This window comes from uncultured Marinobacter sp. (assembly GCF_947259545.1).
In the GTDB taxonomy this organism is placed as follows: domain Bacteria; phylum Pseudomonadota; class Gammaproteobacteria; order Pseudomonadales; family Oleiphilaceae; genus Marinobacter.
Map to the genome: position 1 here is coordinate 400,239 of NZ_CAMYMK010000002.1, position 115,343 is coordinate 515,581.

Annotated in this window: 97 protein-coding genes (1 of these 97 only partly in view); 53 read left to right on the top strand and 44 right to left on the bottom strand. The window is 57.4% G+C overall.

Features of this window, described 5'->3' with window-relative positions; genetic code table 11:
* From Q0Y21_RS02015 to Q0Y21_RS02080, 14 genes are all read left to right on the top strand, one after another.
* On the top strand, window positions 1-983 hold the 3' portion of the coding sequence (locus tag Q0Y21_RS02015) for an MFS transporter (protein WP_297791045.1). The gene continues 286 nt to the left of window position 1, outside the view; the window shows 983 of its 1,269 coding nt (coding positions 287-1,269); its start codon lies beyond the left edge, outside the window; it ends in the stop codon at window positions 981-983.
* 141 nt (window positions 984-1,124) lie between these two features.
* The gene (locus tag Q0Y21_RS02020) at window positions 1,125-4,868 is read left to right on the top strand and encodes a nitrate reductase subunit alpha (RefSeq protein ID WP_297791047.1); all 3,744 of its coding nucleotides are present in this window, start codon (window positions 1,125-1,127) and stop codon (window positions 4,866-4,868) included.
* The gene (narH, locus tag Q0Y21_RS02025; protein WP_297791049.1) at window positions 4,865-6,439 is read left to right on the top strand and encodes a nitrate reductase subunit beta; all 1,575 of its coding nucleotides are present in this window, start codon (window positions 4,865-4,867) and stop codon (window positions 6,437-6,439) included. The genes Q0Y21_RS02020 and narH overlap by 4 nt, the downstream gene beginning before the upstream one ends.
* Window positions 6,440-6,449: 10 nt before the next feature.
* Window positions 6,450-7,190, top strand: coding sequence for a nitrate reductase molybdenum cofactor assembly chaperone (narJ, locus tag Q0Y21_RS02030; RefSeq protein WP_297791051.1), 741 nt, complete (start codon window positions 6,450-6,452; stop codon window positions 7,188-7,190).
* Window positions 7,191-7,213: 23 nt separating this feature from the next.
* The gene (gene narI, locus Q0Y21_RS02035; protein ID WP_297792475.1) at window positions 7,214-7,891 is read left to right on the top strand and encodes a respiratory nitrate reductase subunit gamma; all 678 of its coding nucleotides are present in this window, start codon (window positions 7,214-7,216) and stop codon (window positions 7,889-7,891) included.
* A gap of 11 nt (window positions 7,892-7,902) precedes the next feature.
* Window positions 7,903-8,709 (top strand): peptidylprolyl isomerase, encoded by an 807-nt coding sequence (locus tag Q0Y21_RS02040; protein WP_297791053.1) that lies wholly within the window; start codon window positions 7,903-7,905, stop codon window positions 8,707-8,709.
* 379 nt (window positions 8,710-9,088) lie between these two features.
* Window positions 9,089-9,838 (top strand): Crp/Fnr family transcriptional regulator, encoded by a 750-nt coding sequence (locus tag Q0Y21_RS02045; protein WP_297791054.1) that lies wholly within the window; start codon window positions 9,089-9,091, stop codon window positions 9,836-9,838.
* A 78-nt stretch (window positions 9,839-9,916) separates the two neighbouring features.
* A complete protein-coding gene (locus tag Q0Y21_RS02050) occupies window positions 9,917-10,318 on the top strand; it encodes a ribonucleotide reductase subunit alpha (RefSeq protein ID WP_297791056.1) in 402 nt (133 codons plus the stop codon).
* 209 nt (window positions 10,319-10,527) lie between these two features.
* Window positions 10,528-12,633: a transcriptional regulator NosR gene (nosR, locus tag Q0Y21_RS02055; protein WP_297792476.1), complete on the top strand. Its 2,106-nt coding sequence runs from the start codon at window positions 10,528-10,530 to the stop codon at window positions 12,631-12,633.
* A gap of 56 nt (window positions 12,634-12,689) precedes the next feature.
* Window positions 12,690-14,579 carry a TAT-dependent nitrous-oxide reductase gene (gene nosZ / locus Q0Y21_RS02060; protein WP_297791058.1) on the top strand — a complete coding sequence of 630 codons (1,890 nt, stop codon included), beginning with the start codon at window positions 12,690-12,692 and terminating at the stop codon, window positions 14,577-14,579.
* Window positions 14,580-14,805: 226 nt separating this feature from the next.
* Window positions 14,806-16,071 carry a nitrous oxide reductase family maturation protein NosD gene (locus Q0Y21_RS02065; protein WP_297791060.1) on the top strand — a complete coding sequence of 422 codons (1,266 nt, stop codon included), beginning with the start codon at window positions 14,806-14,808 and terminating at the stop codon, window positions 16,069-16,071.
* The gene (locus Q0Y21_RS02070; RefSeq protein WP_297791061.1) at window positions 16,071-17,003 is read left to right on the top strand and encodes an ABC transporter ATP-binding protein; all 933 of its coding nucleotides are present in this window, start codon (window positions 16,071-16,073) and stop codon (window positions 17,001-17,003) included. Before Q0Y21_RS02065 ends, Q0Y21_RS02070 begins: the two co-directional genes overlap by 1 nt.
* The gene (locus tag Q0Y21_RS02075) at window positions 17,000-17,830 is read left to right on the top strand and encodes an ABC transporter permease subunit (RefSeq protein ID WP_297791062.1); all 831 of its coding nucleotides are present in this window, start codon (window positions 17,000-17,002) and stop codon (window positions 17,828-17,830) included. The genes Q0Y21_RS02070 and Q0Y21_RS02075 overlap by 4 nt, the downstream gene beginning before the upstream one ends.
* Before the next feature lie 13 nt (window positions 17,831-17,843).
* Window positions 17,844-18,407 (top strand): nitrous oxide reductase accessory protein NosL, encoded by a 564-nt coding sequence (locus Q0Y21_RS02080; protein WP_297791063.1) that lies wholly within the window; start codon window positions 17,844-17,846, stop codon window positions 18,405-18,407.
* 158 nt (window positions 18,408-18,565) lie between these two features.
* Here Q0Y21_RS02080 and moaA read toward each other — a convergent pair whose 3' ends face one another.
* Window positions 18,566-19,558: a GTP 3',8-cyclase MoaA gene (moaA, locus tag Q0Y21_RS02085; RefSeq protein WP_297791065.1), complete on the bottom strand. Its 993-nt coding sequence runs from the start codon at window positions 19,556-19,558 to the stop codon at window positions 18,566-18,568.
* A gap of 175 nt (window positions 19,559-19,733) precedes the next feature.
* A complete protein-coding gene (locus Q0Y21_RS02090; protein ID WP_297791067.1) occupies window positions 19,734-22,013 on the bottom strand; it encodes a nitric-oxide reductase large subunit in 2,280 nt (759 codons plus the stop codon).
* A 351-nt stretch (window positions 22,014-22,364) separates the two neighbouring features.
* On the opposite strand from Q0Y21_RS02090, the gene Q0Y21_RS02095 reads away from it, so the two are divergent.
* Together Q0Y21_RS02095 and Q0Y21_RS02100 are read left to right on the top strand one after the other, a co-directional pair.
* The gene (locus Q0Y21_RS02095) at window positions 22,365-22,751 is read left to right on the top strand and encodes a YbaN family protein (RefSeq protein ID WP_366517646.1); all 387 of its coding nucleotides are present in this window, start codon (window positions 22,365-22,367) and stop codon (window positions 22,749-22,751) included.
* Window positions 22,752-22,781: 30 nt separating this feature from the next.
* Entirely contained in the window at window positions 22,782-23,219 is a 438-nt protein-coding gene (locus Q0Y21_RS02100; RefSeq protein WP_297791069.1) for an Rrf2 family transcriptional regulator, read from the top strand.
* Between the two features lies 1 nt (window position 23,220).
* Here the strand turns inward: Q0Y21_RS02100 and Q0Y21_RS02105 are convergent, their stop codons facing one another.
* On the bottom strand, window positions 23,221-24,306 hold the full coding sequence (locus Q0Y21_RS02105; protein ID WP_297791071.1) for an acyl-CoA desaturase: 1,086 nt from the start codon (window positions 24,304-24,306) through the stop codon (window positions 23,221-23,223).
* A gap of 25 nt (window positions 24,307-24,331) precedes the next feature.
* Entirely contained in the window at window positions 24,332-25,435 is a 1,104-nt protein-coding gene (locus Q0Y21_RS02110) for a ferredoxin reductase (RefSeq protein WP_297791072.1), read from the bottom strand.
* A 190-nt stretch (window positions 25,436-25,625) separates the two neighbouring features.
* Here Q0Y21_RS02110 and Q0Y21_RS02115 point away from each other — a divergent pair, with 190 nt between their 5' ends.
* Window positions 25,626-26,255, top strand: coding sequence for a TetR family transcriptional regulator (locus Q0Y21_RS02115; protein ID WP_297791074.1), 630 nt, complete (start codon window positions 25,626-25,628; stop codon window positions 26,253-26,255).
* Between the two features lie 6 nt (window positions 26,256-26,261).
* Here Q0Y21_RS02115 and Q0Y21_RS02120 read toward each other — a convergent pair whose 3' ends face one another.
* Entirely contained in the window at window positions 26,262-27,698 is a 1,437-nt protein-coding gene (locus tag Q0Y21_RS02120) for a wax ester/triacylglycerol synthase family O-acyltransferase (protein WP_297791076.1), read from the bottom strand.
* A gap of 259 nt (window positions 27,699-27,957) precedes the next feature.
* Between Q0Y21_RS02120 and Q0Y21_RS02125 the strand changes: the two genes are divergently transcribed.
* From Q0Y21_RS02125 to Q0Y21_RS02150, 6 genes are all read left to right on the top strand, one after another.
* Window positions 27,958-28,845: a bile acid:sodium symporter family protein gene (locus tag Q0Y21_RS02125; protein ID WP_297791078.1), complete on the top strand. Its 888-nt coding sequence runs from the start codon at window positions 27,958-27,960 to the stop codon at window positions 28,843-28,845.
* A 297-nt stretch (window positions 28,846-29,142) separates the two neighbouring features.
* Window positions 29,143-29,721 (top strand): hypothetical protein, encoded by a 579-nt coding sequence (locus tag Q0Y21_RS02130; protein WP_297791080.1) that lies wholly within the window; start codon window positions 29,143-29,145, stop codon window positions 29,719-29,721.
* 151 nt (window positions 29,722-29,872) lie between these two features.
* Window positions 29,873-30,997: a putative solute-binding protein gene (locus Q0Y21_RS02135; protein WP_297791082.1), complete on the top strand. Its 1,125-nt coding sequence runs from the start codon at window positions 29,873-29,875 to the stop codon at window positions 30,995-30,997.
* 3 nt (window positions 30,998-31,000) lie between these two features.
* The gene (locus tag Q0Y21_RS02140) at window positions 31,001-33,142 is read left to right on the top strand and encodes a TRAP transporter large permease subunit (RefSeq protein ID WP_297791084.1); all 2,142 of its coding nucleotides are present in this window, start codon (window positions 31,001-31,003) and stop codon (window positions 33,140-33,142) included.
* A 48-nt stretch (window positions 33,143-33,190) separates the two neighbouring features.
* Window positions 33,191-33,571 carry a CidA/LrgA family protein gene (locus Q0Y21_RS02145; protein WP_297791086.1) on the top strand — a complete coding sequence of 127 codons (381 nt, stop codon included), beginning with the start codon at window positions 33,191-33,193 and terminating at the stop codon, window positions 33,569-33,571.
* On the top strand, window positions 33,564-34,313 hold the full coding sequence (locus Q0Y21_RS02150; RefSeq protein WP_297791088.1) for an LrgB family protein: 750 nt from the start codon (window positions 33,564-33,566) through the stop codon (window positions 34,311-34,313). The genes Q0Y21_RS02145 and Q0Y21_RS02150 overlap by 8 nt, the downstream gene beginning before the upstream one ends.
* On the opposite strand, the gene Q0Y21_RS02155 is transcribed toward Q0Y21_RS02150, so the two are convergent.
* The 4 genes from Q0Y21_RS02155 to tmpT form a co-directional block, all read right to left on the bottom strand.
* Window positions 34,295-35,866, bottom strand: a complete 1,572-nt coding sequence (locus tag Q0Y21_RS02155) for a SpoVR family protein (RefSeq protein ID WP_297791090.1) — start codon at window positions 35,864-35,866, stop codon at window positions 34,295-34,297. The two genes, Q0Y21_RS02150 and Q0Y21_RS02155, sit on opposite strands and share 19 nt — an antisense overlap.
* Window positions 35,863-37,158, bottom strand: coding sequence for a YeaH/YhbH family protein (locus tag Q0Y21_RS02160; protein ID WP_297791092.1), 1,296 nt, complete (start codon window positions 37,156-37,158; stop codon window positions 35,863-35,865). Before Q0Y21_RS02160 ends, Q0Y21_RS02155 begins: the two co-directional genes overlap by 4 nt.
* A 33-nt stretch (window positions 37,159-37,191) precedes the next feature.
* Complete coding sequence (locus tag Q0Y21_RS02165) at window positions 37,192-39,114, bottom strand: PrkA family serine protein kinase (RefSeq protein ID WP_297791094.1); 1,923 nt, start codon at window positions 39,112-39,114, stop codon at window positions 37,192-37,194.
* Window positions 39,115-39,664: 550 nt separating this feature from the next.
* A complete protein-coding gene (gene tmpT / locus Q0Y21_RS02170) occupies window positions 39,665-40,318 on the bottom strand; it encodes a thiopurine S-methyltransferase (protein WP_297791096.1) in 654 nt (217 codons plus the stop codon).
* 76 nt (window positions 40,319-40,394) lie between these two features.
* On the opposite strand from tmpT, the gene Q0Y21_RS02175 reads away from it, so the two are divergent.
* Complete coding sequence (locus Q0Y21_RS02175; RefSeq protein ID WP_297791098.1) at window positions 40,395-41,327, top strand: D-2-hydroxyacid dehydrogenase; 933 nt, start codon at window positions 40,395-40,397, stop codon at window positions 41,325-41,327.
* A 151-nt stretch (window positions 41,328-41,478) separates the two neighbouring features.
* Window positions 41,479-42,696 carry a maltose/maltodextrin ABC transporter substrate-binding protein MalE gene (malE, locus tag Q0Y21_RS02180; protein WP_297791100.1) on the top strand — a complete coding sequence of 406 codons (1,218 nt, stop codon included), beginning with the start codon at window positions 41,479-41,481 and terminating at the stop codon, window positions 42,694-42,696.
* A 22-nt stretch (window positions 42,697-42,718) separates the two neighbouring features.
* On the opposite strand, the gene Q0Y21_RS02185 is transcribed toward malE, so the two are convergent.
* Window positions 42,719-43,978 (bottom strand): outer membrane protein transport protein, encoded by a 1,260-nt coding sequence (locus tag Q0Y21_RS02185; protein WP_297791102.1) that lies wholly within the window; start codon window positions 43,976-43,978, stop codon window positions 42,719-42,721.
* A gap of 202 nt (window positions 43,979-44,180) precedes the next feature.
* On the opposite strand from Q0Y21_RS02185, the gene Q0Y21_RS02190 reads away from it, so the two are divergent.
* A complete protein-coding gene (locus tag Q0Y21_RS02190) occupies window positions 44,181-45,500 on the top strand; it encodes a YihY/virulence factor BrkB family protein (RefSeq protein WP_297791104.1) in 1,320 nt (439 codons plus the stop codon).
* Between the two features lie 17 nt (window positions 45,501-45,517).
* On the opposite strand, the gene Q0Y21_RS02195 is transcribed toward Q0Y21_RS02190, so the two are convergent.
* The 4 genes from Q0Y21_RS02195 to Q0Y21_RS02210 form a co-directional block, all read right to left on the bottom strand.
* Window positions 45,518-46,552: an HDOD domain-containing protein gene (locus Q0Y21_RS02195; protein WP_297791106.1), complete on the bottom strand. Its 1,035-nt coding sequence runs from the start codon at window positions 46,550-46,552 to the stop codon at window positions 45,518-45,520.
* Between the two features lie 96 nt (window positions 46,553-46,648).
* The gene (locus Q0Y21_RS02200; protein WP_297792480.1) at window positions 46,649-47,878 is read right to left on the bottom strand and encodes a DUF445 family protein; all 1,230 of its coding nucleotides are present in this window, start codon (window positions 47,876-47,878) and stop codon (window positions 46,649-46,651) included.
* Window positions 47,879-48,145: 267 nt separating this feature from the next.
* A complete protein-coding gene (locus Q0Y21_RS02205) occupies window positions 48,146-48,880 on the bottom strand; it encodes a 16S rRNA (uracil(1498)-N(3))-methyltransferase (protein ID WP_297791108.1) in 735 nt (244 codons plus the stop codon).
* 2 nt (window positions 48,881-48,882) lie between these two features.
* Window positions 48,883-50,232 carry an adenosylmethionine--8-amino-7-oxononanoate transaminase gene (locus Q0Y21_RS02210; RefSeq protein WP_297791110.1) on the bottom strand — a complete coding sequence of 450 codons (1,350 nt, stop codon included), beginning with the start codon at window positions 50,230-50,232 and terminating at the stop codon, window positions 48,883-48,885.
* Window positions 50,233-50,480: 248 nt separating this feature from the next.
* Between Q0Y21_RS02210 and Q0Y21_RS02215 the strand changes: the two genes are divergently transcribed.
* Window positions 50,481-50,969: a DUF2505 domain-containing protein gene (locus Q0Y21_RS02215; RefSeq protein WP_297791112.1), complete on the top strand. Its 489-nt coding sequence runs from the start codon at window positions 50,481-50,483 to the stop codon at window positions 50,967-50,969.
* Window positions 50,970-50,977: 8 nt separating this feature from the next.
* On the opposite strand, the gene Q0Y21_RS02220 is transcribed toward Q0Y21_RS02215, so the two are convergent.
* From Q0Y21_RS02220 to Q0Y21_RS02250, 7 genes are all read right to left on the bottom strand, one after another.
* Window positions 50,978-51,724: an amino acid ABC transporter ATP-binding protein gene (locus Q0Y21_RS02220; RefSeq protein WP_297791114.1), complete on the bottom strand. Its 747-nt coding sequence runs from the start codon at window positions 51,722-51,724 to the stop codon at window positions 50,978-50,980.
* A 13-nt stretch (window positions 51,725-51,737) separates the two neighbouring features.
* The gene (locus Q0Y21_RS02225) at window positions 51,738-52,409 is read right to left on the bottom strand and encodes an amino acid ABC transporter permease (RefSeq protein ID WP_297791116.1); all 672 of its coding nucleotides are present in this window, start codon (window positions 52,407-52,409) and stop codon (window positions 51,738-51,740) included.
* Between the two features lie 70 nt (window positions 52,410-52,479).
* On the bottom strand, window positions 52,480-53,238 hold the full coding sequence (locus tag Q0Y21_RS02230; protein ID WP_297791118.1) for a transporter substrate-binding domain-containing protein: 759 nt from the start codon (window positions 53,236-53,238) through the stop codon (window positions 52,480-52,482).
* 305 nt (window positions 53,239-53,543) lie between these two features.
* A complete protein-coding gene (gene metF, locus Q0Y21_RS02235; protein WP_297791120.1) occupies window positions 53,544-54,413 on the bottom strand; it encodes a methylenetetrahydrofolate reductase [NAD(P)H] in 870 nt (289 codons plus the stop codon).
* A gap of 12 nt (window positions 54,414-54,425) precedes the next feature.
* Window positions 54,426-55,820 carry an adenosylhomocysteinase gene (gene ahcY, locus Q0Y21_RS02240; RefSeq protein WP_297791121.1) on the bottom strand — a complete coding sequence of 465 codons (1,395 nt, stop codon included), beginning with the start codon at window positions 55,818-55,820 and terminating at the stop codon, window positions 54,426-54,428.
* A 467-nt stretch (window positions 55,821-56,287) separates the two neighbouring features.
* A complete protein-coding gene (metK, locus tag Q0Y21_RS02245; RefSeq protein WP_297791122.1) occupies window positions 56,288-57,478 on the bottom strand; it encodes a methionine adenosyltransferase in 1,191 nt (396 codons plus the stop codon).
* Window positions 57,479-57,626: 148 nt separating this feature from the next.
* Window positions 57,627-58,625, bottom strand: a complete 999-nt coding sequence (locus Q0Y21_RS02250) for a metalloregulator ArsR/SmtB family transcription factor (RefSeq protein ID WP_297791124.1) — start codon at window positions 58,623-58,625, stop codon at window positions 57,627-57,629.
* A gap of 191 nt (window positions 58,626-58,816) precedes the next feature.
* Between Q0Y21_RS02250 and tkt the strand changes: the two genes are divergently transcribed.
* From tkt to fba, 4 genes are all read left to right on the top strand, one after another.
* Window positions 58,817-60,817: a transketolase gene (gene tkt / locus Q0Y21_RS02255; protein ID WP_297791126.1), complete on the top strand. Its 2,001-nt coding sequence runs from the start codon at window positions 58,817-58,819 to the stop codon at window positions 60,815-60,817.
* Window positions 60,817-61,851: a type I glyceraldehyde-3-phosphate dehydrogenase gene (gene gap, locus Q0Y21_RS02260; protein WP_297791128.1), complete on the top strand. Its 1,035-nt coding sequence runs from the start codon at window positions 60,817-60,819 to the stop codon at window positions 61,849-61,851. The genes tkt and gap overlap by 1 nt, the downstream gene beginning before the upstream one ends.
* 28 nt (window positions 61,852-61,879) lie before the next feature.
* A complete protein-coding gene (locus Q0Y21_RS02265) occupies window positions 61,880-63,040 on the top strand; it encodes a phosphoglycerate kinase (protein WP_297791129.1) in 1,161 nt (386 codons plus the stop codon).
* Between the two features lie 224 nt (window positions 63,041-63,264).
* Entirely contained in the window at window positions 63,265-64,329 is a 1,065-nt protein-coding gene (gene fba / locus Q0Y21_RS02270) for a class II fructose-bisphosphate aldolase (RefSeq protein WP_297791130.1), read from the top strand.
* A 49-nt stretch (window positions 64,330-64,378) separates the two neighbouring features.
* On the opposite strand, the gene Q0Y21_RS02275 is transcribed toward fba, so the two are convergent.
* Genes Q0Y21_RS02275 through Q0Y21_RS02290 form a run of 4 tightly spaced genes read right to left on the bottom strand, consistent with a single transcriptional unit; the run spans window position 64,379 to window position 68,254 of the window.
* A complete protein-coding gene (locus Q0Y21_RS02275; protein ID WP_297791132.1) occupies window positions 64,379-64,999 on the bottom strand; it encodes a DUF2894 domain-containing protein in 621 nt (206 codons plus the stop codon).
* Window positions 64,999-65,652, bottom strand: a complete 654-nt coding sequence (locus Q0Y21_RS02280; protein WP_297791134.1) for an OmpA family protein — start codon at window positions 65,650-65,652, stop codon at window positions 64,999-65,001. Before Q0Y21_RS02280 ends, Q0Y21_RS02275 begins: the two co-directional genes overlap by 1 nt.
* Window positions 65,652-67,565, bottom strand: coding sequence for a DUF802 domain-containing protein (locus tag Q0Y21_RS02285; protein ID WP_297791136.1), 1,914 nt, complete (start codon window positions 67,563-67,565; stop codon window positions 65,652-65,654). Before Q0Y21_RS02285 ends, Q0Y21_RS02280 begins: the two co-directional genes overlap by 1 nt.
* Window positions 67,562-68,254 carry a DUF3348 family protein gene (locus tag Q0Y21_RS02290; protein WP_297791138.1) on the bottom strand — a complete coding sequence of 231 codons (693 nt, stop codon included), beginning with the start codon at window positions 68,252-68,254 and terminating at the stop codon, window positions 67,562-67,564. Before Q0Y21_RS02290 ends, Q0Y21_RS02285 begins: the two co-directional genes overlap by 4 nt.
* Window positions 68,255-68,481: 227 nt before the next feature.
* Here Q0Y21_RS02290 and Q0Y21_RS02295 point away from each other — a divergent pair, with 227 nt between their 5' ends.
* Together Q0Y21_RS02295 and Q0Y21_RS02300 are read left to right on the top strand one after the other, a co-directional pair.
* The gene (locus Q0Y21_RS02295) at window positions 68,482-69,453 is read left to right on the top strand and encodes a DnaJ C-terminal domain-containing protein (RefSeq protein WP_297791140.1); all 972 of its coding nucleotides are present in this window, start codon (window positions 68,482-68,484) and stop codon (window positions 69,451-69,453) included.
* A gap of 15 nt (window positions 69,454-69,468) precedes the next feature.
* Complete coding sequence (locus tag Q0Y21_RS02300) at window positions 69,469-69,813, top strand: chaperone modulator CbpM (RefSeq protein WP_297791141.1); 345 nt, start codon at window positions 69,469-69,471, stop codon at window positions 69,811-69,813.
* 9 nt (window positions 69,814-69,822) lie between these two features.
* Here Q0Y21_RS02300 and Q0Y21_RS02305 read toward each other — a convergent pair whose 3' ends face one another.
* The gene (locus Q0Y21_RS02305; RefSeq protein WP_297791143.1) at window positions 69,823-69,999 is read right to left on the bottom strand and encodes a DUF6435 family protein; all 177 of its coding nucleotides are present in this window, start codon (window positions 69,997-69,999) and stop codon (window positions 69,823-69,825) included.
* 76 nt (window positions 70,000-70,075) lie between these two features.
* On the bottom strand, window positions 70,076-71,041 hold the full coding sequence (locus Q0Y21_RS02310) for a nitronate monooxygenase family protein (RefSeq protein ID WP_297791145.1): 966 nt from the start codon (window positions 71,039-71,041) through the stop codon (window positions 70,076-70,078).
* A 120-nt stretch (window positions 71,042-71,161) separates the two neighbouring features.
* On the opposite strand from Q0Y21_RS02310, the gene Q0Y21_RS02315 reads away from it, so the two are divergent.
* The 3 genes from Q0Y21_RS02315 to Q0Y21_RS02325 all read left to right on the top strand — a co-directional run bounded on the left by Q0Y21_RS02315 (window position 71,162) and on the right by Q0Y21_RS02325 (window position 73,771).
* On the top strand, window positions 71,162-71,896 hold the full coding sequence (locus Q0Y21_RS02315) for a thioredoxin domain-containing protein (protein WP_297791147.1): 735 nt from the start codon (window positions 71,162-71,164) through the stop codon (window positions 71,894-71,896).
* A 114-nt stretch (window positions 71,897-72,010) separates the two neighbouring features.
* The gene (locus Q0Y21_RS02320; protein WP_297791149.1) at window positions 72,011-73,024 is read left to right on the top strand and encodes a rhodanese-related sulfurtransferase; all 1,014 of its coding nucleotides are present in this window, start codon (window positions 72,011-72,013) and stop codon (window positions 73,022-73,024) included.
* A gap of 18 nt (window positions 73,025-73,042) precedes the next feature.
* Window positions 73,043-73,771, top strand: a complete 729-nt coding sequence (locus tag Q0Y21_RS02325) for a DUF481 domain-containing protein (protein WP_297791151.1) — start codon at window positions 73,043-73,045, stop codon at window positions 73,769-73,771.
* Between the two features lie 51 nt (window positions 73,772-73,822).
* Here Q0Y21_RS02325 and Q0Y21_RS02330 read toward each other — a convergent pair whose 3' ends face one another.
* The 5 genes from Q0Y21_RS02330 to Q0Y21_RS02350 form a co-directional block, all read right to left on the bottom strand.
* A complete protein-coding gene (locus Q0Y21_RS02330; RefSeq protein ID WP_297791153.1) occupies window positions 73,823-74,770 on the bottom strand; it encodes a DUF523 and DUF1722 domain-containing protein in 948 nt (315 codons plus the stop codon).
* A gap of 82 nt (window positions 74,771-74,852) precedes the next feature.
* Window positions 74,853-77,102, bottom strand: a complete 2,250-nt coding sequence (locus tag Q0Y21_RS02335) for a glycosyltransferase (RefSeq protein ID WP_297791155.1) — start codon at window positions 77,100-77,102, stop codon at window positions 74,853-74,855.
* 2 nt (window positions 77,103-77,104) lie between these two features.
* On the bottom strand, window positions 77,105-78,157 hold the full coding sequence (locus tag Q0Y21_RS02340) for a lysylphosphatidylglycerol synthase transmembrane domain-containing protein (protein WP_297791157.1): 1,053 nt from the start codon (window positions 78,155-78,157) through the stop codon (window positions 77,105-77,107).
* Window positions 78,158-78,180: 23 nt separating this feature from the next.
* Window positions 78,181-78,840, bottom strand: coding sequence for a GntR family transcriptional regulator (locus tag Q0Y21_RS02345; protein WP_297791158.1), 660 nt, complete (start codon window positions 78,838-78,840; stop codon window positions 78,181-78,183).
* A 61-nt stretch (window positions 78,841-78,901) separates the two neighbouring features.
* Window positions 78,902-80,257, bottom strand: a complete 1,356-nt coding sequence (locus tag Q0Y21_RS02350; RefSeq protein WP_297791159.1) for a S41 family peptidase — start codon at window positions 80,255-80,257, stop codon at window positions 78,902-78,904.
* A 212-nt stretch (window positions 80,258-80,469) separates the two neighbouring features.
* Here Q0Y21_RS02350 and gloA point away from each other — a divergent pair, with 212 nt between their 5' ends.
* Window positions 80,470-81,018, top strand: coding sequence for a lactoylglutathione lyase (gene gloA, locus Q0Y21_RS02355; RefSeq protein WP_297791161.1), 549 nt, complete (start codon window positions 80,470-80,472; stop codon window positions 81,016-81,018).
* On the opposite strand, the gene Q0Y21_RS02360 is transcribed toward gloA, so the two are convergent.
* Both Q0Y21_RS02360 and Q0Y21_RS02365 read right to left on the bottom strand, forming a co-directional pair.
* Entirely contained in the window at window positions 81,019-81,954 is a 936-nt protein-coding gene (locus Q0Y21_RS02360; protein WP_297791162.1) for an EamA family transporter, read from the bottom strand. It abuts the gene before it with no gap.
* 82 nt (window positions 81,955-82,036) lie between these two features.
* On the bottom strand, window positions 82,037-82,399 hold the full coding sequence (locus Q0Y21_RS02365; RefSeq protein WP_297791164.1) for a helix-turn-helix domain-containing protein: 363 nt from the start codon (window positions 82,397-82,399) through the stop codon (window positions 82,037-82,039).
* 172 nt (window positions 82,400-82,571) lie between these two features.
* On the opposite strand from Q0Y21_RS02365, the gene Q0Y21_RS02370 reads away from it, so the two are divergent.
* From Q0Y21_RS02370 to Q0Y21_RS02380, 3 genes are all read left to right on the top strand, one after another.
* On the top strand, window positions 82,572-83,183 hold the full coding sequence (locus Q0Y21_RS02370; protein WP_297791166.1) for a glutathione S-transferase family protein: 612 nt from the start codon (window positions 82,572-82,574) through the stop codon (window positions 83,181-83,183).
* Between the two features lie 38 nt (window positions 83,184-83,221).
* Window positions 83,222-83,422 (top strand): 4-oxalocrotonate tautomerase family protein, encoded by a 201-nt coding sequence (locus Q0Y21_RS02375; protein WP_297791168.1) that lies wholly within the window; start codon window positions 83,222-83,224, stop codon window positions 83,420-83,422.
* A gap of 74 nt (window positions 83,423-83,496) precedes the next feature.
* A complete protein-coding gene (locus tag Q0Y21_RS02380; RefSeq protein WP_297791170.1) occupies window positions 83,497-84,687 on the top strand; it encodes a benzoate/H(+) symporter BenE family transporter in 1,191 nt (396 codons plus the stop codon).
* 58 nt (window positions 84,688-84,745) lie between these two features.
* Here the strand turns inward: Q0Y21_RS02380 and Q0Y21_RS02385 are convergent, their stop codons facing one another.
* The 4 genes from Q0Y21_RS02385 to atzF all read right to left on the bottom strand — a co-directional run bounded on the left by Q0Y21_RS02385 (window position 84,746) and on the right by atzF (window position 91,823).
* Window positions 84,746-85,015, bottom strand: coding sequence for a ComEA family DNA-binding protein (locus Q0Y21_RS02385; RefSeq protein ID WP_297791172.1), 270 nt, complete (start codon window positions 85,013-85,015; stop codon window positions 84,746-84,748).
* A 433-nt stretch (window positions 85,016-85,448) separates the two neighbouring features.
* A complete protein-coding gene (locus Q0Y21_RS02390) occupies window positions 85,449-86,171 on the bottom strand; it encodes a GntR family transcriptional regulator (RefSeq protein WP_297791174.1) in 723 nt (240 codons plus the stop codon).
* A 161-nt stretch (window positions 86,172-86,332) separates the two neighbouring features.
* Window positions 86,333-89,965, bottom strand: a complete 3,633-nt coding sequence (gene uca / locus Q0Y21_RS02395; RefSeq protein ID WP_297791176.1) for an urea carboxylase — start codon at window positions 89,963-89,965, stop codon at window positions 86,333-86,335.
* Window positions 89,966-89,978: 13 nt separating this feature from the next.
* Window positions 89,979-91,823 (bottom strand): allophanate hydrolase, encoded by a 1,845-nt coding sequence (gene atzF / locus Q0Y21_RS02400; protein ID WP_297791178.1) that lies wholly within the window; start codon window positions 91,821-91,823, stop codon window positions 89,979-89,981.
* Between the two features lie 347 nt (window positions 91,824-92,170).
* Between atzF and urtA the strand changes: the two genes are divergently transcribed.
* From urtA to urtE, 5 genes are all read left to right on the top strand, one after another.
* Entirely contained in the window at window positions 92,171-93,481 is a 1,311-nt protein-coding gene (urtA, locus tag Q0Y21_RS02405) for an urea ABC transporter substrate-binding protein (protein ID WP_297791180.1), read from the top strand.
* A gap of 177 nt (window positions 93,482-93,658) precedes the next feature.
* Window positions 93,659-95,227, top strand: a complete 1,569-nt coding sequence (urtB, locus tag Q0Y21_RS02410; protein WP_297792482.1) for an urea ABC transporter permease subunit UrtB — start codon at window positions 93,659-93,661, stop codon at window positions 95,225-95,227.
* 3 nt (window positions 95,228-95,230) lie between these two features.
* Complete coding sequence (urtC, locus tag Q0Y21_RS02415) at window positions 95,231-96,382, top strand: urea ABC transporter permease subunit UrtC (protein ID WP_297791182.1); 1,152 nt, start codon at window positions 95,231-95,233, stop codon at window positions 96,380-96,382.
* A complete protein-coding gene (gene urtD / locus Q0Y21_RS02420) occupies window positions 96,379-97,203 on the top strand; it encodes an urea ABC transporter ATP-binding protein UrtD (protein ID WP_297791184.1) in 825 nt (274 codons plus the stop codon). Before urtC ends, urtD begins: the two co-directional genes overlap by 4 nt.
* Window positions 97,203-97,901: an urea ABC transporter ATP-binding subunit UrtE gene (urtE, locus tag Q0Y21_RS02425; RefSeq protein ID WP_297791186.1), complete on the top strand. Its 699-nt coding sequence runs from the start codon at window positions 97,203-97,205 to the stop codon at window positions 97,899-97,901. Before urtD ends, urtE begins: the two co-directional genes overlap by 1 nt.
* Before the next feature lie 263 nt (window positions 97,902-98,164).
* Here the strand turns inward: urtE and Q0Y21_RS02430 are convergent, their stop codons facing one another.
* A complete protein-coding gene (locus tag Q0Y21_RS02430) occupies window positions 98,165-98,839 on the bottom strand; it encodes an arylesterase (RefSeq protein WP_297791188.1) in 675 nt (224 codons plus the stop codon).
* 441 nt (window positions 98,840-99,280) lie between these two features.
* Here Q0Y21_RS02430 and Q0Y21_RS02435 point away from each other — a divergent pair, with 441 nt between their 5' ends.
* From Q0Y21_RS02435 to Q0Y21_RS02445, 3 genes are all read left to right on the top strand, one after another.
* On the top strand, window positions 99,281-99,898 hold the full coding sequence (locus Q0Y21_RS02435) for a DUF6088 family protein (protein WP_297791190.1): 618 nt from the start codon (window positions 99,281-99,283) through the stop codon (window positions 99,896-99,898).
* Between the two features lie 4 nt (window positions 99,899-99,902).
* Complete coding sequence (locus Q0Y21_RS02440) at window positions 99,903-100,949, top strand: nucleotidyl transferase AbiEii/AbiGii toxin family protein (RefSeq protein ID WP_297791192.1); 1,047 nt, start codon at window positions 99,903-99,905, stop codon at window positions 100,947-100,949.
* Between the two features lie 362 nt (window positions 100,950-101,311).
* Window positions 101,312-105,343 carry a hypothetical protein gene (locus Q0Y21_RS02445; protein WP_297791194.1) on the top strand — a complete coding sequence of 1,344 codons (4,032 nt, stop codon included), beginning with the start codon at window positions 101,312-101,314 and terminating at the stop codon, window positions 105,341-105,343.
* A 577-nt stretch (window positions 105,344-105,920) separates the two neighbouring features.
* On the opposite strand, the gene Q0Y21_RS02450 is transcribed toward Q0Y21_RS02445, so the two are convergent.
* Both Q0Y21_RS02450 and Q0Y21_RS02455 read right to left on the bottom strand, forming a co-directional pair.
* Complete coding sequence (locus tag Q0Y21_RS02450; RefSeq protein ID WP_297791196.1) at window positions 105,921-106,382, bottom strand: RDD family protein; 462 nt, start codon at window positions 106,380-106,382, stop codon at window positions 105,921-105,923.
* A 251-nt stretch (window positions 106,383-106,633) separates the two neighbouring features.
* Window positions 106,634-107,110 (bottom strand): DUF1499 domain-containing protein, encoded by a 477-nt coding sequence (locus Q0Y21_RS02455; protein ID WP_297791198.1) that lies wholly within the window; start codon window positions 107,108-107,110, stop codon window positions 106,634-106,636.
* A 180-nt stretch (window positions 107,111-107,290) separates the two neighbouring features.
* Here Q0Y21_RS02455 and Q0Y21_RS02460 point away from each other — a divergent pair, with 180 nt between their 5' ends.
* The 3 genes from Q0Y21_RS02460 (at window position 107,291) to Q0Y21_RS02470 (ending at window position 109,262) form a co-directional block, all read left to right on the top strand.
* The gene (locus tag Q0Y21_RS02460; RefSeq protein WP_297791200.1) at window positions 107,291-107,587 is read left to right on the top strand and encodes a hypothetical protein; all 297 of its coding nucleotides are present in this window, start codon (window positions 107,291-107,293) and stop codon (window positions 107,585-107,587) included.
* Window positions 107,584-108,522, top strand: a complete 939-nt coding sequence (locus Q0Y21_RS02465) for a M14 family metallocarboxypeptidase (protein WP_297791202.1) — start codon at window positions 107,584-107,586, stop codon at window positions 108,520-108,522. The genes Q0Y21_RS02460 and Q0Y21_RS02465 overlap by 4 nt, the downstream gene beginning before the upstream one ends.
* A gap of 125 nt (window positions 108,523-108,647) precedes the next feature.
* Window positions 108,648-109,262: a DUF2238 domain-containing protein gene (locus Q0Y21_RS02470; protein WP_012136640.1), complete on the top strand. Its 615-nt coding sequence runs from the start codon at window positions 108,648-108,650 to the stop codon at window positions 109,260-109,262.
* A 78-nt stretch (window positions 109,263-109,340) separates the two neighbouring features.
* Here the strand turns inward: Q0Y21_RS02470 and Q0Y21_RS02475 are convergent, their stop codons facing one another.
* Both Q0Y21_RS02475 and Q0Y21_RS02480 read right to left on the bottom strand, forming a co-directional pair.
* A complete protein-coding gene (locus tag Q0Y21_RS02475) occupies window positions 109,341-110,381 on the bottom strand; it encodes a succinylglutamate desuccinylase (RefSeq protein ID WP_297791206.1) in 1,041 nt (346 codons plus the stop codon).
* The gene (locus Q0Y21_RS02480; RefSeq protein WP_297791208.1) at window positions 110,378-111,862 is read right to left on the bottom strand and encodes a hypothetical protein; all 1,485 of its coding nucleotides are present in this window, start codon (window positions 111,860-111,862) and stop codon (window positions 110,378-110,380) included. Before Q0Y21_RS02480 ends, Q0Y21_RS02475 begins: the two co-directional genes overlap by 4 nt.
* A gap of 379 nt (window positions 111,863-112,241) precedes the next feature.
* On the opposite strand from Q0Y21_RS02480, the gene Q0Y21_RS02485 reads away from it, so the two are divergent.
* Together Q0Y21_RS02485 and Q0Y21_RS02490 are read left to right on the top strand one after the other, a co-directional pair.
* On the top strand, window positions 112,242-113,147 hold the full coding sequence (locus tag Q0Y21_RS02485) for a GGDEF domain-containing protein (RefSeq protein WP_297791210.1): 906 nt from the start codon (window positions 112,242-112,244) through the stop codon (window positions 113,145-113,147).
* A 600-nt stretch (window positions 113,148-113,747) separates the two neighbouring features.
* A complete protein-coding gene (locus Q0Y21_RS02490; protein ID WP_297791212.1) occupies window positions 113,748-114,293 on the top strand; it encodes a hypothetical protein in 546 nt (181 codons plus the stop codon).
* A gap of 25 nt (window positions 114,294-114,318) precedes the next feature.
* On the opposite strand, the gene Q0Y21_RS02495 is transcribed toward Q0Y21_RS02490, so the two are convergent.
* Window positions 114,319-115,143 carry a MipA/OmpV family protein gene (locus tag Q0Y21_RS02495; RefSeq protein ID WP_297791214.1) on the bottom strand — a complete coding sequence of 275 codons (825 nt, stop codon included), beginning with the start codon at window positions 115,141-115,143 and terminating at the stop codon, window positions 114,319-114,321.
* Between the last annotated feature and the right edge of the window lie 200 nt (window positions 115,144-115,343).

Sequence of the window (115,343 nt, forward strand, 5' to 3'; positions counted from 1 at the left end):
TGGTGCTGATTGTCATCGCCCGTTCGTTCACAGGGTACCTTCTCGCCTCCGCCGGCCTGGGCCTGGCGGCAGGATTCTACAGTGCCGGCCTGCAGTTTGTGACCAGGCATTCGCCACGGGAACATATCGGTCTTGTACTGGGGATTTTCGGCGCCGGGGTCACCGGGGCCGGCTTTAACTACTATCTGGTGCCGCTGATTCATCAGGCATTCACTTGGCAAGGCGTGCCACTGGCCTACCTTACCGTGCTTTTGCTGGTTCTCGTCTTGCTGCTGTTACTGACCGACGACGTGGACTCTGCCGGAGAGCCTGCAGAGGACGCCACCGTCGGTCAGCTACTGTTGCGCCTGCGGACTTTGCGAATGTGGCAACTTTGTCTGTATTTCGGAGTTGTGGCCGGAAGCTTTTTCACCCTGGCGCTGTGGCTTCCCGATTACCTCTCCTCCAGATTTTTGCTCACGGTGGAAAGTGGAGCAAAACTGGCTCTGTGGTTTGTCATCCCCGGAGCGCTGGCCCAGATCGTGGGAGGCGGTCTGTCTGACCGCTTCGGAACAGCGCGGGTGATTGTTCGGGCCCTGGCGGTGTGCCTGACGGTGCTGTTCGTGCTTTCCTACCCACCCATGACGCTCTTCATTCAGGGCGTGGAGCAAACCCTGGAGCTTGAGCTGGCGATGCCGCTGTATCTGGAACGGGTTTTCGTACTGTTGCTGGGCATGGCTCTGGGGTGTGCCATGGGAGGCCTGCAGCGGATGATGGTGGCGGAGAATCACGACGGTGCGGCGTTTGCAGCTGGCATGTTGCTGGTGAGTGCCTGCACTGTGGCCTTCCTTCTGCCCCTGTTGTTTGGCGCTGTTAACCAATGGCTCGGGGTTCGCAGTGCCGTGTTCATGATCCTGTTTGTGGTGTTCGCGGGCTGCCTGTTCCTGTTTGCCCGGGGCCAGCGTCGCAGTGAGCGTCAGGCCCTACTCCATACCGGCATATAGACGTTATACCCACTGGGTGGTAGAGACGGGTTATGTGGTAGTAACCACGCAGATTTCGGGGTCTTTCTCCCACACAATGGTCTCAAATCGGAGCTGCATCAGAACAGTGATGCGGCAGACGGGCAGATGGAGAGAGAGACCATGAGTCATTTGATCGACAAACTGAATTACTTCAGGAAGAAGCGCGAGCCGTTCGCCAACGGCCACGGCGAAACCCACGATGTCAGTCGCGAGTGGGAGGACAGCTATCGCCAGCGCTGGCAGCACGATAAGATCGTGCGCTCCACCCACGGTGTAAACTGCACCGGCTCCTGCAGCTGGAAGATCTACGTCAAGAACGGCCTGGTCACCTGGGAAACCCAGCAAACCGATTACCCCCGTACCCGTCCGGATCTGCCCAACCACGAACCCCGTGGCTGCCCCCGCGGTGCCAGCTATTCCTGGTACATGTACAGCGCCAATCGTCTCAAGTATCCGCTGATGCGCAAGCACCTGATGCAACTGTGGCGGGCTGCAAAGATCCAGTACAACGATCCGGTGGACGCCTGGGCCTCCATCGTCGAGGACCCCAGGAAAACCGCCGAGTACAAACCGCGCCGTGGCATGGGCGGTTTTGTGCGTTCCAGCTGGGACGAGGTCAATGAGCTGATCGGCGCCTCCAACGTCTACACCGCCAAAACACACGGTCCGGATCGTATCCTCGGCTTCTCGCCGATTCCGGCCATGTCCATGGTGTCTTATGCCGCAGGCAGTCGTTACCTGTCCATGATCGGTGGCGTGTGCATGAGTTTCTACGACTGGTACTGCGACCTGCCCCCGGCCTCTCCGCAGACCTGGGGTGAGCAGACCGACGTGCCGGAGTCCGCGGACTGGTACAACTCCGGTTACATCATTGCCTGGGGCTCCAACGTCCCCCAGACCCGGACCCCGGACGCCCACTTCTTCACCGAGGTCCGCTACAAGGGCACCAAGACCGTTGCCATCACCCCGGACTACGCAGAAGTCTCTAAGCTTTCCGATGAGTGGATGAACCCCAAGCAGGGCACCGATGCAGCTCTGGGCATGGCCATGGGTCACGTGATTCTGAAGGAATTTCACGTTGAGAAGCCCAGCGAATACTTCACCGATTACGTGCGCCGCTACACCGACATGCCTTATCTGGTCATGCTGGAGCAGCGTGAGGACGGTCGCTTTGTACCGGGCCGCTTCCTGCGTGCCAGCGATCTGGTGGACGGTCTCGGAGAAGAAAACAATCCCGAGTGGAAAACCATCGCCATCGACGAGAAAACCAACCAACTGACAGCGCCCAATGGGTCTATCGGTTACCGTTGGGGTGAGAAGGGCAAGTGGAACCTCAAGCAGACTGCCAGCACCCAGGATGTAGAGCTGCAGCTATCCATGGTCGAGAAGCACGACGAAGTCGTGGATGTTGCCTTCCCGTACTTTGGCGGTATCGAGCATGATCATTTCCAGCACGTTGAAATCAGCGACACCCTGACCCACAAGCTCGGCAGCCGCAAGGTACAACTGGCCGATGGCTCCGAGGCGCGTGTGGTTACCGTCTACGACCTGATGGTGGCCAACTACGGCATCAGCCGCGGGCTGGGTGATGATGACGGCGCCACTTCCTATGACGAAGTGAAGCCATACACCCCGGCCTGGCAGGAAAAGATCACCGGCGTACCTGCCGACAAAGTGATCCGCATTGCCCGTGAATTCGCCGACAATGCGGACAAGACCAAGGGTCGCTCCATGGTCATCGTCGGTGCCGGCATGAACCACTGGTACCACATGGACATGAACTACCGCGGCCTGATCAACATGCTCATCATGTGTGGCTGTATCGGCCAGAGCGGTGGCGGCTGGGCCCATTACGTCGGCCAGGAAAAACTGCGCCCCCAGACCGGCTGGCAGCCCCTGGCCTTTGGTCTGGACTGGCAGCGGCCGCCTCGCCACATGAACTCCACATCGTTCTTCTACGCCCACTCCGGGCAGTGGCGTTACGAGAAACTGGGTGTGGACGAAATCCTGTCGCCGCTGGCGGACAAGTCCAAATTCGGTGGCAGCCTGATCGACTACAACGTGCGCGCCGAGCGTATGGGCTGGTTGCCGTCGGCCCCGCAGCTCAACCGCAACCCCCTGGGTATCGCGGCGGAAGCTGAAAAGGCCGGTATGGAAGTATCGGACTACGTGGCCCAGTCCATGAAAGACGGCTCCCTGGCGTTCGCCAGTGAAGATCCGGAAGCGCCCCAGAACCATCCGCGCAATATGTTCATTTGGCGCTCCAACCTGCTGGGTTCCTCCGGTAAGGGCCACGAATACATGCTCAAGTACCTGCTGGGAACCACCAGTGGCCTGCAGGGCAAGGACCTCGGCCATGAAGGCGGCGCCAAGCCGAAAGAAGTGAAATGGCATGACGAGGCGCCGGAAGGCAAGCTCGACCTGCTGGTGACCCTGGATTTTCGCATGTCCACTACCTGTCTGTATTCAGACATCGTTCTGCCGACGGCCACCTGGTACGAAAAGAACGACCTGAACACATCGGATATGCACCCGTTCATTCACCCGCTCACCGCGGCCACCGACCCGGCCTGGGAAGCGCGCAGTGACTGGGAAATCTACAAGGGCATTGCCAAGGCATTTTCCAAGGCGACCGAAGGCCACCTGGGTGTTGAGAAAGACGTGGTGACCCTGCCGCTGCTGCACGACGCACCAGCCGAACTGGGCCAGCCGTTTGACGTCAAGGACTGGAAGCGGGGCGAGTGCGAGCTGATTCCGGGCAAGACCGCGCCCAACTTCATCACCGTTGAGCGGGACTACCCGAATACCTACGCACGGTTTACCTCCCTTGGGCCGCTGATGGACAAGCTGGGTAACGGTGGCAAGGGTATTAACTGGAACACCGAGAAAGAAGTGAAGTTCCTCGGTGAGCTGAACTACAAGCATATAGACGGCGCCAATGCCGGCCGGCCGAAGATTGAAAGTGCCATCGATGCGGCAGAAGTGATTCTGACCCTGGCACCGGAAACCAACGGCCAGGTAGCAGTGAAGGCGTGGGCTGCCCTGTCGGAAATGACCGGCCTGGACCACACCCACCTGGCGAAGAACAAGGAAGAGGAGAAGATCCGCTTCCGGGATGTCGTGGCGCAGCCGCGCAAGATCATCTCCAGCCCGACCTGGTCTGGCCTGGAAGACGAGCACGTGTCCTACAACGCGGGCTATACCAACGTCCACGAGCTGATTCCCTGGCGCACCCTGACCGGTCGTCAGCAGTTCTACCAGGACCACGAATGGATGCGCGCTTTCGGCGAGAGCCTGCTGGTCTACCGTCCGCCCATCAACACCAAAGCGGCGGCTCCAATGCTGGGTAAGAACACTAACGGCAATCCGGAGAAGGCGCTGAACTGGATCACCCCGCACCAGAAGTGGGGGATTCACAGCACCTACAGTGACAACCTGCTGATGCTGACCCTGTCCCGCGGCGGCCCGATTGTGTGGCTGAGCGAAGACGACGCCAAAGAGATCGGCGTGGAAGACAACGACTGGATCGAACTGTTCAACGCCAACGGTGCCATTGCGGCCCGTGCAGTGGTGAGTCAGAGGGTGATGCCGGGCATGGTGATGATGTACCACGCCCAGGAGCGGATCGTGAACATTCCGGGGTCTGAAATCACCGGTACCCGGGGGGGGATCCACAACTCGGTCACCCGGGTGTGCCCGAAACCGACCCACATGATTGGTGGTTACGCCCAGTATTCCTACGGTTTCAACTACTACGGCACCGTAGGCTCCAACCGGGACGAGTTCGTGGTAGTGCGCAAGATGCACAACATCGACTGGCTCGATGGCGAAGGTAATGACACTGTTCAGGAGGCTGTAAAATGAAAATCCGCTCCCAAGTCGGCATGGTACTGAACCTGGACAAGTGCATCGGATGCCACACCTGTTCCGTGACCTGCAAAAATGTGTGGACCAGCCGTGAAGGCATGGAATACGCCTGGTTCAACAACGTCGAGACCAAGCCCGGTATCGGCTACCCGAAAGAGTGGGAAAACCAGGACAAGTGGAAGGGCGGCTGGATGCGCGACAGCTCCGGCAAGATCCGTCCGAAGATCGGGGGCCGTTTCCGGGTGCTGGCGAACATTTTCGCCAACCCGGACCTGCCGGAAATCGACGACTACTACGAGCCGTTCGACTTTGACTATCAACACCTGCACACCGCAGGCGACAGCAAGCATCAACCAGTCGCCCGGCCGCGCTCGCTGATCTCCGGCCAGCGCATGCAGAAAATCGAGTGGGGCCCGAACTGGGAAGAAATCCTGGGTACGGAATTTGCCAAGCGCCGCAAAGACAAGAACTTTGACCAGGTGCAGGCGGATATCTACGGCCAGTTCGAGAACACCTTCATGATGTACCTGCCGCGCCTGTGCGAGCACTGCCTCAATCCGGCGTGTGTTGCCAGCTGCCCGAGCGGTGCCATCTACAAGCGGGAGGAAGACGGCATCGTCCTGATCGACCAGGACAAGTGTCGTGGCTGGCGGATGTGTGTGTCCGGCTGCCCGTACAAGAAGATCTACTTCAACTGGAAAACCGGCAAGTCCGAGAAGTGCATCTTCTGCTACCCGCGTATTGAAGCCGGGATGCCGACCGTGTGCTCCGAGACCTGTGTTGGCCGGATTCGCTACCTGGGTGTGCTGCTTTACGACGCAGACCGCATCGAGGAAGTGGCCAGCACCCCGGGTGAGCATGAGCTTTATGAAAAGCAGCTGGAAATTTTCCTGGACCCGAACGACCCGAAGGTAATCGAACAGGCCAGAAAAGACGGCATCCCGATGAACGTGATCGAGGCGGCCCAGCGCAGCCCGGTCTACAAAATGGCGGTGGACTGGAAACTGGCCCTGCCGCTGCACCCGGAATATCGCACCCTGCCGATGGTCTGGTACGTGCCGCCCCTGAGCCCCATCCAGTCTGCGGCGGAAGCCGGCAAGGTCGAGTTCGACGGCATATTGCCGAAGATCGAAAGCCTGCGGATTCCGGTCAAGTACCTTGCCAATCTGCTGACGGCTGGCGACGAGAAGCCGATAGTTCGAGCCCTGAAGCGGATCATGGCCATGCGCCTGTACAAGCGTGCGGAAACCGTGGAAGGCAAAGAGGACTTGCGGGCACTGCAGGAGGCCGGCCTGACCAAGGCTCAGGCCGACGAAATGTACCGTTACCTGGCCATTGCCAACTACGAGGACCGCTTCGTGATTCCCACCAGCCATCGCGAGCTGGCGAAAGAAGCGTTCCCGGACGCCACTGCTTACGGCGAGCGCAACGGCTGTGGCTTCAGCTTCGGCGACGGTTGTAACGGCGACAGCGAGTTCAACATGTTTGGAGGCCGCAAGCAGACCACCAGCATGGTCCAGAAACTGTCTACCGTGAAGCAGGTAGATCCGAAGCAGCTGCAGGAATAAGGAGGCCATCATGCAACTATTAAAAGTTATGGCAAGGCTGCTGGAATACCCCACCGCCGAGCTGCAGGAATCGAGGGATGCTCTGGTGGCGGTTGTGCTCGAAGACAATCGCCTGCCACGCCAAAACAAAGAGCAACTGCTGCGCTCTGTGGAGCTGATCTGTGATCAGAATCTGCTGGACCTGCAGGAAAACTACGTGGGCACTTTCGACAAAGGCAGGGCAACGTCCCTGCTGTTATTCGAGCACGTGCATGGCGAGTCCCGCGACCGGGGGCAGGCCATGGTGGACCTGATGGAGCAGTATCGCGCAAACGGCCTGGAAATCGATGTGAAGGAACTGCCGGACTATCTCCCGCTGTTCCTGGAATACCTGTCGACCCGGCCGTGGGAAGAAATCAAAAACTGGCTGGAGGATATCCACCACATACTGGGACTGCTGGGAGAGCGGCTCTATCAGCGCGAAAGCCTCTACCACGTGGTGATGGACTCATTGCTGGAGCTGTCCGGACGCCAGACCAATCGTCAGGAACTGGCCCAGATCGTAGCCGCCGAGGAGCGCGACGACACCCCGGAAGCCCTGGACAAAGTCTGGGAAGAGGAAATGGTGAAGTTCGTGGACGACCAGGGCAGCTCCTGCAGCACCGGCGGCGTGGTCGGACAGCGCCGCCGCGAGCTGGAACAGACCCAGACGATCCATCTCAGTGACCAACTGATGACAGATGCAACCCCCCAGCAGGCAGGGAACGCCTGACGGCGCAGGAGGAAATAACGATGATGTCCTATCTCAATACACTGATTTTCGGAATCTACCCCTACGTGGCTATCGCCATCATGGTGCTTGGCACCTGGGCACGTTACGACCAGGGGCAATTCACCTGGAAGGCTCACTCCAGCCAGATGCTTCGCAAGAAGAACATGGTCATGGCCAGTGTGCTGTTCCATGTGGGCGTACTGGTGATCTTCTTCGGCCACCTGGTGGGGTTGCTGACGCCGCACTGGGCCTATGAGTGGCTGATGACCCCGGGCCAGAAACAGGTTATGGCCATTGTGGTTGGCGGCATTGCTGGCGTGATGGCCCTGATTGGAGGCGCCATGCTCGCCTGGCGTCGCCTGACCGATCCTCGTGTGCAGGCGAGCAGCTCCTTTGCGGACAACATGATCATCGTCATTCTGGTAATCCAGCTGGTCCTCGGACTGGCAACCATATTGCCAACCATGGGACACCTGGACGGCGGCACCATGCTCAAGTTTGCAGCCTGGGCGCAGGGGATTCTGACCCTTCAGGGCGGAGTGGCCGACTACATCGCCGATGTGCACTGGATCTACAAGACCCATATCTTCCTGGGCCTGACCATCTTCGTGCTGTTCCCGTTTACCCGATTGGTGCACATGTTGAGCGTACCGGTGGAGTATTTCGGGCGTAAGTACCAGGTTGTGCGCAAGCGCGCGTGAGGAGAAACATCATGCAACTGATACCTGTTGGCGAAGCCGAAAAGCCCAGAAACCAGTTCCCGCCGGTCTACGTGGGTGACACCCTCATCCACGAAGACGACATCGCCCGGGAGCTGCAACACCACCCGGCTGAAGAAGTCGCCGAAGCCTGGCACGAAGCCGCCAAAAGCCTGGTCATCCGCGAGCTCCTGCTGCGGCAGGCCAGCCGCCTGGATCTGGACGATATCGACGACGAAGAAGACCGCATCGCCCGCGTCCTCGAACGGGAACTCAGCGTCCCTGACCCCAGCGAACAGGACTGTGAACGCTTCTACGCCGCCAACCCCGGCCGCTTTTGCAGCCCGACCTTGATGGCCGTCAGCCACATCCTCCTCGCTGCCGCCCCGGACGACGTCCAGGAACGCATCCGCCAGGAAGAAGCGGGCCGACAACTGCTGTCCTCCCTGCTCGATGGCCGCGCCCAATTCGCCGAGTTCGCCAGGCAATACTCCGCCTGCGAATCCCGCCACCAGGGCGGCAGCCTCGGCCAGATCAGCAAAGGCCAGACCGTGGAAGAGTTCGAGCGCCCCGTTCTCTCCCTCCAGGAAGGCCTCAACCCGGAACTGATCGAAAGCCGCTACGGCTGGCACATCGTCCGAGTGGATCAGCGAATTGACGGCGAACAGTTGCCCTACGAACACGTCAAGCCGCAGATACGACAGTACCTGAGCGAAAGCGTCACCCGACGGGCATTACGTCAATACCTGCAGGTTCTTGCTGCGGAAGCCGGTGTAGAAGGTGTGGACTTGGAAATACCAGATTCACCGCTGATGCAGTAAAGCGTGTACCCGTAAACTCTCGAGACTGGCGGGGAACCTCTTTCCAAAACTGTGCGGAGCCATGGATGGCGGAGCTCAAGCGTCACAGGGACGTGCCGCAAGGAGCGTGTTTTGGAAAGAGGTTCCCCGCCAGGCTGCGCACCAGAGCCCAAGCGCCACATGGATGTGCCGCAAGGAGCGTGTTTTGGAAAGTGGTCCCACCCGTAGGCCTGTGCTCCCATGTAAAAGAACAAATAAACAGCCAACCCCTTCTTTGAGGTAAATCAATTACTCAGAAAGAACCCACCAACTACCCCCAACGGGGGAGCGATTTCCCCCTCTCGTCCCACTACCATGAAAGCCAGATATGAGATGCATTATTAATGCAGAGGCAAACATCATGGCACTACTACAAACCACCGAAACACGATACAGCAAGCCGGTCCTGGTCGCGGTGAACAAGGCTTTCAACGAAGACGACCGATTGGCCCCCATGCGCCAACATGCGCTGTTCTCATCGCTGAGCGATGCAGACCTCACCGCACTGATGCAACAGTCCAGACGCCTGCGTCTTGGCCATCATCAACTGCTGTACCGCCAGGATATGCCGGCCCACCACTTCTTCTTCGTGATCTCCGGCCGGCTTCGCCTGTATCGCCTGGACGCCTCCGGCATAGACCGCACGCTCGAAAGCATTGCGCCCGGCGACTGCTTTGCAGAAGTCATGATCTACGCCGACCCGGCAAAGTACGCCTGTTACGCCGAAGCGCTCAAATCCAGCGAAGTCCTGATGATCCCCGTCAAGGCCTACCAGGAACTGCTGGAGAGAAAGCCCGAATACACCCAGTCAGCACTTCGCCACTACGCCAAACGCGCCGTCTCCCGCTTCCACGACCTGGAAATCATGACGGTACAGAGCGCCCGGGATCGCCTGATCAGGTACCTGATTGACCTGTTACCCGAGGGTTCCAGTGAAGGCGGCGAAGTGGAGTTGCCTTTACCGAAATGCCTGGTGGCATCCCGTCTGGCCATGCAGCCGGAAACGTTCTCCCGAATTCTGGCCGACCTGAAATCAAACGGCCTGGTGCGGGTCAATCGCAGCCGCCTGTTTATTTCAGACCCCGGCCGGCTGGTCCAGATCAGCCAGTGAGTTTCCAGGGCCGTCAGCAGCTGCGACACACAGAACGTCAGGACTGACTACACTTACAGAACACAGGATAACCGGCACATGATTTCCAGCTATTCCGATTTACTCAAAGCCGCCCAGGCTGAATCAGAACCCCAGCGACTGCTGTTTGTATTCTGCCGGGCGGAACTTCCGGACGACGCTTCGGCAGCCGAGAAGGCCGCCTTTGCCAAAGGAGAGGGTGGGGCACTGACGCCGGTGGTGTGTGTCGACAAGATGCCCGATGAGGTAAGTGACTTCCAGGCGCTTGTCGAAGAATCGCGCCAGACAGGACAAGCGTGGCAGGTGGTCTTTGTCGCCGCCATGTCCGGTCGGGGAGGCATGGCACCGTCCTCGGATGAGGCACAACAACCACTCACAATGATGGTGGAATCGGTCCGCCTGGGCCACATTGGAAATTACTTGCCTCTGGACCGTGAAGGTCAGGCAGTTGCTCTCGGATAAGCCTACATAAAGATGCATTTGAAGTTTGTGTTTTATCGGCTAGATTTCTCATACAGCCCGTTGGCAGTGAGAAATATCAAATCTCCAAAAGCGCCAAGCGAATAGCATTTCCTCTGTCGCTACTGTCATTCATTCAGGTATCCCCCGGGGGTGTCGTGAGTCTAATTCAGCGTGCTGTCACATCCATCATCTCGCTGGCGTGTCTGGTTCTGCTTCCAATAACGGCTGCCGTCGCCGCGGCTCCGGATACCTATGAGCCGCTGGCCGCCCGCCAGGTGATCGAGCACGCGTTCCCCTCTGTTTCGGATATTTCACCCCATGAAGACAATCGCGCCATCCAGGAGCTTCGGCGTGGTGAAGAGCTTCTGGGATATGCCTATCAGACCCTGGATTTCATACAGACTCCGGCGTATTCCGGCAAACCGGTAAACGCCATTGTGGTGCTGGATACCGCTGGCATGATCAAGGCCGCCAAGGTGATTGCCCACGACGAACCGATCCTCCTGGTGGGTATTCCCGAGAGCAAACTGCATGCCTTCACAGACCAGTACACCGGGTTGGCGGCGGATCAGCGGGTGACTGTGGGCGGTCGCTCATCCGACACTCGGGTATCAGTCGACGGGCTGTCTGGCGCTACGGTCACGGTGATGGTGATCAACGAAGTCATCATGAAGACCGCCCATCGGGTGGGTGCCGAGCTGGGACTGGTAGAAGGTGGACGCGATTCCAGGCCACCGACGGCGGAACTTCGATCCGGTGACTTTACCGAAAAAAGCTGGGCCGAACTGACCGGTGACGGCTCCGTGCGCCGTTTGCTGCTCACCCGGGGGCAGGTGGACGACGCCTTCAAGGGGACAGAAGCGGAAGGCATCGATGAAGCCACTCCGGGCGAACGAGAGGAGGCGCTGATTGATCTCTACACTGGCTACCTGAATGTGCCGAGCATCGGCAAAAACCTGTTGGGCGAAAGCCAGTACCAGTGGTTGATGTCCGAACTGGAAGAAGGTGAACACGCCATTGCCGTGATGGCCAACGGCGACTACTCGTTCAAAGGCTCCGGATACGTGCGTGGCGGTATTTTCGACCGCATACAGGTGCGTCAGTTTGGCGATACCTTCAATTTCCGCGATCTGGACTATCACCGCCTGAGCGATGTGTACGCAGAAGGTATGCCTAGATTTTCCGAAATGGCGATCTTCATCATCCGCCAGCAGTATAACTTCGACCCGGGTACACCCTGGTCGCTCGAGTTGTCGGTCAAGCGCCAGACCGGCCCCCTGGACAGTGAGTTCGCGGTGTTCCCGCTGGAGTATCAGCTGCCGGATCAGTACTACACCCGGCCTGCGGCCGAGCTGACTGAGGAAGAGTGGCTGGAAACGCAGCCCCTGTGGGTCCAGGTGTGGTACCAGCGCCAGTTCCAGGTCGCGGTGCTGGGCGTCGGCCTTGTTGCTCTGCTGTTGATCCTGTTCTTCCAGGACTGGCTGGCCAGTCGTCCCAGGTTGATTCGCTATATCCGCCACGCCTTCCTGACCTACACCCTGTTCTTTATAGGTTGGTACGCGCTGGGGCAGTTGTCGATTGTGAACGTGCTGACCTTTGTGCACAGCCTGATCAGTGGTTTCAGCTGGGATACCTTCCTGATTGATCCGATTATGTTTGTGCTCTGGGCTGTCGTCGCCGGCATCGTGCTGTTGTGGGGGAGAGCGGTCTATTGCGGCTGGCTCTGCCCCTTCGGTGCGCTGCAGGAGTTGCTCAATGAAATTGCCCGCAAGCTGAAGGTGCCCCAGTACAACTTGCCTTTTGCGGTCCACGAACGGTTGTGGGCGATCAAGTACCTCATTCTTCTCGGGCTGTTTGGCGTATCCCTCGACTCCCTGGCTACGGCGGAGCAACTGGCGGAAATCGAGCCGTTCAAGACCGCCATTACCCTCCGATTCGACCGCAGCTGGCCGTTTGTGACCTACGCGGTGCTGTTGCTGGTGGTCAACCTGTTCACCCGCAAGGTTTTCTGTCGCTATATGTGCCCGCTGGGAGCCGCTCTGGCGTTGCCCACCAAACTGAGAGTGTTCGATTGGCTGAAACGTCGCAGGGAATGCGGAAACCCGTGCCGGTTGTGTGAGCACGAGTGTGAGGTTCAGGCCATTCACCCTGATGGCAGGATCAATTACATGGAGTGCCACTACTGCCTCGACTGCCAGGTCACCTATTTCAATGACAACAAATGCCCACCACTGATTGTGAAACGACGGGGTAAACGCCGTGGCCATAACGCGCCGGGCCACCCGGAACAGATACCGGTCACTCAGGTGACATAAAAAAAGCAGTAATACGAAACGCAAAACCGCCATTACCGACAACGGAGTTGGACGTTATGAAAAAGAGAGACGAACTTGGCAAAGAGGCACCGGAAGAAAACGGTCTGAGTCGCCGTAAATTCCTCGGGGCAACCGCCCTGGCTGGTGCCGTGGGCGCAACGGGGCTCGGCGGCGCGGTCATGTCGCGGGAGTCTTGGGCCGCGGCGGTCAAGGAAGCCAAAAACAAGTACCAGGTTGCGCCTGGTGAGCTGGACGAGTACTACGGCTTCTGGAGCGGTGGTCACCAGGGCGAGGTTCGTGTTCTGGGTGTGCCTTCCATGCGTGAGCTGATGCGTATTCCGGTTTTCAATGTGGACTCGGCGACCGGCTGGGGTATTACCAACGAAAGTAAGGAAGTTCTGGGTGGTGACCAGCAGTATCTGAACGGTGACTGTCACCACCCACACATCTCCATGGAAGACGGGCGCTACGATGGCAAATACCTGTTCATCAACGACAAGGCCAACAGCCGTGTTGCCCGCATCCGTCTGGATATCATGAAGACGGACAAGATCACCCACATTCCGAACGTACAGGCCATTCACGGACTGCGGCTGCAAAAGGTACCGCGTACCAAGTATGTATTCTGCAACGCGGAATTTGTGATCCCGCACCCCAATGATGGCAGCGACTACAGCCTGGAAAACAGCTACACCATGTTTACTGCCGTTGATGCGGACACCATGGATGTGGCCTGGCAGGTAATTGTGGACGGCAACCTGGATAACACCGACGCCGATTACACCGGCAAGTACGCCGCCTCCACCTGTTACAACTCGGAGAAAGCGGTGGATCTGGCCGGCACCATGCGCAACGACCGGGACTGGGTAGTGGTGTTCAACGTCGAGCGGATTGAAGCCGCAGTCAAGAACGGCGACTTCAAGACCGTTGGTGACTCCGATGTGCCGGTAGTGGACGGCCGAGCAGACTCGAAGCTGACCCGTTACATTCCGGTTCCGAAGAACCCGCATGGCCTGAATACCTCGCCGGACGGCAAATATTTTATTGCCAATGGCAAGTTGTCACCCACCTGCTCCGTAATCCAGATCGACAAGCTGGACGATGTGTTTGATGACAAGATCGAGTTGCGTGATGCCATCGTGGCGGAGCCGGAACTGGGGCTTGGGCCTCTGCATACCACCTTTGATGGTCGTGGCAACGCTTACACCACACTGTTTATCGACAGTCAGGTATGCAAGTGGAACATTGCGGACGCTATCAAGAATTACAACGGTGAGAAAACCAACTACATCCGCCAGAAACTGGATGTGCATTATCAGCCCGGCCACAACCATGCCTCTCTGACCGAATCCCGCGATGCGGACGGCAAGTGGCTGGTGGTTCTGTCGAAGTTCTCCAAGGACCGTTTCCTGCCGGTTGGCCCGCTGCATCCGGAGAACGATCAGCTGATCGATATTTCCGGTGAGGAGATGAAGCTGGTTCACGATGGTCCGACCTATGCGGAGCCCCACGACTGTATTCTGATTCGCCGTGATCAGATCAAGACGAAGAAGATCTACACTCGTGACGATCCTTCATTCGCCAGTGCCCGGGCGCAGGCTGAGAAGGATGGCATCACTCTGGAGGCTGCTAACGAGGTCGTCCGTGATGGCAACAAGGTGCGTGTCTACATGACGTCTGTGGCGCCGCAGTACGGGATGACGGAGTTCAAGGTGAAGGAGGGGGATGAGGTTACGGTATATGTGACCAATCTGGATTCTGTTGAGGATGTGACCCATGGGTTCTGTATGGTGAATCATGGTGTGAGTATGGAGGTCAGTCCCCAGCAGACGTCTTCGGTGACCTTTAAGGCAGGTAAGCCGGGGGTTTACTGGTATTACTGCAACTGGTTCTGTCATGCGTTGCACATGGAGATGGGTGGTCGCATGTTGGTGGAGAAGGCCTGACCTTCTTCTGTCTGAACCTGAGTTGGGGCTCGTTATTTGGGCCCCAGCTTTCTGGTTTGGAGAAGCAAACCAAGAGGAGACTGCTTTCCAAAACACGCTCAAGCCCATCCATGGGGCGCTTGGGCTCCGCCATCCCTGGCTCCGCACAGTTTTGGAAAGCAGTCTCCTCTTGGCTTGCCGTACCTTGGGTGCTGGCCTCTTGTTTTTTATCCGCAGAGAGAAATTGATGTACCAACATTTGCGTTATGGGGTGGCCCTGACAGTCGCTCTGTTATCGCTGACCGCTCACGCGGACCTGCAAGAACAGCTTGATGCACTGGAACCCGGTGCTGTCATTGAGCTGCCTCCCAAGCAACTTCCGCCGCTGGATTTTCGCGTGCCCGGTGTCACGGTGTCCTGTCATGCCGATACGGTGATTGACGGTGGCGGTGAGGGAAATGCCGTGGATATTCTGGCGGAGGAGGTGACGTTTTCCGGTTGTGAGGTTCGCAACTGGGGGGATGATCTGAACGAGTTGGATGCGGGGATTTTTGTGGCGCGGGAGGCCCGTGGTGCTGTAATAGAGAATAACCGTTTGCAGGGGCCGGCGTTTGGGGTCTGGTTGGATGCAACGAAGGATGTGACGGTTCGGAATAACCAGATTCGTGGGGATGCCGGTATCCGCTCCCAGGATCGGGGGAACGGGATTCATCTGTTCAATACCACCGGGGCGTTGATCGAGGGCAATGACATCCGTCAGACGCGGGATGCGATTTATATCGAGACTGCGAATAACAACGAGATCCGCAACAATCTGATGACGGACCTGCGTTATGGCATTCATTACATGTATTCGATGCATAACCTGCTGGAGGGCAATGTCACCCGGGGGACTCGGACCGGGTATGCGTTGATGCAGAGTAAGTATCTGACGGTGATCAATAACCGGTCCGAGAATGATGAGAATTACGGCATTCTGATGAATTTCATCACCAACTCCGAGTTTCGGGGCAATGTGGTCACCGGGGTGTCTCAGGGCGAGACGGCAGGGGTTGCCATTTCCGGGGCCGAGGGCAAGGCGGTGTTTATCTATAACTCGCTGTACAACACCTTCGAGAGCAATGTGTTCCGGGACAGCAACATTGGTATTCACCTGACGGCGGGGTCGGAGGACAACGAGGTTTTCAGTAATGCGTTCGTGAATAATCAGCGCCAGGTGAAGTATGTGGCGACCCGTACCCAGGAGTGGTCGAAAGAGGGGCGGGGCAATTACTGGAGTGATTATCTGGGGTGGGACCGTAATCAGGACGGCATTGGCGATGTGGCCTATGAGCCCAATGACAATGTGGACCGGCTGTTGTGGACCTACCCGGAAGCCAAGGTGCTGATGTTCAGCCCGGCGGTGGATACGTTGCGGTGGGTGCAGGATGCGTTTCCGGTGGTCAAGGCCGCTGGTGTCAGCGATTCGCACCCGTTGATGCGCCCTCCCGAACCGTTACAACCGGAGTCCTGATGAGCTGTTTCCGTCTTGAGAATGTGAGTTACCGTTATGATAAGGCCCTGGTATTGCGGGGGGTGGATCTTCGCCTGGAGCCCGGGGAGATTCTTGGGCTGTTTGGCCATAACGGGGCAGGCAAAACCACCAGCATCAAGCTGATCCTGGGGCTGATGACGCCGACGCAGGGCAAGGTGTCTGTGCTTGGTGGTGAAGCGGGTGAGCCTCAGGTCAGTCAACACATTGGTTATCTGCCGGAAAATGTGATGTTTTACCCGCAGTTGACCGGTCGCGAGATCCTCAACCATTTTGCCCGCCTCAAGGGGGCCTCGCTGGCACAGGTGCCCGAGCTGCTGGAGCAGGTGGGGCTTGGCGATGCCATGAATGCGCGGGTGAAGACGTACTCCAAAGGTATGCGCCAGCGTCTGGGGCTGGCTCAGGCGCTTCTGGGCAAACCGAAGCTGCTGATGCTGGATGAGCCTACCGTGGGACTCGACCCGGTGGCGACGGCGGATCTATACCGGTTGCTACGTAGGTTGCGGGATGAGGGCACGGCGATTGTGCTTTGCTCCCACGTGCTGCCCGGGGTTGAGCCCTATATCGACCGGGCAGCGATTCTCACCGAAGGCGCAGTGCAGGCGGTGGGTGATCTGGCGTCCCTGCGACGGCAGGCAAACATGGCTGTGACTCTGTCCATCGAACCCGCCAACGGGGTGTCCGCCCTGGAAAAGGTGATTGCCAACGCGTCAGCGGGAAACGGCTTAATGACCCATGACAGTAACGGGCGGCTGCGCGTGGATGTTCGCCCCTCGGAGAAAATGGCGATGATCCAGACGTTGCTGGATTCGGGGGAGGTTGGGGATCTGGGGATTCATCAGCCGACTCTCGAGGATATCTATGTGCACTTTATCGGTTCCGGTGGCCTGGCTCACCGAGGGGGCAGCCAGTGAACAGTATCTGGACCATAGCCCGCAAGGAGTTCAGCGACAGCCTGAGAAATCGTTGGTTGATGGCCATTGCCCTGGTGTTTGCCGTGCTGGCCCTGGGTATAGCCTGGTTTGGCGCAGCGGCATCCGGGCAGGTGGGGTACGCCTCCACCCCGGCCACCATTGCCAGTCTGGCCAGCCTGGGCATTTTCCTGATTCCGCTGATTGCGCTGTTGCTGTCCTACGACGCGATTGTGGGCGAAGAAGAGGGCGGCACGCTGCTCCTGTTATTGACCTACCCACTGAGTCGCGGGCAGTTGCTGTTCGGCAAGTTCCTCGGGCATGGGCTGACATTGGCGCTCGCCACGCTGATCGGGTTTGGTGTTGCTGGCGTTGCCATTGCTGTGCTGGTCGATGACGTGGTCATAGGAACGCTGGCGGTCGCCATGTTCCGGTTTGTGCTTTCCACCATTCTGTTGGGCTGGGGATTCATTGCGCTGGCTTACCTGATCAGCGTTCGTGTCAGTGAAAAGCCCGTCGCTGCCGGTCTGGCTCTGGGGGTCTGGTTCTTCTTTGTGCTGATCTTTGACCTGATGCTGTTGGGCACGCTGGTGGCCAGCGAGGGCAAGATGAACCCCGAGCTGCTGCCCTGGCTGCTGATGCTCAACCCCACCGACATATACCGCCTGCTCAACATCGTTGCCTTCGGCGATGGGGGTCAGTTAAGCGGCGTTCTGAGCCTGGGTGCGGACCTTCCCATTAGCGCGGGCGGGCTGTGGTTCGCCCTGGCGCTCTGGTGTGTTATCCCCCTGGCAGGCGCCTGGGCCCTGTTCCGTCGCCGTCGAATCTGACCTGGAGATTGTCATGCGTACTGTTCATTTCAAGGCTTTGTCTGTCATGGCGCTGTTTGCCGTATTCCTGACCGGTTGCTCCGAATCGGAGGAGCAGGTCACAGAAAAGCCCACTCCGGTCCATTTCGAATCCGGTGACGAATGCCATGTGTGCGGCATGATCATCACCAGTTTCGATGGCCCCAAAGGCCAGGCCATTACCGCCAGGGAACAGCTTACGCGTAAGTTCTGTTCAACCCGGGACATGTTCTCCTGGGCGTTACAGCCTGAAAATGCAAAACGTGACCACACCCTGTACGTCCACGATATGGCTCAGACAAGTTGGGAAAGTCCGGACGACACGGCACTGATTGACGCACGTGAAGCCTTCTTTGTGGTCGGGTCAGGGCGAACGGGTGCAATGGGGCCAACCCTGGCTTCATTTGCGTCTGAAAGTTCAGCGGTAGGGTTCGCCAATGAATTTGGCGGGGAGGTCGTTGAGTTCAAAGATGTGACTATGAAGCACCTGACCCGAGACATGAGCCAGACGATGTCAGAACACAGCATGGGAATGAACAATCACGAGGGCAAACATTAAGGTCGCATAAGCCCGGAGGTGGGTGAACCTTCCGGGATCGTCAAAATCATGGATGATTTTGTCGAGCGTACAGGGACGTATTCACAGCGTATCCCGGAAGGTTCACCCACCTTCGGGCGTTAACTCCAAATATCGAGGGCCAAATACCGGGAAAGGCCTCAACCACCAGTCATATTCATAAACCGGAGAATCTGAACATCACCATCAGTAGAGAAGTGGTGACGCTCAGGTTTCAGGTCCATGGCATTAATAATGGTTTCCTTCAGCTTGTCATCAGTCACCGGATGACCACGCAGAACACGGCGCAGGTCTACGGAGTGCTCATTGCCAAGACAAAGCAGCAAGCGCCCCTCTACCGTTACCCGTACGCGGTTGCAGGTAGAGCAGAAGTTGTGGGAGTGCGGCGAAATAAACCCGACGCGGACATCGCTGTCCGGCATGCGGTAATAGCGGGCGGGGCCGCCGGAGTCTTCCGGTGTGGGGATCAGCTCATGCCGCTGGCCAATAATGTCGCGGACTTCATCGCTGGTGCATAGCACCTGACCACGATCATGCTCGGAAATCTCGCCCAGGGGCATTTCCTCAATGAAGGTAATGTCCACTTTCTTTTTGCGCGCAAACTCGATCAGCTCGGGTACTTCCTGATCGTTGCCACCTTTCATGACGACCGTATTGAGCTTGATGCCCTCAAAGCCGGCGTCTTTTGCAGCCTCAATGCCTTCCAGAACCTGGGTGAGTTTGCCGGTGCGGGTAATACGGTTGAATTTCTCGGCATCCAGCGAATCCAGGCTTATGTTCAGCCGCCTGAGGCCGGCTTTCCGAAGAGGTTCTGCCATGGTGGGCAACTGGCTGCCATTGGTGGTCATGGCAAAATCACGCAGACCGTAAGTACCGATTTCCTTGACCAGTTCCAGAATGTCCTTCCGCACCAGCGGCTCGCCCCCGGTCAGCCGGATTTTCTCGGTACCGAGTGATACAAAGGTTCTGGCAACGCGGGCAATTTCTTCAAGGGTAAGCACCTGCTGGCGGGGCAGGAAGGTCATTTCTTCAGCCATGCAGTAGACGCAACGGAAGTCGCAGCGGTCTGTGACAGACAGGCGCACATAATTCACAGTGCGACCGAAACGGTCAGTCAGCTTGGCTTGGGACATTGGCAGGTTTCCCTGTCTGAAAGATTGATTAAATATGATCCAAGTATCGCAGAATGGCGGCAGGATTCCGATACCTCTCGCGGGGTAATCCATGCGGACCTGGAGAGGAAGCGCCTGGCGCTGACACGAAAAAAGCGGGCCCTCCATGGCCCGCCGGGTTTACGCATTGGGGTCATCAGGCCCGTGCTTGCTGTGAATCGGGCAATGCGGATTCCGGTTCCAGGTCCGGGAAGAACAAGCCTTTGACCACCTGCCAGGTGACCGCTAGGGCGCCGATAATAAACACGACATCGCCAACGGTACGAATCCAGCGCAGGGTTTGCAGGAGTTCGCTCTGCATAAAGCTCTCGCTGCGGGCGTACCACAGACCTTCGCTGGCGCTGGCCACGAACTGGATGATGCCGATGGGTAGCAGGCTGGTGAACAGCATCAGTACCAGGCCAATGTTCAGCCACCAGAAGCCCACTTTCATCAATCGCTCGTCAAAGACGATGCGTGGACGGATGTACCGCAGGATCAGCAACGAGAAGCCCAGGGCCAGGAAGCCATAAACACCGAACAGTGCTGCGTGAGCATGAGTCGGCGTGGTGTTCAGCCCCTGGATGTAATAGAGCGCAACCGGCGGGTTGATCATAAACCCGAGCACCCCTGCGCCCAGCATGTTCCAGAAGGCGACAGCCACGAAGAAGATCAGAGGCCAGCGGATATTCTCCATCCACGGGGCGCGGGACTTCAGTCTCCAGTTCTCCCAGGCCTCGTAACCGAGAACCACCAGGGGCACCACTTCCAGTGCGCTGAAGGTAGCGCCGACCGCCATGACCGGCGTGGTAGTGCCGGAAAAGTACAGGTGGTGGAACGTTCCCGGCACACCACCGAGCATAAACAGGCTGGCAGACGCCAGGCTGGCTGAGGTGGCCACGGTGCGGGACACCAGGCCCATGCTGCAGAAGATGAAAGCCAGCGCGGCTGTGGCGAATACTTCGAAGAAGCCTTCCACCCACAGGTGGACGATCCACCAGCGCCAGTATTCCATGATGGAAATGTGAGTGCGCTCGCCATAGAAGAAACCGGCGCCATAGAACAGGCCGATGGCCACCACGGAGGCGGTAAGCAGGGCCAGCAGGTTCTTGTCACCGGGCTGGCGCAGGGCCGGGATAATGCCGCGAAGCATCAGTACCAGCCAGAACACGATGCCAAGGAACTTGCCAATCTGCCAGAGGCGGCCAAGGTCGACATACTCGTAACCCTGATGGCCCAGCCAGAAGCTGAGGTTAGCCGGCATGATCTGGGCGATGGCCAGGAAATTGCCAATGAACGAGCCGGCGACCACAGCCACCAGAGCCCAGAAAAGCACGTTGACGCCCAGTTTCTGGAATTTCGGGTCCTTGCCGCCGTTGATGATAGGAGCGAGGAACAGACCGGCTGAAAGGAATCCGGTGGCGATCCAGAACAGCGCAGCCTGGATGTGCCAGGTGCGAACCAGGGAGTAAGGGAACCACTCGGAGACATTGAAACCATAGAAGCTCTGGCCCTCCACGGTATAGTGCGCGGTAAAGCCGCCCAGCATCACCTGGAAGGTAAACAGACCGACCACCAGCAGCAGATATTTCCCCAAGGCTTTCTGTGACGGTGTCAGGGCAAAGGTGCTTAGGGGGTCCTTAACCGGAGCGGCAGGGTCATCCTCCTCTTTACGCAGGAACGCCCAGGCCCAGACCAGGCCGCCCACACCGGCAATCAGCAGAACGACGCTGACGATTGACCAGACCACATTTTCCGCTGTCGGTTTGTTGTCAATCAGTGGCTCATGGGGCCAGTTGTTGGTATAGGTAGCATCGCTACCCGGGCGTTCAGTTGCTGCTGCCCAGGCGGTCCAGAAAAAGAATTCGGTCATCTGCTCGCGGCGCTCTGCGCTGGGCAGGGTGTTCTCCTTCATGGCGTAGTTTTCACGGGTCGCCTGCAGTTCCGGCGAATTGCTGAACAGCCTGCTGTAGTAGTCAGCCGTTTCGGCAATTGCGCGGGTCCGACGTTCTGACAGATGAAGGGTGTCGGTGGCTTCATCATAGCTGTTGGTGCGGTACTCGGTTTTCAGATCGTACTGCAGGGCGTTTTGCTGCTGGCCATTGAGTTCATGCCAGCCTTGCCCGAACGTTTCCTGAGCTGCTATTTCCAGCCAGTTTTCCAGTTCCCGGTGAAGCCAGTCCGCAGTCCAGTCCGGTGCCTGGTAGGCGCCATGACCCCAGATGGACCCCAGCTGCATACCGCCGACAGATTGCCAGGCAGTCTGGCCGTCGAGAATGCTTTCCTCAGTCATCAGGGTGTCGCCATTGGCAGACACTGTCCGATCCGGAATGGGGGGTGCGGCGCGGTAGACCTCTGCGCCGAAGTATCCCAGCAATGTGAAGGTGACCCCCACGATTGCAATCAGTAAAAACCATAGACGGCGGTATTTGGCCATATTGAGTGTCTCCCTTACGACCATCGATTTGATGGAGAGAATGTCGTTTCCGAGTTGGGTGTGTTGTTGGGCAATTCTCAGGCACCTTCATGTGAAGATGTAAAAATAATATATCTTTAAAGATTAAGGTGTAAATAACATAAATCAAACTATGTGGTGATAGGGACATTAACCCTGAATGGACAGAGATGTAGGCAGCGGTTGCTTGTGGGTAAAAATCGACCTACCCTAGAAGATGTAAATGAAATAAATAATAGTGGGCTGGGTCGCAGCGTGGCGGCATGGAGGCGGTTAAACCAACCGGGGAGGCCTGGGCGCAGATTGCTGGTAGACTGTGGAGTATCTAATCAGGTGACAGAGCTCTTGCAAATGAATGGTGCTCCAGGGAAAACCGTATTCAAATTTCTTGCGTATATGTTTGCTGGACTCGGTTTGCTGGGTGTTGCTCTTCCGCTCCTGCCGACCACCCCGTTCATACTGCTGGCCGCCTTCTGCGCCAGCAAAGGGTCGCCGGAGTTCGCTTCATGGCTGGAGAACCACCCGACCTTCGGGCCAGCGATCGAGAACTGGAGGGAACGGAGGGCAGTGCCCTTGCGTGGGAAATTTTTAGCCTGCGTTATGTTGGGGATCAGCTGGTCGGTTCTGTTCCTGTCAGGTGCGTCTTTAGTCTTGCTGACCGGGCTTGGCGTGTTTTTCTGCGGGCTGGCTGTATTTCTGCTGTCCAGACCGTCGTGTTAAGTTTTTCAATCGCAGTCTTGGAGTATATGAATGCACATCACCCGCTACACCGACTATTCAATGCGCGTGCTGATTTATCTGGCGGTTCAGGGTGATCGGCTGGCTACCATTCAGGAAATTGCCGACAGTTACGACATCTCGAAGAATCACCTGATGAAGGTGGTTCATCAGCTGAACAAGAAGGGCTACATCGAAACGATTCGCGGGAAAAAAGGGGGCATTCGCCTGCATCTGGCACCGGAAGAGATTAATGTAGGCGTGCTGGTGAGGGAAACCGAACAGGATATGAACATTGTCGAGTGTTTTTCCTCAGGCAATGTCTGCCGGATTACACCAGTATGTGGGTTGAAATCGATGTTTGCGGAAGCCCTGAACGCATTCCTGGAAACTCTCGATAAATACACGTTGGCCGATGTGGTTCAGAGCCAGCATCGGCCGCAGTTACTCAGATTGTTGCAGATCGCCTGAATCAGGCGGTCTGTGGCTGAGCTGTCCACTTCTCGCGCAGGCGATCCGGCAGGGAGTAGCTGAGGATGCGCTTGAGCACTGTGCCATACTGCCTGGCGAAACTTCCGGTGTTGTAGTGAATGCCGTGCTTTTTGCACACCGCCTGGACCTTCTCGGAGATCTCCGGGTAGCGATGGGCCGGCAGGTCCGGGAACACGTGGTGTTCCATCTGGTAGCTCAAGTGACCGCTGAGCAGGTGTACAAACCGGTTGCCGGAGAAGTTGGACGACCCGGTCAGCTGTCGCAGGTACCAGTGGCCCTTGCTCTCGCCTTCACACTCTTCCTCGGTAAACGTTTCCGCATCCTGGGTAAAATGCCCGCAGAAAATCACCGTGGATGACCACAGGTTACGAATCAGGTTGGCGCCAACGTTGCCGGCGAGCACGATCGGTGCAACCGGGAAAGTGACCAGCGGGAAGAACACGTAGTCCTTGAATGCCTGGCGACCACCCTTGCGGACAAATCCCTTCAGGAACGGCAGCTTCTCTTTCAGGCTGACCTCGCCACGGCGTATGCGCTCGAACTCCAGCTCGTGCAGTGCCACGCCCCACTGGAAGAACACGCTCAGCAGGACATAGTTGATGAACTGCAGGCTGTGAGCCGGGCGCCACTTCTCGTCATCGCTCAGGCGGAGCAGGGCGTAACCGTAGTCCCGGTCCTTGCCGATGATGTTGGTGTAGGTGTGGTGCTCATAGTTGTGGGTCAACCGCCAGGAGTCGCTGTCGCACGCCGTATCCCACTCGTAGGTCTGTGAGTGCAGGGACGGGTCGTTCATCCAGTCGTACTGGCCGTGCATGACGTTGTGGCCAATCTCCATGTTCTCGATGATCTTGGAAATGCCCAGCGCTGCCGTGGCCGCGACAAAAACCGGGGGAATAAAGCCAAAGGGCATCATCACCCGACCGGCGACTTCCAGTGACCGGTGCAAACGCACGACGCGGCGAATGTAGTCGGCGTCACGCTCACCCAGATCGGCGAGTACCTCGTCGCGGATGGCATTCAGGTCTTGTTCAAGCTCGTTCAGTTGTGCTTCGTTCATCTGTTTCATTTGATAGTGCTCCAGTTCTTTTCAATTAAAGCTCGACGGTAACGGGGCCCTGGGGAACGGATACGCACAATTGAATGTTCTCCTCTCCGGGCCCGGAGCTTTTTCCGGTTAAACGATTAACAACGGTGCCACTGGTTTTCTTGCAGCTGCACTGGTGGCAGATGCCCATGCGGCACCCGTAACGGGGTGACAGTTTTGCGGCTTCGGCAATGTCCAGTAACGGCGCGTCGCCTTCCGACGATACGTTGATGTCGCTGTTGCTGAAGCGGACCTCGCCTCCCAGGGCATCGGTATCCAGAGCGGCCTGTGGCGCTGCGAAGAAAGTGCTGTGCATCCGGTCTTCGGTAATCCCGCGTTGGCTGAGCAGGTCAGTGGCCAGATCCATCAGGCCCTTCGGACCGCACAGGTAGCAGCGGCGGCTTTCAATGCCGGATACTTCGTCAAGGTCGGCTTCTTTCAGGAAGCGCGGCGTTTCACTCTCATTGGTTGCAATAATGTTGAGGGTGAGTGACGTCCAGTTCTGGCGCAGCTCGTACAGCTTCTGCGCCGCAATGATGTCTGCCTGGGTCCGTACGAAGTACAGCAACGTAACCGGCGCTTCGTAGTTGGCTGCAGCCAGGGTTTCCAGCTGGCTCAGTACCGGTGTGATACCGCTGCCGCCGGCGATGTAGAGCAAAGGCTCGCCGGCTTCGGGAATCAGGAATTCGCCGAATGCCTCGCCCAGACCGATGGTGGCGCCCGGCTGCAGGTTATCGTGCATCCAGTTGGTCACCAGACCGCCCGGCAGACGCTTGATGGTGAGCGTGACCGTTCCGTTGCTGTGCCATTGTGCGGGTGCGCTGGACAGACTGAAGGTCCGGTTGCGGCGAATACCATCAATATCAATACAGATGTTCACATGCTGGCCGGCCTGGAATCCTGCCCAGCGCTTCGATGGCTTCAGAACGAAGGTTTTGGTGTCGGCAGTTTCGTCTTCAACACGCTCAACCCGCGCTGGTGTATACTGTTGAACCCACATGGGGTTGATGCGCTCCAGTAGCGGGTCAAAAAAGGCAGCCGGGTCTTCCCGGTTAAAAAGCTGCTTGCCAAGCCACTGCAATGCGGATGTTCTTTCAATTCTGGATAACATAATGCCTCTCTCTTTCTGTACCGTTGTGTACAGTTGTTCACTTATGTGTACGACTGTACACACGGAGCTGTTGGCGGGCAATCCGTATTTTTGCTATTGGCGCAAAATGACAAGCGTTAGGTACTTTATTTTTCCCAAATGTGTACACTTGTGTACCCGATATAACTGAAACCTGCAGTACGGTGAGGGCATGGCAGAAAAGCAGCGGCGAAAACCCGGCGAAACCCGGGAGAAACTGATGAATGCGGCGTTGACCCTGGTTGGCAAGGGGCGGCATTTTGCCAGTCTTGGTATCCGTGAGGTGACGCGGCAGGCGGGCGTAGTGCCTACTTCCTTCTATCGCCACTTCCGCAATATGGACGATCTGGGTTTGCAGCTGGTCGATGAGCTGGGGCTGGTGCTCCGGCGCATGATGCGGGAGGCACGCAATAATGTATTGCAGGCAGACAAACTGATGGAAGAGTCCGTTGGCATATTCATCAGCCACGTGCAGGCAAACCGGAGCTTCTTCTTCTTTATGGCTCAGGGACTGGCGGGGGAGAGCCGGGCCGTGCAGGAAGGAATCCGAAGTGAGTTGCGGTTTTTCGCCAGTGAATTGGCAAACGACCTGAGGCGTCTACGGCTGGCGGATCACCTGAGTGATGCCGACCTCGATTTGACCTGTGATCTTGTGGTGCGGACGGTAGCCTTCAGCCTGACCGACCTGTTGGGCGTTTCGCCGGATGACGATTACCAGATCGAACAGATCCGGAAGCGGACCACCCGCTTCCTTCAACTGGTCTTTGTTGGTGCTGCTCACTGGCAGAGTGGTGAGGCCTGACGGTAATCAGGCCTTTTTGCGGGACGTCTGTTTTTTCGTTTCAGGCTTCGGCGCCAGAATCAGATCTTCCAACTCTTCCAATGCCTCACCTGTATACACCGCAAGTTTCTGCATGCTCGGCAATGTATCGCGACATCCGGTAAAGCCAAAGTTCAGTGAACCCGCATAGCTCAGGCAAGTGATGTTGAGCGCGCCGCCATGGGCTATAAGTGAGACTGGATACATCGCTTCCAGCTTTGCACCTTCGTAATAAAGGGTGCGCTGAGGTCCCGGAACATTGGAAATGGTGACGTTGAATACCGGCCGCATTCTTCCCCCCAAGCCAGACATCAATTGCAGGATATAGGGAGACATCAACAGCATGGTGTATTGGTTTAAGGCGCTTTTCGGCAGTTTCTGCAGGTGTTCCTTGGCGCGTCGGGTAGACTGCTTGATGTTCTGCAGGCGTGTCAGGGGGTCGGCGTTATCCGTTGCCAGTGAGGCAATCATGAAGCTGATCTGTGTGCCGGTACCCTCGTCATCCGCTGGGCGGATATTGACCGGGATTCCGGAGGTCAGCGGTGCATTGGGCAGGTTATCCTGTTCAAGCAGGAACCGACGAAGTGCAGTACCACAGAGGTACAACACAATGTCGTTGAGTGACCCGCCGGACACATGGGCCAGTTCCTTGAGCCGGTCCAACTGGTAGTGTTGGGTGGCAAACCGGCGCTGGCCGGTGACCCGGTGATTGAGGGCGGAGACCGGACCGGTAAAAGGCGCCGTCAGTCCGTCTTCCGGATGTCGGGCGGAATGGACCAGCCGGTTCATCGCCTGCCACAGCCGCGGGGCCAGGTCCGCCTGCAGTTTCAGGGCGTCCCTGGCCTGGGAGAACGCTGCGGGAAGGGTGGCTTCCTTGTCGGTCTTGCTGCCCCGGCGGCGTTCCGGTTTGACCGACCATGGCGGTAACATGTTGGTTTTGTGAGGATCGGTAGTGAGCACCCTTTGCATCAGGCGGACGCCACTGATGCCATCAATCATGGAGTGATGCATCTTGGTGTAAAGGCCGAAACGGTTGTTCTCCAGGCCCTCAATTACGTGGCATTCCCACAGCGGGCGGGAAAAATCCAGTGGGTTCGAGTGCAGGCGTGATACCAGAATACCCAGCTCACGCTCTCCACCGGGCTTTGGTAGCGCCGAGTGCCGAACGTGATAGTCCAGGTCGATGTCCTTGTCGGTTTTCCAGGCGGGAGCGACCAGTCGCCCCAACAAGCCGGAGTAGGCCAGCTTTGAGTTCCAGGGCGGCGCAACATCACCGGTTTCTTTCATTCGGTTGACCATGTCCCGGAGGAAGGTATCGGGGGCTCCTTCGGGTAATGAAAAAATCTGCAGGTTACCCACATGCATCGGGGTGTCTTCAGATTCAACGGCTAACCATGAGGCATCCAGGGTTCCCAGGCGTTTCATTCGTGTCTCGTCCTTATGTCCTTGTTGTGCTTCGACTGCTTGTTGTCAGCCCGCACGGATTATTAGTTGTTTTGCGAAAGTATACGCAACAATACGGATCATTCACACGAATTACAGGGCCAATAGTTCCCTGTGGCGGGGTGTGCTGACTGGCTGCGATTGTTACATGTTGTTGCGAAATCCCTGTCACGGAGGCAAGCCGGCTTGTGCTACCTTCCTTAGCTGACTAACTTCATAAAAACAACAATCTGGAGACAATATGGAATCCAGCTCACTGATTTCAGCCGGGTTGCCGATCGCTCTGTTTATTATCATGATCGGCATTGGAATGACGCTGACGATTCGCGATTTTCGTCAGGTGGCGGTGTATCCGAAGGGAATGATCGTCGGCACCGTGGCGCAGATTCTGGTAATGCCGCTGGTTGCTTTTGCCCTGGCAAGTCTGCTGGCCGTGCCTCCCGCCATCGCCGTAGGGCTGGTCATTATTGCCGCCTGCCCCGGGGGAACGACCTCCAACCTGTTCGTATTGCTGGCAAGGGGCAACATTGCGCTGTCCATTGTTCTCACGGTCAGCGCCAGCCTGATCACAATCCTGACCTTGCCGATGTTTACCAACCTGGCACTGGATTTCTATATGGGCACCCAGGAAGCCGTCGTGTTGCCGGTATGGAAGACTGTCGGGATGCTGGTTGGCATCGTGTTATTTCCGGTTGCCATTGGCATGGTGGTGCGCACCCGAAATCCGGTGCTGGCGAAGAAAGCTGAGGGAGTGGTCAGTATTTTCGGTGGTATCGTCCTGGCGGTTTTGATTGTCGGGTTGATTTACGGTGTGCGTGACCAGATCTGGGATTTGCTGAAACAGGCGGGCCCGGCCACCTTCCTGCTGAACATTGCCGGCATCACCCTGGGATTGTTGGTTGGACGGGGCGCGGGGCTCACCCAGAGGGAATCGCTGGCAGTCGCAGTGGAGCTGGGTGTCAAGAATGGCACCATTGCACTGATGGTAACCCTGACGTTGCTTGAATCCAGTGCCATGTCCATTCCGGCGGCGGTATACGGGGTGCTGATGTTCCCGATTGGCTTCGTCCTGGCAATGTACGGTCGAAGCATCATTCCGCAAGCCTCGATCAAGGCATCCGCTTCCTGAGGACGTTATTGACACTTCTGCCTTGGCCCCTTGCCACCAGGGGCCAAGGGGCCGCTGCTTTTCACTGTTACTCTGAGCCCTCGCTTCCAGGCTCAGTACTCTAACCGTGATGTTCGATTATCCCGCCTATCTTCGATGCTTATACGGACTCTGTCTGCGTGCAAGTTACAGATTTACAACAAGAATCACCTTAACCAGATTGCTGATAAAGGTATTATGGCACCCCGTTTTTTTGAATAACGTTTTCGATGTCGACCAACAATCAGATCAAAATTAAGGTGTGATATGAAAAAAGGAATGACCGGACTTGTTGCCGCTGCAGCCTTGCTGCCAACTGCTGTTGCCGCCGAGAGCCTCAGCTACAACTACGTGGAAGGCGGCCTGGCACTCTATCCAAGCTTCGAGTCACAAACGTTCATGGGTGTTGACGGGCGCGGCTCTGTTGCTATCAACGAGAACGTATTCGCCTTTGGTGGGCTCAAGTACCTGACAGATGATGTGGACCTGACCGCGCTGCACGTTGGCGGTGGTTACCGTCATGGCCTGGACGCCAAGACGGATGTCTGGGGTGGCGTGACGATTGAATACCAGGATATCGACGGTGGCAGACAATGCTTCGATACCGGTTTTGGCGTTCAATGCGTATCCGCTTCGTTTGATGACACCGCCCTTGGTTTGCGCGGCGGCCTGAGACACCAACTGGATGACAAGCTGGAAATCGGCGGCAGCGCCCGCATCATCACTGGCGACCTCGACTATGTCGGTTTGACCGGCACCGCGCGTTTCGCCATCCGTGAAAACTTGAAGTTGCTGGGTGAAGTCGATTTGTATGACGGTGAATTGGGCTTGATCGGAGGTGTTACCCTGGAATTCTGATTCCGGGACTATCCCGCGCCCCGGTAAGCCTATGCCGGGGCGGTGTCCTCGATTGACACTTCTGCCATGGCCCCCTTGCCACCAGAGACAGAGGGGCCTTTGCAGTTCACTGGTACCCTGAGACTTCGCTCTGGATCTCAGGACAATAACAATGATGTTTTATCCCTCCCGTAATTCCATGATCTGCCTGCGGGCGATGGTCGCCTGCGTGCTGTTCCTCCTGTCTACCGCGGCCTGGTCCGGTGAAGACCAATTGCGGTCCATAATTTACAACCAGTCTCTCCCGCTTGAGGAGCGTGTGGCTGCGCTTCAGGAGCTGACCGGGCTGGAACCGGATCCGGATCGTGCTTACCGGGTGTGTATCTGGGACATTTTCGGGCGCTCCGGTCCCGTTTTTGCGGCAGCCCAGGAGCAACGCAAGAAGATCCTGGAATTCGGCGTCAATGTTGAAATGGTGCCTTACACCAGTGAGTCGGTGATGGTGGAGGAACTGAAATCCGCAACCTGTGATGCAGCCCTGATGAGTGGGCTGCGGGCGCGGCTGTTCAATCGCTACACCGGCACCCTGGACTCCATTGGCGGATTTCCGGAAAGGGAACAGATGCGCCTGGCGCTGAAGCTGATGGCCGATCCCCGCAGTGCCGACCGCATGGTCAGCAACGGCTACGTGGTGATGGGCATTGCTCCGGCTGGAGCGGCACATGTGTTCGTTGATGATCGTGAAATCAACACCCTGGCCAAGGCGGCGGGTAAACGGGTGGCGGTGCTGGACTACGACCCGGTCCAGGCGGAGATGATCTCCGGCATTGGGGCAACCCCGGTGGTGGCGGACATCGTTAACGCCCCGAACATGTTCAATACCGGCGTCGTGGATGTGCTGGCAGCCCCACTGGCGGCCTATGAGGTTATGGAGCTCTACAAAGGGCTGGAGCCCGATGGCGGCATTGTCGATCTGCCCCTGACCCACATCACCGCGCAGCTGATAGGTCGATCGGAAGTGATACCCAATGAATTGGCACAGTTCATACGCGAAGCGTTCTACCAGGGGTTCGATGAAATCATCAGCCGGGTCCGCATGGAAGAAGAGAAGGTTCCGGATAAGTGGTGGATTGAGATTCCCCCTGAGGATCGTCTCGAATACGACCGAATGATGCAGCAGGCAAGGGTGGAGCTGCGTGATAAGGGCTATTACAGCGCGGACATGCTGACGCTGCAGCGTAAAATCCGGTGCCGGGCGAATGGCGCCCGCGAGGAATGCACAGACCCGGTGGAATAACCGATGACCACCGAAGCCCAAAGCCTGCCGGCCAGCCGAAGCCGTAGTCTGTCGGTCACCCTGGCCAGCCTGCCGATGCTGGTTATCCTGGTGCTCACCCTGCTGGCCTCGGTAGGGGAGACGCTGCATTCCCGTTTGTTGCAGATTGGTGGGGAGACCTGGCCGGATTACTTCAACCTGCGGGTGATCGATCAGATCCGGGCGCCAGACTGCCAGGTCGTGGCTGACCCGGAAGCCGCCGTGGAGCTGGCAGTGGCTGCGAAGAAAGCGGAGATGGCTGCGGATCCGTTCGCCGATGTCTTTGGTGGCAATCTGAACCGCGAGGAAATCCGCTCATCCATCATGGCGACGTCAGAGGCCTGCGAACAGCGGCTCGCTGAATGGGATCGCCTGCAATCCCTGGATGGCCCCAGTGTAAGGGCCTTTGCGTTGATGGAAACCGGCCTGTCCCGGGCGGTGGTCCTGATCACCGGTAACCGGCGTGTCCTGCTGGGTTTCATGTTGCTGTTCTGTGCCGCTGCGGCGACGCTCGGTCGACAGCACATTGCGTTGCGTCCGGTCGAATCCCGGCGGGACGACCGGGTGGCCACCTTAGCCCAGCTGATTGCAAACAGCCTGTTAACAGGCTCCGCCTGGCTTTATCGCCAACAGGAGCTGGCTCAGGCGGATGCGGGCATGCCTTTGGCGCATCTCTTTATGCACGATATCTGGGTGGCCGGGTTTGGCGCACTGACGCTCATCTCCCTCTGGCAACTTAGGCAGCCAAGGTCAGATCTGGCTGCGGGGGGCAGCTGGCCCCGATCATTGCTGAGCGTGCCGCTGTACAGTTACATGTGCATCAGCGCCACCATCCAGTTCGCGTTTCATGGTTTCTACCATGGCATCGCTGTTTACCTGAACATGATGGCGGAGCTGTCGGCGCTGTTCCTGAATCTGGGGCTTTATGTCTGGGTCGGTATGTTACTGGCCAGAACCCACTTGCCGCGCAAGGTATTTGATCTTATCCGACCCTGGCAGTTGCCGCCCAAATGGCTGGGGGTGGTGGTTCTGCTTCTGACGGCCTTGCCTACCGCCTACAGCGGGGCCTCCGGTATCTTCATTCTCGCTGCCGGTCTGACGCTCTATCGTGAACTGCGGCGGGCCGGTACTTCCGAGCAGTTGGCGCTGGCAACGACGGCCATATCCGGATCCATGGGGACCATGCTTCGTCCCTGTCTGCTGGTGGTGATCGTTGCCACGCTCAACAACAGTGTTACCACGGATGAACTGTTCAGCGCCGGTGCCCGTGTACTGTTGCTGACTGCCTCGGTCTATGCGGTCTACGTATTCCTGCTGGGAGGTAAATCCGCGGGCCGTATCGCACCACTGCGGGATGCCATTCCGGGAATGCTGCGGGCCCTGGTACCGTTGCTTCCTTACATTACGATCTTTGCGGCTGTGGTGGTGCTGTGGAACGTTCTGCTGGGGCGGGGGCTGGATGAGTTCTCGGCGCCTGCCATCCTGCCGGTGATTCTGTTGCTGGTCCTCGGCTATGAGCGACTGGTGCTCAAGGCCGGTGACCCGGATGCAGACGACTCAACTCACCGGACCGAGGAGATTCCTCCCAGTGGATTCTCGCAATCGGTGATGCGGGCCACCCGGGAGTCCTGCGCGCTGATTGGCGCCCTGTTAATGCTGATGGCGTTGTCAGTCAGTGTCGGGGGGCTGATCGAACGTTCGGGTCTGCTGGAGCTTTTCCCGGAGCAATTGGGCTCGGTCTGGCTGACCCTGACCCTGCTGATGGGACTTCTGGTGTTCATCGGCATGATCATGGATCCCTACGGCGCAGTGCTGCTGGTCAATGCCACCCTGGCGCCGATTGCGCTGAAGAATGGTATTGATCCCCTGCATTTCTGGGTCATGACCGTGCTGGCGTTCGAGATGGGCTATCTGACGCCGCCAGTTGCCCTTAACCACCTGCTTACGCGGCAGGTGGTCGGTCTGCCAACAGCGTGGGAGAGTTTGCACGGCACCTTCTGGCAGCGGAACTTCCGTTTTATTTTCCCGGTACTGGTGATGGGTACCGCGTTGCTCGTCGTGACGTATATTCCGGCTGGGTGGGACACCGGCTTCCGACTGTTGTTGGGTATTCAGCCGTCACCGTAATGGTTATGCTCTGGCTTCAGGCACGGTCGGAAATCCGGAGTGACAGGCATGAATTTTCTCAATGGCATTACGCTGTTACTGGTGTACCAACTGGTGGGGGAGGTCACGGTCCGATTACTCGAGGTGCCGATCCCAGGCCCGGTACTGGGCATGGTCATGCTGTTCGTGACCCTGCTGATCCGGGGCCAGGCACCGGAATCGGTTGACCAGGCTTCCTCGGCTCTGCTCAGCCACCTTTCGCTGCTGTTCGTTCCGGCAGGGGTGGGCATGATGGTCCATTTCGATCGCATTGCCGAAGAATGGGTGCCGATTACCCTGGCACTGCTATTGAGCACCATCATCACCATGGTGGCTACCGCCCTGATCATGCAGTTGACCAGCCGCTGGCTGGTCGGGGCCCGCCAGGGCAAGGAGCCGGACGGTGACTGATCCCGGTCTCAAGGATATCTGGGTTTATCTTTCGGCATCGCCGCTGCTGGGCCTGACCATGACCCTGGTCGCCTACGGTCTGGCCTACCGCCTGTATCTGCGGACACGGTCCAACCCGCTGGCGAACCCTGTCGTCACCTCGGTGGTGATGCTGATCGGGGTGCTGGTGCTGACCGGAACCCCCTATAACGATTATTTCGAGGGCGGGCAATTCGTGCACTTCCTGCTGGGGCCCGCCACTGTCGCTCTTGCGGTACCGTTATACCAGCAGTTCTCCAGACTGCGACAATTATGGTTACCGGTGACCATCTCCCTGGTGTGTGGCGTAACGATTGCAGCCGGCAGTTCCATTGGCCTGGCCTGGCTCCTCGGCGGCTCCACCGAGATCCAGATGTCCCTGGCTCCGAAATCGGCGACGGCTCCGGTGGCCATGGGTATTTCGGAAAAGATCGGCGGTCTGCCGTCCCTGACAGCAGTGCTGGTGGTGATCACCGGTATCACCGGTGCGGTGCTTGGGACCAAGCTGTTTGAGTGGATTCGGGTGACAGACGACACCGCCAGGGGGATTGCCATGGGGGTTGCCGCCCATGGCATTGGAACGGCGCGGGCCTTTCAGGTCAGCCCGCAGATGGGCGCTTTCTCGGGGCTGGCGATGGCATTATCCGCTTTTGCCACCGCGTTGTTGGTGCCCTGGCTGGTGGATCTTATGCAGTTCCTGGTCAGTCAGTCCTCTTCGTCCTGAACCTTCGGCGGGCAGTGGTAGTCTTCTACCACCGTGCCCTCGTCGACACTTTCCAGGTGCACATCAAAACCCCACAGGCGATGGGCGTGCCGAAGCACCTCCTCGGTGTCCTTGCCCAGCGGAACCCGGTCGACCGGGATATGGCGCAGTGTCAGTGAGCGGTCGCCCCTGACGTCCACGTTCCAGACCTGGATGTTCGGCTCCCGGTAACTGAGGTTGTACTGACGTGCCAGTTTTTCCCGCAGGGCGCGGTAGCCGGTCTCGTCGTGAATGGCGGTAATGCGGTAGACATCTTCCTCTTCGTCATTCTGAATCGAGAACAGTTTGAGATCCCGCATGACCTTGGGGGACAGGAACTGCTGGATGAAGCTCTCGTCCTTGAAGTTCTTCATGGCGAAGTGAAGGGTTTCCACCCAGTCGCTGCCGGCGATGTCCGGGAACCACTGACGGTCCTCGTCCGTGGGATTTTCACAGATCCGCCTCAGATCCGTATAAATGGAAAATCCCAGGGTGTAGGGGTTGATGCCCGAATACCAGGGGCTGTCAAAGGGTGGCTGATAGACCACCGCGGTATGGCTTTGCAGGAACTCCAGCATGAAGCCGTCATTGACCAGGCCTTTTTCATACAGGCTGTGCAGCAGGGTGTAGTGCCAGAAAGAAGCCCAGCCTTCGTTCATCACCTGGGTCTGGCGCTGGGGATAGAAGTACTGGGCCAGCTTTCGCACGATGCGGATGATTTCCCGTTGCCAGGTTTCCAGCAAAGGGGCGTTTTTCTCAATGAAATAGAGGATGTTCTCCTGCGGATCCTCCGGGAAGCGTTTTTTGCGACGGACCTGATCGTCGTCATCGTCCATTCTGGGAATCGTGCGCCAAAGATCATTGATGCGGCGTTGCTGGTATTCCTCCCGCTCCTTCTGGCGTCTTGCTTCCTCGGCCGCCGAGATCGGTGCAGGCCGCTTGTAGCGGTCGACGCCATAATTCATCAGCGCATGGCAGGAATCGAGGATTTCCTCTACCGCATCCAGCCCGTAACGTTCCTCGCACTCGGCAACATAGTGACGGGCGAACACCAGGTAATCGATGATTGCACTGGCATCGGTCCAGGTGCGGAACAGGTAGTTACCCTTGAAGAATGAGTTGTGTCCGTATGAGGCGTGGGCAATTACCAGGGCCTGCATGGGCAGGGTGTTTTCCTCCATCAGGTAGGCGATGCAGGGGTTGGAGTTGATCACGATCTCGTAGGCCAGCCCCATCTGTCCGCGTTGATAGCCTTTGGAGGTGCTCAGGAACTGTTTGCCGAAGGACCAGTGATGATAGCCCACGGGCATGCCCACGGAACTGTAGGCGTCCATCATCTGCTCGGCGCTGATGACTTCAATCTGGTTGGGGTAGGTATCCAGGCCGAATTCTTCAGCGCATTTGGCGATTTCCTCGTTGTATTGCCGGATCAGATCGAAGGTCCATTCCGAGCTATCGGAGATCGGCTCCCTGACGTTGGGCTGATCATCATTCGGGCTGTCCGGGATGTTCGGGCGGTCGATGATGTCACTCATGCGGCTTTCCTCTCGAACAACTGGCGGAACACGGGGTAAATCTCGCCAGGATCAGCGATTTGTTGCAGGGCAAAGCTCTGGGGGTACTGCTCCTGTATTTTTTCGTACTCGTACCAGAGCATCTGGTGATCCTGCGGGGTGATCTCCACATAGGCAAAATATTGCACCAGAGGCAGGAGGCTTTCCGACAGGATCTTGCTGCACACGGGGGAGTCGTCGTTCCAGTTATCCCCGTCCGATGCCTGGGCGGCATAGATGTTCCACTCGCTCGGAGAATAACGGGATTCAATGATCTTGTGCATCAGCTTCAGCGCGCTGGACACAATGGTGCCGCCGGTTTCCCGGGAGTAGAAAAACTCCTCCTCGTCCACTTCTTTGGCACTGGTGTGGTGGCGAATGAAGACCACGTCAATCTTCTTGTAGTTCTTCTTGAGGAACAGATACAGGAGAATGAAGAAGCGCTTGGCGATGTCCTTGTGCATCTGCGTCATCGAACCGGACACATCCATCAGACAGAACATCACCGCGCTGGTGGCCGGCTTGGGCTGTTTGACGTGCTGCCGGTAGCGCAGGTCGATTTCATCAATGAAGGGGATGCGTTTCACATTGGCTTTGAGTCGCGCAATTTCCTCCTCAAGCGCCTGGATCTGATCATCATGGCTGAACGCCGCGTCCAGGTCTTCCGGTGCGGACTTCAAGTCGGCGAGCTGCTCTTCCAGATCGCGAATCTTCTTTTTGCGGGCACCGCCCAAACCAAGGCGTCGGGCATGGGCCCCCCGAAGGGAGCGCACCACATCCAGTTTGGCGGGTATGCCCTGGGTGGTGAACCCCGAGCGGACATACTTGAACGCTTCGGTGTCCTTGAGTTTCTTGCGGGCGAGGTTGGGCAGTTCCAGATCATCAAACAGGAAATCGAGAAACTCCTCCTGGGTAATCTGGAAGGCGAATTCGTCCATGCCTTCGCCATCCGGACTGGCCTGGCCGCCACCCTGGCCCTGGCCGCCGCCCCCCTGGGGCTTGGGCAGGGTATCGCCAGCAACGAACTCCTTGTTGCCCGGGTGAACGATCTCTCGCTTGCCCCCCTGGCCGTGGTGGAAAATAGGCTCCTCGATGTCCCGGGAGGGAATGCTGATCTTTTCGCCGCGTTCAATGTCCGTAATGGAGCGGCGCTGGACTGCATCGGCCACCGCTTTCTTGATGTGATGCCGGTAGCGGCGCAGGAACCGCTCCCGGTTCACTGCGCTCTTGTTTTTGCCGTTCAGGCGGCGGTCGACTATGTGGGTCATACCCATAGTTTTACTCCAGTTCAGTGAGCTTTCACTGAATTAGTGAGACTTGCGGACGCGCAGATACCATTCGGCCAACAGCCGTACCTGTTTCTCCGTGTAGCCTCGATCGACCATACGCTCGACGAACTGCTTGTGCTTCTTCTGGTCTTCCTGGCTGGCTTTCGGGTTGAAGGAAATAACCGGCAGCAGGTCCTCGGTGTTGGAGAACATTTTCTTCTCAATCACGCTGCGCAGTTTTTCATAGCTGAGCCAGGACGGGTTGCGGCCCTGATTGTTTGCCCGTGCCCGCAACACGAAGTTGACCACCTCGTTGCGGAAGTCCTTCGGGTTGCTGATCCCGGCCGGTTTCTCGATTTTCTCCAGCTCGTCGTTGATGGCAGAGCGGTCGAGAATCTCGCCAGTTTCCGGATCCCGGTATTCCTGATCCTGAATCCAGAAGTCGGCATAGGTCACATAGCGATCGAACAGGTTCTGGCCGTATTCGCTGTAACTCTCCAGATACGCGGTCTGGATTTCCTTGCCGATGAACTGGACGTAGTGTGGCGCCAGGAATTCCTTGATGAAGCGCAGGTAGCGCTCCTGGGTTTCCGGCTGGAACTGCTCCTGCTCAATCTGTTTCTCCAGGACATACAGCAGGTGGACCGGGTTGGCCGCCACTTCCGAGGTGTCGAAGTTGAACACTTTGGACAGAATCTTGAACGCAAAGCGGGTAGAGAGACCGTCCATGCCTTCGTTGACCCCCGCCGAATCGCGGTATTCCTGCATCGATTTCGCTTTCGGGTCGGTATCCTTGATGTTCTGGCCATCGTAAACCCGCATCTTGGAGAAGATACTGGAGTTTTCCGGCTCCTTGATGCGCGACAGCACCGAGAACTGAGCCAGCATGTCCAGAGTGTCCGGTGCACAGGGCGCGCCGGCGAGTGAACTGTTCTTGAGCAGCTTTTTGTAGATCTCGATCTCTTCCGATACCCGCACACAGTAGGGCACCTTGACGATGTACACCCGGTCAAGGAATGCCTCGTTGTGCTTGTTGTTGCGGAAGGTCTGCCACTCGGATTCGTTGGAGTGGGCCAGGATAATGCCGTCAAACGGTACCGACCCCATACCCTCGGTGGTGTTGTAGTTGCCTTCCTGAGTGGCGGTCAGCAGAGGATGCAGTACCTTGATCGGCGCCTTGAACATCTCCACAAACTCCAACAACCCCTGGTTGGCCCGGCATAGACCACCACTGAAGCTGTACGCATCTGGATCGTCCTGGGAGAAGTCCTCCAGCATGCGGATATTCACTTTGCCCACCAGGGCCGAAATATCCTGGTTATTGTCATCACCGGGCTCGGTCTTGGAGACGCCAATCTGGTCGAGGACCGACGGATATTTCTTCACCACCCTGAACTGGCTGATGTCACCGCCGTACTCGTGCAGGCGCTTAACCGCCCAAGGTGACATGATGTTTTGCAGGTACCTAAGGGGAATGCCGTAATCTTCTTCCAGAATCGGCCCATCCTCGCCCGGATCAAACAGACCGAGGGGGGATTCGTTTACCGGTGATCCCTTGATGGCATAGAAGGGGACTTTCTGCATCAGAAACTTGAGCTTCTCCGCCAATGACGATTTACCGCCACCGACCGGGCCCAGCAAATAAAGAATCTGTTTCTTCTCCTCCAGGCCCTGAGCGGCGTGGCGGAAGAATGACACAATGTTTTCCACGGCTTCTTCCATGCCGTAGAAATCGGAGAATTCGGGGTACCGTTTGATAACCTTGTTGGAAAAAATGCGTGACAGTCGCGAGTCACGGGAAGTGTCTATCAACTCTGGCTCGCCAATGGCCAGTAACATCCTCTCCGCGGCAGTGGCGTATGCCGTTGGGTCCTTTTTGCAGATCTCCAGGTATTCCTCAAGGGAGTATTCCTCCTCCTGAGTTGATTCATACCGGTCTTTGAAGTGCTGCACAATGCTCATAGATGGCCCCTCGCTCGCTGGTCTTCAGCTTTCAGTTCACGCAATATCCCCGTTGCAGTTGGCTCCGCCAATCTGGGCGGTGTATCTGGTTATTAGTGGAAGAAATGGATACTCCAAACCGATTTACGGTGTGCGACCGATTTCGGTTTGGTTACCTAGAGCTTAGTTCACGCTCGGAAACTTGGACAGCCTGTTTATGGTATCGGTTCATTAATTTGTGTTGTGTTTTGGTTTTTTGGGGGAGGGAGCACGGGGGGAGGTCTTTCTAAAAAACTCCGCTTGAACTCGCTGCGCTCAGACAGGCGGAGTTTTTTAGAAAGACCTCTCCCCATACTCCCATCGACCAAGGTGGTAAGCCGGACAAAAGGACGGAAAGTGGCTGACGAAGGGCTTGAAGTTCAAAGAATAGCGAGTAAACGGAACAGGTCAGACGAGGCGGATATGGGGGGTACCCTTTTTTCAAATGACCGCCTGTCTGAGCGAAGCGAGTTCAAGCGGCCATTTTCAAAAAGGGTACCCCCCGTAGCCGCCGATCCCGGGTACCAGAAGGCTACTTTTTGACAAGCCGAAACACACTCTCCGTGGCCCCAGCCAACCCCTTCCGCTTGGTAAACGGATGATCCTTGGCCAGCGTGTTGGTCAGGATGTGTTCGATGTCGTAGTCATCGGAATACAGCTCCCGAACCTCCTCGTCGCTGACGTTGAATGGCGGCCCCTTGATCTCGGTGTCGTAGTCCAGGGTGATCAGCAGGATTCGGGTACCGTCGGGGATGACTGCCGTCAGGTGTTCAACATACTCCTTGCGCATTTTCGGAGGCAGGGCGATCAGTGCGGCGCGGTCGTAGACCAGGCGGATGTGTTTCAGGTCATCGGGGACCAGCTGGAAAAAATCGCCGCACCAGAGCTCCAGATTGTCGTGCTTGAAACGGGTGAACGGCTCACCCGGTCGAACCATGGCTTTCTCTCCAGCTTCCTCAAAAAAGTCCTTGCAGGCGATGTCGCTCAGTTCCACACCGATGATCGGATGGCCGCGATCGTGCAGCCACCACATATCGTGTGCCTTGCCGCAGAGCGGAATGAAGACTGCCGGCGTGCCGTTGCCCGCCAGCTCTGGCCAGTGGTCGTGAAGGTAGCTGTTGATCGTCCCTTCGTGGAAGCCTATTTCCTTCTTCGCCCAGCGCTCGTGCCAGAATTCATGTTCCATCGTTTACCCATCCTTACAATTGGAGGTTTTTCTCAGTCTATCTTAATCTGTGGCTTTCTTGGTTAAGGAGAAACGAATGAAAGCGGTTTTCCTCGATGCCGATACCCTCGGTAAAGACGTCGATCTGACGCCCATTGAAACCGTTACCGGGGGCCTCGTGAAGCATGAACGGACAACACCGGAACAGGTGCTTGAACGGATTCGTGGCTTCGACACCGTCGTCGTGAACAAGGTCGTGCTCAACCGCGAACACTTTGAGGCCTGCCCGGAACTTAAAACCATAGCCGTGGTGGCGACCGGACTCAATAATATCGACCAGACCGCTGCCAAAGAGCATGGTATCCGGGTGATGAATGTCACCAACTACGGCCGCTCCACCGTGGCTCAGCACACCATGGCGCTGATGCTGGCGCTGGCCACGCGCCTGCTGGACTACGACCGGGACGTGCGGGCCGGGCGATGGGGGCGAAGTTCGATGTTCTGCCTGATGGATCATCCAATCATGGAGTTGGAAGGGCGGACCCTGGGCATTGTCGGCTATGGCGATCTGGGGCAGGGTGTCGCTGAGCGGGCCCGGGCCTTTGGTATGAAAATTCTGCTGGGCGCACGCCCCGGGCAGGAGCAGGGCGAAGTGGATGGGTATCCCCGGATACCAATGGACGAGTTGCTGCCGCAGGTGGATGTGCTGTCGCTGCATTGTCTGCTGACGGATGAAACCCGCAATCTTATCGGCGCCACCGAACTGAGGAAAATGAAGCGTGATGCGCTGCTGATCAACACCTCCCGGGGCGGGCTGGTGGATGAACAGGCGCTGGCGGACGCACTGCGAGCCGGAACCATCGCTGGCGCCGGCTTTGATGTGCTGACCGAGGAACCTCCGCGCCATGGCAATCCGCTGCTGGCGGACGATATACCCAACCTGATTGTGACTCCACACTCTGCCTGGGCGAGCCGGGAGGCAAGGCAGAGGATTGTTGAGATTACGGCACGTAATCTGTCCTCGGTCTGATTGATCGGGTACTCCCCCCTTACTCACCCCCTAAAAAATGGTAGCCGTATGACGCGGCTGCCGTTCCCTGTTGCTTACACTGCCTGTGAAATGCCCCAAGTTAGGGCATAAGTTTCACTAACGCTCCAACAATAACAACAGGGCGATACCTATGATCAGACCCATCCTGGCTCTTGCGCTTTCTGCCATTCTCTTTTCTATGCCGGCTCTGGCTTTCGAACGCAATGAACTGCTTATCTGGATCAACTCCGACAAGGGGCATCAGGGCCTGGCCGAAGTAGGCCGGCGCTTCGAAGCGGAAACCGGTATCCCGGTCACCGTGGAAACCCCGGATGATCTCACGTCCGAGTATGATCACTACGGCTATTCCTCAAAGGCGCCGGATATTGTGATCTGGCCACATGATCGCTTTGGTAGCTGGATCAATGAGGGGCATCTGCGGCCTATTGAACCCTCAGAGCAGGTCCGTGCGGCCATAGCTCCCTTCGCCTGGCAGGCGGTTTCCGTGGGTGAACGGGTGTATGGCTATCCGATTGCACTGGAGGTGGTCAGCCTCCTCTATAACAAGGATCTCGTAACAAATCCGCCCTCTACCCTGAAGGAAGTCAAAGCCGAGCATCGTCGCCTCAGTGCCCGGGGTATTGAAACCATCTCATGGGATTACAAGAACGTGTACTTTTCCTGGCCGGTATTTGCCGGTTCCGGGGGGTACAGTTTTGGCGTGGATAACCAGGTCTATGACCTGTCCGATGTGGGAGTGGCTACCGGTGGCGCTGTCGGCGCGGTGAAAGGCATCAAGAATATGCTGGATTCCGGTGTGTTAGCGAAAGATGCGGACTACGGGTCCATGATGGACGGCTTCAAGGCTGGCAAGACGGCCATGATCATTAATGGCCCCTGGGCCTGGAGTGAAGTACGGGACGCCGGCATCAATGTTGGCATTGCCGATGTGCCCACCGTCACGGGTGAACCTGGCAAGCCCTTTGTAGGGGTGCTGTCAGCTGGAGTCAGTGCGGTTTCCACCAATCACGAGCTGGCCCGGCGTTTCCTGGAAGACTACCTGCTGACGAATGACGGCCTGCACGCGGTGAATGACGACAAGCCACTGGGCGCTGTGGCCCACCTGGACGTCGTGGAATCCCTCAGTGCAGACCCGTTCATCGATCACACATTCCGCTCCGCCAGCCGTGGTGAAATCATGCCCAACATTCCTGAAATGAAACGCTTCTGGGACCTGATGACCATTCGCTTTGCCGGTATGCTTGAGGGTGAATACCCCATAACATCCACGCTGAACGAAGCCGCCGACCGACTCGAGCGGCTTGATGACATGCGGGGCTGGACACGCCGGCACTATGTTACCAACTGAGTGGACTGGCCCTTGCTGAGAGTCAGAAGGTATAGCCCAGGCTCGCCGAGAGTCCGAACTGGTACATACTCAGCTCTATGGTTTGACCGGGGCCGAGCGGATTCTCGCCCTTCAGTTTTTCCTCGGGCGTGTAGAAGGCCATGCCGGACACCTCGAGATCCTCGCTGAAGCGGTGGGTGAAGCCGCCGGTAAAGTGCCACTCCGGAACCGCCGGGGCCAGAATGTTGAACAACACCTCCTCATCGGGGATCGGTTGATTACCGTAGCTCACACCTGCACGCCAGGTGTGAGCGTTGCTCTGTTGCCATTGCCAGCCGAGTTTCACAATAGTCATGTCATCCCAGCCAAAGCCTGCTCCATCATCGTCCCCAAGGCGGGCAGTTTGTATATTGGGCTGGAAGGGGTTGCCTACGCTGTTGATCTCGCTGTAGCGGATGTGTTGCAGGTCGATCGCGATCCAATGATCCTCAATACCTGACCAGGCAAGCCCTGCGGTGAACATCTGTGGCATATCGAAATCACCCTGCTTGGCAAACAGGCCTTCGTACTTGTTGAATTCCTCCATTTCCAGGATCGTTCGCCAACTCAGGCCACCGCGCAGGTTTTCAGATAGCTCTCCCTGCCAGCCGATCTGAAAACCATAACCCCAGGCTTCGTCGGTTCCCTGGTTGCTCAAGGCATCCGGGTTAGCGGAGAAAGCACCAAAACTGGCCAATCCCTCGGCCTTGAAACGCTGATAGGCGATCATCGGAGAAAAGCCAATGGCCTGGTTATCGGCGAATTTCCACGACCAAGTGGGCGCAATGAAAAGCTGTTCCAGATTGACGCCTGCCGTGCCTGCGCCAAATACCCCTCCATTCTCTCCACTGTATTCGGTGTTCATGCCACCATTGGCAAATATCGAAATGCCGAGAGCGTGGTCGTTACCAACCTGCCGGTTTACACCAAAGTGCGGAATGGCGAAGAGATTGTTGCGGCTTTTTCGCGTTCCCGGTGCGAGGTAGAAAGTTCCCTCGGGAGGTTCAGCCACGCCACCCTCTACGGTGAATTCTCTGCGCGGTGAGAACAGTTCCACGCCACCGTCCACTCGGTTGCCAATAAAAGCCATGCCAGCAGGGTTTGTAGCGGCGGCAATGCTGTCCTGGGAAAGCGCGGTGGTGGCGCCAGCCATGCCCGAACTGATGGTGCCATAGCCGAGTTTGAAATAGCCGTTGGTTGCCAAGGCTTGTCCGGGCATGAGGATGGTCATGGCCAGGATGCTGAAAAGATTCTTCAACCGCATAATGAAGCACCTGTCTGCGTTGATCGGGTTGGTCGGAGGAGGGCTTTATACACACAGAAAGGCATAAGTAGAAGTATCATAATGCTATATTGATATTATGAGGCCCTGTGAGACATACGAGGCAGAGAATATTGGGCATAGTGTTGAAACTTGGGGCGAACTGCCCATACTTTGAGCACTACTCTGAAAAACAGGATGTTATGTGGCTTCCTTTCAGTTAAAAGACCGGCTTTATGCCGCGGAAAAGTGGATTCTTGCCAATCCCAATCCACCCCAGAAGTGGCCGTGGACCTGGCTCTATAAAACCGGGCGTAGCTTGTACGCACTGATCCGCGATGTGATCAGTGGCAACCTGACACTGCATTCCATGAGCCTGGTGTACACCACGCTGCTCAGCATAGTGCCGCTGCTGGCTCTGAGCTTCTCGGTGCTCAAGGCCCTGGGAGTGCACCAGAAGCTGGAGCCATTCCTGTTCCAGTTCTTTGACCCCATGGGGCCGCAAGGGGTGCAGATTGCCGAACAGATTCTGAGTTTTGTCGACAATATAAAGGTTGGCGTGCTCGGGTCTGTGGGTCTGGCGTTGTTGGTGTACACGGTGATTTCGCTGGTCCAGAAAATCGAGCGTTCCTTCAACATGATCTGGCGTGTGCCGGACATGCGCTCCATGGCACAACGGTTCAGTAACTACCTGAGCGTCATCATGGTTGGCCCCTTGCTGATGGTGTCTGCCATCGGCGCGACGGCTACCATTTTCTCTTCCAAATTCGTGCAGACATTGGTCGAGATTGAACCTTTTGGTTCGTTGATCATTGTCGTCAGTCGGTTTACGCCATTCTTCCTGGTGGTGGGGGCATTCACCTTCGTGTATGTCTTTATCCCCAACACCCGGGTCAAATTGCGTTATGCCTTTATCGGTGGTCTGGTGGCAGGGGTATCCTGGCAGGCTGCGGGGATGCTGTTCGCCTCCTTCGTGGCGGGTTCCGCCAAATATGAGGCTATCTATTCCAGTTTTGCCATCGGTATCATTCTGCTGATCTGGATTTATCTCAACTGGATGATCTTGCTACTGGGCGCCAGCTTGTCGTTCTACATGCAGAATCCCGGGTCCGTGGCCAAGCGTCATAAGGTGCAGTTATCTCCTGAACTGCAGGAAAAAGTGGCCCTGACGTTGATGTGGCTGGTTGCCAAACCGTTTAGCGAAGGTAAGCCGGCGCCTCAGCAGGAGTCGTTGGAGCAGCAGTTGAGGGTGCCGGGGGAAGTCACCCGAGGGGTCAGTGACAAGCTCATTCGGGCAGGTTTTCTGACGTTGGCCGGTAAACAGGGGGATCAATTGACGCCGGGACGGTCACTCGACCTTATTTCGGTCGGCAATGTACTGGAGGCTGTTCGACACGATGAGGATCGGGTGGTTGATCGCCTGCCGCCGGTGATTCCGGAGGGGCTGCGGTATCGCTCCGCAGCCGATGACTCGGTTACCTTTGCCGAACTGCTGAGCACCGGGCGAGGAGAAAGCAACGCCTGATCGGTGAGGGCTCACGGTCAGGCGGGGGAGTTGCTGTTTTCCAGCATTCGGAGCAGCGCTTTGCGAACCGACGCAAACTGCTCCTCATCCAGACGAATCAGGCTGAGAAGTTTCTCTTCCGCCAAATTACGCTGGTGGGCATGACGGAGCGCTTCACGGGTCCCCAGGATCATGCCGTCATTCAACGGAGTATGTTGCTGCTCGGGGGCGGGGCGCTCGGCGGCCAGCAGGTAGGCGTGGTATTTGGGGGGAAGGTTCCAGTCATTGGCCAGCAGTTGGGTGGTTGTCCAGTGGTAGCGGGCCAGCGCATGCCGGATCACGGCCGGTTCCGGTTCCTCCCTGTGCCCGTTGGCGAGGTAAATACGATGTATTTCCCTTCGTAGCGTGATGTAGGACAACGCCGGAAGGAGCCCCACCATAAAGTGCGCGCTGGTGTCCTGCCCCTGTATTTTGGCGATGAGTTCCGCCGAGCGGGCGCATGCCAGCCCCCAGCGCCAGACCCGTTGCGCAAACAGGGCCTCTCGGCTGTTCCGGGCAGCCATCATTGGCCGCAGAACCGCTGCTGAAATGACATTCCGGATACCGTCAATGCCCAGCACAAACACCGCGTGGTCCACGGATTCGATGGTTTGATCGCCGGGCTTGAAATAGGGGCTGTTGGCGATCTGCAGCAGTTGGTCAGTGAGGGACGGATCGCTGAGTATGATCTCGGTCACCTGATGGCGGTCTGACAACTCGTCTGACAGCGCTCGCATGAGCATCGGGAGTGTCAGCGGCTGGCGTGGCAATTCTTCCAGGGACTGATCGTGCAGGCGTTGTTCAAGCTGCTCCAGTAACGGCGCGATTTCAGGGTTGCTGGTTTTGAGTGCGGAAGGTGGCGAGTCCAGCAACCAGCAGAAAAGGTGATTTTCCAGATTATGCACCAGGAGCGAATCCTGCTCCGCGGTGGAGGGTTTGCCAGCTACCGGATTGAACAGTCTTGGTTCGGGAGTGTGGGGTTCAGGCCCTGTGGCCGAAAACAAACCTGATATCCAGGAGAAAATGCCTGGCATCCAATGCCTCCAGGTCGGTAGGTCGTCAATAGGTACGTACCCGCTACCTGCCAGTATAGAGGCGTTACTAATCTGTGCACAGAAAAACGGCCCCGGTTAGCCCAGGGCACCGCCGAATACGAAGACCAACTGGCCAGCACCTGCAACCATTCCCAGGAATGCGCCCACCAGAATGAGTTTGATTTCATCTTCCTGGAAGCAGGGGCGAAGCAGGTCCTGGAATTCCTCCGATGACAGGGCAATCATCCGCTCAACCATGATGGATTTAACCGCCTGGGCCCGGTCTTTTTCGAACATCGGGTTATTGAAAGAAGACTGGGAAATTTCGATGGCTTTAAGTCCCACCTTGTTTTTCAGGGTGGCGAAGCCGGTTGGCCCAAAGGCCATCTGGGTTAATGCCTTGCCCAGGCCCGCGGTTTCATCCACCAGCGGCTTGATGTGTTTCTTGACCATATTGCGGGCGCGATCACTTTTGGGACCCTCAATGATGGCGTTAATAATGTTGCCAACCGTCAGGATTTCGTGGGTCACAATGTGACAGAAGGACTCTGCCACTTCGTTCTGGCGTTTGAGGAACAGCCCCTGTAATCGTATCGGCCCGATTTTCTTCTCGTACAGAGGCCGGAAAATCACGTTCAACGCGATCCAGTTGGTGGCGTAACCGACCAGCAAGCCGAAAAACGGTAGCACCCACCAGCTTTGGTAGAAATACCACACCACCATTTGCACCAGGCCGAACAGGAACCCGAAGTAGAGGCCGGAATTGACGATGAAGCGAAACTCGGCATCGCCGCATTCCAGGAAGATGCGGTTCAGCAGTTTCTTGTCCTTGGCAAGGCGGTCAATGACCATGCCCTTGATATCCAACAGGTCTTCGATGTTGTTGGAAATATCATCCACCAGGTTATCGACCAGTTGGGGGGTGGCCCTGCGAACCCTGTCATAGACCATTCTTCGCGCAGAGTTAGGCAGGTTTTCCCAGAATGTCGGGTATTCCCGCAGCATCATCTCGTCGACATATTCTTCGATGCGGGGGTCGGCGGAATGCACGATGTGGGCGGCCAGCACCTTGGGATCGATCTGCTGGAAGATTTCGTCGACGGTGCCGATCTTGGAGATGGTCGCGTCCACGCTGATGGCGGCCATTTTCCGGGCTTTGGAAGGGATGATGCCCTGCCAGCCGAGTAACGGTGGTTTGCCGATAAATTCCAGGGGGTAAAATGTCATTTTGATGGCAAGCCAGTTGGTGCTCCAGCCGATCAGCGCGGCAATGACTGGGATGCTTAGGTATTGCCAGAATTCGGGATTGGTAAACAGACTTGTCATCCGGTACTCGCGTTTGTTCGTTGTTGGTGTTTTGGTTCCGGCTACGTTACGGGGAGAATTCTCCAAAACACGCTCAGGCACGTCCATGTGGCGCTTGGGCTCCGCCATCCATGGCTCCGCACAGTTTTGGAGAATCCTCCCCGTAACGCAGCTCAAATCACGGAGTTGTCCTCAACAGTTCTTCTGCTCGACAGCGATAATGTTTGTCAGCCCGCGTCCTGTCAATGACTGATAAGCCAGGCAAAGGCGGCGTCACAGTCGGTGTGCTCAGCTGCCGATGTCGCCCCAGAGCCACTGACACAGGGCCATGGCGGCGATCGGAGCGGTTTCTGTTCGCAGTACCCGCGGCCCGAGAGCAACCGGCAGGAAGCCGCTGTTTTCAGCTTCCGCTATTTCTTCAGGGCTCAGGCCCCCTTCCGGACCGATCATCAGGGCGACGCGAGAGGGTTGGTTCATGGAATCGAGGGACTGTTCCGTGCGGTGGTGCAGTACCAGCCTCAGGTCGCAGTCCCCGGTGTGTTCAAACCATTGCGCCAGGGTCATGACCGGGAGAATCTCCGGCACACGGGCCCGGCCGCATTGTTCGGCGGCGCTGATGGCGACTGACTGCCAGTGGCGCAGGCGTTTTTCCTCACGGTCACCTTTGAGCTTTACATCGCAGCGTTCCGTTGTGAGGGGGACGATGCGGGTCACTCCCATTTCCACGGCTTTCTGCACAGCATAGTCCATGCGGTCGCCCTTGGAGAGGGTCTGGCCAAGGACGATGTCCAGTGAGGATTCGGTGGCGTTCGCGACCGGGGTTCCTACCTGGACATCGACCTGTTTCTTGTTGGCATTGGTGATAGTGGCAGGGTAGTCGTTGCCGTCGCCATTGAACAGTCGCAGTGCCTGGCCGGGCTGCATACGCAGCACCCGGCCAACGTGCTGGGCGGCGTTTTCGTCCAGCGCGGTTGTGCTGCCGTCACTCAGTGGCGAGCGGGTGTAGATTCTCGGAACGCGCATGCTCAGTCCCTGACGGCGATCTCAATACCTTCGGTCGCCACCTGACCGAGGTGGCGGATCTGCTCCTCGGTAATGATGTACGGAGGCATGAAATACACCACGTTACCCAGCGGACGAAGCAGGGCCTGGCGTGTGAGGGCGTGTTGGTAGACCTTGATGCCGCGTCGTTCCTGCCAGGGGAACGGAGTCTTGTCGGCCTTGTTCTTGACCATCTCCACGGCCAGTGTCATACCGTGCTGGCGGATGCCGCCTACGTTCGGGTGATCTGCCAGGTGGGCCACCGAGTCCGCCATGCATGCGGACAGGCGCTTGTTGTTCTCGATGACGTTGTCATCCCGGAAGATATCCAGGGTGGCCAGGGCGACCGCACAGCCAATGGGGTTGCCGGTGTAACTGTGGGAGTGGAGAAACGCCCGCAACGTCTCGTAATCGTCGTAGAATGCCTGGTACACGTCATCGGTGGTCAGCACCACGGACAGCGGCAGGTAACCCGCCGTCAGTCCTTTCGACAGACACATGAAATCCGGCGTGATGTCTGCCTGTTCGCAGGCGAACATGGTGCCGGTGCGGCCGAAGCCAACGGCAATCTCGTCAGCAATCAGGTGCACACCGTAACGGTTGCAGGCTTCCCGCAATTTGGTGTGATACACGGGATGGTGCATGCGCATGCCACCGGCACACTGAATCAGTGGTTCCACCACGACGGCACAGATTTCCTCGTGCTTCTCGGCGAGCAGCTTGTCCATGGCCTCGAACTGACGCAGGGCGTATTCCTCGTCGGTTTCGCCCGCTTCCTTGTTCCAGGCATCCGGAGAAGGTGCGGTGAGCACCTCCATCAGAAGCGGCTGGTAGGTGTCCTTGTAAAGCGCAACATCGCCAAGTGCCAGGGCACCGAGGGTTTCGCCATGGTAGCTGTTGCCAAGATTGACGAAATTCTTCTTGCCGGGCTTGCCCTGGTTTTTCCAGTAGTGGTAGCTCATCTTCAGCGCGGCTTCGATGGCGGACGAGCCGTTATCGGCATAGAAGCATTTATTGAGGCCCGGAGGGGTGACTTCAATCAGGCGCTCTGACAGGTTGACCACGGGCTCGTGGCTGAAACCTGCCAGGATCACGTGCTCGAGCTTTCCGATCTGTTCCTGGATGGCCGCGTTGATGCGCGGGTTGGCGTGGCCGAAGAGGTTGACCCACCAGGAGCTGACGGCATCGATGTAGCGGTTGTTCTCGAAATCTTCCAGCCAGACCCCTTCGCCCCGTTTCACCGGAATCAGCGGCAGGGTTTCGTGGTCTTTCATCTGGGTGCAGGGATGCCAGACGGATTTGAGGTCCCGTGCGACGAGATCGGCGTTGCGCATCTGTGAGTCTCCTATCGGCCCGGTAAAGGGATCGGTAGCTGATGAATCAAAAGGTTCACCATGATACTTGGCCGAGGTGCGGCCTGCCAGTGTCCTGGCCGGCTCATTCGTCAACGTCGTGAGCGACACGGGGCGCTAAAGTGTGACCTGTATCACTCTGGCTACGCAGCCATCAGGACCTGACCTGACGGCCAATGTTTGCAGGCACCGCCCCCGTAACAATCTCCCTATACTTTTTGGAGGCCGTTATGGAACTGGAGCTGAAACATCCTTACGAGGCGGGCCTTGAGCATGTGCTGGGCGCCTTCTTCGACGAGAGCCGCATCATCGAGAAAAACCGGAAGCTGGGTTCCCGCAAGGTGCGTGTTGTGGAACTGAAACGCGATGATCTGTCGGCAAAACTTGTGATAGAACGCGAAATGATGACGTCTGCTGAAGTGCCGGGCATCCTGGCCAGTTTTCACCGTGAGTGGAATCAGGTGCGTCAGGAGGAACACTGGTTCCGCAAGGACGATTCCGAGTGGCACTGTGAATTCCGGGTGCACATTGAAAATGTGCCAGCGAAGATTCAGGGCATCATGAAACTCCAGGGGTCGTCTGAGACTTGCACCAATCACGTCAGCCTGAACGTGCGATGTGACGTGCCGTTGCTGGGGAAAAAAGTGGCCCGCTTCCTGGCGGAAGACTCCCGCGTCAAAATTGAGCAGGAATACGACGCCCTCCGCCAGCTGCTGTAACCTCGGTCCTAGTGCGCCAAAACCCGGGACAGGAACGCCTGGGTGCGCTCGTTCTGCGGGTTGTCGAAGACGTCGCCGGGTTTGCCTTCCTCGACAATCTGGCCTTCATGAATGTAAATGACCCTATCCGCCACTTCCCGGGCGAAGCCCATTTCGTGGGTCACCACCATCATGGTCATACCTTCTTTGGCCAGCTCACGCATCACGTCCAGCACTTCACCGATCATTTCCGGGTCGAGCGCTGATGTGGGTTCATCGAACAACATCAGCCGTGGTTCCATGGCCAGCGCCCGGGCAATGGCGACCCGCTGTTGCTGGCCGCCGGACAGCTGGCTTGGGTACTTGTCCGCCTGGTTGCCGATACCTACGCGGTTAAGCAGGCGCTCGGCGGTGGCGTTGGCGATTACCTGAGAGGCCTTCTTCACTTTCATCGGCGCCAGCATGATGTTCCTTTTCACCGTCAGGTGAGGGAACAGGTTGAACTGCTGGAACACCATGCCCACTTCCTTGCGGATTTCCGCCAGCGCTTTCTGGTTGCCGCCTTTCGGTGCGAGTTCATTGCCATCGACCACAAGTTTGCCGGATTCATACTCCTCGAGGCCATTCACGCAACGAATCAGAGTGGACTTGCCGGAGCCACTGGCCCCGATGATGACGACAACCTCGCCGGCTTCCACTGTGAGGTTGATGTCCTTCAGAACATGAAGTTTGCCAAAGTACTTGTTCATGCCCTTCATTTGCACAATTTGTGTCATGGGTACCTTTCCTTCAGACAGAAGCCAGCCCGCGACGCTCAAGGAGTCGTAGCAGTAGTGAGAGGGAGAGGGTGATCATCAGGTAGAGGCAGGCCACCACAAAGTAGACCTCGAAGGCCGTAAAGGTGTTGGCAATATAAACCTGACCCTGGCGGACCAGTTCACCGACACCGATGACTGAGAACAGGGAGGTATCTTTGATGCTGACAATCGCCTGGTTGCCGAGCGGGGGTATCATCCGCCGGAATGCCTGGGGCCAGATGATGGACCAGAACGTCTGGGATCGGGAGAGACCCAGTGACAGGCCTGCCTCGGTCTGGCCCTTGTCGATTGACTGGACGCCGCCGCGCACCACTTCCGAGATATAGGCGCCGGAGTTGAGGGCGATGGCTGCGATGCCAGCAGTCAGTGGGTCAATCGGATTGCCAATCAGGTCGGGCAGACCGTAGAAGATAAACAGCACCTGAACCAGGATGGGGGTGCCGCGGAATATTTCGATGTAGGCGGTTGCCGGCCAGCGCAGGAACCATTTCTTGTTGATACTCAGGAGGCCGAAAATAATGCCCAGCACAAAGCCGATGGCGAGGCCGCCAAACGAGATCAGCAGAGTGTAGGGAACCCCTTTTAGCAGGTAGGGGATGGAATTGATGGCCGCTTGCCAGTCAAACTGAAACTGGAATTCCACAATGGTTGTCTCCGTCGGATGGGGAGTTACCTGCCGGGGCGCCTGGCGCCCCGGCTATGGTGCCAGAGGGTTACATGTCTTCAGGCATCGGGCCGAACCACTTCTCGTAAATTTCCTTGTAGGTGCCGTCTTCTTTGATGGAGGCCAGTGCTGCGTTGACCTCGTCAAGCCATTCACTGCCATCCTTCAGCGCAATGCCATACTGCTGACCTTCGTACAGAGGGCCAACCGTCTTGACCTTGCCTTCGCCCTTGGTGCTGGCGAAATAACCGACGTTGGGCGCGTCATAGAAAACCGCGTCCACCGCACGGGACATCAATGCCATGTACATGTCGGAGCTGCCCGGGTAAGGGGTCACCCCATCGTTTTCATCCAGCGTCCTGGTCAGGTAGTCATAGCTGGTGCTGCCGATCTTGGTGCCGATTTTCTGACCATTCAGGTCCTCCATGGTCTTCACGGAATCATTGTCTTCGCGCACCAGAATGCGTAAACCGGAATCGTAATACGGATCGGAGAAATCAACGATCTCTTCGCGCTCTTCAGTAATCGTGATACCGGCAATGGCAATGTCCACGTTGCCTGTTTGAAGGGCCGGAATGATGCCATTGAAATCCATGGTGTTGAGGTCAATCTCGAACCCGGCCCGGTCAGCCACCTCGCGAATGATCTCCATGTCGAAACCAATCATTTCACCGGTTTCCTGGTCCATCATTTCAAAGGGTACAAAACTGGGGTCGGTCACGACTTTCAGCGTTTCAGCGCTAACGGTTCCCGCGGCCACGGTCATTGCCAGTGTGGCACCGAGGGTTTTCAGCCATTTCGTGCTCATGCTTTCTCCTTGTCTTCTTATGGAGCTCCGTTTGCCCGGTAAGGCAAGCCAAAAGGCACAGTTGGTGACAGTGTCTTTCGGGGAGCGTTAATGGAACTGCATCAAAATAACCTTAGACCATTAACAGGAGAAATGCAGGAAATCAGGTGGTTAGAGGTTGGTCCCCCTCTCCCCGGCCCTCTCCCGCGAGGGGAGAGGGGGATCTTGCCGGCGCCTGAGGGAGGGAGCGTTGCTGGCGCTTGGGGATGTGTAAGCCCCTCTCCCCTCGGGGGAGAGGGGTTGGGGAGAGGGGGAAAGCAAGGCAATCAGAAAGCAATCTTCTCCCGCTCACCAATCCCCAGGTTCTCCCAGATGCGGATGCTGGGCTGAGCCTGGTTCAGGGTGTAGAAATGCAGCCCGGGCGCACCGGCCCTGAGCAGCTTGTCACACATTTCTGTGACCACTTCCTCGCCGAACTTGCGGATCGAATCGCTGTCGTCACCGTAGGCTTCGAGCTGCTTGCGGATCCAGCGGGGAATTTCCGCACCGCACATGTCGGAGAAGCGCACGAGGTTGGAGAAATTGACGATGGGCATGATGCCCGGCACCACCGGTATGGTAATGCCCATTTTCTCCAGGCGATCAATGAAGTAGAAGTAGCTGTCCGCATTGAAGAAGTATTGGGTGATAGCGCTGTTGGCGCCGGCTTCCACCTTGCGGGCAAAGTTCTTCAGGTCTTCCTCGGCACTGCGGGCCTGGGGGTGAAACTCGGGGTAGGCCGCCACTTCCAGGTTGAAGTGGTCGCCGCTGTGCTCGCGGATAAACTCCACCAGCTCGTTGGCGTAACGAAGTTCACCCGCGGCTCCCATACCGGAGGGCATGTCGCCCCGAAGGGCGACAATCCGGCTGATCCCGTTCTCTTTGTACAAATCCAGCAACTCGCCGATGTCCTTGCGGGTGCCACCCACGCAGGACAGGTGCGGAGCCGTGGAAATGCCCTGCTTGTGCAGGTTCAGTACGGTTTCAATGGTGCGGTCCCTGGTGGAACCGCCGGCACCAAAGGTGACCGAGAAGAAATCCGGATTCTCCTCGGCGAGCTGGTTTCGCACGTTCTGCAGCTTTTCCTTGCCCTGGTCGGTCTTGGGCGGGAAAAATTCAAAGCTGAAACGGCGTTTGAACTGTTTCTGGGATTCCATCTTGATATCCGATCAGTACTTGTAGCTTTCCGGCTTGTACGGGCCTTCGACCGGTACACCGATGTATTTGGCCTGTTCCGGGGTCATCTTGGTGATCACGCCATCAAAGCCTTCCACCATCGCGCGGGCGACTTCCTCGTCCAGCTGCTTCGGCAGTACCTGAACGTATACACCCTTGGAACGGGCGTCTTCCGGCAGATCGGCGAACTTACGCTCGAACAGGTACATCTGCGCCAGCACCTGGTTGGCGAAAGAACCGTCCATAATCCGTGACGGGTGACCGGTGGCATTGCCCAGGTTCACCAGGCGGCCTTCGGACAGCAGAATCAGATGGTCGTTGACGGCCTTGTCGCGATACACCACGTGCACCTGCGGTTTGACCTCGTCCCACTCCCAGTTCTTGCGCATGTAGGCAGTGTCGATTTCGTTGTCGAAGTGGCCGATGTTGCACACTACGGCGCCGGTCTTCAGGGCCTTGAGCATGTGAGCGTCGCACACGTTCATGTTGCCGGTGGTGGTGACCAGCAGGTCGGTGTTCTGCAGCAGGTCACGATTGATGCCGGCCTCGGTACCGGTGTTGACGCCGTTGATATACGGGGACACCACCTCGAAACCGTCCATGCACGCCTGCATGGCACAGATCGGGTCAGCCTCGGTGACTTTTACGATCATGCCTTCCTGGCGCAGGGAAGCAGCGGAGCCTTTGCCCACGTCACCGTAACCGATCACCAGGGCTTTCTTGCCGGCCAGCAGATGGTCGGTAGCGCGCTTGATGGCGTCGTTCAGGCTGTGACGACAACCGTACTTGTTGTCGTTCTTGGACTTGGTGACGGCGTCGTTGACGTTGATGGCCGGCACTTTCAAAGTCCCTTCGCGCAGCATCTCCTGCAGACGGTGAACGCCGGTGGTGGTCTCTTCGGTGACACCGTGGCAGTTGGTCAGGATTTCCGGGTACTTTTCGTGGAGCAGGGCGGTAAGGTCGCCGCCGTCGTCCAGGATCATGTTGGGTTCCCAGCCGTCCACGTCAGCACCGACGGTGCGCTCGAGGCACCAGTCATACTCTTCGTCGGTTTCGCCTTTCCACGCGAACACGGGGATGCCCTGCGCGGCGATGGCGGCAGCAGCCTGGTCCTGGGTGGAGAAGATGTTGCACGATGACCAGCGCACGTCGGCGCCCAGCTCGACCAGCGTTTCGATCAGCACGGCGGTCTGGATGGTCATGTGAATACAGCCCATGATATTGGCGCCTTTCAGCGGCTGCTCGGCTTTGTACTTCTCGCGGAGCTTCATCAGGGCAGGCATTTCGCCTTCAGCAATCTTGATCTCTTTACGGCCCCAGTCGGCCAGGGAGATATCGCGGACTTTGTAGTCGTTGAAACTGTTCAGTTGTTCTGCCGGAGTGCTCATTTTGTGCTCCTGTCGTTTTGGCTCTGGGAGTTTGGTTCTCCCTGGCCTCTTGATTTGGTGGCGTCGGGAGCGGGGATTTGCTTTCGCGGAACCGCTACGAGCACATCCATGTGCGCTTCTCTCAGGCCATCCTTGGCCTTCGAAATTCCGCGAAAGCAAATCCCCGCTCCCTAGTTCAAACTGTGGGCGCATGTGGTCAAACAATACGCCGTAAAACGTGTTCTGGGCCTCCCGAAATTTGGAGGGAGGTATTCAGTATTTCTTGATCAGCCCTCACCAACTCTGCAAAGCGGTGGTGAGGCAAGTCCTTCGGGGACTATCTTCGGCCAAGGATGGCCGAAGCTAAGCGCCCATGGATGGCTCGAGCGTGTCCCCGAAGGACTTGCCTCAGCGCCGCCACCCCCAAGAGTGACGGGCCGGGCCTAAACAACGGTCTAACTCCAGAAGTCAGACCTACAACAACCACATCAAATACCAGCAGCGTCCTTAAGAGCCGCGGCACGATCCGTCTTTTCCCATGGGAAAGCGGTGAAGGTCTTGCCGCCAACGGTCATCTCATACGGCTCGCGACCAAAGTGACCGTAGGCTGCTGTGGCCCGGTACATCGGGTGCAGCAGGTCGAGCATTTTGGTGATGGCATACGGACGCAGATCGAAGTTCTGGCGCACCAGTTCGATGATCTTGTCGTCGCTGATCTTGCCGGTGCCGAAGGTGTTCAGAGAGATCGACGTCGGTTGTGCCACGCCGATGGCGTAGGACACCTGGATCTCGCACTGGTCGGCCAGACCGGCGGCGACGATGTTCTTGGCGACGTAACGACCGGCGTAGGCGGCGGAACGGTCAACCTTGGACGGGTCTTTGCCGGAGAAGGCGCCGCCGCCGTGGCGTGCCATGCCGCCGTAGGTGTCCACGATGATCTTGCGGCCGGTCAGGCCACAGTCGCCTACCGGGCCGCCAATCACGAATTTGCCGGTCGGGTTGATGTGGAACTGGGTGTCTTTGTGCAGCAGCTCAGCAGGCAGGGCGTGCTTGACGATCAGTTCCATCACCGCTTCTTTCAGGTCTTCCTGGGAAACGTCTTCGTCGTGCTGGGTGGACAGAACCACAGCGTCGATACCGGAAACCTTGCCGTTTTCATAGCGGCAGGTGACCTGGCTTTTCGCATCCGGGCGCAGCCAGGGAAGCAGGCCGCTCTTGCGGGCTTCGGCCTGGCGCTGGACCAGACGGTGCGAGAAGGTGATTGGCGCCGGCATCAGCACGTCGGTTTCGTTGCTGGCGTAGCCGAACATCAGGCCCTGGTCGCCGGCACCCTGGTCTTCCGGCTTCTGGCGGTCAACGCCCTGGGCGATGTCCACGGACTGCTTGCCGATGATGTTGATCACGCCACAGGTGTCGCCGTCGTAACCCACGGTAGAGGAGGTGTAACCGATGTCCTTGATTACGTCACGCACCAGATCTTCCAGATCGACCCAGGCGCTGGTGGTGATTTCACCGCCGACGATGGCGACGCCGGTCTTGACCATGGTTTCACAGGCAACACGGGCGTGGGGATCTTCTGTCAGGATGGCATCCAGAACGGCGTCCGAGATCTGGTCGGCCAGTTTGTCCGGGTGGCCTTCAGAGACCGATTCGGAAGTAAAGATGCTGTAATCAGACATAGCGTTTGCTCCTCTGTGAGCGTTTCAAATTCGTACCGGTGTGCGCCGGTTGTGGCACTTTCCGGTGACCGGGTTTGTTGGTTTTAACAAGGATACGTAAAACTACGTATCTATATATCAAAATTTGTTGATATTGCGTTTGTCCGGATCAGCCGGTGGTGGTTTTCCAGAATTCTCGCACCTGCACCTGAAAGCCGTTGCGCAATCCTATAAACAGTTGCTCGCCGGCCGTCAGCCCGGCGTCTGCCGCCCAGGCGGTCAGTTCCTCGGGTTCGAAGCCTAGCCAAAGGTCACCGCAGTTGTCCTTGGCCCAGTCCTGGTCGTGACTGCACAGGTCGCTGACCACAAAACAGCCACCGCCGTTCATCAGCGCGGCGGCATCAAGAAATATGTCCGCCGGGCTGGGAACGTGGTGGAGCACCATGTTCGCCACCACCAGGTCAAAGGCGTCACCCCGGGCCAGCAGGTTGTCGGTGACGCCCTCGATCAGGTCGACATTATTAAGGCGTTCGTCAATGCAGGTACGAGTGGCCTTGGCCAGCATGTCGCGGGAGTTATCCAGCGCCACCACGTGCTCGCAGATCTTCGCCAGCACCGGCAGGAACGCACCTTCACCCGGACCGATTTCCAGGGCGGTCTGCCATGGGTGTCTGTCGGCCCGCTTTCGGATCAGCTCTGCGACGGGCCCGGCGTATAGATCAAACGCGGCAATCAGTTCCTGTTGCTCGCGGAACTGCTCGGCGTGACGCGAGAAAAACGCCTGTGACTGGCTCGCCCGCTGGGTGCGGATGGCCTCAATTTTCTCTTCCAGGTGCGACGGCAGGGGAACCTGGTCCACGGCCTCGAATACCTGGCGAATGGTCTGGTCCGCGAGCTTGTCGCTGTCCAGGCTCAGCGGGCGACGATAGAAAATCGCGTTACCTTCCCGCTGGGGCTCCAGCAGACCGGCCTTGTGCATCACCTTGAGGTGATGGCTCATGCCCGATTGGCGCATCTCGAACAGTTGGCTCAGCTCCAGTACGCCGAACGTATCCCGACGCAACACGCGCAGAATCTCCAGGCGCAACGGATCCCCGCTCGCTTTGTAGATCGGGGCCAGGGCGTCCAGGGAGGACAGATTGGCGTGATGCGTGTTCATCGAAGTCATGGTTGGCAAGTTTAGGTGTGTTTGGTTGGTCAATCAATAGCCATATCAAAAAAAATTGATATAGATGTTTGGTTCCATGGATTCGGCTGTTTCGGCAATCCCGATTTGCCCCGGCACACACTAATCGGCGAAAATACGCGCCTTATTTTTGAGCAGCTCTATTTGTCCCGATAAACACTGGAGAAACGTCAATGCCGTCTCGTAAAGATCTCGCCAACGCCATTCGCGCGCTGAGCATGGATGCGGTTCAGAAAGCCAAGTCCGGCCACCCGGGTGCGCCCATGGGTATGGCGGATATCGCCGAGGTACTGTGGAACGATTACCTGAGCCACAACCCGGCCAACCCGCAGTGGGCCAACCGCGACCGCTTCGTGCTGTCCAACGGTCACGGCTCCATGCTGCAGTATTCTCTGCTGCACCTGAGCGGGTATGACGTTTCCATCGACGACCTGAAGAACTTCCGTCAGCTGCACTCCAAAACACCGGGCCACCCGGAATACGGATACACCCCGGGCGTTGAGACCACCACCGGCCCCCTGGGGCAGGGTTTCGCCAATTCCGTGGGTTTTGCCCTGGCAGAGAAAGCCCTGGCGGCGCAGTTCAACCGTCCCGGCCACGACATCGTTGACCACTACACCTACACTTTCCTGGGCGACGGCTGCCTGATGGAAGGTATCTCCCACGAAGTGGCTTCTCTGGCCGGCACCCTGGGGCTGGGCAAGCTGATCTGTTTTTACGACGACAACGGCATTTCCATTGATGGTGAAGTGGAAGGCTGGTTCACCGACGACACGCCCAAGCGTTTCGAAGCCTATGGCTGGCAGGTGATTCCGGCGGTTGACGGTCACGATGCCGACGCCGTCCGCGCTGCGATCGAAGCCGCCCGCGCCAACACCGATCAGCCCACGATGATCTGCTGCAAGACCATCATCGGCTTTGGTTCCCCCAACAAGCAGGGCAAGGAAGATTGCCACGGCGCCCCGCTGGGTGACGACGAGATCGCCCTGACCCGCGAACAGCTGGGCTGGACTCACGGTTCTTTCGAAGTGCCGTCAGAAATCTACGCCGAATGGGATGCCAAAGAGAAAGGCGCCTCTGCGCAACAGGCGTGGGAAGAGAAATTCGCTGCCTACGAAAAGGCCGAGCCGGAACTGGCGGCCGAATTCAAGCGCCGCATGGCCGGCGATCTGCCTGCCGATTTCTCTGAAAAGGCACAGGCGTACATCCAGGAGTGTCAGGACAAGGGCGAAACCGTCGCCAGCCGCAAGGCCTCCCAGAACACCCTGAACGCCTACGGTCCGCTGCTGCCGGAACTGCTGGGTGGTTCCGCTGACCTGGCCGGCTCCAACCTCACTATCTGGGGTGGCTCCAAAGGCGTGACTAAAGAAGACGCCAGCGGCAACTACATCTACTACGGTGTGCGCGAGTTCGGCATGGCCGCCATCATGAACGGCATCGCCCTGCACGGTGGTTACGTGCCTTACGGCGCCACCTTCCTGATCTTCATGGAATACTGCCGCAATGCCGTGCGCATGGCAGCACTGATGAAGCAGCGCTCCATCTTCGTGTTCACCCACGACTCCATCGGCCTTGGTGAAGACGGCCCCACACACCAGCCCATCGAGCAACTGGCCAGCCTGCGCACCACGCCGAACATGAGCACCTGGCGCCCGGCTGACACCGTGGAATCCGCGGTGGCCTGGAAAGCCGCCCTCGAGCGCACAGACGGCCCGACCGCCATGGTGTTCTCCCGTCAGGGACTGCCACATCAGGAGCGTGATGCCCAGCAGCTGGCAGATGTGGCCAAAGGCGGCTACATCCTGTCCGACAGCGAAGGCATGCTGGACCTGATCCTGATTGCTACCGGCTCCGAAGTAGCCCTGGCTCAGGACACCGCCGCCAAACTGCGGGAGCAGGGCAAGAACGTACGCGTGGTGTCCATGCCGTCCACCGACACCTTCGATGCCCAGAGCGCCGACTACAAGCAGAAAGTGCTGCCGCTGGAAGTCACCAACCGCATCGCCATCGAAGCCGCCATTGCCGACTACTGGTACAAGTATGTGGGCCTCGACGGCCGCGTGGTCGGCATGACCACCTTCGGTGAGTCTGCACCGGCCGGCGAGCTGTTCAAGGAATTCGGCTTCACCGTCGACAATATCCTGGAAGTCGCTGCGGAACTGCTGGACGCCTGATGAGCAACAGAAAGCCTTTTCGCATCGCGATCAACGGATATGGCCGGATTGGCCAGTGCGTGTTGCGCGCGCTGTATGAAAATGGCTATCGCGATCACCTTCAGGTGGTCGCGATCAACGAGCTGTCCGACATCGAAACCATCGCTCACCTGACCCGCTATGATTCCACCCATGGCCGATTCCAGGGTGAGATTGCGGTGGAGGGTGACAACCTGGTGGTGAACGGCGATCCCATCCGCATTTTGCGGCATCCGGAACCCTCGGACCTGCCATGGCGTCTGCTGGATGTGGATCTGGTGCTGGAGTGCTCCGGTGCCTATTCCGACCGCGCGACTGCCCAAAAGCATGTGGACGCGGGCGCCCAGCGCCTGCTGTTCTCCCAACCCGGGGAGCCGGATGTCGACCGCACGGTGGTGTTTGGCATTAATGAAGGCGAACTGACCAACGAGGACGTGATCGTCGCGGCTGCCTCCTGCACGACCAACTGCCTGGTGCCGGTCATCAAGGTACTGGACGATGCATTGGGCGTGGAGCAGGGCAGCACGACCACCATCCACGCAGCGATGAACGACCAGCCCGTCATCGATGCCTATCATCATCAGGATTTGCGTCGCACCCGCAGTGCGCTGCACAACATCGTGCCGGTGGACACCGGACTGGCCAAAGGCATCGAGCGGCTGTTGCCCCACATGGAAGGCAAATTCAGCTCGGTTGCCATGCGGGTACCGACCATGAACGTATCCGCGATCGACATGGTGGTGAATGTCCGCAAGCCAACCACGATTCAGGCAGTGAACGAGTTGCTCAAAGGCGCGGCGAGAGGACCGCTGAAAAACATCCTCGGATACACCGACGAACTCCTGGCCAGCTCCGATTTCAACCACGACGCCCATTCCGGCGTGGTTGATGGCGGCCAGACCCGGGTGACCGGGGAAACCATGGTGAAAGTGCTTTGTTGGTTCGATAACGAATGGGGCTTCGCCAACCGAATGCTGGATGTCAGCGAGCGCTGGCTCAAAAAAACAGGCAACTAAACCAAGATCAGATCAAGGGAAGAAACCAATGGCCATCAAAAAAATGACCGACCTGGACCTCGCCGGCAAGCGGGTCCTGATCCGCGAAGACCTCAACGTGCCGGTAAAAGACGGCCAGGTCACCAGCGACGCCCGCATCCGCGCGTCACTGCCCACCATCAAGGCAGCCAAAGACGCCGGTGCCAAGGTCATGCTGATGTCACACCTCGGCCGCCCGGAAGAAGGTGTCTACGACGAAGCCTCCTCCATGAAGCCCGTCGCTGACCACCTCACCAAAGTGTTGGGCCAGGAAGTGCGCCTGATCAAAGACTACCTGGACGGCGTTGAAGTCGCTGACGGCGAAGTCGTCCTGTTCGAAAACGTCCGCTTCAACAAGGGCGAAAAGAAAGACAACGAAGACCTCGCGAAACAGTACGCCGCCCTGTGCGACGTCTACGTAATGGACGCCTTCGGCACCGCCCACCGCGCCCAGGCCTCCACCCACGGTGTAGCAAAATTCGCCCCCGAAGCCTGCGCCGGCCCGCTGCTGGCGGCTGAACTGGACGCCCTCGGCAAAGCCCTCGACAACCCGGCCAAGCCGGTCGTCGCCATCGTCGGCGGCTCCAAAGTCTCCACCAAACTGGACGTCCTCAACGCCCTGGAAAAAGTCTGCGACTCCATCATTGTAGGCGGCGGCATCGCCAACACCTTCCTGGCCGCAGCCGGTCACCCGGTTGGCAAATCCCTGTGCGAACACGACCTGGTCGACACGGCCAAGGAAATCGCCTCCCGCGTGGAAATCCCACTGCCGGTAGACGTGGTTGTGGCCAGCGAATTCGCCGAAACCGCCACCGCCACCACCAAGAACATCGCCGACGTCAGCGACGACGACATGATCCTCGACGTTGGCCCCGAAACCGCCGGCAAATTCGCCGACGTACTGAAAAACGCCAAAACCATCCTGTGGAACGGCCCGGTCGGCGTCTTCGAATTCGACCAGTTCGGCAACGGCACCAAAGCGCTGGCAGAAGCCATCGCCGAAAGCGACGCCTTCTCCCTGGCCGGCGGCGGTGATACCGTGGCGGCCGTTGACAAGTACGGCGTTGCTGACAAAATCTCCTACATCTCCACCGGTGGCGGCGCGTTCCTGGAATTCGTGGAAGGCAAAACCCTGCCGGCAGTAGCAGTACTGGAAGAGCGCGGCGCCTAAGATTTTTGGCCTTAAAGGTCAGGCGCAAATTATTTAGTCAGAATCGCAAGGAGGGTGGGAATCGTTTTCGCGGAATTTCGAAGGCCAAGGATGGCCTGAGAGAAGCGCACATGGATGTGCTCGTAGCGGTTCCGCGAAAACGATTTCCACCCTCCGCAGCAGACTCCAAAAGTCTGCAACACAAAAGAATTCAACTACCAAACGTCCAACGAAGGAGACGACCCATGGCCCTGATTTCGATGCGGCAAATGCTGGATCACGCCGCCGAGCATGGTTACGGTGTGCCAGCCTTTAACGTCAACAACCTGGAACAGATGCGCGCCATCATGGAAGCCGCCGACAAAACCGACTCCCCGGTAATTGTCCAGGCCTCCGCCGGAGCCCGTAAATACGCCGGCGCCCCCTTCCTGCGCCACCTGATCCTCGCGGCCATCGAAGAATTCCCCCACATCCCGGTCGTCATGCACCAGGACCACGGCACCAGCCCGTCCGTGTGCCAGCGCTCCATCCAGCTCGGCTTCAGCTCCGTCATGATGGACGGCTCCCTGGGTGAAGACGGTAAAACCCCGATGGACTACGAATACAACGTAGACGTCACCCGCCGCACCGTCGAAATGGCCCACGCCTGTGGCGTCTCCGTCGAAGGCGAACTGGGTTGCCTGGGCTCCCTTGAAACCGGTCAGGCTGGTGAGGAAGACGGCATCGGCGCCGAAGGCACTCTGGACCACAGCCAGATGCTGACCGATCCGGAAGAAGCCGCCGACTTCGTCAAGAAAACCCACGTCGACGCCCTGGCCATCGCCATCGGCACCAGCCACGGTGCCTACAAGTTCACCCGTCCGCCGACCGGTGACATCCTGGCCATTGACCAGATCAAAGCCATCCACGCCCGCATCCCGGACACCCACCTGGTCATGCACGGCTCCAGCTCCGTTCCCCAGGACTGGCTGGAAATCATCAACCAGTACGGTGGCGAGATCCCGGAAACCTACGGCGTGCCGGTTGAAGAAATCGTTGAAGGTATCAAGCACGGCGTTCGCAAGGTCAACATCGACACCGATCTGCGTCTGGCCAGCACCGGCGCGGTCCGCCGCTTCCTGGCCGAAAACCCGGCCGAGTTCGACCCGCGCAAATTCCTGAAGGAAACCATGAAGGCCATGACCGACGTGTGCATCGCACGCTACGAAGCCTTCGGTTGTGCCGGCAACGCCAGCAAGATCAAACCGATCAACCTCGAGCGCATGTTCGAGCGTTATGCCGCTGGCGAGCTGGACCCGAAGGTCAAGTAAGCATTCGCGTTCTGCCCGAAAAGCCTCCGGAGTTTCCGGAGGCTTTTTTTTATCCCTTCCTTCCCAGTCGTTCCAGCGCCAACAGCGTATCCGCGTAGTTCACAAAGCGGTTCAGATACTCCGGCGACAGCTTCTCCATGGCCGCAATCGCACGGCTGACCAGCCGGTGGGAGTTCATCGGGCCGGCGTTTTCCGGGGTCTGTTCGATGGCCTGGCGGATGCGATCCTGAAGGGCCTGAGAGCCCTGATCTGCCTGCACTCTGGCCATGGCCTTGAGTGGGCGTGGCGAACCATTGGTTACCGCAGTGGGGGCCGGACCATCCTGTTCACCGAAGATAAGCTTTTCCATGGGTGAGGGCGAGGCTTGTACCTGTGTATCGGGCGCCTGATTCAGGGTATCCAGCAGAAGCTGCAATGGTGAGGGTTGTCCGGTCTCGGCAGGTTGTTCCGGTTGTTCTGAACCAGATTGAGGTTCGGATCTGGCCTGATACTCCGCCACAGCCTGCGCGAGCTTCTGCCAATGACGGGTGTCCTGCAGTCCTTTCGCCCGCAGCCTTTGCTCCAGAACTTCCAGATAGCGGAAACGGACCGGGTCCAGCTGATCCGCACCGGAGCCCCTGAGGTCAGCCAGTTGTTGCTCCACGGTGGTCGCTTCCGCAGCGGCAGACATCAGTTCCCGGCTCCGTTATCGGTTTCGGCGGCCATAGCGGGAGCGCGCGGCACCGTGCTGATCTCCACTCGCCGGTTCTGGGCCCGGGATTCGGCATCCACATTGGGCACCGCCGGGTGGTGGGGGCCAAAGGCCGCGGCAAAGACCCGGTCTTCGGGAAGGCCAAGTTCCATGAGGGTACGGGTGACGGTCAATGCCCGCTGGGCAGACAGTCCCCAGTTATCCTGATACCGGTTGCCACGGTGCATGGGCAGGTCGTCGGTGAAGCCGCTGACCATCAGCAGCTCATCGTGTTGGGTCAGGTAGGTCTGCAGGGGCGCAACCAGGGATTGCAGCACGGCCACGCCATCCGCCTGTAGCTGATCCGAGTTCAGCTCAAACAGCACATTGCCGCTGATACCGATACGGCCATCCCGGAACGTCACCAGGCCTTTGGTGAGGGGATCTTCCAGTGCCTGCTCCAGCGCCATACGGCGCTCTTCCTCTGCCACCCGGCGCTCCTTCTCTTCCGCCAGGGATTGGCTGAGTTCCAGTTGAACGCCGATCACCCACACCAGAATCAGCACCAGAATACCCACCAGCGCCGCCATCAGGTCAGAGAAAATCGCCCAGATCGGTGTGGACTGCTGTTCGCCGCCTTCCAGGTGCTCCATCAGTTGGCTCCGGCAGTCTCTGGCTGTCCCTTGCGCAGGGCGGTGACGGCATCGATAACGTCTTTCTGGGAGCTGACAGACAGATCGATGACCTCGCGGGCCTGCGCCACGTAGTAGGCCAGTTGTTCATCGTGTCGGCTGCTGGCGTTGTCCATCGCCTTCTGAATGTTCGCCAGGCTTTCCTGCAAGGTGCTATTGGAGGTGCTGAATAACTCTACTGCCTGGTGGAAGGCTTCGCTGAGGGCACCCACTTCCTGGCTGCTGCCGGTAATATCGTCGCCCAGTTTGCCAAGCTGCTGGCTTTGCTCCTGAATCAGGGTGTTGAAACGCTCGCTGATCCCGGTGAGGGTGTCACCGGCGCCGCTGATCAGGGAATCCACCGCCTGGCGCTGACTGTCGGCGTTGCTGCGCTGGGATTCCAACAGGCTGTCCAGTTCTTCGACCAGTCTTTGTCGTTCCTCCAGCAACTCGTTTTCCCGTTCGCTGTTACGGGTCATTTCACGTTGCAGCTGATTGATCACTTCGGCGGCGGCTTTCGGGGTTTCCGAAGCCGTTTCTATCAGCCGGGTCATGGGCGCTTCCAGCCCCGTGCCCAGGCGGGATAGGTGGTTTTCTACCGTCGCTTCCAGTTGCGCCAGTCGTTCAGTGGCTGCTTCGCCTCGGGTGGCCTCCTGGTCCCGGAGTGCTGTGAGCTGTTCACTGATTCTGTCGATCAGCGTATCCAGGCCTTGCTGCTGGTTGCTCGCCATCTGGCGGCTTTCCTCGCGGAAGACAGACTGATACTGCTGAAGCTGGTCACGCAGATCAGCCATGAAGGATTCTGCGCTCTGCTGCTGTTGCTCCAGGCTCTTTTGCCAGCGCAGGGCGCTCTGTTCCGACGCCTCCTGCTGGGCCGCCAGGTTTTGCTGCCAGCGCTCTCCGGCGTCAATCGTGGTTGTCTGGAAGGCTTCGGCAATGTCGGCCAGCTGCTGTTTGGTGGCATCAGACCAGCTCTGGTGCAATTCCCCGGCATCGTCGCGCAGGCGGGTCATCGCCTTCTCTACAATCGGTTCCACGCGTTCTGCCGCGAGGCGGGTACTGGCGTCCAGGGCCGACTCCAGCGACTGTGCCACGGAATCCGCCAGTGTCTGGTAATGGTTTCCGACAGTGCTGTGGAATTCCTGCTGATTGCGTGTCAGGGATTGCTCAAGGGTCTGGCCCAGCTGTTCCATGCGGGCGGTCATGGCCTCCATGGCAGACGCCAGTTGCGGCAGAGCGCTGGCCTGGGTTTCCAAAGCCTGGAACGCCTGCTGGCGCTGGTAGTCGGCCGACAGATGATGCAGCCGCTGGCGCAGGGTTTTGTCCAACTGGCGGGAGACCAGCAACCGCTCGCGTCGGCTGAGAGTGGAGGCCAGCCCCAGCATGGCCGAAGCGGCCACACCGGCAATGGAGGTTCCGAACGCCAGGCTGAGTCCGGCAATAGGCGCGGCCAGGGCACTGCGAATCACACTCAGCTCGGTACTGCCGTCGAGTGCTGAGGCGGCACCATTGAGGGTCACAATCATGCCGGCAAAGGTGCCGAGCAGGCCCAGCATTACCAGCAATCCGACCAGATAAGGCGTGAGCTGCGGGCTGGGCAGCGCAGCGGAGTGGCCGTCGAGGCGTTTCTGCACCGCAAACTGAACCGGTTCCGGCAGGCCGGACAGCCAGCTGTCGACCTGTTCGCGGCTGTTCGGGGCAGAGTTCAGGCGTGTAGCCAGCTGGTGAGTGGTCCGCCGGAACCCGATCAGTTCAGCGAAGCCCAACCCGTACACCGCTGCAATAATGGCGGTCACGGACAGGGCCAGCAGGTCGGAGCCGAGAAAACCCCGGCCAATCCAGGCCACTACGGCCAGGCCGATGGCGAATGCGAGAACGAAAAAAAGTCTGGTCATGGTGAATCGCTAACCTCGTTGTGGCAGGCCTCCAACAAACCCAGCACCGGCTCCAGCCGAACGTCCAGTTCAGCGAGTAACAGAGTCTGCGCTTCCTCGCAGTAACGGTGGAGCCAGTCACCGGCTTGGGTGCCCGATTCCGGGGATTGCTCAGAGGCTGTCTTCAAGGCCTGGAACCGCTGCTCCAGTACCTTTGAAATTTGGGAAAAACACTGGCTGGTATAACCGGCCATGGTGTGATCAAACACCGAGTCCAGCTCTGCCAGCCGGGCCAGGTTCTGGCCCTGCTCTTTCATGGTCTTGCGTACCTTGTCCCGCAATTGGCGGGTGGTGGCCGCGATTTTACGTTGCAGTGTGAGCCAGGCGTTCAGGTAGGGCTCATGCGCAACCGGAACTTCCGGCTCAATCTCATCCCCGTAGCGCTGAACTCGCTGAATCAGAGCCCGGCGTGTGGTGGCCAGTTCCCGCGACAGTTGCTCGATGACGGAACCCTGAACCATGCCGGGCTGACCGCCGCGAAATGCCAGCGCCGAATCCAGGTTCATGGTGTCCCCAAGCCCGAATAAGCGGCCCAGGCGCTCGGAAAGACAAGGCAGGCTGTCATTATCAACCTTGCCTTCTACTGGCGTCGCCAACTGTACCAGCCGTGACCGGGGATGGCCGGTTTGTCGGGGTCGTGCTTGAGTCATGGGGTTGGTGCACCGTTTGCCATTATCACGGGGAGCGTACATTGCCGATAGTCGGCGGGTGCCTATACTAATGGCTATTCAGGGGGAATGATAATGACCGTTTCTTAGTGCGGTTGCTGCCTCCAGACCCAGGCGTGCATCTGCCAGCACCTGATCCTTGTATTTTCGCCGTCAGCGTCAACTATAAGTACTTAGAGATCCATCTTTGGTCAGCTGTGAGGAGATCCATGGACTTCAAAGACTATTACGCCGTCCTCGGTGTGAGCGAGTCTGCCTCCCCCGAGGAGATCAAAAAGGCCTACCGCAAGCTGGCGCGGAAGTATCACCCGGACGTCAGCAAGGAAGAGGACGCCGACGCCAAGTTCAAGGACGTGGGCGAGGCCTATGAAGTCCTGAAAGATCCGGAGAAACGGGCGGAGTACGATGAGCTGCGCAAATACGGTGCCCGCCCGGATGGTTCGTTTGAGCCGCCGCCCGGATGGCAGAGCGCATCCGGATTCGGGCGTGGCGGCTACACGGAGGCCGATGCGCGGCAGTTCAGTGACTTTTTCGAGGAGATCTTCGGTGGCGGCCGTGGCGGTTTTTCCAGCCAGGGATTTGGCGGCGGTGGATTCCGCCAGAGTGCCCGCATGCGTGGCGAGGATGTGCACGCCAGGCTCCCGCTGTTTCTGGAAGAGATTTTTCACGGCTGCGAGAAACAGGTGTCGTTTACGGTCCATGAAGCCGACGATCATGGCCGGATTGTCGCCCGCCAGAAGAACCTGAAGGTCAAGATTCCCGCCGGTATGCGGGAAGGGCAGCATCTGCGTCTGAAAGGTCAGGGCTCGCCCGGCATGGGTGGAGGCGAACCTGGTGATCTGCTGATCGAGGTGGAACTGGCGCCGCACCCTCTGTTCAGTGTTGAAGGTCGCGACGTGGTGGTGACGGTTCCCGTTGCTCCCTGGGAAGCCGCGTTAGGTGCATCCGTTACGGTGCCAACGGTGGGCTCCAAAGTGAACGTGAAAGTGCCCAAGGGTTCCTCCAGCGGGCGCAAGCTACGGCTCAAGGGTAAGGGATTGCCGGGCAAGCATCCGGGTGACCAGATCGTGGTGCTGCAGATCGTGATGCCGGAGCAGCACACTGACGCGGCCGAAAAGCTCTATCAGCAGCTGGCCGAGGCGGAGAAACACTTTAATCCGCGCAGCAAACTTCAGGTGTAAGCGGGGGAGCAGGGCATGACCAGCAAAGATCCGATTCAGACCGTAGAGGTGGTCGAGCCTCAAATGACACTGACGCTGACCGAAATTTGCGAGCGCGGTGAGTGCCACGCCGAATTTGTTATCAAACTGGTCAGCTACGGTGTCATTTCGCCGGTTGAAGACATCCCGGAGGAACGCTATTGGCAGTTTGATCTGGCAGCACTGGCAAGGTTGCGAAAGGCGCTGCGGCTGCAGCGTGACCTCAAGATGAATCTGCCCGGATTGGCGATGTCTCTGGAGCTGCTTGATGAAGTTCAGGATATGCGCCGTGAGGTGAATCGCCTCAACCAGCAGCTCCGGCAACTGATGGGGGAGTGGTAGCGCCCCCCTTCATTGCTCCCGCTTTTCCAGAGCCTGTATTTCCGCGTAAATCTTCTCTGCTTCTTCCATGAGCGTGCCATGGGTGCGCAAGTCGCCATTGCGCTGAGCATGGAGCGCTTTGGCGAGCTTGTCTTCGTAAGCTTTTTGCAGCTTTTTCTTCGGATCGCCTTTCAGAAATCCCAGCATGGTATCGGCCTGTTTCTCTCAATGTTCTGAAAGCTTACGCTTCTCAGGCCCAAAAGTTCACCGGTATTGTCCGGGTTTAACCGCACAGGGCCGATTTGGCTGAGAGAAACTCGTCTCTTAAACGGGCTACCAGGGCCTCCACCGACAGCACATCGTGAATCTGGCTCACGCCCTGGCCCGCTGACCAGACGGTTTTCCACGCCTTTGCTTCGTCATCGATGGGTTTGAGCTTTTCTCCATAGTTGATATCGCCGGCCTGGTGCAGTTTATCCATCGGGAACCCCGCCGCTTCCAGGCTCTGGCGCATGAAACTCGCCGGAATGCCGGATACCGCCGGAGTGTGAATAATATCCGCCGAAACTGCTTCGATGATCATGTTGCGGTAGGCGTCTTCCGCCTGGGACTCGGTTGTATTGATAAAGCGGGTGCCCATGTACGCCAGGTCGGCACCCATGGCCTGTGCCGCCAGGAGATCCTCACCGTGAGACAGTCCCCCGGCCAGGATAATGGCGCCATCGAATACCTCGCGGATTTCGTGCACCAGCACAAACGGGTTGATGGTGCCCGCATGACCACCGGCTCCAGCCGCGACGGCGATAATACCGTCCACGCCGGCTTCGGCCGCCTTGCGCGCATGCTTCTGGTTCGTCACATCATGAAATACCAGACCACCGTAACTGTGCACTGCCTCCACCACCTGGCTCGCCGCCCCCAGCGAGGTGATGACGATGGGCACCTGATGTTTGACGCACAGCTCCAGGTCGGCCTGCCAGCGGGGATTGGTTTTGTGAACGATCAGGTTTACCGCGTATGGCGCGACCTGCTGATCCGGGTTCTGTTCCCTGTACGTAGACAGTTCCCGGTTCATCTGGATCAGCCATTCCTCGCATCCCTCACTGGTGCGCTGGTTCAGTGCAGGAAAGCTTCCGACAATGCCCTGCTTGCAACAGGCCAGCGCCAGTTCCGGACCGGAGATCAGAAACATGGGTGCGGCAATCAGGGGCAGGGATAATGTATTCCTGAAAGATTCGGGCAATGCCATGAGTATTCCTTAATTTTTGTTGGAACTTTTGTAGGATATAAAGGATCTTAGCGTGCTCACCAATCCCTGAACACAGACTTTGACAATCAATAACACATCAACGAATAAAAAGGAGTTCTTATGGGTGAAGCCAAACGACGCAAGGAAACCGGTGCCCCTCCACCCAGGAAAGGCAATAACCGCAAACCACTGATTGTCGGTGGTTCGATCCTGGTTGTTGTGCTCGCCGTTATCGGCCTGTTCTTCCTCACCGCCACACCGGATCCGACGTCCAGCGAGTTGCCGGTGGCTGCGCCGAACGCGGATGCCTTCCCCTCGGAGCTGGATCGTTACGGCGTTTCCGTGGGCGATGCTGAAGCCCCGGTGGTGGTTCGCGAATTTGCTGATTACCAGTGCCCGGCCTGCGGTCGGTTTTCCGATGCCAGCCAGCAGCTGAAAGAAAAGTATGTGGAGTCAGGGCAGGTGCGGTTTGTCTACTTCGATCTGCCCCTGCAGCAACACCAGAACGCCATGCCGGCGGCCCAGGCGGCGCGGTGTGCCGGTGACCAGAGCGCTTACTGGCCGATGCACGATCACTTGTTTGACAAGCAGAGTGAGTGGAGTGATTCGGGTGATCCGGTAGCGACCTTTACCCGCTACGCCAACGAACTGGGGCTGGAAGAACGCCGCTTCCGCCGCTGCATGGAAACCGAACTGCACCGGGAAGCTATTGAGCAGAGCCGGGAAGTGGCCATGCAACTGAAGGTGACCAGCACGCCGACGGTACTGGTCGACAACATCCGCCTGACCCGGCCGGGCTGGGGGCAACTGTCTGCCGTGGTGGAGCGTGAACTGGCGGACAGTAACCAGGATTAACTTGATCAGACCGCTCAGTTGGTTAAAATCTGCGCCCTCCCGCAATCCTGGTTTTGCGGGAGGCTGACGCAAATACATGCTCCGGATTTACGGTCCGGCCCGCAGGAGAAAACCATGAGCAAAGACGTTGTCGTCTGCGCGCTATACAAGTTCGCAGTGTTGAATGATTACAAGGCCCTTCGCCAGCCTTTGCTGGACCTGATGCTGGAGAAAGACGTGCACGGCACCCTGTTGCTGGCCCGGGAAGGCATCAATGGCACCATTGCCGGCAGCCGCGAGGGGATTGATGCCATCAAGGGATGGCTTGGTTCCGATGAGCGTTTTGACGGCATTGATTACAAGGAATCCTTCGTGGATATCCAGCCGTTCAAGCGAACCAAGGTGAAGCTCAAGAAAGAGATCGTCACCATGGGGGTCGACGGCATCGATCCAAAGCGCATCGTCGGCACCTACGTGCAGCCGAAAGACTGGAATGATCTGATTTCCGATCCGGACGTAGTTCTGGTGGACACCCGCAACCAGTACGAGGTGGAGATCGGAACGTTCAAAAATGCCGTCAATCCGGCCACTGACACTTTCCGTGAATTTCCCGAGTATGTGCAGCGCAATCTGGACCCTTCCAGGCACAAGAAGGTCGCCATGTTCTGCACCGGTGGTATCCGTTGCGAGAAGTCCACAGCGTTTTTGAAAGAGCAGGGCTTTGAAGAGGTGTACCACCTGCAGGGTGGCATCCTGAAGTACCTCGAAGAGGTCCCGGAGGAGCAAAGTCTCTGGCAGGGTGAGTGTTTTGTCTTCGATGATCGTGTCACCGTCAATCACAAGCTTGAGCGCGGTGAATACGACCAGTGCCACGCCTGCCGGCGTCCGATCACCGAAGAGGACAAGCAGCGCCCCGAGTATGAGCAGGGTGTGAGTTGCCATCAGTGCATTGAGTCGCTGACGGAAGAACAGAAAGCACGGTTTGCAGAGCGTGAGCGGCAGATGCGCCTGGCGGAAGAACGTGGAGAAGCCCACGTGGGCGGCGAGGCGGCCCGTATCATCGCCGAGCGCAAGGCTCGCAAGAAAGCGGAGCGCGAGCGTCAGGCCCGCAATAGCCTCGCGGGGGAGCAGGCCGGAAAGTCCGCGTAAGCGTAACAAGGAGATTTCATGGGATTGAAGCAGGCAACGGCGATTACCGCGATTCTGATGGCGCCACTGGGAGTGGCGGAGTCGAAAGACTGGTCAGGTGAGGCGGAACTGGGGGTGCTCAAGACCACGGGTAACACCGAGGAAACCAACGTCAATGGCCGTCTGGGCCTGGTACAAGAGGTAACCGACTGGCGTAACATCGGCGACTTCCGTTCAACCTATTCCGAGGCGGAGGACCAGACCACGGCCGAGCGCTACCGGGCCGAACTGGAAACCAACTACAAGTTTGACGAATACCAGTACTGGTTCCTGCGGGGAGGTTATGAGAACGACCGGTTCTCGGGCTACGACTTCCAGTCATCCGCCACCACCGGTTACGGTAATCGCTTCCTGCGCTGGGGCGAGGGTTCGTTTCTCGACCTGTCGGCCGGTCTTGGTTATCGTTTCAACAAGCTGGAAGAGCCTGACGAGAACGGAAACCGCGAGGAAGAAGGGGCGATTGCTCGCCTGGCAGCGCAGTTTGATTTTGCCCTGTCCGAGACATCCCTGTTCCGTCAGACGCTGAGCTCGGAAATCGGTCTGGACGAAAACAATGTCATCACCGAATCGGAAACGTCGCTGCAGGCCAGTGTCGTGGGCAATCTGTCACTGAAAGTGGCGTATCGGGTCAAGCACTCGTCCGATGTCCCGGCCGATTCTGACAAGACCGACACCGAAACGTCCCTGTCACTGCTCTACGGTTTCTGAAGACCGCGCCATTAAAAAACGGGCCCCGAGAGGCCCGTTTTTTGTTGGTGGCTATACCTTGTTGCGTAACCCCAGCTCGTCAGGGTAAGGCGTGAGATATTGCTGGGTGAGCAGGTAATCCACCGGTTCCCGCCGTTGTGCCATGCGCAGCAGGGTCATGGGAACCACCAGTGGAATCTCGCCACGGTGGTAGGCCTCGATCTGCTCCATCAGCACCTTTCGATCCTCGTCCGCCATGGAATCCCGCAGGTAACCCATCAGGTGTTGCATGGCATTGACATGGGAGCCACGACTGACTTTCTGGCTCATGGCTTCCATGAAGCTGTGTATATAGCGATCGGCCAGTTCCGGCAATGGTTCGGACTTCAGGTCGCCCAGCATTGGACCAAGCTGGCGATAGATGCGTTCCGAATGCGCCAGCAACTGGAACTTGTGGCGGGTATGGAACTCGATCAGCGCCTGGGGTGAGAGCTTGTCGCCTGCCACGTTCTGCATCCAGTCGTCGTAGGCGAATACCCGCTCAATGAAGTTTTCCCGCAGCATGTCATCGTTCAGCCGGCCTTCTTCCTCAACGGGCATCAACGGAAAGGCCTTGATCAGCGCCTCCGCAAACATGCCGCGACCATCACGATGCACCACCCGGCCTTCCTCGTTATGGATCTTGATACGCTCCATGCCGCAGCTGGGGGACTTTGCCATCAGGATGTAGCCACGAAGGTTGGCCAGTGAGGGTATCACCTCGTCAATGAAGGACTGCATGGCTTCGGTGTGGTCAGCCGTCCCTTTGGTTTCAATCAGGCGCAGTCCTTCCGGGTAATCCCGCAGGTGAATGGCCGGGCGTGGCACGCCCAGACCGGCCTCCAGTTCGGGACAGATCGAACGGAACTCAAAATGCTTCGAGAGCACCTGAGTGCAATAACGGGAATGCTTGTGGCCGCCGTCGTGGCGAACCTCCTTGCCCAGCAGACAGGTGCTGATTCCAACTGGTATTCCGCTCACGTGAGGCCTCCGATGGTGAATCGTCAAAGGAAATACGTGATTGCAGTGTAAATCGATCAGAGGGCTCTGTGGAAACGTATTTCTACTCACTACCGGAGGTAGTGGGTGAACGGCGCCGTTTCTTGGCGGTCAGCGCCAGGGTGGTCGCGTAGATGTCGTGAACATCCCGGGCAAACTGCTCCACAGAAAAGTCCCTGGCAAAAGCGAGTGCCTGTTCCGCCAGTGTCTGTCTCAGCTCATCGTCCTCAAGCAGGCGCTTCGCCTGTGCGCACCACTGGTCCTGCCTCTCCGGGGTTTTGAAGCCGTTGAACCCTTCACGGACAACATCTTCAATGCCGCTGGAACGCACGGCTACAACCGGCAGACCGGCCGCCATGGCTTCCAGGATCACCATGCCCTGGGTCTCGGATTTGGAGGCAAACAGAAATGCATCGCCGAGCCGGTACCAGATTGCCATGTCCTCCGGTGGTACGGAGCCCACCAGCGTAACGTGTTGTTCCAGGTCGAGATCCCGGATCTTGGTCTGCAGACGGTCCCGTTGATGACCCTCCCCGATCATCAGGAAACGGAAAGGCACGTTCGTTTGCTGCCGCAATGTGTTAATCGCCTCGATCATGAAGTCGATGTTTTTCTCGTTGGACAGCCTGGACACGCTGATAAAGACTTTCTCTTCTTTCAGATTCAGCGATTGGCGTAGCTCGTCTATGTCGTCCTGGCTCACTTGCTGGAACTGGTGATATTCGATGCCGGTTGGTTGAACAAACGTCGGAGTCTTTACCCCGATCATCCGCAGGTACTCTTCCGTGGAGTAGGTCGGCACGATGACGCCATCGCACTTGTTGGCAAAATGCTTGATCAGTGCATGGGAAATCAGGTTGCGGAACAGCATACCGGGTAAGGGCACGAAGTGGGCGTAATGTTCCAGCCTCGTATGGTAAGTATAGATGGCAGGCACCTTTAGCCGTCGCGCCATGAAGAGGCCCAGGGATCCCAGCCAGATAGGGTGGTGCAGGTGAATAATGTCCGGACGGAAAGATCGCACCCCCTTGCGGATGCGGGCCAGGAAAATATTCGCCAGCCGGAATTCCCCTTTCTGCCCCATGGCGAGCAATGAGGGCACCCGCAGTACCTGTTCTTCCCCCTCGGGCTGATCCTTGTATCTGGGCGCGACCACCAGCAACTTGTCACCCAGGCGCTCAAGGCCCCGCCGAAGCCGCTCGATCGAGAGCGGAACGCCACCAATAAATGGCAGGTAGTTGTTGGTAAACATCACCACTTTCAGCGATTTCTCCTGCCAGGGCGTCGGGTCCAGATCGTAATCCGGGTAGTAATCCTTGCTGACAAAGATGGCCGCATAGAGCTTGATGGTAATGGCCGCAAAAAGCGTGACGATAAGGGTGAAGTTGATATAGCCGGTGTACAGCAGGGAGTAGATAAAGAACCAGAGACCTTCCAGGCGCTCGAGAATGGGGTGCTGGCCAACCTTCATGCGCTGGAGGGAGTGGCTGATGTCGCCATTCGGGCTGACATCCACCCGCACGAAATGGTAGAAGCTGGAGTCGTTATTCAGAACCAGTCCACCGGCGCCACCGGTGGTGATAAAGCGGGTATCCCCCACCTGACGGTCCGAATACAGGGAAACGTTGGCGGAGAACACAAGGTCAATGTTGTGTTGTTCTACGGTACGCAGCAGTGCTTCCCGAAATGCTTCCGGGGCCAGGTAGTCGTCCCGCTCGTCGAACGGCGCATCGACTTCCGGCTCTACCGGTGGGTGGCCGATAAACAGAATCCGGGCGGCTGACGTATCCTGGCTTAACAGATCGTCCAGCCAGCGCATTTGCCATTGCCAGGAGGTTTTGCCGGTGCTGTCCAGAAAAATCAGCCGGCTGTTGCCCGCCAGGATGCTGTAAAAGTGCGGCCCGAAGTGGTCATAGAACCGGAAACTGCCAAACTCCTCATACTCATGAGCGCCAAAGGTGAGCAGGTAGGGAATCTTAAGGTGGCTGAGCGACCCGTACAGGGCGCGGTACTTGTCCTCACCGCCACCGCTGACAGCATTGCCCGCCGACACCATGAAATCGATGCCGGAGCGGTTGAGTTCCGGGATGATCCGGTCCTCGAAAATCCCCACGGAGTTATTGATATTGCCAACCACGGCGAAGCTGAAAGGGGTGTCCTTCTGGATTTTCTGGTGAATCCGTTCCACCTGCTGGGTGTGTATGCCGTCGAAGTCTTCCAGAAACAGGTTCAGGTAGGCCTTATACCCAACCAGCAGGAGCACGATCGCCAGGCACAGGTAAAACAGCCATTTCAACGGGTTTCGGAAAATCATCCTTATTTCCTGCGGTTCTTGATAAGTTCCCTCTGGAGTACCACCAGACCGATCAGCATGCCCAGGTAAATAGTCAGCAGGCGCCAGCTCACGATCACCAGAATCAGGTGGTTGCCCGACAGGATATCCCGGAAGAAGCTGCCAAAGACACCCTCGGAGATGCCGGATGCACCCGGGGTTGGCGCGAAATACATGATGAATGTAGTCACCACCAGCAACCCCAGGGAAATCAGGTAGTCCACATCGTAGCCCAGTCCGTGGATAAGCAGGGCAGGGAAACTGAACAGGCTGAGGAGGAAGATCATGGTGAACAGAATCGACAGGCAGATAAACAGCGGGCGCCCGCCGAGGTAGTCGCGGAAACTGCGTGAGAACCTCAGCATTTCCCGTCGCGCCTTGAATTGCCAGTGCCGGTGCCGGTCGTCACTGAGCAGATGGAAGTGATGGAGTCTTTTTAGAAAACGGCTGAGTGGCCGGATCAGCCAATGGGTACGAAGCAACAGAACGGTGAAGAAACCCAGGTAGATCAACACGAAAACGGCCAGTGCCATCCCCACCTCACCGGCAATGGTGTTGCCATCCAAGGCATCGAGAGTGACCAGGCAAACCGGTGTCAGGGAGAATATAAAAAACACCGCCAGAACCGTCCGGATGGTGGTGGCAGCGGTGGCCCGCCCGACGGGTACGCCGTGATGATGCAGGTACCAGATCTGTGCGAAGCCGCCTCCCGTGGCCATGGGCGTGACATTGGAAAAAAACAGGTTGAGGAACACCAGGCGGAACATTGTCCCCAGGGGCATCTGATGTCCAAGTGCCTTCAGGGTGAAGTACAGCCGCAAGCCGTCGGACAGAAAATAGATGAACAACAGTCCGCCGACAGCGGCCAGCATCTGAGGGGACAACAGGTTCGCATCGAAGCTGAAGCTGCGTTCGGCAAACACATCGTAGACAACATACAGGCCGATAGCCGTCAGTGCGATAAACGCCAGGCTGAAGACGGTCAGCCTTCGCCAGGACGAACGTTTTGAGTAGTTGACATCGGTTGCGTCAGTCATCGGGCGCCCGCTGGATGCGCGGCCTAGGAGGCCAGGGCCTGCTGGATCAGGGCTTTCTGATGCTCGGCAAACTTATGTACCAGAGCCTGGGCCTTGTCGGCATCCCGTGCCAGAACCGCCTGTGGCAGTTGGGTAAAGAACTCACTGGTTTGGGCCAGCCCCTGACGGTAGCGTTCCGCGCTGAGGTAGTAGGCACGGCTCACCGCCGGCTTGAAATTGGAGAGGGCTTCAGTGAGGTAGGGATTCCGAGCCACTTCACAGCAGACTTCCATAACTTCGAAACTGGCTTCCACCACCGCCGCAATATTGACCGATGGCTGTTTCATCTGCTCAATGACCTTCCCGACGACATCCAGCATCCGGGGCTTATCCGCTTCCTGCCATCGCTCACACACCTTGGCTGCCAGCATCAGTAACATGTGCATGTAGACGTCATACAACTCAGACGCATGCTCGGCATCCAGACGACTCGCCGACGCCCCCTTGCGTGGTGTGATGTCCACCAGGTGCCAGCGCTCAAGGGTATAAAGCGCCTCCTTGACTGAGGCACGGCTGACCTTCAGGTCTGTGGCGGTGGTGGCTTCATGAATCCGTTCACCGGGCCGGATCTGGCCAGTCATGATGCGTTCGGCGAGATAGTTGGCTATTTGCTCGGCAAGGGTATTGGGAACCTGAAAATCCATAAGGGCTCTCTGAACGGGATGTAAAAGCCGAGTTTATCACAGCCTTACAACTTCCGGCCGGCTATGCTCCATTCCGATCCTGCCCCAGCACATGGTCCAACATCGGGTCCCGGCCGGCTTCCCGGCCACGGTGATCCAGGAACCTCAGGCGAATGTGGGGCGGGATGCCCGCATCTTCGTAGATCTCGCCATCAGAGGCCCGGTAGATCTCGTTCGACAGGGTAAGTTCCCAGCCGTTGGGCAGGTGGCGCTCCAGAGTGTCTGAAAGGATGCCATGGGTGGGCTCGCCTATTAACGTCACGCGGGGATGTTGCAGCAACGCAAGCACGAAAATTTCAGCAGCGCTGGCAGTGAGCTCGCTGGTCAGCACGAACAGGTTCCCGCGATAGGTCCCGGCGGTGGCGGGCGCGACATGGATCGCCTGCCGGCCGGTGTAACCGTTGCCCTGCCGGGCGGACTTGGTGAAGGCCAGGCGTTTCCGGTCCATCAGGTAGGAGGCGAAGCAGAGCGCCACGCCGTCGTAGCCGCCACCGTTACCCCGTACATCCACCACCAGATTGGGCAGGTGGCCCACGTTTGCCAACACCTGTTGCATCAGGGCGTGGATGGCGGCCAGGTCGTCCGCCGGATAACCGATCCTGCCGCTTTGGCCCGCCATAGCCTGGATGTTGAGGTAACCGGTGTCGTCGCTCAGGCAGCCCCACTCAACCAGGTGATTGCCGCCATGGTGGATGCGGCCAGCCAGATAGTCGTAGTGAATCACCTCGCGGAGCCACGCTCGCAGCCCGCCCAGGTAGCTGTCGATATCCTCCGTGGTGTCAGCCGCCTCCAGTTCGTCGTCCAGGCGCTTGAAGATAGCCGGCAGGGGGCCGGAGTTGTACTGTCCCCAGGGCGAGTGCAGGTGGACGTGGCCGTCCCGCAACAGGTGAAGCATGGCCACCACGGTGCCGTAAAGTACCTCCGGGTGACTGTCCGGTTTGATTCTGGGGCGAAAATCCCGATACGCCTGGTGCCAGTCCACGCCCTTGAGGTCGAACAGAGCGTATTGCTCAGCAAACGTGTGCCAGAAAACCTCGAAATTGTACTCGGGATCCTGCGGTTTCCGGCCGCGGCTATCGGCGACAGTTGCGGGCAGAGTCGTCAGGCGGCGAAAACCGATCCGGGTTACCCCCGTTGCCCGGTGCGCGCTGAAGGCCTGTCCGCCGGGGGATACCCTCAGGGTATCATAACGCTCACTTAACTCATCGAGCGACCCGGAAAACAGCGGCAGGCAACTGATCGAGGTTTCCTCGAAAAAAGTGTATTGGTCTTCCTCGATCAACAGCACCTTGCCATAGCCCAGGGATCGCCAAACACCTTGCAGGTGACTGAAATCGGTTGCAGAGGGGGACCTCTCGGTCCGGCGGGCGCTTCTCATGGCAAGAGTCCAGAATGCAGGAGGCTGAAAACGTCGTCGACTATCAACTGAGGATAGCTCAGTCCGCTAATCGTCGCTGGCGGTCATCCTGAGGGGTAGTGCGGATCCCTGATTGGAAGCCCGCGCTCAACGCTTTATCATCGGGTTCAGTCACCGCCTTAAGGGCGACCTGGTTAATATTTGAATCCTGAACGCATAAAAGGGAGCACCCCATGCCCAAGCACTTCGAACAAGCCCCAGGCCTGCACGAAGCATCAGTGCCCGAGACCGAAGGCTATGTCTTCAACCAGACCATGCTGCGCATCAAGGACCCCGAGCGCTCCATGGACTTCTACACCCGGGTAATGGGCATGCGCCTCGTCAGAAAACTCGATTTCCCGGAAATGAAATTCACCCTGTATTTCCTGGCCTACCTGGACGACCGCCAGGCCAACACCGTGCCCACGGACGATGCGCACAGAACCACCTTTACCTTCGGCCGTGAAGCCATGCTCGAGCTGACCCATAACTGGGGCACAGAAGGCGAAGAAGGCTTTGGCTACCACAACGGCAACGACGAGCCCCAGGGCTTCGGTCACATCGGTGTTGCAGTGCCGGACGTCTACGCCGCCTGCGATCGTTTTGACCAGCTCGGTGTGGAGTTTGTGAAAAAGCCGGACGACGGCAAGATGAAAGGCCTGGCGTTTATCATGGACCCGGACGGCTACTGGATCGAGATCCTGCAGCCGAACATGCTGGAGAAACAGCGCAAGGACAGCTGATCAGTCAGTGTCGGCAGTGCCGGGAGCCTTCCCGGCGCTGCTCCTGGACGCCACAATGACCGCAGTCGTGAGAATCAACGCCCCCGCGATACCGGTCACCCCGAGTACCTCCCCGAGAATCACCCACGCCAGCAGCGCCACAAACAGCGGCTCCAGGGTCACAATGATGCTGGACAGGGTCGCCGGTGTGGTTTTCATGCCGGAAAAGAAACAGACATAGCCGATGCAGGTTGGCACCACGCCGATGTAGGCCACCATCAGCCAGTGCCTGGGTTCCAGAGTGGTCAGCCCGTTAAAACCGCCGGTTAGCGCCACCACGGGCAGCAGGATCAGCGCGGCGGTCAGGAAACAGATATAGGCCGTGGTGAACACCGGCGTGCCAGCGGAATTGTAACGGCTGGTCAGGGTGAACCCGGTATACACCACCGCAGCGAGCAGGGCCATCAGGATACCCGCCAGTCGAAGCTGGCCGGAGGTGTCCATATCGCTGATCACCAGCATACCGGTCCCCATGATCGCCGCGATCAACGCCAGCACCGTCACCAGACCAGGACGCTCACCCAGCAGTGGTGCCGCCATAATGGCCACCAGCACGGGCGGTAGGCAGAGCGCAATCAGCGTGGCAATGCCGGCGCCGGTCAGATCAACGGCCAGCAGGTAACTGCCCTGATAAAACGCCTGGAATAACCCCAGCGCCGTCAGGGGGATCAGGGCCTTCAGGGTCAGGTCTCGGAGAGAAATGGCCGATGCAGTGCCCGCCAGATCACGTTGTTCACGGCGCATCAGAACGTAGAAGAAGGGTAATGCGACCACCAGGCGCAGGAAGCCCAGGGTGATGGCCTGCAGCTCCGTTCCGGTGAACAGGAATTTCGCCACAATGCCGGTCGTCGCCCATAACAGGGCCGCCAGGGCGATCAGTATTGCACCGTGAATCATCGGGTAACCACCACGCTCTCTACCTCAATCCCTTGTCAGCAGGGCGAGAGGTTAACAGTGCGTTGGCGGGTGTGCCAGTCGGTCAGGTTTCAGTATCGGTTGTGTCGTTCAGCTCTTTTAAGCGATGTCCCACATTCACAATCGCTTCTATGGCAGGTTTCAATTCCTGGCCGAGCTCAGAGAGACGATATTCCACGCTAGGTGGAGATGTCGGCTCCACACGTCGTTCCACGACTCCATCCGCCTCCAATCGCTTCAGGCGGGCAGTCAACATCTTCGCCGAAATGCCGGGAATGTCGGCTTTCAGTTCGGTAAATCGCCGCGGGCGTTGGCTCAAATACCAGATGATATTGGGTGTCCATGCACCTCCGATAATGGACAGGCACTCGGTGAGGGGGCACCTCTCGGGAGGTGCCTCAACACGATTTTTCCGGCGTGGAAGCACGTACAGATCTCCTTGACTGAGGTAATGATTTTACCCAGGGATGACTGGTTACCAGGAGGTAACCGCTAAATGCAGTATACATTATAAACTACATATACATTGGTAACTCTCCTGTCTAGACTCGATTTCGAAGTTCGGAAGACCAAAAGCAAGTATCTGACAGGAGGTTTTTATGTACACGCTTTACTACATGCCCGGTGCATGCTCACGGGCCATTCATGCTCTGTTAAATGAACTGGATGTGCCTGTAGAACTTGTGGACCGTAACCAGACGGACCATTTCGATCACGTCAATCCCATGGGCCAGGTCCCGGTTCTGGTTGATGGCGACCTGGTACTTCGCGAGGGCGTGGCCATCATTTTGTATCTGCTGGAGAAGCACAACAGCGCCATGTTGCCTGCCCAGCAACCGGCACGAGCGCGATTCCTGCAACAATTGCTGTTTGCCAACGCCACAATGCATCCGGCCTACGGTCGCCTGTTCTTCATTTCGCAAGCGATCACCAATGAAGCCGCGCAGAAAGAAGCGTATGAGAAAGCCGGCGCAATGATCTCCAACCTATGGGCAACAGTGGAGCAACACCTGGAGAGGAACCGCTTCATGTGCGGAGAAACCCCAACCGTTGTCGATATGATGCTGGCGGTCTACGCCAACTGGGGGGAACTCTTCCCGGTAGATATCCAACTGGGTCCAAACGTCAAAGCTCTGGTTGAGAGGGTCCACGCCCACCCCGCCTTTGCGCGCGCTGTCCAGATTGAGGAAGCGCAGCAACAAGCCGTTTAACCCGGAGTCCATTCTTTTCTTCAGCAGGAGGTTGAACCATGCCATATGTCAATATCCGCGTGACCGATACCGGTGTCACCAAAGAACAGAAAGCCAAGCTCATTGAAGGGACCACGCAACTTCTATTCGACGTCCTCAATAAAAACCCGGCCAAGACCTTTGTGGTGATTGATGAAGTCAGTACCGATAACTGGGGTGTTGGGGGAGGGCAAATCTCCGAACGTAGGAAAACGGGTTAGTAAAGGGGGGGGCTTGGCCCCCTTTTGGTTAGGACGACGCTGTCAGCAGGATGCTGGCAAACTGGGGTAATTGCATGAGCTTCGTAAAAGACCTTTCAATATCGGCGATCAATGCCGGCTTCGTAACCGTTCTCGTGGGCTTCACCAGCTCAGCTGTCATCGTCTTCCAGGGAGCACAGGCCTTGGGTGCTACACCTGAGCAAATTGGATCATGGATGTTGGCTTTGGGCATTGGGATGGGGGCGACCGGTATTGGCTTGTCGCTCTACTACAAGATGCCCATCGCCACCGCCTGGTCCACGTCTGGCGCCGCCATGCTGATTACCAGTGCAGCGGGCGTATCCATGAGCGAGGCGATCGGAGCTTTTATTATTTCGGGTGTCCTCATCACGCTCTGTGGGTTTTCCGGCTGGTTCGAACGCGTAATGAACCGCATTCCAAGGTCCATTGCTGCCGGTATGTTGGCGGGTATTCTGTTGCAATTTGGGTTGAATGCGTTTGCGTCCCTGAACACCGAGTTCATCATGGTCTTGTCCATGCTGGGTTCCTATCTCGTTGCACGGCGAATGATCCCACGTTATGCCGTCTTGGTACCTTTATTGTTGGGCGCTGCTATCGCTGGCATGCAAGGGACGTTAGATTTCAGAGGGGTAGACTTGGCGCTGGCGACACCCGTATTCGTGGCGCCGACGTTTTCATGGCAGGCAGCCATCGGGGTTGCGCTACCGCTGTTCGCAGTGACCATGGCCTCACAGAATGTGCCTGGTTTAACCGTACTCAAGGCTTCGGGTTACAACGCGCCGGTTTCCCCTCTGGTCGGATGGACTGGCGCCACTACAACGATACTTGCGCCCTTTGGGTGCTACGCCCTCAATCTTGCGACGATTACCGCCGCCATATGCGTGGGCAAAGAGGCACACGAAGATCCATCCAAGCGTTACGTAGCAGGTGTAGCGGCAGGTATTTTTTACACGGTGGTTGGACTTTTCGGTGCCACGGTCGGCGCCCTTTTCGCGGCTTTTCCCAATGAATTCATACTGGCCATTGCCGGCCTTGCCCTGATTGGTACGATTGGGAATGGTCTGGCCACGGCGCTTAACGAAGAAACTGACCGAGAACCTGCGCTCATTACCTTTCTTGTTACCGCATCCGGTGTCACGCTGTTCGGTGTGGGGGCAGCGTTCTGGGGAATGGTGGCCGGGGTGCTATCCATGTTTATCCTGAAATACCGTCCTAAAGCGATTGAATCCACGGACAGTGCATAGAGCCTAATGTTCATAGGTCGGCTTACCAGCGGGATTCTCCCGCTGGTAATTGCGTGTTCTACTTGACGGTGAGGCTGTCAGCGTTCTTCTCAATCGTACGCTCACCAATGCCTTTCACATTGGCCAGATCCTGCGGTGCCTGGAAAGGGCCGTTAGCTTCGCGGTAAGTGACGATGGCTTCTGCCTTGCTTTGGCCGATGCCGTTGAGGCTGGCCAGGGTTTCGATGTCGGCGGTGTTGATGTTGATCGCAGCGGGCTCGGCGTGGGCAAAGCCCGTGAACAGGCTGAACAGCAGAACCAGTGTGGCAATCATCGGGGTGCGTTTCATGGATTCGAACTCCTGAGTCTGAAAACTTTCGTTATGGTTAGGTGCCAGAACGCAGTCAGCTGGAAGTTCGCTGTGAGGGCGATTGCCGCAAGTGGAAATAAACGGGTAGGTATGCAAAAGTGCACGGAACAGGACCACATTCCATGTGGCCCCAAATCCGTGGCTGACCCCCGCCTGATCCTTCAGGCTGCACACGTCCTGTGCGCTTCATCCATGGTGGTCGTCCCTGTCAGCCCGTCTCCCTGGGCAACTCCGGATCCGTGGAGTTATCATCCCTGCGCCAACTTCCCTGCTGGCTTGTCATCCCTGACAGTTGTCATTCTACAGGGGACTGGGGTTGTACAAATCGGAGATTCGCTCTCGATGATGTGCGATATCTCCTACAGATCTGTGAGCCCATTGAGTAGGCGTAAAATGAACCTGGGTTCAGTATTTACGCGCTCTCCGGAGCAATTTTTCGCCCGCCACGATGGGCTTCTGCAGCCTCACGAATTCGCTCCATGGTGATTTCCCGAACGGCCTTTTGGGAGATGCGAATGTGCCGAGTGAGTTTGTCCGCTGCGTCGGTTGCATCACCTGCTCGAAGTGCCGCTAGAATTTCTGAGTGTTCTTTGTAGGTCGCGTCCACCCGATCATCCCGGGTGAAGTCCAGCCGGCGGATAATCCGCAAACGGTCGGTAATTTCCCGATGGATACGGGTCATTTCCCGGTTACCGGCGGCAGCGACCAGATCGCAATGGAAACTCTCGTCCAGTGCCCGAACGGTGCTGCCGACAGCACGCTCTGAGGGATGATCCGGGTTCCAGATCGCCGTCAGCGTTCGCACGGCCTGGGGTTGTTCGTCGAGGGCGCAGATCTTGTGCATTGCAGCCCGTTCCAGCGTTATACGAAGATCGTAAAGTTCCTCGACCTGCTGGAAATCAAACGGCTTGACCTGCCAACCGCTGCGAAACAGGACCTCTACGTAGCCTTCCCGCTGCAGCCGGTAAAGAGCCTCTCGCACGGGCGTCCGGCTGGCGCTCAGTCTGGTTCCGACATCGCCTTCACTGAACTTGTCACCAGGAATCAAGCGAAACTCAAAGATGTCATCCTTAAGGGCTTCATAAACCCGGTCGGCCATGCTTTCTTTGCGTTTAACGGTTGTTTTGCGAGTCATATCTTTGGCCTTGCGATGACTGTGGCATTCTGGCTTTGGGGGCGGCGGCGATGGGGGGAGTCTTTTTTAAAAACGTCGCTTGAACTCGCTTTGCTCAGACAGGCGACGTTTTTAAAAAAGACTCCCCCCACCACCGCTACATACTCCTGTGCTGGAGTCCCTTAGATTTTGATGCTTAGTATAGGTTCTCCCGGGGTGACGGCCTTGCCTGGGGAGGTGTGTAGTGCACTGATTTCTCCGGACTGGGTGGCGTTTATTTCGAATTCCATTTTCATAGCCTCTACGATGACCAATGGATCACCCTCGTTGACCGTATCACCGGGTTTAACCAAACATTTCCAGATATTGCCTGCGATTTCGGCACTGACCAACTCCCCGAATTTCTCCAGATCGGATGCATCTGGTTTCGGAGGTGCCTTGGCCAGTTTATCAAGCTCTTCCGCTTCGCTGTCTTTCCAGAGTGCCACTTCTTTGGCGTAGGCTGCTTGCTGCATTTTCCTGAAGTCGGCAATGGAGTCGGCGTTGGCATCGAGGAAAGTTTGGTGTGATTTCAGATCAAACGTTTCCTCTTCGATCTTCACTTCCAACTGGCCGGCGCGGAACTGGTCGCGCATTTCGTCCAGTTCTTCCTCGGTAACCGGGTAGTAGCATACCTGATCGAAGAACCGTAACAGCCAGGGCGCGCCTTCGGCGAACTGGGGGTTCTTCAGGTATTTGTTCCAGATCGGCAGGGTGCGGCCTACCAACTGGTAGCCGCCCGGGGAGTCCATGCCGTAGATGCACATGTAGACGCCACCGATACCGACCGTGCCTTCCGCCGTGTAAGTCCGGGCCGGGTTGTATTTGGACGTTAGCAGGCGGTGCCTTGGGTCCAGTGGGACCGCACAGGGCGCGCCGAGGTATACATCGCCGAGGCCCAGTACCAAATAGCGGGCCGAGAACAACACATCCCGCACGTCCTCCCGGGTCTGGAGGCCGTTGATGCGCTGCATGAAGTCGACGTTGTTGGGCAGCCAGGGCGCGGTGTCGCGGACGGACTGGCGGTATTTGTCGACGGCTTCGAGGGTGGCGCTGTCTTCGAAGGCCATGGGCAGGTGGATGACGCGGCTGCGGACTTTCAGTTCGTCGGTGGGCGGCAGGGTGCCTTCAAGGTCCAGCAGGTATTCCATCAGCGCCTGCTGTGGCAGCAAGCGAGCGTCGTAGCGCAGTTGCAGGGAGCGCACGCCGGGGGAGAGTTCCAGCAAGCCACCGGGTTGTACGTCGGCGATGGCTTCCATCAGGGCGTGGATGCGCATGCGCACACCCAGGTCCATGACGTTGGGGCCGTATTCCAGCAGGATGTACTGGTCGCCGGCCTGGCGGTAGGTGACTTCCGGGCGGCCTTCTTTCTCAGGCAGGTACGCTAGGATGGTGGCGGACAGGTCGTTCAGCGGCGCCAGGTTCGGGGAGATCAGGTCAACCACCGGTGGAGCCATCAGGCTGTTGATGGCCAGTTCCTGACGTTCGGACAGTTTCACGGCGGTGTCGTTATCGATGGCCACGAAACGGATGGTGTCACCGGGTTTCACCTGACCGACTTTCCACAGCTCGGCCTTGGCGATGGTCACCGGGCACACGAAGCCGCCCAGGCTGGGGCCATCCTTGGTCAGGATCACGGGCATGTCGCCGGTGAAGTTGATGGAGCCGATGGCGTATTCACAGTCGTGAATGTTGGACGGGTGCAGGCCGGCTTCGCCGCCGTCTTCCCGGGTGAATTCCGGTTTCGGACCGTTCAGGCGGATGCCCAGGCGGTTGGAGTTGTAGTGCACTTCCCAGTCCTGCTCGAAGAACTTCTCGATGGACTTTTCGGTGAAGAAATCCGGGGCGCCGTGGGGGCCGTAGAGCACGCCGATTTCCCAGTGGTCTGGATAGTCAGGGATCAGGTCAGGGTCTGCCGGGGCCGGGTCGTGGGTCGGGGCGGTGGTGGTACAGGCGGGCAGGTCGATCTGGCTGATGCCGAGCATGTCACCGGGGCGCAAAGGCCGGCCGCCATGGCCGCCGAACTGGCCGAGGGCGAAGGTGGAGCGGCTGCCCAGGTACACCGGCACGTCAAAACCACCGCGCACGGCCAGGTAGGTGCGGCAGCCCTTGATGGCTTTGCCGACGGCCAGAACCTGGCCGGCTTTCACGGTGATGGGTTTCCAGAACTCCACCGGTTTATCGTCCAGTGTGGCTTCGGTCAGCGCACCGGTCAGCGCCACTACCGAATCCTTATGAAACTTCAGGCTGGGGCCAATCAGTGTGGCTTCCAGTCCGGCTGCCTCATGGTGGTTACCGACAATGCGGTTGGCGATGCGGAAGGCGTAGTCGTCCATCGGACCACTGGGCGGCACGCCGATGTTCCAGTAGCCCATGCGCCCGGGGTAATCCTGCACGGTGGTGTAGGTGCCGGGTTTCACCACCTCGGCGACCGAGGGTTTGAACTCGAAGCTTTCCAGCGCGCGGGTGGAGACAATGCCATCGGCAAAGCTCTTCTGGGCCACCACCTGGCGCAGGTAATCCAGGTTGGTGGCAATGCCCATCAGCCGGGTCTCGGCGAGGGCGGCTTTCAGTTTGGTCAGGGCGTCGTCGCGGTCTTTGCCGTGAACGATCAGCTTGGCGATCATCGGGTCATAATGCGCAGACACTTCGCTGCCGTTTTCCACCCAGCTGTCGACCCGCACGCCGTCCTCCGGCCAGTGCACATCGGTTAGCTCGCCGGGGGAGGGCTGGAAGTCCTTGAGCGGGTCTTCGGCGTAGATGCGCACTTCCATGGACGCGCCGTTCAGCTCCGGCTGGAAGTTCGCCAGATCCGGGCTTTCGCCGGCGGCGATCTTCAGCATCCACTCAATCAGGTCCAGACCGGTGACAGACTCGGTCACCGGGTGCTCTACCTGTAAGCGAGTGTTTACTTCCAGGAAATAGAATTCGTCCCGTTCCTCGTCGTAAATGTATTCCACGGTACCGGCGGAGCGGTAATTCACCGACTGGCCGAGGGACACGGCGGCATCCAGCATTTTCTGGCGGGTGGGCGCCGGCAGGTTCGGCGCCGGGGTTTCTTCCACCACCTTCTGGTTGCGCCGCTGCAGGGAGCAGTCCCGCTCGCCAAGGGCGACGACGTTGCCTTCGCCATCCCCGAACATCTGCACTTCCACATGGCGGGCGCGGGCGATGAAGCGCTCCAGGAACACGCCGCTGTCATTGAAGAAGCTCTGGCCCTGGCGGCGGACGGTTTCAAAGGCTTCCCGCAGTTCGCGGTCGCTGTTGCAGCGGGTCAGGCCGATGCCGCCACCGCCGGCGGTGCTTTTCAGCATTACCGGGTAGCCCAGCTGATTGGCCACGCCCAGGGCTTCGTCCAGACTGTTCAGCAGGCCGCTGCCCGGCGCCAGGGGCACGCCGGCGGCTTCCGCCAGTTCCCGTGCCCGGTGTTTCAGGCCGAATTCCCGCATCTGGGTCGGGGTAGGGCCGATGAAGGCGATGCCTTCCGCTTCGCAGGCTTCGGCGAAGTCTGCATTCTCTGACAGAAAGCCGTAGCCGGGAATAATAGCCGTCGCGCCGGTTGTCTTGGCGGCGGCCAGAATCTGGGCCTTGTCGAGGTAGGTTTCACTGGCGCCGTTACCGGTCAGCGCCACGGCTTCGTCCGCCAGGGTGACGTGCAGGCTGTGGCGATCCTGATGGGAATAGACCGCGACGCTGCCCACGTCCATGGCCTTGAGGGTACGAATGGTGCGTACAGCGATTTCGCCACGGTTGGCGATCAGAACTTTGTTAAACATGGGGCAGATCTCCTTAGGCCTGGCCGGATTTGAGTGCAGTGATGTAAGCGCGCCAGCCACCGAATTCGGTCACGTCGCGGGCGCCTTCAAGGCCGTAGCCTTCGCAGATAAAGCCGTTGACCCAGCGGCCATCGGCCAGCTCGACATTGCCGATGCCCAGAGGCGCAGGGATCAGGTCGACAAAGGAGCCGAATTCGGAACTGGCCATCCGCCACACCTCCACGATCATTTCACAGCCCTCATCCGGGCCGACGCGCTTGAGCCCGGGTTTCGGGGGCGTGGTATTGGGCAGGGCGTAAAGCCGGTAGTTGGCCGAGGTGGTGGTTTGTTCCAGCAGCACCGCGTTGCGCTCGGTAAGCTGAGTATTCAGGGGCATGCCGGTGAGGTGGGCGCCAACCACGGCCACCGTGATAGTGTCCGCCGGAGCCGGGCTGACCGGGAGCTCCTGCGGTCGTTTGCAGTCGGTTGCACCCAGTGGCGTGGGGTGGGCGTTCAGCCACTGGCAGGCCAGCCTTTGCAGTTCCGCGTCTTTCCAGGCGCCGCTGATCAGGGTGACGCCGAAGGGCAGGCCGTCATCCCGGAAGCCCGCCGGAACCGCCAGGGCGCAGAAATCCGCCAGGTTGACGAAGTTGGTGTAGGTGCCCAACTGGCTGTTGAGGGTGACGGGGTCCGCATTCACCGCTTCAATGGTGGGCGCGGTTGGTGCGGTGGGCACCAGCAGGGCGTCGACATCCTGCAACTGCTCATCAATGGCGCGCACCAGCTCTTCCTTGCGGTACAGGGCCTTGAAGGTGTCGGTGGCGCTGAAGTTGCCTGCTTTTTCGATAATGCCTTTAACCACCGGGTTCATGTCACTGGCGTGGTCGGCCAGAAACGCTTCCACCGCGGCATGGCGCTCGGCCACCCAGGGGCCTTCGTACAACAGTGCCGCCAGTTCCAGCAGCGGTGCAAAATCCATCGGTACCAGTTCCACATCCTGCTGGCGCCAGTTGCTGACCGCCGTGTTCCAGGCCGCTTCCGCCTGCCGGTCACCAAACCATTGCGGATGCTCGGGAATCGCCAGGCGTTTGATGGGGCCGCCACGGCGAATGGCGGGGCCATCGTTGGGCAGGTTAGCCGGCGCCTTGCGGGAAAACGCATCGCTCGGCTGATACCCGGCCATGACGTCCTGCAGCGCACCGGCGTCGCCCACCGTCAGCGCAAAAATGGACACACAATCCAGGGATCTGCACGCCGGCACCACACCTTCAATGCTGAACAGACCCTTGGTGGGTTTCAGCCCCACCAGATTGTTCAGCCCCGCCGGCACCCGGCCGGAGCCGGCGGTGTCGGTACCCAGGGCAAAAGGCACCAGACCCCGGGCGACCACCGAGGCGGAACCCGAACTGGAACCACCGCTGACGATTTCCGGCTTGAAGGTATTGGGCACCGCACCATAAGGGGAACGGGTACCCACCAACCCGGTGGCGAACTGGTCCAGATTGGTTTTGCCGATCAGCACCGCGCCGGCGGCTTTAAGGCGGGAGACGGTGGCGGCGTCCCGCTCTGGTGCATACTTGTAGGCGGGGCAGGCGGCGGTGGTCTCAAAGCCCACGGCATCAATGTTGTCCTTCACCGCGAATGGCACACCGTATAAAGGCAGGGCTGCCAGATCGCTGCCGGCCTGTTGCTTTAATTGATCCAGTTCGGCCAGGGCCTTCTTTAAACCGGCCTGGTCGATCAGCGAGATCCAGGCAACATCCTTTTTATTGGAAGTATCCAGGCTGGCGAGCAATTCGCTCAGCAGTGTTTCCGGGGGCTGGCCCTGATCATAGGCGGCGCGCCAGTCCTGAAGTGTCCATCCACGTGTTGAAGGCATGGGTTGTCCTCGTGCAGGTTGTCATCTTGTATACATCCTGATTGGCAATGCCCGTGCCATTTGACGATTTTTCTTTAAAAGCCATACAAAACAATTGGTTAATAAAATGGCGTTCAAAGTTGGTGCGAAAGGGAATGCCCAAGGCCGGTGCGACCGCACCAAAACTGGACCGGAAAACAGGGGGTTGGGTGGGGTTTAGTCCTGCTCTGTGGTGGGAGTGGTGGCTTGTATACTAGATAACTGACTGTTTTATCTGAATATACAGGTAATGTGGAACGGCAGATGCAGAGAGGGAAGTGCGTTTACGACGAACGGCATAACCCAACGAAGATAAAAGGACTCACAACATGAGCATCAAGAAACACGTGAAGCTGGGCCTCTCTGCACTGGCGCTGTCGGTATCCTTCCACGCCATGGCCGCGGAAGATCCCATCAAGGTCGGTATTCTGCACTCCCTGTCCGGCACCATGGCGATCAGTGAAACCGCCCTGAAAGACACCATGGAAATGCTGATCGAACAGCAGAATGCCAAAGGCGGCATCGACGGCCGTCAGCTGGAAGCCGTGGTGGTCGACCCCGCCTCCAACTGGCCGCTGTTCGCCGAGAAAGCCCGCGAGCTGCTGGAAAAAGAGAAGGTAGACGTGATCTTCGGCAACTGGACCTCGGTCTCCCGCAAGTCCGTACTGCCGGTGGTGGAAGAGCTCAACGGCCTGCTGTTCTACCCGGTACAGTATGAAGGCGAAGAGTCGTCCGAGAACGTGTTCTACACCGGTGCAGCGCCCAACCAGCAGGCGATTCCGGCGGTGGACTACCTGAAGAACGAACTGGGCGTTGAGCGCTGGGTTCTGGCGGGCACCGATTACGTGTACCCCCGCACCACCAACAAGATCCTGGAAACCTACCTGAAAGACATGGGTGTGGCCGAAGCCGACATCATGATCAACTACACGCCTTTCGGTCACTCCGACTGGCAGTCCATTGTCTCTGACATCAAGACGTTCGGCAGCGCCGGCAAGAAGACCGCCGTGGTCTCCACCATCAACGGCGACGCCAACGTGCCGTTCTACCGCGAGCTGGGTAACCAGGGCATTGCCTCTTCCGATATCCCTGTTGTGGCCTTCTCCGTGGGTGAGCAGGAACTGACCGGCATCGACACCGGCCCGCTGGTCGGTCACCTGGCCGCCTGGAACTACTTTATGAGCGTGGACAGCGACGCCAACTACGACTTCATCGACGCCTGGATTGAGTACAAGGGCGACGAGAAAGCCGTCACCAACGATCCGATGGAAGCCCACTACATTGGCTTCAACATGTACGTGGAAGCGGTCGAGAAGGCCGGCACCACCGATGTGGACGCGGTGAAAGACGCCATCATCGGCGTGAGCGTGCCGAACCTCACTGGCGGCTACGCCACCATGATGCCCAACCACCACATCACCAAGCCGGTGCTGATCGGTGAGATCCAGGACAACGGCCAGTTCTCCGTGGTCTGGGAAACCTCCTCCACCGTGGCCGGCGATGCCTGGTCCGACTTCCTGCCGGGTTCCCGTGACCTGATCTCCGATTGGCGCGCCCCGCTGAAGTGCGGCAACTTCAACGTCAAGTCCGGTACCTGCGGCGCGTCCGCCGGCGAGCAGGCCCTGGCTGACGCTGAATGATCTGAAGGGGCAACCCTGTAGCAAGTACACCGGGGCAGCGTGACTGCCCCGGTGATCCCGACCTAAGTACCCACGATTCATTTCCAACAACAGGACGGACACATGGGCATCTTCCGATGGCTCACGCCTCTTTGTCTCAAAGCCCTCCATCTCAACCCCCTGGGCCTTGTCTTGCTAATGGCGCTGAGCCTGCCGGCATACAGCCAGACCGAAGCCGATCCGGGGCAGGCGCTGCTCACCAACCTGGCAGACGCCTCATCCAGAGAGATGGACGCCGCCATTGAAGCCATCGTAGACAGCGGTGATCCCCGCGCCAGAGACTGGCTGAATGCCTTCGGCAACAACCGCCTGAGCCGTATCGAGGAAACCGGGCAGGTGGTGGAAGTGCTCCGCAACGTCGGCCGCAACTGGACCATCGCCGACCCACTCACCGGGGAGAACCTGGGCGAGATGTCCCGCCGGGAGCTGGACCGGGTCAACATCAACAACGCCATCCGCGGCAAGCTGGAAGGCGTGCTGGCCATGCTCGACCTGTATTCGGACAACCCCGAGGTTCAGGAAGCCGCCGCCGAAGCCATGATGGGCAAAGTGAACGCCAGTGTGGTGAAACCACTGACCAAATTACTGGAACGGGACCTGCCGGGTCCGATTCGCAATCGCATTGAAGAATCCGTTGCTATCTACCAGCTGGAGCAGGGCGATGCCGAAGCTCAGGCCCAGGCCATCACCGTTCTGACCGGCAGCCTGCACAGCAACGCCCGCGCCGCCCTCAACAACGCCGTGGCCGGGGACGATCCCGCGCTGGCCGCCAGCGCCAAAGAAGCGCTGGTCTCCATCGAACAGAAACTGAAAATGAACCGCGCCGCTGAAACCCTGTATTTCGGGTTGTCCCTCGGCTCGGTGCTGGTGCTGGCGGCCATCGGCCTGGCCATCACCTTTGGCGTGATGGGCGTGATCAACATGGCCCACGGCGAACTGATCATGCTGGGGGCCTACACCACCTGGGGCATGCAGCAACTGTTACCCGGCCAGCCCGGGCTGGCGCTGATCCTGTCCATCCCCGCCGGATTCCTGGTGGCGGCGCTGGCGGGCATTGCCATCGAACGCAGCGTGATTCAGCACCTCAAAGGCCGCCCGCTGGAAACCCTGCTGGCCACCTTTGGTGTCAGCCTGATCCTGCAGCAACTGGTGCGCACGGTGATTTCCCCCCTCAACCGCTCGGTGACCACACCGGAATGGATGAGCGGCTCGCTGGTGATCAACGACGCCCTGTCACTGACCCTCAACCGCATGTACGTCATCGGCTTCGCCCTGGTGGTGTTCGCCGGGCTGATGCTGATCATGCGCAAGACCCGCCTCGGCCTGGAAGTGCGGGCGGTCACCCAGAACCGCGCCATGGCACGGTCCATGGGTATTCGCGCCACCCGCGTGGACATCCTCACCTTTGGTCTGGGCTCCGGCGTGGCCGGACTGGCGGGCGTGGCCCTGTCACAGATCACCAACGTCGGCCCCAACCTGGGCCAGAACTACATCATCGACTCGTTCATGGTGGTGGTGTTCGGCGGCGTGGGTAACCTCTGGGGCACCCTGCTGGCGGGCCTGTCACTGGGCACCATCAACCAGATCCTGGAACCCTGGGCCGGCTCGGTACTGGCCAAGATCATGGTGCTGGTACTGATCATCCTGTTCATTCAAAAACGCCCGAAGGGACTCTTTCCCCAGAAAGGCCGGGCCGCGGAGGGCTGAGTTATGCCGACATCACAAACCTGGCTGCTCCGGCCATTACAGGAGCGTTCCACACAGATATTCCTCGGGGTGCTGTTTGCCGCGGTGGCGCTGGTCACCCTGCTGCACCTGATCATGCCGGAAGGCCATGCGCTGCACGTCAGCGCCTACACCGTCACCCTGCTGGGTAAATACCTGTGCTACGCACTGCTGGCGGTGGCGGTGGATCTGGTGTGGGGGTACCTGGGCATTCTCAGCCTGGGCCACGGCGCCTTCTTTGCCATCGGCGGCTACGCCATGGGCATGTACCTGATGCGCCAGATCGGCGATCGCGGTGTGTATGGCGACCCGGTGCTGCCGGACTTCATGGTATTCCTGAACTGGGATTCGCTGCCCTGGTACTGGCAGGGCTTCGACATGGCCTGGTTCGCCTTCATCATGGTGCTGCTGGCCCCGGGCCTGCTGGCGCTGGTGTTCGGCTTCCTGGCGTTCCGCTCACGGGTGACCGGGGTGTACCTGTCCATCATCACCCAGGCGCTGACCTTTGCGCTGATGCTGGCCTTCTTCCGCAACGAAATGGGCTTTGGCGGCAACAACGGCCTGACCGACTTCCGCGATATTCTCGGTTTCAACCTGCGCACCGATGCCACACGGCTGGGGCTGTTCATCGCCACCGGCATCGCACTGGCCATCGGCTACGTGATCTGCCGCGGCATTGTCACCAGCAAGCTGGGCCGGGTCAGCGTGGCCTGCCGCGATGCCGAAGCCCGCACCCGCTTCCTGGGTTACCGCGTGGAGCGGGTGCAGCTGTTCGTGTTCGTGGTGTCCGCCATGCTGGCGGGGGTGGCGGGGGCGCTGTACGTGCCCCAGGTGGGCATCATTAACCCCAGCGAATTCTCGCCGCTGTTCTCCATCGAGATCGTGGTGTGGGTCGCCCTCGGTGGCCGCGCCACCCTCTACGGCGCAGTGATCGGCGCCATCCTGGTGAACTACGCCAAAACCGTGTTCACCGGCGTCATGCCGGACGCCTGGCTGTTCGCCCTCGGCGGCCTGTTTGTGCTGGTCACCGTGTTCCTGCCCAAGGGCATCGCCGGCCTGTTGCAGAAACGCCAGAAACCGGATGAGGACAGCAACGCCGATCCATCCAAACCCAAACCACAGGAGGCCACTGCATGAGCATGTTCGAGCAACTGACCAACCGCGAGCGCGTGTTCGAATTCCTCGCGCCCGAAGCCTCCCCGGTGGACGTGCGCCACGGCCCGATCCTGTATCTGGAAGACGTGAACGTGAGCTTTGACGGCTTCAAGGCCATCAACAACCTCAACCTCACCATCGACGACGGTGAACTGCGCTGCATCATCGGCCCCAACGGCGCGGGTAAAACCACCATGATGGACATCATCACCGGTAAAACCCGCCCGGACACCGGCTCCGTGTGGTTCGGCAGCCGCCACAACCTGCTCACCAAGAACGAGCCGGACATCGCCAGCCTGGGCATCGGCCGCAAGTTCCAGAAACCCACGGTATTCGAAGCCCTCACCGTGTTCGAGAACCTGGAACTGGCCATGGCCACCGACAAGCGCATCCTGCCCACGCTGACCGCCATCATGAAACCGGAATTCCGCGACCGCATCGACGAGGTTCTGGAAATGATCGGCCTGAAACAACTGCGGGACAAACCCGCCGGCATCCTCTCCCATGGCCAGAAACAGTGGCTGGAAATCGGCATGCTGCTGATGCAGAAACCCCGGCTGCTGCTGGTGGACGAACCCGTAGCGGGCATGACCGAACAGGAAATGGAACGCACCGCCGAACTGCTCACCAGCCTGGCCGGCAAACAGTCCGTCGTGGTGGTGGAGCACGACATGGGCTTCGTGCGTTCCATCGCCCGCCAGGTCACCGTGCTGCACCAGGGCAGCGTGCTGGCCGAAGGCACCATGGACCAGGTCTCCAACGACCCGGAAGTGATCAAGGTATACCTCGGGGAGGAGGCGTAATGCTCAAGATCCAACAGCTCAACCAATACTACGGCGAAAGCCACACCCTCTGGGATCTGGACCTGGACGTACCCCAGGGCCAGTGCACCTGCGTGATGGGTCGCAACGGCGTGGGCAAAACCACCCTGATGAAATGCATCATGGGCGAGGAAACCACCAAAAGCGGCAGCATCGAATTTGCCCAGGATGCGGAACTCACCAAAAAGAAAATCGAAGACCGCTCACGGCTCTGCATTGGCTACGTGCCCCAGGGACGGCAGATCTTCCCGCTGCTGACTGTGGAGGAAAACCTGCGCACTGGTTTGGCTGTGCGTAAGGACGGCAGCAAGAAAATCCCCGAGCGGGTGTATGAGCTGTTTCCGGTGCTGAAGGAAATGCGGCACCGCAGAGGCGGCGATCTATCCGGTGGGCAGCAACAGCAGCTGGCCATTGGACGGGCGCTGGTGATCGAACCCAGGCTGCTGATTCTGGATGAACCGGGAGAGGGGATTCAGCCGAATATTGTGGCGCAGATTGGGGAGGTTATTCGGAGGCTGATCGAAGAAGATGGGTTAACGGTGCTACTGGTTGAGCAGAAGTTGCCGTTTGCACGGAAGTATGCGGATCGGTTTGCGATTCTGGATCGGGGGCGGCGGGTTGCTGAGGATGAGATTGCGGGGCTGACGGATGAACTCATCAAGAAGCACCTGACGGTCTAGCCACCTGGGTATTCTCCCGCCTCGAGAATCCTAAAAGCCCTGACTGTAATGACTCCGTGCCGAGTGATGCTTGGCACGAAGTTTTTGTTTTCGAACTAATTGAGGCGAACTACGCAAATTTGGGGGCAGCTCGACAAAGCATCGGCGATTGGCTATTAAACAAAAGCGGCCAAGATAGGGTTACGATCCGCGGCCACATTATGGTGATTTACGTCGGGAGTTCTGGCCACTTCGTTTTAGTAATAGGTCTGTAACTCATTCTCTTACGGGTCTATCTGAGATTTCAGGCCCGCCTCAGTGAGCGCCGCGGCAATGCCGTCAGCCATCTTGCGATAGCCCCTGGCGTTGGGGTGAATCCGGTCGGCCCGCAGGCCCTCGTCAGAAAGTACCTCGGAGAAAATATCGTCGATCAGCAGGATGCGCTCTTCTTCGGCCAGTTCCTCATAGATGGGCGAGTCTGAGAGGCTGCCCACACTGGCGCCGAACACGGAGAACTCTGGTACCGCTACCAGCACAGGCACGGCTTCGGACCGGCGAACGGCGGTAATGATTTCCCGAAGATGCTCCTTTACCTGACTGGCAGACTGGCGCCGCAGAAAATCATTACCGCCCAGTTCCACAATCACCAGGTCTGGTTCATGTTTCTGAAGCATTCCCGCGATGCGTCCACGGGCTTCACTGGCGGTGTCACCCGGCACGCCGGCATTGACGACCTTCCAGCCGGCTGACTTTGCCAGCAGTGAGGGGAAGTCTTCGCCCTTTCCAGCTCCGGTGCCGTGGGTAACGCTGTCCCCGAATGCCAGTACCACCGAGTCCTGCGCCAGAGGTTGATAGCGAGGCGGCGAATCGCCGCAGGCGGTGAGTAGTAGCGACAACACGAGGAGCATGAATAAACGCAATCGCGGTGCCCCTCCCGCCATGGCATGCTGGGTATTCACAGGTGAACTCCCGTCCGGGTCATATCTGCTTCACGATAGGCTTGCGCCTGAACGGACGCAACTGCTGAATCCCGCTTTAGGAATCTCAGCCCCATGTTCCCGCCAGTTGATCCATGCCAGAAATAACCCAGCATCTAACAGTATCGCTAACTATACCTTTTGACCCTGAGGAAGAATGACCTTTAGCCAATGCGTCAACGGGACCAGTTTTCCGCTGCCGCTCCGAACCGGCCCTTTACACTGTCGTTATCCCTTAATTTGAATGTTCGCTTTAGCGACGGCTACTCACAGATCTCAGCTAAACAAAAGCGAACATTCTTAGCGCCATAGATCCTTGGCTTTTCTGCCCTCGTTGATAGTTGGTGAAAAATTCGTCAGAATGGTATACAATCTGTTTAGCGAGTTGGCTCGTTATCCGAGTATTTTTAAAGGGTTAAGGCAATGACCATCAGCGAAAAAGTTGCGGAGTACGTAAAGAGGCAGCCTTACGGGGGCGTTTTTACGCATAAGCAGTTGGTGAAGCGCTTCGGAGGCCATGGTCCCCTCATTTCTCAGAGCCTCAAGAAACTGAAGGAAGCCGAGATTGTTGCGCCCCTCGAACGAGGCCTATGGCAACGGCCCAAGCCGACCCGGTTCGGGCCTGCCTTTGCTACTCCAGAGAAGGTTGTTTCGGTTCTCGCAAAGGAACGGAAAGCCTTTGTCGTGCCTTCAGGCGCAAAGGCCCTGAATGAATTCGGGGCGTCGACCCAAATGCCAATGAAGCCTGTATTTATCACGACGAAACGTATCCAGCCGATCAAGCTGGGAAAGGCCCAGATCGAGTTCAAATACAGCCAGGCCTTTGAACACGCAGTGGAACAGCTGAGTGGACTGTCAAAGAGTGAAAAGGAAACGGCCGCTCGATTGTGGGTAGCACTTGAGTACGCCGGAAAGGAGCATGTGAAGCGAGAGGAAAATGTGTTCAAGAACGTTTATCTCTCGCTGTCAGAGAAAGGTCAAAAAAAACTGATTTCAGCGCTTGAGGGCAAGCTGAAGTGGGCGCAACCGATCCTGGAGTAAGGCAATGGCTAAACCGTACCTGTTTACGCTGAGTGACGCCGAGAAGAAGGACCTGTTTACGGCGGGTGCATCGAGAACGGGATTGCCCAGCTACGTACTGGAGAAAGACTACTATGTGACACTGGTCTTGAAGCTTCTTTTTGAGAAACTCAAGCCAAGCCATACCGGGAAGAGTTCCACACCGTTCATGTTTAAAGGCGGAACTACGCTCAGCAAGGTTTTTCAATGCATCGATCGAATGTCTGAAGACATCGACCTTTCGCTTGATATGAAATTCCTTGGGCACCCCGAGCCTGAGGGTGGGGAAAAGAACACTCCTCGAAAAAAGAGAGTCGAGAAGCTGAATTCGGCGGCGGCCGATAACGTATACAACGTTTTGGCTCCCTTCCTGCTTGAAGAACTGGAGCAGATTCACTCGGACTTCAGCGTTAAGGTGATGCCAAACGGCCTGGACATCGAGATTTTCTACCCTCAGCTTTTCCAGGCGCCAGCTGGCGGATACATAAGGCCGAGGGTGCTGCTTGAGTGTGGTGGGAAGGCTGGCCTGGAGCCGTCAGACACCCACGCGGTAACTCCGATGGTGCTAGAAGGTCTGGGAGTTCAGCACGATGACAGTTGCATCGTCGATGTTCTGGGATGTGATCGCACGTTCTTTGAAAAACTCACCGCCCTCCATGAAATCAATCATCGAGGCGTGGCGAGTCTGGGTGAACGTCAGTCGCGGCATATCTATGACGTTATCGCGATTCACGAGCAAAACCCCGAATTCATTGAAAATCAGGATTTGCTAGCCAAGGTTGTGGACCACAAACAGAAGTACTTCAAACGAGCGACGGCCAAATGGAACGAAGCGGTACCGGGCTCACTCAAGATTATGCCGGAAGGGGAGGTGGCCAAGGCGCTGGAAGAGGATTGGGAGAAAATGGGTGTTATGTTTCCCGGTGATCTCCCATGGTCTTTCGCCGACATGATGCAGAGGCTCAAGGCGATTAGCGATCAAGTAAACCGGCCGAAGGCCTCGGGGGAGGATATCGAACCGAAGTCGATTTAAACGACTCTTACTGTATTAGCTCAATGATTTCGGACACCTCTTGGTTGCTAAAATCGCCTTGTTGCACCATGTATCTTATGGCCGGGTTCGAGCCCATTACTGCGGACATTCCTAAAAAGAAGCTGAATTTCTCCGAGGTAAAGTGATGATCTATTCGCCTGAATGTCCGCTTTGCGACCCCTCGCAGCCCAGGCAATACTAAACAAAAGCGAACATTTCCCCATCCATTTAACAATAGCGCTCGGCTCAAGAGGGTATAACTGGAAGATTTCTCTTTGGGCAGATTTCGAGTCTGTTCATAGGGGCTATATGTCAGCCAAAATGGGCCCTTTCAAAGGCGGTAGACTAGGCTTGGCGTTAAAATGAGTGAAGAATTCTATTTACCCCGAACACTGAACCATGAGGATGACTGCCTCACCGAGGAACAGCTGCTTAAGAGCAGTTCTGTCATAATCGTTCTCGCAGAGCCCGGTGCGGGGAAGTCCGAACTTCTGAAAAGCTTAGGACTTCAATTGGGGGTAAAATCGGAATCTGCCAGATTATTCAAGCTGGAGACTGAACCACGTCAATGTGATTTCCTAGTCCTTGATGGGCTTGACGAAGTTGCAAGGCTCAACGAGTCAGGCCTTGATGAGCTTATTTCCAAGGCCAGGAAAACCCAACCTAAGAAGGTTATCTTCGCCAGTCGATCTAGCGAGTGGGAAGAGTCAAACACCCACCTTGTCAAAGAATGTTTCGCGACAGATCCTTATGTTACCTATCTGAATGCTCTTTCAGAGAATGAGCAGCAGGCATTCTTCGAACATCTCTTCCCCGAACAAGATTTTTCGAAGTTCCTACAAGCTGTAGATGCCTTCGATCTTGCTCCACTTCTTGGGAACCCGCTCTTTCTTAGTCTGTTCTCTGAAGCCTTTGTGGAAAGCCAAGGCAATTTTGTAGATAAGAGGCAGGTCTTTCATGACGCGGTTGAGAGGCTCGCCTTTGAGGCAAATAAGCAGCGTCCCCAGAGAAACAGCGTTTCATCTGATCTAAAAATCGAGATATCCAAAGAAGCTTTTACTGTACTTCTACTTTCGGGCGCCGTCGGCATCAGCATTGCGGATACGCTAAAGACGGATCTGTTCCCCCGTCTGCAAAGTATCGTGTCTTCCACCAGACACAACCCTAACTGTGTCCTGGACTCAAGATTGTTTGTCCCAACTGATGATCAGAACTCTCACCGTCCAGTACACCGGGTTGTCGAGGAATATTGTGCGGCCGAGTATCTTGCTCAACGAATCGATGATCCAGGTGATCCATTATCACTACGACAGTGTTTTGCCCTCATAGCCCCCAATTCCGTTGTCCGCGAAGAATTGCGAGGCCTCTTAGGTTGGCTCGCTGCCGTTGGCGGAGAAAGCATACAGCGGGGAGCGATACAGCTCGCTCCGTACGCAGTGCTAGCAAACGGGGATCCTTCCCGATTGACTACGCGCTCAAAAATATACTTACTTCATGCGCTTAGAAAGCAAGCGGATGATGATCCCTACTTCCGTGGTGGTGATGTATGGCGATCACTCAACATTTCGGGATTTTTCTCGGCCGATCTCAAGGAGCCAGTTCGCGAGTTATTGTTCGATATAAATGCTGGTATCCAAGTCAGAGCCCTAGTGTTGGATCTTTTGGAAGGAACGCCTGCTGCAACTGAACTGGATCGGGATCTTACCAACCTGATGCTTGATGATTCGGAGCCGGCCGGGTTGCGCCGTCTCGCTGCTCACTGCCTCGTCGCTATTCACAACCGTGATCACAAGTCGAACCTACATGATTTGATAGCCAGAGGCGATGCGGTTTCTCTCGAACTAGGTGCCATGTTTTTCAGGGAACTCGGCAGCCAACAGTTTGGCCGAGAATCACAGAAGGCGCTTCTATTGGGCTCCGCCGTTCTTTATTCAAACGATGATGCACTGAGAGCGGACGACAACGTAGGTTCCCGACTTTTCATCACTCGATATATCCGCTCCCTCAACGGCAAAGAGGTTGCTTGGCTCCTTGACGAGCTGAGCAAAGGGCTACAATGCACGTGCGGTGCCGAAAACCGGTTTGAGTGCCATTGCAGGGACGGTATCAGCAAGATTATCGGGCATTTGCTCGATCAATTTTTTGAGAGCGAGCATGACGATTTTGAGGCGCCCAGAATTTATCGTTGGATCCGAAACCTCAACTTCCACAACGATATCGATGGACAGCGGAGTAAGGCGACGGAAGTACTTCAGAAGAACCATTTGCTTCGACAGGAACTATTGAAAATAGCTTGTGATGATCGAACTGCTTCCGAAACCGACGAGCCTTTTCTCAACCCGTTTTTGTTCCACCCTCACATCCACTCTGGCATTAAGCTACAAGCTCAGGACCTGGTCGTCTTGGCCCGATATGCCTTTACCCTGGGCAATATACGTTTGTGGTGTGCTCTTCACATGAGAGCGGTTCCTAAAACACGCAGCAATTTTCAGGAAGTATCAAAGCTTAGACATCTAATGCGCCAACAAGCGGCTGAGGCCAGTGAGTTCATGCGCCATTGGTACAAGTTAGAGCGTGAATCCAAGGCATGGTGGAAAGAAAACCAACTAAGGTGGGAGAGGAAAAGCCGCAAGTATCAAGCAAAACGAGAAAAGCGGTTGGCGCGGAATAGGGCGGCTATTGAGCGTGATCGCGATTTATTTGAATCCGGTAAAAATCTCGGCTTCCTGGGGGATATTGCTAGCCACTATCTTCAGGATCCTGAGAAGGTAGAGGGACTCTTCGGGGATCTGGAGCCAATTCGCCGGTCGTTTATCAATTGCCTGCCACATCTCCAACGTCAACTTCCTTCTCTCGAGGAAGCAGCCAAACTCCATGGCGCAAGCCGGTATCTAAAAGCTGAATGGATTTTGATAGCATCAAGTGTTGAAATATTCCGGAAGACCGGTTCACTCGAAACGCTCGATCAGCAAGCCCTCGAAATACTTAGGGCGAATATCGATCTAAGATTCGATAGCATCCAAAAGGATGAGTGGACTCAAATTCGTGATGAGGTGGATGCTCGCCTATTCCAAAACGATGCAGACAAGCGCAGCTATTTGATTCGGTTCGTCCAAACACAGCTGGACAGTCATGATCCCGACGGAAAAGCGGAAGGGGTCCATTGGCTTCGTGATGATCCGATGTTTTCGTCCATTGCCGGTCCGCTTGCTCTTGAGTGGCTCGACGACTATCGCGGCAATAAAACTTGGGTGTTGGAATGCCTCTTTGACGCTGCTTTGAAGGCCGGTCGCGTGGATGAGCTGGCCGGGCGGGTTCAGAAGCGAGCACATGAATGTCTGGAGGCATGGTCAAGTGCGTGCGACAGGACTCCACGCGAGCCAGAACTTGTTTTTTGGTGCTTACGGCATCTTTACTTTGTACCTGACCTCCATCCGCTCATGTCAGATTGGCTTTCTAGCGACCAGGACCTTATTTTCGAGTTTGAGTCCCTGTTCGGCGGGCTAATGAGAACCGGGACTCCGTCTTGGCCACGCCTAAGCGCCAAAAAAATACGTTTGATTCTGGAATCGTTCATTGACGACTGGCCAGAGGTGCACTTACCCAATCATTGGGGGTCTGATAGCCCGAGAGAAGAGCGAGCCTATAGGCTTTTGAATGATCTGGTGTGGCAGATAGCAAATGACCACCCGGAGAGCAGCTTGTTGGTCCTGGACCAGCTCCAAGCTGACGGGCGCTTCGAATGTTTTCGGGAGAAGCTCAAAACGATAAAAAGTGGCGCTTATCGCACGATTGCGCTTAGAGACTTTAGTCCGCCGTCCCCCTCCGACATTTTCAATGTGCTTCACCGAGATGAAGTAGTGACGGTTGAAGGCCTCAGGCAACTGGTGCTGGAAGAGCTCGAAAAACTTCAGGGTGAAATATCAGGCGGTGAATTTGATACAGGCAATCTCTTTTACAGCGGCGCTAAGAGGCTCGGAGAAGTTGAGGCTTCCAAACGAGTTGCGGATCGTCTCTCTCTCAAGCTTCAACCCAAAGGCATCAAGATTGAAATTGAAGACCAAGTTAAGAGCGCTAATCGCTGCGACATCTCGGCGGTCAGAATGTCTTCTGGCAAGGAATTGATGCTTCCCATTGAGGCAAAAGGACAATGGCACGAAGATCTGTATACAGCCGCCTCAATGCAACTCGATCAGCTCTATGCTATTCACCCGGCAGCTCAGGGCCAAGGCATTTACTTAGTCTTCTGGTTTGGATCCTGGGAGAAAGTCAAAGGTCGACAAGGACATGGCCAGGAGACAGCCAGTCAGCTAAAAGAGACCATCGAAGAGCGTCTCGACCATGGACTTAAAGGGCGCATCGACATCTTCGTCTTGGACGTGTCACGTGGATGAAAAGACCGTAGAGTCATCCTAGAACCTCTCTATGGGGCGCACAGCAAACGGGGTAGAACCCGACTACCGAGAGTCGGCCGTGATAGGAAAATTTCTTGGGATTGAACTGGCCTTGGTACTCATTGCCACGCTGTCCTTCAGTCAGATCTACGGGCAGTATGTGGAAAATGCAGTTCGCTAACATGGAGTCGAAAAAGCTAGTGTTTAGCTATTCGGGCGCATGAAAGTGATCACACCTAACAATTCACGCCACACGGACGAATCAGAGCACGTCGGCGCGCTCTAGCGTTATTCCAAAATTCGAACGTTCGCTTTGCGACCTAACCGAACGATGAATTGTTGGCCAGAGCGCGGAAAACCGGGACAGATCTGTTTTTCGAACCCTTTCAAACCGCGAAATAAATCTGTCCCAGTTTCGGTCCCTTATGGACGTTGAGACAGCGGTATTGGCCTACAAAATTGTGTCAGCACAATGTCTCGCTTGGTGTGGAATCCTGTTGAGGTAAGAGCAGCAGCATTGGCCCCTTTCTCTCTCATATTCAGTCGGCCTTTGCAGCAAACCTCCTATACACGTATTTCAGGAGTCGAACGAAACCGGTTTCGGTGCCCGGTGCTTCTTCCGCACAACCACGGTCCCCGCGAGCTTGTCATGCCAGCCCTGCTTGCGGGCATCAAAGGCCACCCAGAAATAGCCAAGACCAAGAGGTATTAAGGAGAGGTAGTATGCGAGGTAGCGTCCGATCAGCTGGCCAGTGGTTGCAGCATTGCCAGTTTTGGCATCAACAATTTTGGCAGAAACGGCCATTTTCCCTGGCGTCGCCTGTTTTGATACCCAAAATAGAATCACAGCTATAGCAGGAAACACCCAGGACAAAAGAAAATCCATAGGCCCAACAATCAAACTTGTATTATCCCAATAGGACTCACCATAGAACGCCGTGAGCAAGGGAAACACAATAATACCTATCAAGACTGTATCGATCAGCGTTGCGCCAGTTCGAGCCCAAAAGCCGACGTATTCCAGGTCATCGTATTCCATACTTCATCCTTTAATTTTTTGAGTTTGCTTCCCGCGCGGGCCTACAGTGAGGTGACCTTCTTCGGTGAAATTTGGCATTACAGAGCGCAAGTTACCAACCTAGCAACAATCTGCACAGTTCAAAAAATGAAACGAATTGTTACGGAAAATCCGGGCAGATCTACTTTCCCGGATCTGTCCCGGTTTAGCTAGGCGGTAACAAGTTCAGAGATGAAACTGGAAAAATAGATCTGTCCCGGTTTCGCCTTCCCTCAGTCAGCACTTTTCAGAGCCTGGCTATTACCGCTGGCAACACCAGACTCAACCAGATTGTGCCTGAAGCGCTCCACGCGGCGCCGGTTAACTCCCAGATCATAAAAGCCGACTAGCGACTGGGATCGGACATCAAGACTGCGTCGGTCCGGGCTCACCAGAACCTCGAAGTAGTCGGGAAAGCGGAGCAGGTCGCTATGAAAGGTCATGTCCAGATAGCCAAAGCGCGAGTCATTGAGCCTGGCGCCCGGCATTTCAGTGGCGACAGCTTTCACGGTGTCCCATGTCGGCTGATCCAGGGGCGCAGTCAGCTGAATGGGTTCCACGTAATAGAGGCCCACTGATGAGGTGCTGGATACACAGTTCAGGAAGGGTGTACAGCCATCCAGAGTGAACTCGGTACCGGAGGAAGGTACATGGCTGGTCGAAGTGCAGCCTGTTAGTAGGAGTGCTGTCAGTAGAGCAAAAAATCGCATGTTTGATTCCGGATGAGCCATTGTCGGGTGGGAAGCCAGTGTAGCTCCATGCTGACGGTCGGTGTAGCGGAAACCGGGACAGATCTATTTTTGATGGATTGAACGGCATAGAATTGGCGAACGGTATCAACTGGATGTTCATGTGGCACCCAGATAACAAGCGCAGCGACAGGCCTTATTATGCATTTGGATAAAGCAAAAAAGCGCATTGCAAAGCAGGTTAAGAAGGGCTTTCATGGCTATCCGTTGGTTTCTCTGGAGTATTTTGGTAAAGCGAACTTTGGTAAAACGCCGGATTCAGCCACCGAAGTCGTTGTTTCATTTACTGAGGAAGAGGGCGCCGATCCTCAGAAGCAAACGTTTGTAAGTGGCGGTGACGCCCGGGAAGATGAAACGATTCAATCCACCCTCGTGAAAATTATTGAGCGGGCGGATGCCAAAACGGTGACCGAGATCGACGGTATTTCCACGATATGAACTCCGCTTCAGCGGCCTATCCAATCGGTACGCCCGGCACTCCCTGGGGCGACGCGGAACGTGCTGAGTGGCTGTCACGGCAGACCCGTCAACGCAGTTACGAGTCCGACGTGTTGAGCGTGGTCGAGCGGCTACGTTCGCGCTTCAACGTGCAAGAGTATGGCCGTCTGGAATATGGCCCGGACGTTTATCCGCTGATGGCAATCCGCAGCCGCGACTGGCGTGCCGATCGGCCGGTGGTGCTGATTACCGGCGGAGTGCATGGCTATGAAACGAGCGGTGTTCACGGTGCGCTGCAGTTCGTTGAGCAGCAGGCAGCGGATTATGCCGGGCGAGTAAACCTGTTGGTCGCGCCTTGCGTCAGCCCCTGGGCTTACGAACGCATTCATCGCTGGAACGCGAACGCGATTGATCCAAACCGCTCGTTTCGTGATGACGGCCAGGCCGGGGAGTCGGCGGCGCTCATGCAACTGGTCGCTTCGATCGATGAGCCAATGCTGCTGCACATCGACCTGCACGAGACCACTGATACCGACGAAACGGAGTTTCGCCCGGCGCTTGCGGCCCGTGATGGCAAACCGTTTGAGCCGGGGAGCATTCCGGACGGCTTCTACCTGGTGGATGACACCGAGAGCCCGCACCCGGAATTCCAGCAGGCGTTGATCAAGGCAGTGGAAAAGATCACCCATATCGCGCCGGCGGATGACAACGGCGAGATCCTCGGTTCACCGGCGGCCGCCCGGGGCGTTATTCAGTATCCGCTGGCGCAGCTTGGCCTTTGCACCAGCATGACCAACGCCCGCTACAGGACCACCACCGAGGTCTACCCGGACAGCGAGCGGGTGACCCCTGAGCAATGCAACGCCGCGCAGGTTGCCGCGGTGTGTGCGGCGATCGACTATGCGCTGGCAGTAGGAAAGCCGGGATCGTTTTAGTTTCCTTTCTTGAATTTCGCTACACATTCCTTTCGACTGTGCGATCAAAGAATAATGTAAGTAGTTTTCCGTTCGAATCAGTGTAACGCTATCAGACGTCTACTGTATTGGAGGCTTGCCATTTGATGAATCCATGGATTCTTTGTTGGGCGTTCATTTTTGGAAGTGTGCTGATCTGGTCGGGCATTGACCCGAAGGATCAATTGACATGGTTCCTTGAGGTATCCCCCGGAATCGTCGGCGGTCTGCTCCTGTTGGTCACTTATAGGCGATTCCCACTCACCCCATTGCTGTATACGCTGATCCTGGCCCACTGTGTGATTCTGTTTGTGGGCGGGCACTACACCTACGCCGAGGTGCCACTGTTTGACGGCCTGTTTGGTAGTGAGCGAAACAACTACGACAAACTGGGGCATTTTTTCCAGGGTCTGGTACCAGCGTTAATTGCGCGGGAAATTCTTGTGCGTCGCAACGTGGTGCGTGGTGGTTGGCTGGTGTTGTTTGTTGTTTCCATTGCACTGGCCTTCAGTGCCTTCTACGAGATGATCGAGTGGTGGGTGGCGTTGCTGTCGGACGACGCCGCGGACGCTTTCCTCGGAGCCCAGGGATACGTCTGGGATACACAGTCTGATATGTTCATGGCGTTGATAGGTGCTATCTGTGGGGTAGTGTTTTTGTCCCGCTGGCACGACGTGCAACTGTCGTTGCTGGCGAAGGGGAAGAAAATCGGCACAGATTAAGAAGAAAAAACGGGGCAGATTTATTGTTTGGCTACTTACTTATCCCCGCCTGTCACGGGAAAACCGGCTCGCTATGGTCTAAAAAATGGGATCGCCCGTTGCTTTGACGGCATAGAACAGGCAATCGCTCTTCGCAATCGCCGGGTTGGTGGTGATCATGAAGGCCTTGAGAGCCTGGGCGGGGTAGATTCGCCCATCCCTGATTTGAAGTACCTGTTCCATGTTCTCGGTCCGGTTGTGGCTGATCGCCGTGAGAACGTCCAGGCCTTTTTGCCCAACCCATCCGAGAGGCTCATCCGGCGACACAATCCCGAAATTGCGGTGTTCGATGTCGGGCGGAAACGTGAGGTCCGCCTGCCCACTGGGCGTTAATCGGTACTCGATAGTCGCATCGGGTGCCAACTCCACTCGAATCGGGTTGCGCAGCACAGCAACGTTCCAATCCGCTTTTTCCTGCGATAGCACGTCTGGCTGTGAGGCATACCGAACAAGCCCTTCGTACGCCAGTTGGTGCGCGTGATCATCCTGAGACCCGCCACACTCGATGGTCACCGTGGGAACCTCCTGTTCGGAATATTCCATCAGTGCACCCAGGCGAAGATCCGTCATGATCAGCCGGTCAGTAAAGAGCGACGCCAGCGCTTGATGGGCAGCGTCGTTGGTGATGGTCACAGCGAAGGCAGGGCCGGTGCCTGAGGTGTTGTGCACATCCAGCAGGCACTCGGGGTTGGCTGTCTGAAGCTCGGTCAGCATGGCCTCGGCAATGGCGCCTTCCTCTCCTTCAAACGGTTCTTTGAAGCACCGGTTCAGATCACGTCCGCCTGGCCGTTGGCGCAGCGAGAATATCGGCGGGGTTTTCGCGGGATGGACGCCGCCCAGAAGGAACAGCAGGTTGACTTCCGGGGTGTGCTGCTCCAGTAACCATCGGTGAATCGCGAACAGCCCTGAGGGTTCGTTGCCGTGAAGCAGCGTTGCCATGGCCCGGGTCCTGGAAGGATCGCGGCCAGCAACGCGAATCACCGTGGGCCGTTGCAGCCGGTTCAGCCACTCCAGGGGCGAGCGGCCCAGTGTCTGGGGTGACGGGTTGTTGAGATAATCCAGGGTGTCCGAGTGGCTCATGGCGACAACGTCCATTCGTGCAGTGGTGTGTTTTTCTTCTGGTTGCCCATGTAAAGAGACAGCATACTCTTGAACGCCTCGTCGGTAGTCTGGGATCTGAAAAAAGACTCGGTGATCTGGCGCTGCCATCGGGCGCCCGTCATCCCGGTTTGAATGCGGCCTTCGATGATCCCGAGCAGGCGGTGGATCTCCGCCTCGTCCACCGCGGTTCGTTGCAAGGCTTCCCGGGCGCGCGGCAGCAGGTCACGGGCAACGTTCAACAGGGGGGTATCCTGTAACTGTACCTGGTCTTTGTGCGGCCAGATAATGTCTGCACCGATGCCGTATTTGGCGGCACGATAGAAATTGTGTTCGGTGTAATGAAAGGGGAGTATCGACGTCAGGTGACGGATATCCTCGAGTACCGCCAATGCCGCGCCGATGACGAACAGCCCGTTCGCGCACATATCCACGGCCGTTGGTCCGGCCGGCATGGAACGAATCTCGATGCGCAGATGGCCGCCTTCTTTGTGATCAAAAATGGCCCGGTTCCAGGGCCACGTAGTGCCATGGTGCAGTCGCAGTTCGGTCAGTTCCGGTACGTCTCCCCGAGCAATAACAGCCATCGGATCTTCTTCCGACATCAATGGAAGGATGGGGGGATACAAGGATGCCGAAGCTGCAAACAGCTCCCAGGCGCTGCGTGCCCAGCCGTTGCCGTAATAGACCCGTGGCGGGTGTTTCCAGGTTCTGTGGTTGGGTGACCGGCTGTCGACGGCTTGTTTGAACAGGGCGATACGGGTTTCGTCCCAGAGGTGGTGGCCGAACAGGCTGGGCGAATTGCTGGCCAGAGCCAGCGCAATGGGCGTCACCAGCTGGACTGCGTTGAAATAGTCTGCAAAGTGTTGGGCAGGAACGCGCCAGTGCAGTTGGAACGAGGTGTTCGCCCCTTCCATGGTGACGTCGTCCGCTTCCAGGTCGATGACGTCATTGCCACCGATATGGATGCTGAATGGCTCGCCCCGTTGCTGGATCAATGCGTTGGATAGCGCATGGTAGCGGGGTTCGTCTGTCATCACCTTCGCGCCCATATCGGACTGGCGCAAAGTGGGTAGAATGCCGATAGGGACCAGTTCGCCATTCAATGGGGCGGCGTGCTGGTTGATTCGCTGCATGGCCTCGAGCAGTTCCTGCTCGGTTCTGGCAAAGGGGGCTCCTTTGAAGCCCTGGGGGCTGAGGTTGTATTCAAGATTGAAGCGGTTGAGCTCAACCGTCAGTTGTGGGTCCTGAACGCTGGCGGCTAGTTCTGTGTTGATCGGCTGAACGCGCAGGTCCGGGTTTACGATGTAGAACTCGACCTCGGCACCAATGGAAGATCCTCCCTCACCAAAGCCGGGCCGGTCCAGAAGGCGGGTGAGTGCGGTAAGATCCGTTCGTACCTTGGCAGCAAAACGGTCAAATTCTTCCGTTGTAAATTCCGATTGTTTTATCGACAGTCCCATAGTGGCTGTGTCTCTAACACCGACTTACTTTGATAGTAGCGGAAATAGTAGGGAAAGATGTGTCTGGCGGGGAGGCTCAATTTTTCATTGGAAATCTGTCCCGGTTTTCGCGCTTTTTTGGGAGCAAGAAAATGACACAGAACGGACTCTTGCTTCGAAAGCAAGGGGAAGCTGATGCCAGGACAGGCCAGGGTGATCGTTAAGCAGGGGATGGTTCGCCGTCAGATGACTTGATGGTGGAGGTTAATAAAGTATCACTGGCAACCGGGGAATAAGAGGACGAAGATAGGTATCAGCTCTTGAACATGGCGTTCGTTCATGGAAACCGGGACCGCATGCCCCTTGGCTATCACGCGCATTCACAAAGGGAGCGCTGCCAATGCTCGATCATGTTCACGCATTACTCTCGTCCCAGTCTGCCTTTCGAGTTGGTCTGCTTTGCGCGCTGATCTTATTGGTCATTGGTGTCATCGATCAGCTGACAGGGAACGAGATTGCGCTAGCATTTTTTTATCTGATTCCTGTCGGCATTGCGGCCTGGTACCTAAGCCCACGCGCGGCTTTCCTGATGGCCCTGGCGGCCGCTATTGTCTGGCTACTGGTCGACCACACGTCCGGCCAGTCCTATAGCCACCCGGCAATCGCATTCTGGAACGCCCTGGTTCGGCTAAGCTTTTTTGCTCTGACGGTCTATCTCACGTCGATAATTCGAAAGCTCCTGGAAACCCAGACGGCACTTGCACAGATGGATAGTCTGACCGGCCTTCACAATGCCCGGTCGTTCGGGCAGGAATCTGTATCGGTTTTCGATATTTCCCGCCGCCATGGCCACAGTACGGCGCTGGGCTATATCGATATAGACGGCTTCAAAGGTGTAAATGACTTGTTTGGCCACAGTGCAGGTGATGAAATTCTGAAGGCTGTAGGTTGTACTCTGACCAAAAGGCTCAGGGTCTCCGATCTGGGTGCACGGCTGGGCGGCGACGAATTCGCCATACTGCTGCCTGAAACCAGCATGCTTGGCGCACGCAGCTTTTTTAAAGACCTGCACACAGCCCTTGTCAATTTGGCCGGGAGTAACAACTGGCCCATAGGATTCAGCGTAGGGGTGGCCGTGTTTCCTGTTCCACCGTTAAATCCCGACGAAGCAATTCGCCTGGCAGACGACCTGATGTACAAGGTGAAACGCTCTGAGCGGAATAGCGTATTATTCTCTGAATTCGATGCAGGGGCCGAAAACAACGTGAAAACCGGGGCTAGATCAGATTTATTTTTCGAGCGTTAATTCCTCACCAATGGTGTCGTTGCTGTCCTTGCCTTCTATCAGTGCCCGCCATTCACGTCTGCCGGTTCGTAGAATCAATAGGCCGTCTGGGCGGTCTTTGTTTTTGACAGCTTTCTTGTCCTCATTCAGGAATACCGGCTCTATCCATGCATCGAGGGTGGCGCTGGTCCCGACACGGACTCCCCGGGGATTTCAGTAGGGACTGTCGTAGCTCAAGCACGGAGCGCAGGCCTGCGAGTATCACCGAGGTCTACCCGGACAGCGACCGAGTGACCCCTGAGCAATGCAACGCCGCGCAGGTTGCCGCGGTGTGTGCGGCGATCAACTATGCGCTGGCAGGATAAGTGAGGAAACCGGGCCGATCGGCTACTTGTTCCGGGCGGAATTTACGCCCGCACCAGGATCCGTTGGTTTTTTCGCTCGTAGATTTACAAGCCAGGTAAATCTATCTTGATACAACCAATCTCCTAAAGTATTTAGAAACTTATGCGCATTCGTGTAACGCATCGAAGGATTACGTTGGTTCTCCAACTGATACTGGCGGGTGAAACCGTCCTGGCCGTTGTGAGCCAGAATTGGTTCACCGCCTTCCTGACGTCAATGATCATCGCCATTACCTTTTTCCCGCTGCTGTTTGAACGCCGTTTCCGAATACACATCCCTCCTGAGCTGCAGCTGGCTGCCATCGGGTTTGTTTTTGCGTCTCTGTTTCTCGGAGAGATCCGCGGCTATTACACGCGGTTCTGGTGGTGGGATGTGGCCCTGCACACCACATCAGGGTTTTTGCTGGGCATTCTCGGTTTTCTGCTGGTGCACGTTATGAACGAGGCCGAGAAGATTCATGTGCACATGAAACCCGGCTTTGTCGCCTTTTTCGCCTTTATTTTTGCCCTGGGCGTGGGCGCGCTGTGGGAAATTCTAGAGTTCACCATGGATGGCGTCTTCGGCATGAATATGCAAAAGCCGATGCTTGGCGACCCGTCCGGGTTAACGGATACCATGTGGGACCTCATCGTGGATGCAATCGGCGCCTTGGTGGTTTCCGTACTGGGATGGCGCTATCTGAAGAATGCTGACAGAGGCTCGTTTCTGGAACGCTGGATTGATTCTTTTATCGAACGAAATCCAAGATTCTTTAGAAAATGACTGGAAGCGCAAACGGGCTCGGTTTTCAAAAAACATAAATGAAGCCAATACCGATCTCTGCTTCGTAGTTGTTTCGAGATATCGGGCTATCTTTAACGTCACTCCCATAGAGTTCGTAAAGAGCTTCACCGAAGACCTGCCAGTTCTCGTTCAGGTAATTTCGATAGTTAACATTGACCCCGGATGATCTATAACCGCTATCAACATCGGTTTCTGGAAGGCCTGAATCAATGGCCTGTTGTCTGTCCACGCCAAAGTCCCGGTTGGCGAGCTTACCATCGTGGAACGTGACAGCAGCGCCAACTTCCCAGCCAGTGCCGTCAGGTTGGCAACCCAAACACGTTCCGACGCCGAAAATCCCGAGCGTACCAATTTCCCCTGTTAATACACGGCCATCTAAAAAGTAACGCCAGTCTTCTGCAAGGGCATGACGCACTTCCAACAGCAATGCCACCCCAGAATCCGATTCGCCCAACCCATCCAGCCTGCCATCTTCTGAATCGTCCTCTTCACGGCCTTCTTCGTAACCTATAGAGGTTTGAAACAACCAGGCATCCCTGGCCACGCTTCGCCACCCAATAGCTTCACCTGCCCAGAAAAAAAGATGTTCGCCAGTTCGCCACTGAACACCCCCAGCCGGATCGACCTCTATCTCAAATTCGTCCGACCCCTCATAAGCCGTCTCATATTCAACCCCTAGCCCAAGCCCAACACCCCAACCATCGCCATTTGTAAAATCGTCGATAGAGGGCAGAGGAACGAGAGGCGTTCTCGTCTCTGTCGCGTTTACCGATCCATAACATGAAAATGCAGCAAGAAATGTGGCGATTTGAAGGGCTATTTTTTTCATGGTTTCTTTCCCCATCACGGAGGAGATGGTGATGCAACATACTCATCACTATAGATCAAAAGTTTTAATGCACACTGCAGTGCAGAAAACCGGGACAGATTTATTTTCGCGGCTTCTTTGAAGGTTCAGCGCTGACCTGAATCACTACCTCCTCTGCGAAGTTGGGTTAGTATTGGTTTCCAGTTTCCGCCGGTTTCCAG

Coding starts and splice junctions, on each gene's coding strand:
- Q0Y21_RS02020 (WP_297791047.1), top strand. CDS start 1,125: ATGAGTCATTTGATCGACAAACTGAATTACTTCAGGAAGAAGCGCGAG.
- narH (WP_297791049.1), top strand. CDS start 4,865: ATGAAAATCCGCTCCCAAGTCGGCATGGTACTGAACCTGGACAAGTGC.
- narJ (WP_297791051.1), top strand. CDS start 6,450: ATGCAACTATTAAAAGTTATGGCAAGGCTGCTGGAATACCCCACCGCC.
- narI (WP_297792475.1), top strand. CDS start 7,214: ATGTCCTATCTCAATACACTGATTTTCGGAATCTACCCCTACGTGGCT.
- Q0Y21_RS02040 (WP_297791053.1), top strand. CDS start 7,903: ATGCAACTGATACCTGTTGGCGAAGCCGAAAAGCCCAGAAACCAGTTC.
- Q0Y21_RS02045 (WP_297791054.1), top strand. CDS start 9,089: ATGGCACTACTACAAACCACCGAAACACGATACAGCAAGCCGGTCCTG.
- Q0Y21_RS02050 (WP_297791056.1), top strand. CDS start 9,917: ATGATTTCCAGCTATTCCGATTTACTCAAAGCCGCCCAGGCTGAATCA.
- nosZ (WP_297791058.1), top strand. CDS start 12,690: ATGAAAAAGAGAGACGAACTTGGCAAAGAGGCACCGGAAGAAAACGGT.
- Q0Y21_RS02065 (WP_297791060.1), top strand. CDS start 14,806: ATGTACCAACATTTGCGTTATGGGGTGGCCCTGACAGTCGCTCTGTTA.
- Q0Y21_RS02070 (WP_297791061.1), top strand. CDS start 16,071: ATGAGCTGTTTCCGTCTTGAGAATGTGAGTTACCGTTATGATAAGGCC.
- Q0Y21_RS02080 (WP_297791063.1), top strand. CDS start 17,844: ATGCGTACTGTTCATTTCAAGGCTTTGTCTGTCATGGCGCTGTTTGCC.
- moaA (WP_297791065.1), bottom strand. CDS start 19,558: ATGTCCCAAGCCAAGCTGACTGACCGTTTCGGTCGCACTGTGAATTAT.
- Q0Y21_RS02090 (WP_297791067.1), bottom strand. CDS start 22,013: ATGGCCAAATACCGCCGTCTATGGTTTTTACTGATTGCAATCGTGGGG.
- Q0Y21_RS02100 (WP_297791069.1), top strand. CDS start 22,782: ATGCACATCACCCGCTACACCGACTATTCAATGCGCGTGCTGATTTAT.
- Q0Y21_RS02105 (WP_297791071.1), bottom strand. CDS start 24,306: ATGAAACAGATGAACGAAGCACAACTGAACGAGCTTGAACAAGACCTG.
- Q0Y21_RS02110 (WP_297791072.1), bottom strand. CDS start 25,435: ATGTTATCCAGAATTGAAAGAACATCCGCATTGCAGTGGCTTGGCAAG.
- Q0Y21_RS02115 (WP_297791074.1), top strand. CDS start 25,626: ATGGCAGAAAAGCAGCGGCGAAAACCCGGCGAAACCCGGGAGAAACTG.
- Q0Y21_RS02120 (WP_297791076.1), bottom strand. CDS start 27,698: ATGAAACGCCTGGGAACCCTGGATGCCTCATGGTTAGCCGTTGAATCT.
- Q0Y21_RS02125 (WP_297791078.1), top strand. CDS start 27,958: ATGGAATCCAGCTCACTGATTTCAGCCGGGTTGCCGATCGCTCTGTTT.
- Q0Y21_RS02130 (WP_297791080.1), top strand. CDS start 29,143: ATGACCGGACTTGTTGCCGCTGCAGCCTTGCTGCCAACTGCTGTTGCC.
- Q0Y21_RS02135 (WP_297791082.1), top strand. CDS start 29,873: ATGATGTTTTATCCCTCCCGTAATTCCATGATCTGCCTGCGGGCGATG.
- Q0Y21_RS02140 (WP_297791084.1), top strand. CDS start 31,001: ATGACCACCGAAGCCCAAAGCCTGCCGGCCAGCCGAAGCCGTAGTCTG.
- Q0Y21_RS02145 (WP_297791086.1), top strand. CDS start 33,191: ATGAATTTTCTCAATGGCATTACGCTGTTACTGGTGTACCAACTGGTG.
- Q0Y21_RS02155 (WP_297791090.1), bottom strand. CDS start 35,866: ATGAGTGACATCATCGACCGCCCGAACATCCCGGACAGCCCGAATGAT.
- Q0Y21_RS02160 (WP_297791092.1), bottom strand. CDS start 37,158: ATGGGTATGACCCACATAGTCGACCGCCGCCTGAACGGCAAAAACAAG.
- Q0Y21_RS02165 (WP_297791094.1), bottom strand. CDS start 39,114: ATGAGCATTGTGCAGCACTTCAAAGACCGGTATGAATCAACTCAGGAG.
- tmpT (WP_297791096.1), bottom strand. CDS start 40,318: ATGGAACATGAATTCTGGCACGAGCGCTGGGCGAAGAAGGAAATAGGC.
- Q0Y21_RS02175 (WP_297791098.1), top strand. CDS start 40,395: ATGAAAGCGGTTTTCCTCGATGCCGATACCCTCGGTAAAGACGTCGAT.
- malE (WP_297791100.1), top strand. CDS start 41,479: ATGATCAGACCCATCCTGGCTCTTGCGCTTTCTGCCATTCTCTTTTCT.
- Q0Y21_RS02185 (WP_297791102.1), bottom strand. CDS start 43,978: ATGCGGTTGAAGAATCTTTTCAGCATCCTGGCCATGACCATCCTCATG.
- Q0Y21_RS02195 (WP_297791106.1), bottom strand. CDS start 46,552: ATGCCAGGCATTTTCTCCTGGATATCAGGTTTGTTTTCGGCCACAGGG.
- Q0Y21_RS02200 (WP_297792480.1), bottom strand. CDS start 47,878: ATGACAAGTCTGTTTACCAATCCCGAATTCTGGCAATACCTAAGCATC.
- Q0Y21_RS02205 (WP_297791108.1), bottom strand. CDS start 48,880: ATGCGCGTTCCGAGAATCTACACCCGCTCGCCACTGAGTGACGGCAGC.
- Q0Y21_RS02210 (WP_297791110.1), bottom strand. CDS start 50,232: ATGCGCAACGCCGATCTCGTCGCACGGGACCTCAAATCCGTCTGGCAT.
- Q0Y21_RS02215 (WP_297791112.1), top strand. CDS start 50,481: ATGGAACTGGAGCTGAAACATCCTTACGAGGCGGGCCTTGAGCATGTG.
- Q0Y21_RS02220 (WP_297791114.1), bottom strand. CDS start 51,724: ATGACACAAATTGTGCAAATGAAGGGCATGAACAAGTACTTTGGCAAA.
- Q0Y21_RS02230 (WP_297791118.1), bottom strand. CDS start 53,238: ATGAGCACGAAATGGCTGAAAACCCTCGGTGCCACACTGGCAATGACC.
- metF (WP_297791120.1), bottom strand. CDS start 54,413: ATGGAATCCCAGAAACAGTTCAAACGCCGTTTCAGCTTTGAATTTTTC.
- ahcY (WP_297791121.1), bottom strand. CDS start 55,820: ATGAGCACTCCGGCAGAACAACTGAACAGTTTCAACGACTACAAAGTC.
- metK (WP_297791122.1), bottom strand. CDS start 57,478: ATGTCTGATTACAGCATCTTTACTTCCGAATCGGTCTCTGAAGGCCAC.
- Q0Y21_RS02250 (WP_297791124.1), bottom strand. CDS start 58,625: ATGACTTCGATGAACACGCATCACGCCAATCTGTCCTCCCTGGACGCC.
- tkt (WP_297791126.1), top strand. CDS start 58,817: ATGCCGTCTCGTAAAGATCTCGCCAACGCCATTCGCGCGCTGAGCATG.
- gap (WP_297791128.1), top strand. CDS start 60,817: ATGAGCAACAGAAAGCCTTTTCGCATCGCGATCAACGGATATGGCCGG.
- Q0Y21_RS02265 (WP_297791129.1), top strand. CDS start 61,880: ATGGCCATCAAAAAAATGACCGACCTGGACCTCGCCGGCAAGCGGGTC.
- fba (WP_297791130.1), top strand. CDS start 63,265: ATGGCCCTGATTTCGATGCGGCAAATGCTGGATCACGCCGCCGAGCAT.
- Q0Y21_RS02275 (WP_297791132.1), bottom strand. CDS start 64,999: ATGTCTGCCGCTGCGGAAGCGACCACCGTGGAGCAACAACTGGCTGAC.
- Q0Y21_RS02280 (WP_297791134.1), bottom strand. CDS start 65,652: ATGGAGCACCTGGAAGGCGGCGAACAGCAGTCCACACCGATCTGGGCG.
- Q0Y21_RS02285 (WP_297791136.1), bottom strand. CDS start 67,565: ATGACCAGACTTTTTTTCGTTCTCGCATTCGCCATCGGCCTGGCCGTA.
- Q0Y21_RS02290 (WP_297791138.1), bottom strand. CDS start 68,254: ATGACTCAAGCACGACCCCGACAAACCGGCCATCCCCGGTCACGGCTG.
- Q0Y21_RS02295 (WP_297791140.1), top strand. CDS start 68,482: ATGGACTTCAAAGACTATTACGCCGTCCTCGGTGTGAGCGAGTCTGCC.
- Q0Y21_RS02300 (WP_297791141.1), top strand. CDS start 69,469: ATGACCAGCAAAGATCCGATTCAGACCGTAGAGGTGGTCGAGCCTCAA.
- Q0Y21_RS02305 (WP_297791143.1), bottom strand. CDS start 69,999: ATGCTGGGATTTCTGAAAGGCGATCCGAAGAAAAAGCTGCAAAAAGCT.
- Q0Y21_RS02310 (WP_297791145.1), bottom strand. CDS start 71,041: ATGGCATTGCCCGAATCTTTCAGGAATACATTATCCCTGCCCCTGATT.
- Q0Y21_RS02315 (WP_297791147.1), top strand. CDS start 71,162: ATGGGTGAAGCCAAACGACGCAAGGAAACCGGTGCCCCTCCACCCAGG.
- Q0Y21_RS02320 (WP_297791149.1), top strand. CDS start 72,011: ATGAGCAAAGACGTTGTCGTCTGCGCGCTATACAAGTTCGCAGTGTTG.
- Q0Y21_RS02325 (WP_297791151.1), top strand. CDS start 73,043: ATGGGATTGAAGCAGGCAACGGCGATTACCGCGATTCTGATGGCGCCA.
- Q0Y21_RS02335 (WP_297791155.1), bottom strand. CDS start 77,102: ATGATTTTCCGAAACCCGTTGAAATGGCTGTTTTACCTGTGCCTGGCG.
- Q0Y21_RS02340 (WP_297791157.1), bottom strand. CDS start 78,157: ATGACTGACGCAACCGATGTCAACTACTCAAAACGTTCGTCCTGGCGA.
- Q0Y21_RS02345 (WP_297791158.1), bottom strand. CDS start 78,840: ATGGATTTTCAGGTTCCCAATACCCTTGCCGAGCAAATAGCCAACTAT.
- Q0Y21_RS02350 (WP_297791159.1), bottom strand. CDS start 80,257: ATGAGAAGCGCCCGCCGGACCGAGAGGTCCCCCTCTGCAACCGATTTC.
- gloA (WP_297791161.1), top strand. CDS start 80,470: ATGCCCAAGCACTTCGAACAAGCCCCAGGCCTGCACGAAGCATCAGTG.
- Q0Y21_RS02360 (WP_297791162.1), bottom strand. CDS start 81,954: ATGATTCACGGTGCAATACTGATCGCCCTGGCGGCCCTGTTATGGGCG.
- Q0Y21_RS02370 (WP_297791166.1), top strand. CDS start 82,572: ATGTACACGCTTTACTACATGCCCGGTGCATGCTCACGGGCCATTCAT.
- Q0Y21_RS02375 (WP_297791168.1), top strand. CDS start 83,222: ATGCCATATGTCAATATCCGCGTGACCGATACCGGTGTCACCAAAGAA.
- Q0Y21_RS02380 (WP_297791170.1), top strand. CDS start 83,497: ATGAGCTTCGTAAAAGACCTTTCAATATCGGCGATCAATGCCGGCTTC.
- Q0Y21_RS02385 (WP_297791172.1), bottom strand. CDS start 85,015: ATGAAACGCACCCCGATGATTGCCACACTGGTTCTGCTGTTCAGCCTG.
- Q0Y21_RS02390 (WP_297791174.1), bottom strand. CDS start 86,171: ATGACTCGCAAAACAACCGTTAAACGCAAAGAAAGCATGGCCGACCGG.
- uca (WP_297791176.1), bottom strand. CDS start 89,965: ATGTTTAACAAAGTTCTGATCGCCAACCGTGGCGAAATCGCTGTACGC.
- atzF (WP_297791178.1), bottom strand. CDS start 91,823: ATGCCTTCAACACGTGGATGGACACTTCAGGACTGGCGCGCCGCCTAT.
- urtA (WP_297791180.1), top strand. CDS start 92,171: ATGAGCATCAAGAAACACGTGAAGCTGGGCCTCTCTGCACTGGCGCTG.
- urtB (WP_297792482.1), top strand. CDS start 93,659: ATGGCGCTGAGCCTGCCGGCATACAGCCAGACCGAAGCCGATCCGGGG.
- urtC (WP_297791182.1), top strand. CDS start 95,231: ATGCCGACATCACAAACCTGGCTGCTCCGGCCATTACAGGAGCGTTCC.
- urtD (WP_297791184.1), top strand. CDS start 96,379: ATGAGCATGTTCGAGCAACTGACCAACCGCGAGCGCGTGTTCGAATTC.
- urtE (WP_297791186.1), top strand. CDS start 97,203: ATGCTCAAGATCCAACAGCTCAACCAATACTACGGCGAAAGCCACACC.
- Q0Y21_RS02435 (WP_297791190.1), top strand. CDS start 99,281: ATGACCATCAGCGAAAAAGTTGCGGAGTACGTAAAGAGGCAGCCTTAC.
- Q0Y21_RS02440 (WP_297791192.1), top strand. CDS start 99,903: ATGGCTAAACCGTACCTGTTTACGCTGAGTGACGCCGAGAAGAAGGAC.
- Q0Y21_RS02445 (WP_297791194.1), top strand. CDS start 101,312: ATGAGTGAAGAATTCTATTTACCCCGAACACTGAACCATGAGGATGAC.
- Q0Y21_RS02450 (WP_297791196.1), bottom strand. CDS start 106,382: ATGGAATACGATGACCTGGAATACGTCGGCTTTTGGGCTCGAACTGGC.
- Q0Y21_RS02455 (WP_297791198.1), bottom strand. CDS start 107,110: ATGCGATTTTTTGCTCTACTGACAGCACTCCTACTAACAGGCTGCACT.
- Q0Y21_RS02460 (WP_297791200.1), top strand. CDS start 107,291: ATGCATTTGGATAAAGCAAAAAAGCGCATTGCAAAGCAGGTTAAGAAG.
- Q0Y21_RS02465 (WP_297791202.1), top strand. CDS start 107,584: ATGAACTCCGCTTCAGCGGCCTATCCAATCGGTACGCCCGGCACTCCC.
- Q0Y21_RS02470 (WP_012136640.1), top strand. CDS start 108,648: ATGAATCCATGGATTCTTTGTTGGGCGTTCATTTTTGGAAGTGTGCTG.
- Q0Y21_RS02475 (WP_297791206.1), bottom strand. CDS start 110,381: ATGAGCCACTCGGACACCCTGGATTATCTCAACAACCCGTCACCCCAG.
- Q0Y21_RS02480 (WP_297791208.1), bottom strand. CDS start 111,862: ATGGGACTGTCGATAAAACAATCGGAATTTACAACGGAAGAATTTGAC.
- Q0Y21_RS02485 (WP_297791210.1), top strand. CDS start 112,242: ATGCTCGATCATGTTCACGCATTACTCTCGTCCCAGTCTGCCTTTCGA.
- Q0Y21_RS02490 (WP_297791212.1), top strand. CDS start 113,748: ATGATCATCGCCATTACCTTTTTCCCGCTGCTGTTTGAACGCCGTTTC.
- Q0Y21_RS02495 (WP_297791214.1), bottom strand. CDS start 115,143: ATGAAAAAAATAGCCCTTCAAATCGCCACATTTCTTGCTGCATTTTCA.